Consider the following 112,687-nt stretch of genomic DNA (forward strand, 5'->3'; position numbering starts at 1 on the left):
AGCGTCGTCGTGGCATCAGCTGGAGCGACGGAAAGGTGGCGCCCGCGGCGAGCGTGCGGGCCAGTGTGCCGTTCGGGCTGGACCTGGGCGTGCGGGCCACCGGCACGCGGGGCGACCCACGACATGGCGGCGCTGACGCCGTGTTCGACGTGACGGGCGGCTTCACGCGTGACATTGGCGGCGGGCTGCGGCTGGACGGTTTCGTCGCCGGGCACCTGTTTGCCGGGGCGAGGGGCGGCATGGACTATGTCGAGGGCGGCCTTGGCGCGAGCTATGCGCTGGGCCCGGCAGAGCTTGGCGTGGACGCGCGGTACGCACCCAGCCAGTCCGCGATCGGCGGCGACAATTTGTGGATCGGCGCGCGCGCGCGCGTGGGCGTGCCGGCGACGCCGTTTACCGTGAACGCCTCCGTCGGGCATTCGTCCGGCAGCGTGGATGACTGGCAGCGCGCGGCGCGGCTTCGCCCCGGCGGGAATTACACCGACTGGTCGCTGGGCGTCGACCATATCACCGGGCCATTCAGCATCGGCGTGCTGTACACCGGCACCGACATCGATGATCGCGTGTTCGCCTCCCCCTTCGCCAATCCGCGGCACACCGGCGACAAGGTGTCGGCACGGCTGGCGATCAGCTTCTGACAACAGGCGCCGGGAATTCAGCCCGCTGAAGCGGGGCTGCACCCCGGCGCAAAATTTCATGACGAGGTCTCTTTTCTTCCCCCGCTGAAACGGCAACAAAGCTGCAAAACACCGTGGGAGATGATGTATGAAGTCGCCAATCTGCGCGATGCTGGGAATCGATTTCCCGCTGCTCGCCTTCAGCCACTGCCGCGACGTGGTCGCCGCGGTCAGCCGCGCTGGCGGGTTTGGCGTGCTGGGCGCGACCGGGCACACGCTGGAAAGCCTGGAGACCGAGCTGGCGTGGATCGACGCGCATGTCGACGGCAAGCCTTATGGCCTCGACGTGCTGATCCCCGAAAATCTCGCGACCGGCGGTGCGAAGGGGCTGACCCGCGCGTCGATCATGGACAAGGTGCCGCCGCAGCACCGCGCCTTCGTCGGCGAACTGGCGGAAAAGCATCACTTCTCGTTGCCGCCCGAGCACCCTAACAGCGACGCACCGGCGCCGTTCGATCCCAATCTGGCGCTGGCGATGCTCGACGTGGCGTTCCGCCACCCGATCAAGCTGATCGCCAATGCGCTGGGCGTGCCGCCGCAGGCGATGATTGACATGGGGCGCGAGCGCGGCGTGCCGGTCGCGGCGCTGGTCGGGGCGAAGGAACATGCCCTACGGCAGGTGGACGCAGGCGTCGACATTCTGGTGGTGCAGGGCGGCGAGGCCGGCGGCCATTGCGGCGAGGTTTCTACCATGGTGCTGGTGCCCGAGGTGATCCGCGCGCTGGAGGCGCAAGGCAAGCGCGTACCGATCCTTGCCGCGGGTGGGATCATGACCGGCAGCCAGATGGCGGGGGCAATGGCGATGGGGGCCGACGGCGTGTGGACCGGATCGGTCTGGCTCGCGACGCCGGAGAGCGAATGTTCGGACGTGTTCCGCGAGAAGATGGTCGAGGCGACGTCACGCGACACGGTGCGGTCGAAGAGCCGCACCGGCAAGCCCTCCCGCCAGCTGCGCTCGGCATGGACCGATGCGTGGGAAGGGCCGAACTCGCCCGGACCGCTGCCGATGCCGTACCAGAGCCTGATCAGCGAACCTGCGATCCGCGCGTGCGATATCGCGGCGCAGAAAGGGGACCCGGCCGCGCGCGACATGGTGACGTACTTCGTCGGGCAGGGCGTCGGCCTTGTCGATCAGGTCCGGCCAGCGGGGCAAGTGGTGCAGGATTTCAAGCTGGAGTTCGCCGAGGCGATGGAGCGAATGATGAGACTGGTCGAAAGCTGAAACGATTGGTCGCATTCGGCCGCATCCTCGGCTGACCGTCAATCTTTGAGTAAGGTTCGCGTCGCCATGCCGGCCAGGCAACGCTGAGACTGGCGTGTGCACGGAGGATTTGGTTCGTATGCGCTTGTACCGGGCAAGCTCATTCATTTTCCCGCGAAGCTTGCAGCTGCGGATCTTTGCCGTCTGCTTCGTTGCGACTCATCTTCCGCTGCTCGGCTTCATCATCTGGGCGGCGGCGACGCACCGGCTGGATCTGATGGGGGTGTTGGTGGTCGTCGGCGCGACGGTGCTGGGACTGGTGCTGGCGCTGGCCGGTATCTTCGCGTTGCTCGCACCGATCCATCTTGCTGCCAAGGCGCTGAACGAGGCGGAGGAGGGCCAGGTGCCGAGCGTGCCGTTGGTATCGGGCAATGATCTGGTCGCGCGCCTGCTCGCCGGGATCAACCGCGCGGCGCAATCGACCGCCGAACGGATGCGGTCGCTTCAGCGCGACGCTGTGCAGGATCCGCTGACCAGCGTGCTCAATCGCCGCGGCCTGCTGGCGCAGCTCGACGCCATGCCCGAACATCATACCGCCGGCGCCCTGGCTTTGGTCGACCTCGACCATTTCAAGCTGGTCAACGACCTGCTTGGCCATGAGACGGGCGACCGGGTGCTGCACGATTTCGCGCACAGGCTGGTTGCCGCCGTGCGCCGCACGGACATGGTGGCGCGCTGGGGGGGCGAGGAATTCCTGATCTATTTTCCCGGTGCGACCGAGGCGGTGGCGCAGGCTGTGCTGATGCGGATCGCGGAGCGGCTGCGCGCCGATCCGCTGGCGCATGTCGGGGACCGGCCGCTCAGCTTCTCCGCCGGCACCACCGCTGCATCGCGCGGGACCTTCGACGAGGCGACGCGACGGGCGGACGCAGCGCTGTACGAGGCAAAACATCGCGGGCGCGCCCGCATTCTGAGCAGTGCGGAGCTGCGCATCTGACCAGCGCAGCGGCAGTCAGATGCCGTCGGGAAAGACCGTGTGGCCGGCCGCTTCCAGCGCGGCGGTCAGATCGGTGACACAGGCGTCGACGGCGGCAGGATCCGACGAGCGAACGACGAAGTTCGCGCCGGTGCGCCCCTCGCGAAAGAACGGGTAGCTGCCGATCGCGACGCCGGCATGGGTGCGTTCCGCCTGGCTGAGCACGTCCGCGATCTCGCTTTCCGCCACCCAGCAACCGATCTGCCGGCTGACGACGGGGCGGCCGCCCTCCAGCGTGCCGGTGAGCGAATCGAGCATTCCGGCCGTGATGTTAGGCACGCCCGCCATGATGAAGATGTTGCCGATGTGGATGCCCGGTGCACCCGACATGCGGTTTTCGATCAGGCTCGCACCCTCGGGCACGCGCGCCATGCGAAGCCGCGCATCGGTGATCCCGCCGCGCGATCCATAATAACGTTCCAGCACCGCCACCGCCTTGGGGTGATGAACGACGCCGACGCCAAGCGCCGTGGCGATCGCGTCCACCGTGATGTCGTCATGCGTCGGCCCGATGCCGCCGGTGGTGAACAGGTAATCGTTGCGCGCGCGCAGGATGTTGACCGCCTCGACGATCGCCTCCTGCCGGTCGGGCACCACGCGCACCTCAACCAGGCGGATGCCCTGGACGTTCAGCCATTGCGCGATCTGCGCGACGTTCTTGTCCTGCGTGCGTCCGGAGAGAATCTCGTCCCCGATCACCACGAGAGCGGCGGTCCAGATGCGTTCGCTGTTCATGCGGCACTGGCATAGCCTCGCAAAAGTGCGCCCGTCACGCTATATCCGCGGGCATGACCGAATATGTGACCGTGACCAGCGACGCGCCGCTGGGACGCAATGGAGCGATCAAGCTTCATGGACCAGAGGCCTTCGCCGGAATGCACGCCGCAGGGCGGTTGGCGGCCGAAACGCTCGACATGATCGTGCCGCACATGGTGCCTGGCGTGACCACGGCCGAGATCGATCGGCTGGTGTACGATTTCATCACCAGCCGCGGCGCGGTGCCGGCGACGCTGGGCTATCGCGGATACACGCACAGCTGCTGCATCTCGATCAACCATGTCGTCTGCCACGGCATCCCCAGCGACAAGACGCTGAAGTCGGGTGATATCGTCAATGTCGACGTGACCCCGATCGTCGATGGCTGGCACGGCGATTCGTCGCGGATGTACCTGATCGGTGACGTGCCGCTGAAGGCGCGGCGCCTGGTCGACGTGACCTATGAATGCCTGATGCTCGGCATCGAGCAGGCGAAGCCGGGCAACACGATGGGCGATGTGGCGCATGTCATTCAGCGCCATGCAGAGTCGCACCGCTATGGCGTGGTGCGCGATTTCTGCGGGCATGGCCTGGGTCGCCTGTTCCACGACGCGCCGGAAGTGGTGCATGTCGGGCGGCCGGGAACGGGGCCGGAGTTGAAGCCGGGCATGATCTTCACCATCGAGCCGATGATCAACATCGGGCGGCCCGACGTGAAGCTGCTCGACGACGGCTGGACGGCGGTGACGCGGGACCGGTCGCTGTCGGCACAGTTCGAACATTCGATCGGCATCACCGAGGACGGGTGCGAAATCTTCACGCTCTCGCCCGCCGGTCTGCACAAGCCGCCGTACCTTTGACCGGACGGTTGCGGCGCCATTCAGGCCGGCGCGCTGACTAAGATCACCTGTCCATTGTGACAGGTGATCGCCACTTCCCTTCCGAACCAACCTGCGTCAGTCTCCCGCGCCAAAGCCTCAGCAAGGGGCGGGGGAGAGGAACATGCGGCTTGGATATGCGCTGGTCGCGGCGCTCGCGCTGACGGCGTGCAAGGCGGCGACAACCACCGAAAATGCAGCCGATCGCAGCGCCGCCACCGGCGTTGGCAAGGTCGATGGCGCGCTTCTGACCACCGGCGGCGACGGCCGCGATTGGGCAATGGCCGGCTTCAACTATCAGGAACAGCGTTTCTCCCCGCTGACCCAGATCAACGCCGGCAATGTCGGTCAACTGGGCCTCGCCTGGTATGCGGACATGCCCGACGCGCGCGGTCAGGAGGCGACCCCCGTCGTCATCGACGGCAAGCTCTTCGTCACGGGTCCCTGGTCCAAGGTGTTCGCTTATGATGCGGGAACCGGGCAGAAATTGTGGGAGTTCGATCCCGGCGTCGACAAGGCGAAGGGTGTCGAGGCCTGTTGTGACGTGGTCAACCGCGGCGTCGCGGCATGGAAGGGGCGGCTGTATGTCGGCACGATCGACGGTCGTCTGATCGCGCTCGACGCCGCCACCGGCAAGCAGGACTGGTCGGTTCAGACGACCGACAATTCAAAGCCTTACACCATCACCGGCGCGCCGCGCGTGGTGAAGGGCATGGTCGTCATCGGCAATGGCGGCGCGGAGTTCGGCGTGCGCGGCTATGTCACCGCTTATGATGCCGGCACCGGCGCGAAGAAGTGGCGCTTCTACACCGTCCCCAACCCGACCGGTGCGCCGGACGGCGAGGCAAGCGACGCGGCGATGGCGAAGGTCGCGCCGACCTGGTCGGAGAACGGCCAGTGGAAGCAGTCCGGCGGCGGCGGCACGGTGTGGGATTCGATCGTCTATGACGCGGAGCTAGACCAGCTGTACCTCGGCGTCGGCAACGGTTCGCCCTGGAACCATGGTCTGCGGAGCGAGGGCAAGGGCGACAACCTGTTCCTTTCCTCGATTGTCGCGCTGAAGCCCGATACCGGCGAATATGTCTGGCATTATCAGGAGACGCCGGGCGAGACGTGGGACTTCACCGCCACCCAGCCGATCAACCTCGCCACGCTCAACATTGGCGGCAAGCAGCGCCGCGTGTTGATGCAGGCGCCCAAGAACGGCTTTTTCTACGTGGTCGATCGCACGAACGGGAAGCTGATCAACGCCGGCCAGTTCATCCCCGGCGTCAACTGGGCGAGCGGCTATGACCTGAAGACGGGGCGCCCGATCGAGAACCCGGAAGCGCGCTATTACAAGACGGGCAAGCCGTTCGTTGCGGTGCCGAGCGCCATCGCCGCGCACAATTGGCAGCCGATGAGCTTCAACCCGCAGGCAGGCCTTGCCTATATTCCGGCACAGATCGTCGGCTCGGCCTATCTCAACCCGTCGTCGGATCTGGATCAGGCGAAGCCGCTTGGCTTCAACGTCGGCCAGGATCTCGGCAATGCCATGTATCCGCGCGATCCCGCGGCGGTGAAGCAGGCGATTGCGGGCGCCACCGGGCGGCTCGTCGCCTGGGATCCGGTCGCCAACAAGGCGCGCTGGACGGTGAATTATCCGACGCCGTGGAACGGCGGGACGATGACCACCGCGGGCAATCTCGTCTTCCAGGGGACGGCGCTAGGCGAGTTCCGGGCCTATGCCGCGGATACCGGCAAGCAGCTCTTCACCTATCCGGTCGGCACCGGGATCATGGCCGGCGCCGCGACCTTCATGATCGGCAACGACCAATATGTCGCGGTGCTCGCCGGGCGCGGCGGCGCGTTGCCGCTGTCGATCGGCTATGCCATCGGCAAGGCCCGCGACGTGCCCAACGTGCCGCGCCTCTTGGTGTTCAAGCTCGGCGGCACCGCGAAGCTGCCGGAAACGAGCCCGCAAGATTCGACACCCGTGAACCTGCCCGAGAACAAGGCGACTCCGCAGCAGGTGGCGCAGGGCCAGGCGCTGTTCGGCCGCTATTGCCAGGTCTGCCACGGCGCGAGCGCTGGCGGCGGCGGCGTGCTGCCGAACCTGCAGCGTTCCGCGACGCTCGGCGATCCCGATACGTGGAAGGCGATCCTGATCGACGGGATGCTGAAGGACCGCGGCATGGTCAGCTTCGCCAAGGTGCTGACGCCCGAACAGGCGCAGCTGATCCGCCTCTATGTCATCGATGAGGCGCATTGGGCGCAGAAGAACCTGGCCGGTGCCACCAAGGCGGTGACGCCCCGGCCGGGCGCCGCCGCCTCTCCCGTACCGACGGGGGTTCGGTGACGGCGACCTGGTGATCGGCGCATGCATGGGTGGGCGCTGCCCTAGAAAGTGGCATCGCCCGCCGGCTGCCTGATTTTTGGGCGGCGCTTTCTCAAGGGAAGAAGGCGAGTCGCCACCTTGCCCTTCGCGGCCCCGGCTGGCACGTTCGATGCAAGCACCAGACACCGGGGCGAGGGTTCTAACCAGGGGTGGGCGTTTCCGCGTGAAGAAGATCGAAGCGATCATCAAACCGTTCAAGCTCGATGAGGTGAAGGAGGCGCTCCATGAGGTGGGCGTGTCCGGAATCACGGTGACCGAGGCGAAGGGGTTCGGGCGGCAGAAGGGCCATACCGAATTATATCGCGGTGCCGAATATGTCGTCGACTTCCTGCCCAAGGTGAAGCTCGAGGTGGTCGTCGAGGACGGCCTGGTCGAACGCGTGGTCGAGGCGATTGCCCAGGCCGCGCAGACCGGGCGGATCGGCGACGGCAAGATCTTCGTCATCCCGGTCGAAACGGCAATGCGCATCCGCACGGGTGAGCGAAACGACGACGCGATCTGAACCCTTAACAAACGGCCCGGCATAGAATCGGGCCGCCCCGGCAACGAGAAAGTCCTGGCCGCGCCAGGAACCCGCAGAGGAAGATCAGAGCAATGGCAACGACCGCCGCAGACGTCATCAAGCGTATCAAGGACGAAGAGATCGAGTGGATCGATCTCCGCTTCACCGATCCCAAGGGCAAGTGGCAGCACCTGACCATGGTCGCCAGCGTGATGGGCGAGGATGAGTGGACCGACGGCCTGATGTTCGACGGCTCGTCGATCGAAGGCTGGAAGGCGATCAACGAGAGCGACATGATCCTGAAGCCGGATCTGGACGCGATCTATAACGATCCCTTCTCCGCGACGCCAATGCTGATCGTGTTCTGCGACATCCTCGAGCCGTCGACCGGCGAGGGCTATACCCGTGATCCGCGCACCACGGCGAAGCGCGCCGAGGCTTATGTCGCCTCGACCGGCGTTGGCGACACCGTCTATGTCGGCCCCGAAGCCGAATTCTTCATGTTCGACAACGTGCAGTTCGACACGAATTACGCCGAATCCTACTTCAAGATCGACGATATCGAGCTGCCGACCAACACCGGCCGCGAGTACGAGGGTGGCAACCTTGCGCATCGCCCGCGTGCCAAGGGCGGCTATTTCCCGGTCGCGCCGGTCGACAGCGCCGTCGATATCCGCGGCGAGATGGTGTCGACCATGCTCGAAATGGGCCTGCCGTGCGACAAGCATCACCATGAGGTGGCGGCCGCGCAGCATGAGCTGGGCCTCACCTTTGGCACGCTGACCACGACCGCCGACCGGATGCAGATCTACAAGTACGTCGTGCATCAGGTGGCGCATGCCTATGGCAAGTCGGCCACCTTCATGCCCAAGCCGATCAAGGAAGATAACGGTTCGGGCATGCACACGCACTTCTCGATCTGGGAGAAGGGCAACCCGCTGTTCGCCGGCAACGGCTATGCCGGGCTGAGCGACACCTGCCTGTATTTCATTGGCGGCATCATCAAGCACGCCAAGGCGATCAACGCCTTCACCAACCCGACCACTAACAGCTACAAGCGGCTGGTGCCGGGTTATGAGGCGCCGGTGCTGCTGGCCTATTCGAGCCGCAACCGCTCGGCCTCCTGCCGTATTCCGTACGGCACGGGCGCCAAGTCGAAGCGTGTCGAGGTGCGCTTCCCGGATGCGATGGCGAACCCGTACCTCGCTTATGCCGCGCTGCTGATGGCTGGTCTGGATGGCATCCAGAACAAGATCCATCCGGGCGATGCGATGGACAAGAACCTCTATGACCTGCCGCCGGCAGAGCTGGCCGAGGTTCCGACCGTCGCCGCGTCGCTGCGCGAGGCGCTCGACAGCCTGCTGGCCGATCACGACTTCCTGCTGAAGGGCGACGTGTTCACCAAGGATCAGATCGAGGCTTATGTCGAGCTGAAGTGGAGCGAAGTCGCACGCTGGGAAATGACGCCGAGCCCGGTCGAATACGACATGTATTACAGCGCCTAAGCGCCTAAGATCTGACGAAGAAAGGGGGCGTCCGCCGGTGCGGGCGCCCCTTTTTTTTCATGCGCAGTATCCGGGCATTCAGCCGCGGAACAGGCCGCCGAGGACGCCGCGCAGGATCGAGCCAGCAAGGTTGCCGGAGGATGATTTCCGGCGGCCGCCACCGAAGACCTGGCGGCCGAGTTCGTTAGCCACCTGACGCCCGATCGAGGAGCCGGCGGCGCGGGTGGCGGAGTCCATGGCGCGCCCCCAAGGCGACGAGGCGGCCGCCCGTTCTTCCGCGATACGGGCCCGTTCGACGGCCTTCGCCGCGCGGGCGGCGGCCTGTGCCTGGCTCGCTTCGGCCCGTTTCATGTCATTTTCGGCCTTGGTCTGCGCAGCCGCGGCCAGTGCCTCCGCGCTCTTCGCCGCGAGCAGTTCCTCGGCCGATTCACGGTCGATCGGCGTGTCGTAGCGATTGCCGATCGCATCGGTGGTGATGATCATCCGCCGCTCATCGGCGGTCAACGGCCCGACGCGGCTTTGTGGTGCGCGGATCAGCGTGCGGGTGACCGGTGAGGGGGCGCCATCGGGCTGGAGCAGCGAGACGAGCGCCTCGCCGATCTGCAACTGCGTGATCGCGGCGGCGACGTCGACGCCGGGGTTGGCGCGGAACGTCTCGGCGGCGCTGCGCACCGCCTTCTGATCGCGCGGGGTGAAGGCGTTCAGCTTGTGCTGGATGCGGTTGTTGAGCTGTCCCGCGATGCTGTCGGGAATGTCGATCGGGTTCTGGGTGATGAAATAGACGCCGACGCCCTTGGAGCGGATCAGGCGGACGACCTGCTCGATCTTGTCGACCAGCGAGGCAGGCGCATCATCGAACAGGAGATGCGCCTCGTCGAAGAAGAAGCACAGCGCCGGGCGGTCAGGGTCGCCGATCTCGGGCAGCGTTTCGAACAGCTCCGACAAGAGCCACAGGAGGAAGGTCGCATAGAGCTTCGGCGCGGCCATCAGCCGGTCGGCGGCGAGGATGTTGACCACGCCGCGGCCGCGATCGTCGGCATGCATGAAGTCCGTGAGGTCGAGCGCGGGTTCGCCGAAGAAGCGGTCGCCGCCTTGGCTGCGCAATTGCATCAGCGAGCGCTGGATCGCGCCGATCGACTGCTTGGAGACATTGCCATAGCGGGTGGTGAGTTCCGCCGCACGCTCCGCGCAATGCACCAGCATGGCCTGGAGATCGTCGAGGTCGAGGAGCAGCAGGCCATCCTCGTCGGCGAGGTGGAAGGCGATCGTCATCACGCCTTCCTGAATCTCGTTCAGCCCCAGCAGCCGCGAGAGCATGAGCGGGCCCATTTCGGAGATGGTGGTGCGGACAGGATGGCCCTGTTCCCCGTAGAGATCCCAGAATTGCACCGGGCGATCGGCATAGGCCCAGCCACTGTCGCCGATCGCGGCGGCGCGCGCGGCAAAGGCGGCGTGGGCTTTCGACTGCGGCGCACCGGGCATGGCGAGGCCGGCGAGATCGCCCTTCACGTCGGCGACAAAGCAGGGGACGCCGGCGGCCGAGAAGCCTTCGATGATGCCGTGCACGGTCACCGTCTTGCCGGTGCCAGTGGCGCCGGCGATCAGCCCGTGACGGTTGGCGAGGCGCAGGCTGAGATATTGCGGCGACGTGCCGCCCGAAGCCGCGCCGATGAAGATGCCGTCGCCCATGCTGACCTCCCGTCCGTATCGTTCCCGCCTAGCGCATGTGGCGTGAGCGCGGCGAGCATCGTTCAACCAAAAAAAGGCCCCGCACCATCGGTGCGAGGCCCCTTTTTCAGTTCATCACGCGGTGGTGATTACTTGATCTTCACCGCGATGAACGCCGGGGGGTTGCGCCCGCGCACGACCGACAGCAGCACCTGCGGACGGTTGGCCGACTTGGCCGCCTGAACGCCGCGGGCGATATCGGCCGCGGTGCGCACCGGCGTCGAGTTGATTGAGACGATCACGTCGCCGCGGCGCAGCTTGCGGCCGGCGTCGCTGGAGGGATCGACGGCCGAAATCACTGCGCCCTGCACGGTGGAATCGACACCGACCTGACGGGCGATCGTCGGAGTGAGCGGCTGCACCGTCACGCCGATGCTGTTCGAGGCCGGAACGGCGGGTCCCTCACTATCCTCGCCGAAGCTGTCGTCGCCGCCGCCGAGCTGCTGGGCGAGCTGCTCCTCGGCCGGACGCACCGTGGTGGTCACGGTGACCGTGGTCGGCTTGCCGTCACGGATCACGTCGAGCTTTGCCTGCTGGCCCGGCGCGACATTGGCGACGAGGTAGGACAAGGTCGTTTCCGGCGTGACCTGCTCGCCGTTGACGCGGGTGACGACGTCACCGGCGCGCAGGCCGCCCTTGGCCGCCGGGCCACCCGGCTCGGCGCGGGCGATGATCTCACCCGAATTCTTCGGCAGGCCGAGCGCCGCGGCGATGTCGTCGTTCAGCGGCTGGATCTGCACGCCGATATAGCCGCGCTGAACCGGCTTGCCCTTCATCAGCGTGTCGATGATCGGCTTTGCGTCCTCCGCCGGAATGGCGAAGCCGATGCCGATATTGCCGCCCGACTGCGAGAAGATCTGGCTGTTGATGCCGATCACTTCGCCGTTCAGGTTGAACATCGGGCCGCCCGAATTGCCCTGGTTGATCGAGGCGTCGGTCTGAATGAAGCGATCGTTGGCGCCGCCCTGGCCCGTCACGCGGTGAACCGCCGAGACGATGCCGGCGGTGACGGTGCCGCCAAGGCCGAACGGGTTGCCGATCGCGACCACCCAGTCACCGACACGCGCGCGCGCCGAATCGCCGAAGCGCACATAGGGCAGCGGGCCCGGAGCATCGATCTTCAGCAGTGCGAGGTCGGACGCGGTGTCGCGGCCGACGAGCTTCGCCACATATTCCTTGCGATCGGGCAGCGTGACGCGGATCGCCTCCACCGTCGCCTGGCGGTTGCCCGGCGCGACGACGTGGTTGTTGGTGACGACATAGCCGTCCGGCGAGATGATGAAGCCCGAGCCGAGCGACTGCGCCTCACGCGTGATCGGCGCGCCATTCTGCCCGCCGCGACCGCCGAACTGGCCGAACAATTCGGCGAAGGGCGTGCCGGCGAACGGATTGGCGGGCTGCGCCACCGTCACCTTCTGATCGGTGGAAATGTTGACAACCGCCGGCTGAAGTTTTGCGACCAGGTCGGCAAAGCTCATCGGCGCGCCGGCGCGCGGCGCCGATGCCTGCATCGTCCCCGGCTCGTTCTGCGCGCTCTGCGCAGAGGCAGGGTGCTGCAAGGCAAGCGAAGCGGCAGTGCCGCCGAGGAGAAGAGCGCCAGTAAGCGCATAGGCGTAACGCACGATCGTCATGTTCCTCTCGTTTGTCCGGCAGGACCGGACCAAGTTTCCAATGCCGCCGGGTCGATGAACGGCGTTTGAATGTGAACGAACCGGCCGCTTTCCCGTTGCGCTTGCGCGACATCAGGTCAGCGCCCGTTGAATTCCTTCAGATAGGCATTGTCCCGGCTCATTATAATATTCGTCGATCCTTCCGGCCGCGCATTTCCGTCAGCACCGAAGGTGTGGCGGTAGGACTGCATCGCCCGGTAGAAATCGTAGAACTTGGGATCCTTGCTGAAGGCGTCGGCATAGATGCTCGCGGCGCGGGCATCCGCCTCCGCGCGCACGATCTGCGCCTGCTTCTGACCCTGCGCCCGGATCGTATTCGCCTCCTGCTGGCGCGCGGTGCGCATCCGCTGCAGCGCGCTGTCGAGCGGGCTGCCATCGGGGAGGTCGGCATGCTTGATCCGGACGTCGACGATCGCCGCGCCATATTGGCGCGCGTCGCGTTGCAGCGAGGCCTGGATTGCGTCCATCACCTTGCCCCGCTCGGGGCTGAGCAGGACGGCGAAGGGCACCTTGCCCAGTTCGTTGCGCAGCGCCGTGCCGAGCAGCGGGCGAAGCTGATCCGCCACGCGTTCCTCGGTGTTCGACGTGCTGCCGGTCGAGGTGACCGCGCGCAGCGGATCGACGATGCGGAAGCGCGCGAAGGCGTCCACGTTCAGTCGCAGCTGATCGGTCGACAGCACCAGCGTATTGTCGAGATCGGCGTCGAGCACGCGCTTGTCGATCCACACGATCTTGTCGATGAACGGCACGCGCGCGATCAGGCCGGCGCCGGTGCGCCCGATCACCTGATCGTTCTGCCACTGGTTCACCAAGCGGATCGGATTGTTGAGGCGCAGGATCACCGCCTGCTTCGTCTCCGGCACGATCGCGAAGCTGGCGGCGCCGACGATCACCGCGCCGAGCGCGGCGAAGCCGACCGCGACGGGATTGCGGAACAGCGCGCTCATCGGCCGGCCTCCGCCGCCGGGGCGGGCGTTGCCGCCGCCGCCGCACCGGTCTGCGGCTCGGTCAGCTTGCGTGCACGGTCGAGCGGCAGCAGCGGAGAAACGCCGGGGGTTTCAACAATCGTCTTGTCAGTCTTGGCCAGCACGGCCTCCATGGTTTCATAATACATGCGGCGGCGGGTCACCTCCGGCGCAAGGCGATACTGTTCGTAGACCTTGTCGAACGCCGCGGCCTCACCCTGGGCGCGGGCGATCACCTGCTCCGAATAGCTGCGCGCATTGTTAAGATTGCCGACCGCTTCCTGCTGGGCGGCGGTGACGGCGTTGAAATCGTCGATCAGGCTGGCGGGGGCGGCGGCCTGGCGGATCGAGACGCCCTGGACGCGCACGCCGGCGTGATATTCGTTCAGGATCTGCTGCATCATCTGGGCGACGCGCGCCTCGATGTTGGTACGGCCGGCGCCGATCGCCTCGTTGAGCGTCGTCGTCGCGAGCACCGCGCGCATCGCGCTTTCGGCGGTGGCGCGGACGGTTTCGACCGGGTCCTTGATCTCGAACACGAAGTCGCGCGGGTTATCGACGCGCCAGCGCACGGTGTAGGCGAGGTCGAGGATGTTCTGGTCGCCGGTCAGCACGTTTTCGCTGCCGTCGCGGGGGAATTCGTCGACGCGCACCGCCTCCACGTCGACCTTTTGCACCGACACGAGCGGGGCGGGCAGGGTGAGGCGGATGCCCGGATCGAGCATGCCCGAATAGCGGCCGAGGAACGTCACCACGCCGCGCTGCTGCGGGCCGATCTGATGGACCGAGGTGAACAGGATCCAGGCCGCGACGATCAGCGCGGCGCCGATCAGCCACAGGTTACGCGAATTGGCGCCGAGCGGCATCTGCGGCCCACCGCCGCCGCCGCCACCCGAACCGCCGCCACGAGCGCGTTTCAGGAATTCGTCGAGCGCGGTCGCCTTTGGCGCGCCCTTGCGTCCGCCGGGCGGCACCGCCCAAGGATTGCGCGGGCCGGCGTTGGTATCGTCGCTGCCGCCGTTGCCCCATGGGCCATTGGAGGAATCGTTCATCAGGATAGGCGGTCGGCGCAGCCACTGCGGCATCATGGTCATAGGGTCTTTATAGGTACACGACGCGCGAAAAACAGTGCCCCGCGCGACCGAAGGGCGTATCGGGCCGCGGCATGGACGAGAAAGAGGCAAAACAGGCGGTGGCCGCGGTCGCCGGCGAGCGTGCGAGCGTGCGGGTGGAAGGCGACCGGATCGGCGTGGTGCTGGACGCGACCGGGCTCGACGCCAAGGCGCGTGATGCGATGGAAGCGGCGGTGCGGATGGCGATCGGGCCGAACGGGCGCGTCGTGGTGACGGCGGAGCGCGCGACACGCCGGCTGATCGCGGTAGCGAGCGGCAAGGGCGGGGTGGGCAAGTCGACCGTGTCGGCGAACCTTGCCATCGCGCTTCGTCATGCCGGGCGGCGCGTCGGGCTGGTCGATGCCGATATCTACGGCCCGTCGCAGCCGCGGCTGATGGCGGCGGAGGGCGAGCGGCCGCAGGCGAAGGACAAGGTGCTGCTGCCGGTGCCGACGCCTTATGGCGTGCCGATGCTGTCGATGGGGCAGCTGATCGAGCCGGGCAAGGCGATCGCGTGGCGCGGGCCGATGGCGGCGGGCGCGCTGGGGCAGCTGGTCGAGGCGGACTGGGGCGCGACCGATACGCTGGTGCTCGACCTGCCGCCGGGCACGGGCGACGTGCAGCTGACGATGATCCAGAAATATCGCCCGGCGGGCGCGGTGATCGTGTCGACGCCGCAGGACCTGGCGCTGATCGATGCGCGCCGCGCGATCGACCTGTTCGGCAAAGCGGGGATCCCGATCATCGGCCTCATTGAGAACATGGCCGGCTATGCCTGCCCGCATTGCGGCGAAGTGTCGGACCCGTTCGGCTGTGGCGGCGCTGAGGCGGCGGCGGCGGAGCTGGGCGTGCCGTTCCTGGGCCGGGTGCCGCTGACGATCGATATCCGCACCGCGTCGGACGCCGGCGAGCCGCCGGCGGCGCGGCCCGACGACACCGTGTTCCGCCCGCTGGGCGAAGCGGTGGCGCGGTGGCTGGAAACCAGCGGCGGCGGCGGGCGTTAGGAAAGCACCGGTCGTGCCGCATGCACCAGGCGGCGGCACGGGCGGACCACCCGACGAAAGGCCGTTTCATGCCGCTGACCGCCGATGCTGATATCAAGGCGCTGCTCGAGGAAACCCGCACCATCGCGCTGATCGGCGCCTCCGACCGTCCCGACCGGCCAAGCTATGGCGTGATGAAGAAGCTGCAGGATCATGGCTATCGCGTGATCCCGGTGAACCCGCAGATCACCGGCGAACATGTCCACGGCGAATATGTCTTTCGCGAGCTGTCGCAGATCGGCGAGCCGATCGACATGGTCGACATCTTCCGCCGGCCCGAGGCCGCCGGCGAGGCGGTGGACGAGGCGATTGCGGCGGGCGCCAAGGCGGTGTGGATGCAATTGGGCGTGGTCAACAACGAGGCGGCGGCGCGCGCCGAACAGGCCGGGCTCAAGGTGGTGATGGACCGCTGCCCGGCGATCGACATCCCTCGTCTGGGCGTGGCGCCGGTCAGCGCGGACTGACCCGCCGGCAGCGGGCAACCCCGCCCGCGCATGATTTCACCGTTGGCGCGTCGCCGCTGGCTTGTCGCGGCGCGCGGGATGCCGCAAGAAACAGCATATGACCGGCGACAAGCCGGCGCCAGCGTTGAGGGAGCGGGGCGAGATGGATGAACCGGTCGCCCATGTGCACGGCCGCCCCGGTCAGCGCGATCTGACGACGGGGCCGATCGGATCGGCGCTGCTGATGTTCGCACTGCCAACGCTGGCCTCCAACGTGCTCCAGTCGCTGAACGGATCGATCAACGCGATCTGGGTCGGGCGCTTCCTGGGCGAAGGGGCGCTGGCGGCGACGTCCAACGCCAATATCATCATGTTCCTGATGTTCGGCGCGGTCTTCGGCTTCGGCATGGCGGCGACGATCATCGTCGGGCAAAGCTGGGGCCGGCGCGACGTCGACGCCGCGCGGCGCGCGTTCGGGTCGGCGATCGGCTTGGTGCTGATGGGGTCGATCACCGTCGGCGCGCTCGGCTGGGTCTATGCGCCGCAGATCCTGACCGCGCTTGCCACCCCGCCCGATGCCTTCGAGCCGGCGCTGGATTACTTGCGCGTCATCTTCCTCGCGCTGCCGCCGTCGATGCTGCTGGTGCTGATGTTCATGGGGCTGCGCGGCACCGGGGATTCAGTAACGCCCTTGTGGTTCATGGGGCTGGCGGTGCTGATCGATGCGGTGATGAACCCGCTGCTGATCGCCGGAATCGGGCCGTTTCCGCGCATGGGCATCGCCGGGTCGGCCACCGCGACGCTGATCGCCAATATCGTCGCGCTGGGCGCCCTGGTGGCGTGGATCGCGTGGCGCGACCTGCCGCTGCGGCTGAAGGGCGAGGAGATACGCTACATCCTGCCCGAACCGACACTGGTGCGCACGATCGTTGGCAAGGGCGTTCCGATCGGCGCGCAGATGCTGGTGCTGTCCGTCTCCGCGCTCGCCATGGTCGGGCTGGTCAATCGCAACGGGATCGACACCGTGGCGGCGTACGGCATCGTCCAGCAACTGTGGGGCTATGTGCAGATGCCGGCGATGGCGATCGGCGCGGCGGTATCGGCGATGGCGGCGCAGAATATCGGTGCCGGGCGGTGGGACCGGGTCGCGCAGATCACGCGGGCGGGCATCATCTACAATGTCGCGATCACCGCGGCGACCGTCGTGCTGGTGCTGGTGCTCGACACCGTCATCATCGGCCTGTTCATTCCCGGGGCCAGCCCGGTGCTGCCGATCGCGCAGCATATCAACCTGCTGGCCACCTGGGGCTTCATCATGTTCGGCGGGACGATGGTGCTGTTCGGGGTGATCCGCGCCAATGGCGCCGTCTGGGGCCCGCTGGCGATCATGACGATCGCGATGTTCCCGGTGCGGCTGGGCGTTGCCTTTGCCTTGCTGCCGATCATCGGCCCGGACGCCTTGTGGTGGAGTTTTCCCGTGGGCTCGGGTGCCAACCTGCTGCTGGCGGCGCTCTATTACCGTTATGGCGGGTGGCGCGAGGGCGGGCTGCTGGTGCCGGAAAGCCATTCCGATGAGCGCAGCCATGCCGATATCGAGCCGGCGGGAAGCCTGAAGCCGGTGCCCTGACGGGCCCTACCCGTGCGGTGTATCGGGATCGCGCGGGGCCATGACACGGATCGCCCCGGCGGCGATCCGCGCGCGGACCGGCGTATGCGCCAGCACCTCTCCATCGATCGAGATCGGCAGGCTGGGCCGGGTCGAGATCTTCAGGTCCTTGCCGGTGAAGGTGATCGTGTCCTGATGCCGCGCATCGAGGCCGAAGAAGCTGGCGAACCAGTTCTTCACCAGCGTCCGGCGATAACGGCCAGTGACCGCCTGAACGACGATCTGGCCCGAATCGACATGCGCCTCGTCCACCAGCCAGGTGCCGCCATGATAGGGGCCGTTGGATATGCGCACCTCGACCACGCGCATCCGTTTTTCCTCAACGCCATCGTCGACGGTGAGGATGAAGGGGCGGAATTTCAGATATTGCAGCCCCGCCCAGCCGAGATAGCCGATGCGGCCCATGAACTTCTTCAGATTGTGCGGCACCGTCTCCGCGATTTGCGGCGACAGGCCCATGGCGGCGCAATTGGCGAAATAATCATTGTCGATCATGCCGAGGTCGATGCGCCGCGGCACGCCGTTCGCCAGCACGTCGATTGCCCCGTCGATGTCGAGCGGCAGGCCAAGCGTGCGCGCGAAACTGTTCGCGGTGCCGAGCGGCAGCACACCGAGGATCACGTCCTCCCCCACCAGCCGGTCGACTAGCCCGCTGACGGTGCCGTCGCCGCCGCCCAGGATGACGAGATCGGGCTTCTTGGCGAGCGCGGCATCGATCGTCTGTTCGAGTTTGTCGGGATCCTCCACGGCATGGGCATCGACCGGGAAGGGCAGCACCTCCAGTCGTTTGCAGGCGCGGCGGAACAGCTTCTGCCCCTTGCGCGACTTGGCGTTGACGATCAGGGCCGCGGACCGGATTTCGCTCATGACGCCGCAACGCACGAAGCGCGGTTTCGCCCCCGTAACGCTTGCGCGGTCGCGCGACGCGGCGCACATGCCATCGCCATGAGTGCATCCTTTCCCGCCATTCGTCTTCGCCGTACCCGCGCCGCGGACTGGAGCCGCCGGCTGTATCGCGAGACGATGCTGACCCCGGCCGACCTGATCTGGCCGCTGTTCATCGCTGACGGGGAAGGCGTGGAGGAGCCGATTGCGAGCCTGCCGGGCGTGTCGCGCTGGTCGGTCGACCTGATCGTCGAGCGCGCTCGCGAGGCGCAGGCACTGGGCATTCCCTGCCTTGCCCTGTTCCCCAACACGCCGGGCCATCTGCGCAGCGAGGATGGGCGCGAGGCGCTCAATCCCGACAACCTCATGTGCCGCGCGATCCGTGCGGTGAAGGATGCGGTGCCCGACATCGGAATCCTGACCGACGTCGCGCTCGACCCCTATACCGCGCACGGGCATGACGGGCTGGTCGATGAGGCGGGCTATGTGCTGAACGATGCGACGGTCGAATTGCTGGTGGGCCAGTCGCTGAACCAGGCGGCAGCGGGGGCGGATATCATCGCACCGTCGGACATGATGGACGGCCGCATCGGCACGATCCGCACTGCGCTGGAGGCGACCGGGCATGCCAACGTCCAGATCATGGCCTATGCCGCCAAATATGCCAGCGCCTTCTACGGCCCGTTCCGCGATGCGGTGGGCAGCCGCGGGCTGCTGAAGGGCGACAAGAAGACGTATCAGATGGATTATGGCAACGCCGAGGAGGCGCTGCGCGAGGTGGCGTTGGACCTGGCAGAGGGTGCCGACAGCGTGATGGTGAAGCCGGGGCTGCCGTATCTCGACATTGCGCGCCGCGTGAAGGAGCGGTTCGAGGTGCCGGTGTTCGCGTATCAGGTGTCGGGCGAATATGCGATGATCGAGGCGGCGGTCGCGGCGGGCGCGGCGGATCGCGATGCGATGGTGATCGAAACGCTGACCGCGTTCAAGCGCGCCGGCTGTTCGGGCGTGCTGACCTATCACGCCGTCCATGCCGCGAGGCTGCTGACCGCGTGATCGAGACCGACCGCCTGATCCTGCGCGTGCCGGAAGCGCGCGACCGCGCGCCGCTGCATGCGATGTGGGCGGACCCGGCGGTGATGGCGGATCTCGGCCCGGTGAAGGACACGGCAGCGAGCGACATGGCGCTGCAGCGGCACGCGAGCTACGCGCCGCTCGGCTTTCGCGCGGTTGTGGAGCGCGGGAGTGGTGAGACGATCGGATTTTGCGGGCTGAAGCCCGGCGCGCCCGATACGCCGATCGCGGGGATGCTGGAGATCGGCTGGATGCTGGCGACCCCCTGGTGGGGCGCGGGCTATGCGCGCGAGGCGGCGGGCGCGATCATCGCCTGGGGCTGGCAAGCGCGGCACGAGGATGCGATCGTCGCGATCACCGCGCGGCAGAACGGGCGGAGCCGGGCGCTGATGGAGCGGCTGGGCATGGCGCACGACCCAGCGCTCGATTTCGATCACCCGCTGTTCGACGCTGAAGACCCGCGGCGCGACACGGTGACCTACCAGATCGTGCGCCCGTGATCGCGACCGATCGCCCGGCGCATGGCTGAGCCGCAGCGCGCAGGCCGTGCGCTTTACGTCCTGACGATCCTGGCGGGATCGTTCCTGTTGTTCCTGGTCCAGCCGATGGTGGCGCGGATCGCGCTGCCGCGGCTGGGCGGCGCGCCGGCGGTGTGGAACTCGGCGATGCTGGTGTACCAGGCGCTGCTGCTCGCCGGCTATGGCTATGCCCATGCGCTGGACCGGTTGCCGGTGCGGCGGCAGGCGGCGGTGCACCTGGGGCTGCTGGCGATCGCCAGCCTGTGGCTGCCGATCGGGGTGCTCGGCTGGACGCTGCCGAGCGGGACGGCGCCCGAATTGTGGGTGCCTTGGCTGCTCGCCGCGTCCATCGGGCCATTGTTTGTCGCGGTGTCGGCGCAGGCGCCGCTGATCCAGCGCTGGTTCGCCGCGGCGCGGCCGGGGCAGGACCCCTATCGGCTGTATGCCGCGTCGAACCTTGGCAGCTTTGCCGGGCTGCTTGCCTATCCGTTGCTGGTCGAGCCGCTGGTGTCGGTGGCCGGGCAAAGGTGGCTGTGGACGGGCGGGTATTTGCTGCTGATCGCGCTGGTCGCCGCGATTGCGTGGCGGCTACCCAACGCGGCGGTGCAGCGTGCAGAGCCCGTCGCCGAAGATACGCCGCCGGGCTGGCGGCGGATCGCGATGTGGATCGCACTGGCGCTGGTCCCGTCGGGGCTGATGCTGGCGACGTCGACCTATATCACCACCGACATCGTCGCCATGCCGCTGCTGTGGGTGCTGCCGCTGGGGCTGTACCTCCTCAGCTTCAGCATCGCCTTTGCCGACCGGCGCGCGCCGGCCGATTTCATCACGAGCGTGGCGCCGATCACCATCATCCTGTTCGGCGGGGTGATGATCGGCGGGTTCACGCTGGAGCCCGCGCTGGGGCTGCTGCTGGCGCTGGCGCTGCTGTTCATGGTCGCGGTGGCGCTGCATACCGCGATGTACCGGTTGCGCCCCGCGCCGCAGCGGCTGACGGGTTTCTACCTGGCCATGTCGGTCGGCGGGGCGCTGGGCGGGCTGTTCGCCGGGCTGATCGCGCCGGGACTGTTCGACTGGACATGGGAATATCCGCTGCTGATCCTGGCGGCGGGCGCGCTGGTGCCGCAATCGATCCTGCTGCCGCCGCTGCAGGCGCTGTGGCGGCGCGGCCGGGGCATTCCGGCGCTGGCCGTGGTGGGCGCGATCTGCGCGCTGCTGCTGATGCTGCGCGAATGGGGGCCGCCGGCGTGGTTTGGCGAGGACAGCCCTGGGCTGATCTTTGCGGTGATCGCGGTGGTGGGGCTGGCGTCGATCGGCGTGCGCGCGGCCTATGTCACGGTGCTGGCGGTATCGCTGCTGCTGTTCGGCGGGATCAACGCGCTGCGCATCACGGCGGCGGGCGACATCCGCACGCGCAGCTATTTCGGTGTTTATACTTTGTCCGAGCGGGCCGATGAGCGCACGCTGGCGCATGGCACGACGCTGCACGGCGTCCAGCTGCTGGGATCACCCGAGCGCGAGCAGCAGCCGACGACCTATTATACGCCATCCTCGGGCGTTGGCCGCGCGCTGACCATTGCGCCGGCGCTGTACGGACCGGAGGGGCGGATCGGCGTCGTCGGGCTGGGGACGGGCACGCTCGCCTGCTATGCGCTGCCGACGCAATATTGGACGTTCTTCGAAATCGATCCGGTGGTCGCCGACCTCGCCCGGACGCGGTTCTCGTTCCTGCGCACCTGTACGCCCGACGCGCAGACGGTGATCGGGGATGCGCGCGTGTCGATCGCGGCGGCGCGGCCGCAATCGTTCGACCTCCTCGCGCTTGACGCCTTTTCGTCGGATGCGGTGCCGATCCACCTGCTGACGCGCGAAGCCTTTGCCGATTACGGCCGCGCGCTGCAGCCCAAGGGGTTGCTGCTGGTGCATATCTCCAACCGCTACATGGACCTGACGCCGATCGTCGCGGCGGCGGCGCGGGCGGGCGGATGGCAGGCGATCGAGCTGATGGACCGGCCGCCGCTGAACGAGGATGGCGCATCGCTGTCGCACTGGATCGCGCTGTCGCGTGATCCGGGGGTGATCGACGCACTGAAGGGCTATGGCACTGGGTGGGTGGCGATCGACCAGGCGGGGGCGGGTGCAGGCTGGACCGACGATTATGCGTCGATCCTGCCGCTGCTTCATCCCTGATTACGGCCTCAAAACGGCCTATTCGGCGCTGCGTTCGACAGAATCGAGGATGCGCGCGCCGGCCATGAAGACGGCGATCGGGCAGACCGAGAAGAGCAGCCAGCCGGCGGGACCGGGATAATCCTGAAGATAGTGAACGCCGCGTTCGGTTGCGCCAAGGCCGAGGCCGTAGATGACGACGAACGCCTCGAACTTGGTCTTGATCGTGAAGAGGCGAGCGAGACGAGCGAACATGCTGAAACATCAGCAAGTTTCGGACCAGCGGCGCAAATCCGCCACTTATGGACGTCGGCTAAGAGTTAACTGTCAATTAACCTTACAAGATCGAGTGCCTCGTGCAGCGCGCGGTGGGCCGTTTCCACCTGAGCAAGCAACGCCGGATCGCCGATCCGGTCGAAGGCGATTTCCTCCGGCCAGTGCGCCGCGATCACATCGGCGATGGAATCGAGTTTTGCCGCATCGACCAGGAAGCGCGGATCGACCGTCGCGGGATCGCACACCACGCGCAGCCGCAGACAGGCGGGGCCGCCGCCATTGGCCATGGATTCGCGCACGTCGACGACCTCCACCGCGCGGATCGGGCCGTTGCTGGCGAGATGATCCTGCAGCCACGACCAGACGGGGGCGCTGTCGCGCGCCTCGCCGGGGACGACCAGCGTCTGTCCGCCGCCGGGCACGGTGACGAGCTGGGCGTTGAAGAGGTAGGACTGAATAGCCTCTGCGAGGCTGACCTGTGCCGCGGGCACCTCGACGATCTCTGCCTCGGGCAGGAGGCGGCGAAGGTCCGCGTAGAAGGCCGCGGGGTTAGCGAAGGCGTGTTCGTGGCTGAAGAGCGTGCGTTCGTTGGCGACGGCGACCACGTCATTGTGGAACGCACCGGCAGCGATCGCGGCCTCAGACTGCTGCACGAACAGGGTGCGCGCGGGATCGAGGCGGTGGCCGCGCGCGATCGCCTCGCTCGCCTCACGATTCTGGCGGGCGGGGAAGGGGCCGCTGCTTTCGCCATAGACGAAGACCTCCACGCCCGGCGCGTCATGCGCGGCGCATAGCCGCATGTGATTGGCCGCGCCCTCGTCACCAAATGGGGCGGGGATCGGCGGATGAACGACAAAGGCGCTGTCGGCGAAGGCGAGGCGAAGCTGCGCCAGCGTCACCGGCCATTCGTGGCTGCGATGCGGCATGGTGACGAGGTTGGCGACGGTGAGGTGGCAGCGGCGATCGGCGCAATCGGCGGCGGGGGAGACGGTGGCGGCGTTGGCCGCCCACATCGGCGAGGCGGAAAAGGCCCGCGCCTGAAGATGCGGGCGCGCGGTGGCATAATCGCTGTTCAGCGCGGCGAGCCAGCGGTGGTCGGGGCGGGGATGGGGGAGAAGGACGCCCTGCGTCAGCCCGAGCGCCAGGTTGCGGCGCATCTTCTCGATCCCCTGCAGCGCGGCGGCACGGGGATGCGAGGTCGCGCCGGCATTGCGCGCGGCGGCGAGGTTGCCGGGGCTGAGCCCGGCATAATTGTGGCTGGGACCGACGATGCCGTCGAAGTTGATCTCCTGAATCATGCGCCGCGTTCCTCTCGCCAGATGGGTTCAGATCCGTTCGACGTGCAGGACCTTGTCGCCGTCCTGCGCGTGGATCGCGGCGGCGCAGGCCGGATCGAGGGCAACGCCCGCGTCCTGCGGCGCCACCGTGCCGAAGGCGCAGCGGAAATCGGACAGGTGGCCATGCGCCACCAGCGATTCGATGCCGGCATCGGCGTTGGCGGCAATGACGGCCGCTTCCTTTGCCTCACGGACCGAGCGCACGGCATCGATCCGCGCGGTCATGGTCGGGCCGCCATCAAAGATGTCGATATATTTTTCGAAGGCGAACCCTTCGTTTTCCAGCATCCGCATCGCGGCGCGGCCTGAGGGGTGGGGCATGCCGATCGCGGCGCGCGCGCTTTCGGACAGCATCGCGGTATAGATCGGATGCTTGGGCATCAAATCGGCGATGAACTGGTGGCCGTTGATGGCATTGAAGGCGTCCGCCTCCTGGAAGTTCATGCCGAAGAAGCGCCCGGCGAGGCCGTCCCAGAAGGGCGAGCCGCCCGCTTCGTCGATCACGCCGCGAAGCTCCGCCAGCACGCGATCGCCGAAGCGCGCGCGATGCGCCCGGATAAAGAGGTAGCGGCTGCGCGCGAGCAGCAGGCCGAGCCCGCCGGCGCGCTCCCCCGGGTGGAGGAACAGGCCGCCGACCTCGCTCGACCCCTCCAGATCGGTGGTCAGCGACAGCATCTCCGCGCGGAAGGTGCGGTCGAGTTCGCGGCTGTGCTGGGTCAGCGTGCTGATGCGGTAGCTGTAGAAGGGGTGTTTCTGGCCAACCTGGGTGAAGATCTGGCAGGTACCGCGCACGTCGCCGGTGGCGGTGTTTTCGAGGATGAGGACGAACAGTTCATCCTCCACCGTCGGCTCATCACGGGCAAAGGCGGCGTGGCTGCGATCGAGCTTCGCCTTCAGCGCGCGGCGGTCGGGGGGGAGATTGGTGAATCCGCCGCCGGTCAGCTTTGCCATCTCATAGAGATGCGCAAGATCTTCATCACGTGCCGCCCGGACAACAAATGTCACAAACCCTCCTCAGCCAGTCGCAAGATGGTGACCGCCGACAGCGCGGCGCGTTCGGCCAGGCTATCGACGATCAGGAATTCCTCAGGTGAATGGATCCCGCCGCCGCGCACCCCCATCGTGTCGATGACCGGCGTGCCGACCGCGGCGATATTGTTGCCGTCGCACACCCCGCCGGTGTCGCGCCAGGCAATCGACAGGTCGAGATCGGCGCCGGTGCGGCGCACCAGATCGAACAGGCGCGCCGCCTGCGCGTCGATCGGCTTGGGCGGGCGATTGAAGCTGCCGTGCACCTCTACGGCCACGTCGTGCGCGGTGGTGACGGCAGCGACCGCCTCGTCGATCGCCTGTCGCGCACGGGCGATCTCGTCGGCATCCTTGGGTCGGAAATTGACGCGCAGGACGGCAAGGTCGGGCACGACATTGTTGGGGCCGCCGCCATCGATGCGCGCGGGATTGACCGAGAGGCGCGGGCTTTTTGCCGCGTCGAGGCGAAGCGCGATGGCGGCGGCGGCGACGACCGCGTTGCGGCCCTCCTCCGGATTGCGCCCCGCATGGGCCGCGCGGCCGCGCACGACGATCGAGAAATTGCCCGTGCCGCCGCGCGCGCCGGCAAGTGTGCCGTCGGGGAGGGCGGGTTCATAGGTGAGCGCGGCGAGCTTGCCCCGTGCGGCCGCTTCGATCAGCGCAGCGGAGGAGAAGGAGCCGGTTTCCTCGTCCGAATTGATGACCACGTCATAGCCGATCGGGCAGCCGACCGCCTCGATCCCCTCCAGTGCGGCGATCATCACCGCCAGCCCGCCCTTCATGTCGGCAACGCCGGGGCCGTTGATCGTGCCGTCAGGACGATCGACGAGCGTCTGGAAGGGGTGGTCGGCCGGATAGACGGTGTCCATATGCCCGGTCAGCAGCAGCCGGCGCGGCGCATCGGGACGCACCGCGAGATGAAGGTGCCGGCCATGGTCGATCGCGCGGACGGCGCCGTCGGGGGTCACCCGCTCCGCCGCGGCAGGCGCAACCAACGTCACCTTGCCCGGGAGCGCAGACAGGGCCTCGGCCAGCATGTCCGCGACGGTCGCGAGGCCGGCGAGGTTTGCGGTGCCGCTGTTCACCGCCGACCAGGCGCGGGTGCGGGCGAGCATGGGGGATTGCGCCGCGTGCGCCACCGCTCGTTCCTCGGTCGGGTTCAGCCTTGCCATCAATGGCGGCTGCTAGCCGATGCGGCGAGCATCGACCACCCCGCGGTTCTGCGAGTGATTCTCAAGGGCCCCATGCCTTGCCCCGAGGGGCCGCGAGGCCTAAAGCGACCGCGAATTTTTCAATCGCACATGCGAGAGCAGCCCGAGAAAGCGCCATGGTCGACCTGTCGCAATATCTGCCGATTCTGATGTTCCTCGCGGTTGCGCTGGTGCTGTCGACGGCGTTCGTTTTCCTGCCGATGGCGATTTCGCGAGTCACCGGTTCGTACAAGCCCACGCCCGAGAAGCTGAGCGAATATGAATGCGGTTTCCCCGCGTTCGAGGATAGCCGCGCGCAATTTGACGTGCGTTTCTATCTGGTTGCAATCCTTTTTATCATCTTTGATCTCGAAGCCGCGTTCCTATTTCCCTGGGCGGTAAGCGTGTTCGACCTGGGCTGGACTGCCTGGGTCAGCATGATGATCTTCATCGGCGAGCTCGCGCTCGGGCTCGTCTACGCCTGGAAGACAGGCGCACTGGATTGGGAATGACCATGCACTCCGGCCCCGTTGAATTGCCGCGCGATGCCCGCGCGATCTCCAGTGGAACGGGCCTCGTTCAGCCCGATCCCGGTTTCTTCAACGATCTGAACGGCGAGCTGACCGACAAGGGTTTCCTCGTCACGTCGACCGAGGAATTGTTCCAGTGGGCCCGCACGGGCTCGCTGTGGTGGATGACGTTCGGCCTCGCCTGCTGCGCGGTGGAGATGATCCACGTCAACATGCCGCGCTACGACCTGGAGCGCTTCGGTGCCGCGCCGCGCGCGTCCCCGCGCCAGTCGGACGTGATGATCGTCGCGGGTACGCTCTGCAACAAGATGGCTCCCGCGCTGCGCCGCGTGTACGACCAGATGTCGGAGCCCAAGTACGTGATCTCGATGGGGTCGTGCGCGAACGGCGGCGGCTATTACCATTATAGCTACAGCGTCGTGCGCGGTTGCGACCGTGTGGTGCCGGTCGACATCTATGTCCCGGGCTGCCCGCCGACCGCCGAGGCGCTGCTGTACGGGATCATGCAGCTGCAGCGGAAGATCCGCCGTTCGGGGAGCATCGAACGGTGAGGGCGCCTGCACCCCGCTGGGCCGCTGAGCTCAACGACGCGACGCTGGAGGCGGCGCGCGCCGCCATTCCGAACGGGCTGGTCGATGCGTTCGCGCATGTCGGTGAGATCCAGCTGCACGTCCACCGCGATCACCTGATCGCCGCGCTGACGGCGCTGCGTGATACGCCGGGCCTTGAATACCAGCAGCTGATGGACATTGCCGGGGTCGATTATCCCGACCGCGGCGAGGAGCGGTTCGAGGTGGTCTATTGCCTCCTGTCGCTGACCCGCAATCATCGCCTGCACGTCCATGTCACCGCCAGCGAGGATACGCCGGTGCCGACCGTAACCGAGCTGTGGCCGGTCGCCGGCTGGTATGAGCGCGAAGTGTACGACATGTACGGCGTGCTGTTCGCTGGCAACCGCGACCTGCGCCGCATCCTGACCGACTATGGCTTTCGAGGGCACCCCCAGCGCAAGGACTTCCCGCTGACCGGGTTCGTCGAGATGCGCTATTCGGAAGAGGTGAAGCGCGTCGTCTATGAGCCGGTGAAGCTGGCGCAGGATTTCCGCACGTTTGACTTCACGAGTCCCTGGGAAGGCGCGGAATACGTGCTGCCGGGCGACGAGAAGGGCGCGGCGCTGCCCGAGGCGAAGGGTGCGCCGACGCCGCTCAACGCCGATGTGATCCGCAAGGCGGGCGACAGCCAGAGCGCGACCAAGCCGGCCGATGCGCCGAGCCAGCCCTATGCCAAGGAGCCGGCGACCAGCACCGCCCAGACCGGCGCGGGCAACCCGCATCCGAACGCGACGCCAAAGCCATCCGACCCTGATGTCGTTCCCGGCAAGGGAGGGCAGAACCAATGACCGATACGCTGCGCAACGATTCCATCGACCCCGCGGTTGAGCGGTTGGCCGACGCCTTCCAGGGCGGACATGTCCAGGATGAGGTGGCGATCCAGAATTACACGATCAACTTCGGCCCGCAGCACCCGGCGGCGCACGGCGTGCTCCGGCTCGTCATGGAGCTGGACGGCGAGATCGTCGAGCGGATCGATCCGCACGTCGGCCTGCTTCACCGCGGCACCGAGAAGCTGATCGAATACAAGACCTACGCGCAGGCGATCCCGTATTTCGATCGCCTCGATTATTGCTCGCCGGCGTGCATGGAGCACACGTTCGTGCTGGCGATCGAGAAGCTGCTTGACCTCGAGGTGCCGCTGCGCGCGCAGTACCTGCGCGTGTTCTTCGCCGAGCTGACGCGCATCTCGAACCATATGCTCAACCTCGGCTCGCACGTCATGGACGTCGGCGCGATGACGCCGAACCTGTGGCTGTTCGAGATTCGCGAGGATTGCTACGGCTTCCTCGAGCGCGCGACCGGTGCGCGCATGCACCACAATTACTTCCGGCCCGGCGGCGTCCACCAGGACGTGCCGCTGAAGCTGCTGACCGACATCGCCGAATGGCTCGACACGCGGCTGCCGCGCCTGTTCGAGGATGCGATCAGCCTCGTTGCCGACAACCGCATCTTCAAGCAGCGCAACGTCGACATCGCAGTGGTGAGCCGTGACGATGCGATCCGCTGGGGCTTCTCCGGCCCGATGATCCGCGCCGCGGGTATTCCGTGGGACCTGCGCAAGCAGCAGCCGTATGACGTGTACGACCGGATGGATTTCGAAATCCCCGTCGGCACCAAGGGCGATTGCTACGACCGCTTCATGGTGCGCGTGGAGGAGGTCCGCCAGTCGGCGCGGATCATGAAGCAGTGTCTGGCGGAAATGCCCGAAGGGCCGATCGCCAGCCTCGATCGCAAGGTCGTGCCGCCCAAGCGGGGCGAGATGAAGCAGTCGATGGAAGCGCTGATCCACCACTTCAAGCTGTATTCCGAAGGCTATCACGTGCCCGCGGGCGAAGTGTATGTCGCGACGGAAAGCCCGAAGGGTGAGTTCGGCGTCTATCTGGTGTCCGACGGCACCAACAAGCCGTACCGTTGCAAGATCCGTCCGACCGCCTTCAGCCACCTGCAGGCAATGGATTTCATGAGCCGCGGCCACATGCTCGCGGACACCACCGCCATTCTCGGCGCGATGGATATCGTTTTTGGTGAATGTGACCGCTGATGGCTGACGCACCCCAGATCCCCGACGAGGCAGAGGTCCGCGCCCGCTGGGGCAATTTCCAGTGGACTGACGAAAGCCGTGAGAAGCGCAACGCGATCCTCGCCCGCTATCCGGCGGGTCGTGAGCAATCGGCGTCGATCCCGCTGCTCGACCTGGCACAGCGCCAGGTTGGGGCGGAGACGAACACGCAAGGGTGGCTGCCGATCCCGGTGATCGAGTTCGTCGCGCGCGAGATCGGCGTGCCGTACATCCGCGTGCTGGAGGTCGCGACCTTCTACACCATGTTCAACCTGGCGCCGGTCGGCCGGTTCCACGTGCAGGTCTGCGGGACGACGCCGTGCATGCTGCGCGGATCGGACGACGTGCTGGCGGCGTGCAAGAACAAGGGGCTGATCAAGGGCAAGACGACGCCCGACGGCCTGTTCACGCTGACCGAGGTCGAGTGCATGGGCAATTGCGCGTCCGCACCGATGGTCCAGATCAACGACGACAATTACGAGGACCTGGATTACGACCGTACGGTCGCGATCCTCGACGCGCTGGCGCGGGGCGAGCAGCCCAAGGCGGGCACGCAGGAGCCGGGCCGGCACACGGTGGAGCCGTTGGGCGGGCCGACGACGCTGAAAGCGATGGTCGACGAGAACCACGATTATCGCAACGAATGGAACACCCCTGCCGTGGGAGCGAGCGCATGAGCGTCATCACGTCCCTGACGGACAAGGACCGCATCTTCACCAACCTCTACGGATATCAGCCGTGGACGTTGCAGGCGGCCCGCCAGCGCGGCGACTGGGACAATACCAAGGCGCTGCTGGAGCTTGGCCAGGACAAGATCATCGACGTGATCAAGGCCTCGGGCCTGCGCGGTCGCGGCGGTGCGGGCTTCCCGACCGGCACCAAATGGTCGTTCATGCCCAAGACGCCGAGCCCCGAGCGGCCGAGCTTCCTGGTCATCAACGCCGACGAATCCGAACCGGGTTCGTGCAAGGATCGCGAGATCATCCGCCACGATCCGCACAAGCTGATCGAGGGCGCGCTAGTCGCGGGCTTCGCGATGCGCGCGCGGGCGGCCTACATCTACATCCGCGGCGAATATATCCGCGAGGCCGAGACGCTGTTTGCCGCCGTGCAGGAGGCATATGACGCCGGCCTGGTCGGCAAGAACGCTTGCGGCTCCGGCTATGACTTCGACGTCTTCGTCCACCGTGGCGCCGGCGCGTACATCTGCGGCGAAGAGACCGCGATGATCGAGAGCCTGGAAGGCAAGAAGGGCCAGCCGCGCCTGAAGCCGCCGTTCCCGGCCGGCGCGGGCCTGTATGGCTGCCCGACGACGGTCAACAACGTCGAGAGCATCGCGGTCGCGCCGACGATCCTGCGGCGTGGCGCGGAATGGTTCGCCAGCTTCGGCGCGGAGAACAACCGCGGCACCAAGCTGTTCCAGATCAGCGGCCATGTGGAAAAGCCGTGCGTCGTCGAGGAATCGATGAGCATTCCGTTCCGCGAGCTGATCGAGAAGCATTGCGGCGGCATTCGCGGCGGGTGGGACAATCTGCTCGCGGTTATTCCGGGTGGTTCGTCGGTGCCGTTGGTGCCAGCGAAGGACATCATGGATGCGCCGATGGACTTTGACGGCCTGAAAGCGGTGGGCTCCGGCCTCGGCACCGCCGCGATCATCGTCATGGACAAGTCGACCGACATCGTCCGCGCGATCAGCCGTATCTCCTACTTCTACAAGCATGAGAGCTGCGGCCAGTGCACCCCGTGCCGCGAGGGCACCGGCTGGATGTGGCGCGTGATGGAGCGGCTGCGCACCGGTGACGCCGAGATCGGCGAGATCGACATGCTGCAGCAGGTCACCAAGCAGGTCGAGGGCCACACGATCTGCGCGCTGGGCGACGCGGCTGCCTGGCCGATCCAGGGCCTCATCCGCCACTTCCGCCCCGAGCTGGAGCGCCGCATCACCGAACGTCAGGGCGGCGGGCTCGCCCCCATGCAGGAAGCTGCAGAATAATGCCAAAGCTGAAGGTAGACGGGATCGAGGTCGAAGTGCCGCAGGGAGCCACCGTGCTCCAGGCGTGCGAAGCGGCTGGCAAGGAAATCCCCCGTTTCTGTTATCACGAGCGGCTGAGCATCGCGGGCAATTGCCGCATGTGCCTGGTCGAGGTGAAGCCCGGGCCGCCCAAGCCGCAGGCCTCGTGCGCGCTGCCGGCGGCGGAAAACCAGGAAGTGTTCACCAACACGCCGATGGTGAAGCATGCCCGCGAGGGCGTGATGGAATTCCTGCTGATCAACCACCCGCTGGATTGCCCGATCTGCGATCAGGGCGGCGAGTGCGATCTGCAGGACCAGGCGGTTGCTTATGGTCGTGGCCACAGCCGCTTCCAGGAGAACAAGCGCGCCGTCACCGAGAAGTACATGGGCCCCATCGTGAAGACGGTGATGACCCGGTGCATCCAGTGCACTCGCTGCGTCCGCTTCGCCGAGGAAGTGTCGGGCGTGGAGGAAATCGGCGCGCTGTATCGCGGCGAGAACATGCAGATCACCTCCTACCTCGAGAAGGCGGTGACGAGCGAGCTCAGCGGCAATGTCGTCGACCTGTGCCCGGTCGGTGCGCTGACGTCCAAGCCCTATGCGTTCGAAGCGCGCCCGTGGGAGCTGAAGAAGACGCTGACGATCGACGTCATGGACGCGGTCGGCACCAACATCCGCCTCGACAGCCGTGGCCGTCAGGTGCTGCGCGCGCTGCCGCGGGTGAATGACGACGTCAACGAGGAGTGGGCGACCGACAAGACCCGCCACGCCGTCGACGGCCTGGTGCGTCGCCGGCTCGACCGCCCTTATGTGCGGCGTGACGGCAAGCTGGTTGCGGCCAGCTGGGACGAGGCGTTCGCTGCGATCGCCGATGCGGCCAAGGCTGCGGGCAACAGCGTCGCGGCGGTGGCCGGCGATATCGTCGATTGCGAGACGATGTTCGCGGCCAAGGCGCTGCTGGCGTCGATGGGCTCGTCGCTGCTCGAGGGTCGTCAGACCGGCATGGACTATGACGTGTCGAGCCTGGCGGCGGTGAATTTCAACACCACCATTGCCGGCATGGAGCGCGCCGACGCGATCCTGTTGGTCGGCACCAACCTTCGCTGGGAAGCGAGCCTGGTCAACACGCGCGTGCGCAAGGCGATCAAGCGCGGCGCCAAGGTGTTTGCGATCGGCCCGGAGACGGACCTGTCGTACAAGGTCGAGTGGCTGGGCCAGGATCTCTCGATCCTTTTCAACCTGCCAGAGGCGGTGACCGAGGCGTTCGGCAAGGCCGAGCGGCCGGCAGTGGTTGTCGGTGGCGGCGCGCTGAAGCATGCGCATGGCGCGACGCTGGAGCTCGCCAAGTCGCTGAACCTCGTTCGCGATGGTTGGAACGGCTATAATGTCGTGCATTTCTCGGCCGCACGCATGGGCGGGCTGATGCTCGGCTATGCGCAAAAGGCCGGCATTTCCGCGCTTTACGACGCGAAGCTCACCTTCTTCCTGGGGGCCGACGAGTGCGATTTCACGCGCTTCACCGGCTTCAAGGTCTATGTCGGCCATCATGGCGACAAGGGCGCGGCCGCGGCGGACGTGGTGCTGCCCGGTGCGAGCTATGCCGAGAAGTCGGGTACCTATGTGAACCTCGAAGGGCGTGTTCAGCGCGGCAACCGCGCGGTGTTCGCGCCGGGCGATGCGCGCGAGGACTGGACGATCTTCCGCGCACTGTCGGAAAAGCTGGGCGCGGTCCTGCCGTTCGACACGCTGGACGAGCTGCGCGCCGCGATGGCGCTGGATTGTCCGGAGCTTGCCAACGAGGGGCTGGTGACCTTCCCCTGGGCGCCCCCGTCGCTCGACACCGCGGCGCAGGGCGCGCTGGAGGGATATCCCATCAAGGATTTCTATCTCACCAACGCGATCTGCCGTGCGTCGCCGACGATGCAGCGCTGCTCGGCTGAACTGGTCCATGGCGAAACCTTCGCGGAGGCCGCGGAATGACCGCCTTCTTCAACACGACCCTCGGCCTGCCCTATAACTGGGCCTGGTTCCTGGCGACGCTGGTCGGCATCCTGGTCATCGCGCTGCCGCTGATGCTGGCAGTGGCGATGATCATCTATGCCGATCGCAAGATCTGGGCGGCGATGGCGCTGCGCCGCGGCCCGAACGTGGTCGGCCCGCTCGGCCTGCTGCAGTCCTTCGCCGACGGCCTGAAGGTGTTCCTGCAGGAGACGATCGTCCCCACGGCCGCCAACCGCGGGCTGTTCCTGCTCGCGCCGATCATCACCTTCACGGTGGCGCTGATCGTCTGGGCGGTGGTGCCGTTCGACCTTGGCGTCGTGCTGGCGGACATCAACGTCGGGCTGCTGTACGTTCTCGCGGCATCGTCGCTGGGCGTGTACGGCATCATCCTGGCGGGCTGGTCGTCCAACTCCAAATACCCGTTCTTCTCCGCGATCCGCGCCGCGGCGCAGATGGTGAGCTATGAAGTCGCGATCGGCTTCGTGCTGATCTCGGTCATCCTGTGGGCGGGGACGTTCAACCTGACCGGGATCGTCGAGGCGCAGCGCGGCGTGCTGGGGACGCCGATCAACGGCTTCTTCCTCAACCCGCTGCTGTTCCCGATGGCGATCGTGTTCTTCATCTCGGCCCTGGCCGAAACGGCGCGCGCGCCGTTCGACCTGACCGAGGCGGAGTCGGAGCTCGTCGCGGGCTACCAGACCGAATATTCGTCGATGAGCTTCGCGCTCTACTGGCTCGGCGAATATGCCAATGTGATCCTGATGTGCGTGCTGAACGCGACGCTGTTCTGGGGTGGCTATCTGCCGCCGTTCGACTGGGCGCCGCTTTATTACGTGCCGGGCATCATCTGGCTGTTTGCCAAGACGCTGTTCTTCTTCTTCTGCTTCAGCTGGGTGAAGGCGACGGTGCCGAGGTATCGTTATGACCAGCTGATGCGGCTGGGCTGGAAGGTGTTCCTTCCGCTGTCACTGTTCTGGGTATTTCTCGTGTCGGGCGTGCTGATGCTCTACCGGGTTGGGATCTGACGATGGGTATCGCTTCGACGATCAAGGCCTTCACGCTCTGGGAGTTCGTGAAGGCGCACGCTTTGACCTTGAGGTATTTCTTCAAGCCCAAGGCGACGATCAACTATCCGTTCGAGCGCAACCCGCTCTCGCCGCGGTTCCGCGGGGAGCATGCGCTGCGCCGCTATCCCAACGGCGAGGAACGCTGCATCGCATGCAAGCTGTGCGAGGCGGTGTGCCCGGCGCAGGCGATCACGATCGAGGCCGAGCCGCGCGACGACGGCAGCCGCCGCACGACGCGCTACGACATCGACATGACCAAGTGCATCTATTGCGGGCTGTGCCAGGAGGCCTGCCCGGTGGACGCAATCGTCGAGGGACCGAACTACGAATTCTCGACCGAGACCCGCGAGGAGCTGATCTACGACAAGGCCAAGCTGCTCGATAACGGGGATCGCTGGGAAAGCGCGATTGCGGCAAACATTGCCGCGGACGCGGCATATCGATAGGCGGCGCGCGATGATTCAACGGCTTTTCCAGGTGTCGGCATGATCCAGGCCCTCGCCTTCTACCTTTTCGCGATCGTGGTGCTCGTTTCGGGCGTGATGACGATTGCCTCGCGCAATCCGGTGCACAGCGTGCTGTGGCTGATCCTGGCGTTCTTCAACGCCGCGGGCCTGATGGTGCTGGTCGGCGCCGAGTTCATCGCGATGCTGCTCGTCATCGTGTACGTCGGCGCGGTCGCCGTGCTGTTCCTGTTCGTGGTCATGATGCTCGACATCGACTTCGCCGAGCTGCGCGCTGGTTTCGTGCGCTATTTCGGGATTGGCCTGGTCCTGGCGGTGGCGCTGGTGTGCGAGATCATCATCGGCGTCGGCGCATGGAGCGAGGGCGGGGTTGACCTGGCACGCCGCGGTGCGCCGATCGATCCGACCATCCCGAACGTCCAGGCGATCGGCAACCTGCTGTACACCCGCTACCTCTTCGTGTTCGAAGCGGCGGGCCTGGTGCTGCTGGTCGCGATGATCGGCGCGATCGTGCTGACGCATCGCCAGCGTGGCGGGGTCATCAGGCAGAACATCGCGCAGCAGATCGCGCGGCGCCCGCAGGATGCGACGCGCAACGTGCGGCCGGAAATCGGGCAGGGGGTGAAGCTGTGAGTGGCGGAATCGGTCTGGTCCATTACCTCGTCGTGGCGGCATTGCTGTTCACGACCGGGGTGCTGGGCATCTTCCTCAACCGGAAGAACATCATCGTCATCCTGATGGCGATCGAGCTGATCCTGCTGGCGGTGAACATCAACCTCGTCGCCTTCTCCTCGGCGCTGGGCGATCTGGTGGGGCAGGTCTTTGCGATGTTCGTGCTGACCGTGGCTGCCGGCGAGGCGGCGATTGGTCTGGCGATCCTCGTCATCTTCTTCCGTGGCCGGGGCTCGATCTCGGTTGATGATCCCAGCCGGATGAAGGGCTGAACGACCCGTGACCTCGATCCTCTTCATCGTATTCCTGCCGCTGCTCGCGGCGATCATCGCTGGCTTCGGCAACAAGTCGATCCCCGGCGTTGTTGCCAAGGGCGTGACGACGGGCGCGCTGTTCATCTCCTGCGCGCTGTCGTGGCCGATCTTCCTCGGCTTCATGTCGGGCGGGATGAGCGCCAGCGTGACGCCGGTGCTGCACTTCCTCACCTCCGGCACGTTTGACGCGTCCTGGACGCTGCGGGTCGACGCGCTGACCAGCGTGATGCTGGTGGTGATCACCAGCGTCTCTGCGCTCGTTCACCTCTATAGCTGGGGCTATATGAGCGAGGACCCGGATCAGCCGCGGTTCTTCGCCTATCTGTCGCTGTTCACCTTCGCGATGCTGATGCTGGTGACGGCCGACAACCTGATCCAGATGTTCTTCGGCTGGGAAGGCGTCGGCCTCGCCAGCTATCTGCTGATCGGTTTCTGGTTCAAGAAGCCGAGCGCGCAGGCGGCGGCGATCAAGGCGTTCGTCGTCAACCGTGTCGGCGACCTTGGCTTCATGCTGGGCATCTTCGCCACCTATCTGGTGTTCGACACCGTCTCGATCCCGGCCATCCTCGAGATGGCACCGGGCATGGCCGGCTCGACGATCGGCTTCCTTGGCTATCGCTTCGACACGATGACGGTGATCTGTCTGCTGCTGTTCGTCGGCGCGATGGGCAAGTCGGCGCAGCTGGGCCTCCACACCTGGTTGCCGGACGCGATGGAAGGCCCGACCCCGGTGTCGGCGCTGATCCACGCGGCGACGATGGTCACTGCCGGCGTCTTCATGGTCTGCCGCCTGTCGCCGATGTTCGAAGCGTCGCCGACCGCGCTGATGGTAGTCACCGGCGTTGGCGCCGCGACCTGCCTGTTCGCCGCGACCGTCGGCACGACGCAGACCGACATCAAGCGCGTGATCGCTTATTCGACCTGTTCGCAGCTCGGCTATATGTTCTTCGCCGCGGGCGTTGGTGCGTATGGCGCGGCGATGTTCCACCTGTTCACGCACGCCTTCTTCAAGGCGCTGCTGTTCCTGGGTGCCGGCTCAGTCATCCATGCGATGCACCATGAGCAGGACATGCGCTTCTACGGTGGCCTGCGTAAGCATATCCCGATCACCTTCTGGGCGATGATGCTGGGTACGCTGGCGATCACGGGCGTGGGCATCTACGGCATCGGTGGCTTTGCCGGCTTCCACTCGAAGGACGCGATCCTTGAAGTGGCCTGGGCATCGGGCCGCGGGCAGGGCGCCTTCTGGGTCGGTACCTTCGCTGCGCTGCTGACGAGCTTCTACTCGTGGCGCCTGATGTTCCTGACCTTCTGGGGCAAGCCGCGCTGGGCCGGGTCGGAGCATATCCAGCACGCGGTGCACGACCATCACCATGATCATCCCGTCCATGACGCGGACGATCATGCCGCGGAGGCGCATGGTGGCGGTGTCGCGCATGAGGATGCCGGCCATTCGCCGCACGCGCATGGCGCGGACACCGATGACGTGCCGACCGGCACCGCTGGCTATCATCCGCATGAGAGCCCGCTGGTCATGCTGATCCCGCTGATCGTCCTGTCGATCGGCGCGGTGCTCGCCGGCTATGTGTTCCATTACTGGTTCATCGAGCCGGAGGCGGGCGAGGCGTTCTGGCGCGGGTCGCTCGCGTTCAACGAGCATCTGGCGCACGAGATGCACGAGGTGCCGCTGCTGGTGAAACTGGCCGCGACGATCGTGATGATCATCGGCCTGGCGCTGGCGTGGATCGCCTACATCTGGCGGACCGACGTACCGAAGCGGTTCACCACGACGTTCGACGTCCTGTACAATTTCATCGCCCACAAATGGTATTTCGATGAGCTGTACGACCTGTTGTTCGTGCGCCCGTCCTTCGCCATCGGCCGCTTCCTGTGGCACAAGGGTGATGAAGGTACGATCGACCGCTTCGGGCCGAACGGATCGGCCTGGATCGTGGCTCAGTCGAGCCGCGTCGCCGGGCGGATCCAGACGGGCTACGTCTATACCTATGCGTTCGTGATGCTGATCGGCCTCACCGCCGCGGTAACTTGGGTGATCGCAGGATGACCCACGCCGCTTCTTTCGTTCGCGCCGAGCCTGGCAAGGCGCTGTACTTCTTCACCCCGTTCGAAGGGGCAGGGCTGGGCGTCGTGACGTTCCGCCCGAACGGTCTGTTGGGGGCGAAGTGACCGGTTTCCCGATCCTTTCCGTGATGCTCGCGATCCCGGCCATTGCCGCGATCGCCTGCTTCTTCCTGTCCGCCCAGAGCGCGCGCTGGCTCGCCCTGGCGGCGACGCTGGCCGATCTCGCGCTGGGCGTGATCCTGTGGCTCAGCTTCGACATTGGCGGGGCGCAGTGGCAGTTCGTCGAATATGCGCCGGTGTTCGGGCGGTTCGCCTGGGCGCTGGGCATCGACGGCTACGCCTTGCTGCTGATCATGCTGAGCGTGTTCCTGATGCCGATCTGCATCGGGGCATCGTGGCAGGCGATCGAGAAGCGCGTGCCGGAATATATGGCGATGTTCCTGCTGACCGAGGTGCTGATGATCGGCACCTTCGCGGCGCAGGACATCTTCCTGTTCTACATCTTCTTCGAAGCCGGCCTGATCCCGATGTTCCTGATCATCGGCATCTGGGGCGGGGCGAACCGCATCTACGCGTCGTACAAGTTCTTCCTGTACACGCTGCTCGGCTCGCTGCTGATGTTCATCGCCATGCTTTACATGAGCATCACCGCCGACACGACGTCGATCCCGGTGCTGATGAACTATGACTTCCCGCCGGACGTCCAGACGTGGCTGTGGCTCGCCTTCTTCGCCTCCTTCGCCGTGAAGATGCCGATGTGGCCGGTGCACACCTGGCTGCCCGACGCGCACGTGCAGGCGCCGACCGCGGGGTCGGTGATCCTGGCGGGCGTGCTGCTGAAGCTGGGCGGTTATGGCTTCCTGCGCTTCAGCCTGCCGATGTTCCCGGAGGCGTCCGCATCGCTGGTGTGGCTGGTGTTCGGCCTGAGCGCAGTCGCGGTGATTTACACCAGCCTTGTCGCGCTGGTGCAGTCCGACATGAAGAAGCTCATCGCTTATTCGTCGGTCGCGCACATGGCGATCGTGACGATCGGCCTGTTCGCGTTCAACGCGCAGGGCATCGAGGGTGCGATGCTGGTGATGCTGGGCCACGGCCTGGTGTCGGGCGCGCTGTTCCTGTGCGTCGGCGTCATCTACGACCGGCTGCACACCCGCGAGATTTCGCGTTACGTTGGCCTCGCCAACAACATGCCGCGCTACGCGATCCTGTTCCTGTTGTTCACCATGGCCTCGATCGGCCTGCCGGGCACCAGCAACTTCCCGGGCGAACTGCTGGCACTGATGGGCACTTATCAAGTGTCGACCACGATCGCGCTGCTGTGCACGACCGGCATCATCCTGGGCGCGGCGTATATGCTGTATCTGTACCGTCGCGTCGTGTGGGGTGAGATCAAGTCGGAGGAAGTCCGCGCGATGCCCGACCTGTCGGCGCGCGAGATGTGGCTGCTGGCACCGATCGCCGCGGTCGTCCTGTGGATGGGCGTGTATCCGGAAAGCTTCATTGCCCCGATGCGTGCCGACACCGAGCGCCTGCTTGCCCGGATCGATCGTGATCGTCCGGCGGGCGATTCACTGCCCACGCCGGGTACTGGCGTGGCGCCTGCCGCGCATGGTGCGGGCCATTCGGCCGCCGGTTCTTCTGCTGCTGTATCTGACGCCCATGGGGAGGCGCATTGATGGACTACGCATCGCAGGTCGCGATGACCCTTCCCGAGATCGTGCTGGCGCTGGGTGCGCTGGCACTGATGCTGGTGGCTGCGTGGGGCGGCTCCGCGTCGACGCGCGCCGTGTCCTGGACCGCGGTGGCGATCCTTGGCGGCGCGTGCCTGGCGCTGATCGGCCCGGCAACCAACGGCGGCGCTGCGTTCGACGGCATGTACCGCGCGGATGCCTTTGCCGGTTTCGCCAAGGTGCTGATCTATTTCGCCGCGGCGGTCGCGATCCTGCTCGCGCCGCGCTTCTTCGAGCGGACGGCAGGCGAGAATCTGCGCCCGGAATATCCGGTGCTGATCCTTCTGTCGGCAATCGGCATGGGCGTGATGGTATCGGCGGGCGATCTGCTGACGCTGTACATCGGCCTCGAGCTGCAGAGCCTTGCCGCCTATGTCCTCGCCAGCTTCATGCGGCAGGACCAACGGTCGGCCGAGGCGGGCCTGAAGTATTTCGTGCTCGGCGCGCTGGCGAGCGGCATCCTCCTCTATGGCATCAGCCTGGTGTACGGCTTCACCGGCTCGACCATGTTCGACGAAATCGCCGGGGCCTATGCCGCATCGCCGCTGAGCGGTGACGGGCGGTCGATCGGCCTGATGTTCGGCCTGGTCTTCGTGTTCGCCGGCATCGCGTTCAAGATCAGCGCCGTGCCGTTCCACATGTGGACCCCGGACGTGTACGAAGGCGCACCGACGCCGGTCACTGCCTTCTTCGCCTCTGCGCCGAAGGTTGCCGCCGTCGGCCTCGCCGTTCGTGTCGCGATCGAGGCGATGGGCCCGGCCGAGGACCAGTGGCGCCAGATCGTGATCTTCGCGGCGCTCGCCTCGATCATCTTCGGTGCGGTTGCCGCGATCGGCCAGAGCAACATCAAGCGACTGCTTGCCTATTCGTCGATCAACAACGTTGGCTTCGCGCTGATCGGTCTTGCCGCGGGCACGCCCGAGGGCGTCGCCTCCGTGCTGACCTATATGACGATCTACGTCATCATGACGCTGGGCTCGTTCCTGGTCGTGCTGCAGATGCGCACGCCCGAAGGACAGCCGGTGGAGACGCTGGCGTCGCTGTCGGGCCTGTCGCGCACGCGGCCGTGGCTGGCGGCCGGGCTCGCGATCTTCATGTTCAGCCTGGCTGGCATTCCGCCGCTGTTCGGCTTCTGGGCAAAGTTCGCGGTGTTCGATGCGGCGGTGCGCGCCGGGCTGTTCCCGCTGGCCGTCATCGGCATCGCGGCGAGCACGATCGGTGCCTATTATTACCTGCGCGTCGTCAAGACGATGTACTTCGACGAGCCGACGGTGCCGTTTGGCGAGGGTGACAAGCTGGAGGGCGGGATGATCGCTGTCGCGGCAGTGGCCGTGTCGCCGCTCGGCTATTTGGCCATCCCGCTGCTCAGTGCCTGGTCGATCAACGCTGCGCAGGCGCTGTTCTGACGGTTCAGCGGCGTGACGGTGTCGCGGTGAAGGGCACGGCGGGCGACCGCATCCGCACGGTCGCGGAAACCGGCTCCACCAACGCCGACATGCTGGCCCTCGCCGCGGCCGGCGCCCCGGAAGGGAGCTGGCTGCGTGCCGAGCGGCAGACCGCCGGGCGCGGGCGGCAGGGGAAGGCCTGGAGCTCCCCGATCGGGAATGTCTATGCCAGCACGCTGGTGCGGGTGCGGGCCGATGACCCGCCCGCCGCGTCGCTGGCGCTGGTGTGCGCGGTCGCGCTGGCGGACACGATCGGGACGCTCGGCTGCCCGACCGTCACGATCAAATGGCCCAACGACCTGCTGCTCGATAACGCCAAGCTTGCCGGCATCCTGCTGGAGCGGCACGGCGATGCGATCGTCGCTGGTTTTGGCGTCAATCTGTCGAGCCATCCGTCGATCGAGGGGCGGCAGACCGCCAGCCTTGCCGGCCGGCTGTGGGTCCACTCCGCTGCCGAGCTGTTCGAGCATCTGGTGGCAGATTTCGCGACATGGCTGGAGACGTGGCGCCGTGACGGGCTGCCGCCGGTCATCGCGCGGTGGGAGCGGCAGGCGCATGCGCCGGGTACGCCGCTGATTGCCAACCTGTCCGACGGGACGTCGGTTGCCGGCAAATATGATGGTCTGGCCAGCGACGGCGCGCTACGGCTGCGCTTGGCGGATGGAACCACGCGTGTCATTCACGCGGCCGACGTGTTCCTGGTGTAGGGGAGGGGATGATGCTGCTCGCGGTTGATGCGGGAAATACCAATGTGGTGTTCGCGCTGATCGCCTTGCGGCCAGAGGGCGGCCGTGAGATCCGCGCCCGGTGGCGGATTGCCACCGACCCGCGCCGTACCGCCGACGAATATGCCGTCTGGCTGAGCCAGCTGCTGGCGCTGGAAGGCTATCAGCGCAGCGATGTCGACGGGGTGATCATCTCCACGGTGGTGCCGCGCGCGCTGCACAACCTGGAAGTGCTTTCGAGCAAATATTTCGGCGCCGATGCGCTGATCGCCGGACGGCCGCCGGTGGAATGGGGCGTCGCGCTGGACGTTGACGAGCCGCAAAGCCTGGGTGCGGACCGCGCGGTGAATACGATTGCGGCGCATGCGCTGCACGCGGGTGACCTGATCGTGATCGATTTCGGCACCGCGACGACGCTGGACGTGTCCGACTTCAACGGCGCCTATAAGGGCGGGATCATCGCGCCGGGAATTAACCTGTCGCTCGACGCATTGGTCAATGCCGCGGCGAAGCTGCCGCGGATCGCCATCGAGGCGCCCAAGGGCAATGTCGGCGTGATCGGCCGCAACACGGTAGATCAGATGAACATCGGCATCTACTGGGGCTATATCGCCATGATCGAGGGGCTGGTCAGCCGCATGAAGGCGGAGATCGGCCGGCCCGCCAAGGTGATCGCCACCGGTGGCCTCGCGACATTGTTCGAGCAGCATACCGACGTGTTCGACGCGATCGAGCCCGACCTGACGATCCAGGGGCTGGCGATCATGTGGGAGCGCGCCCATATTGCTGCGTGAGTTTCTCTGCCGCTGAAGGGCAAGGTTGCCCGCCGGCTACGATACCGGCGTCGAGACGACGGCCCTATCGGCAGCAGCATTAGGCGCCCGCTGGACAAAGCGGGCGACGGGATTGGGGAAGGCCTCCCCCATATTGGAGGTCGCGTGAAACGGCGCGCCGGAGCGTGCGCCTACCCGCCGGGCGTTGCTTCGCGGGCAGTGAAGGATTGAGATCATTTCCAAGAAGAAGAACGAACTGCTCTTCTGCGCCCTCGGCGGCTCAGGTGAAATCGGGATGAACGTGAACCTGTACGGCCATGATGGCCGGTGGGTGATGGTGGATTGCGGCGTTACCTTTGCCGACCATCAATATCCGGGGATCGACCTGGTCCTGCCGGACCTGAGCTTCATCGAGGATCAGCTCGACACGCTGGACGGCATCGTCATCACGCACGGCCATGAGGACCATATCGGCGCGCTGCCGTATCTGGCTGATGACCTGGGCGTGCCGATCTATGCGACGCCGTTCACCGCGGGCCTGATCCGGCACAAGCTGGAGGAGGAGCGGATCGCCGACCGGGTGAAGATCCGCGTGATCCAGCCGGGCGAGGCGTTCCGCGTCGGACCGTTCGGGTTCGAGTTCGTGCCGATGTCGCACTCCATCCCAGAGGCCAATGCGCTGGTGATCGAGACGCCCGCGGGCCGGGTGTTCCACACCGGCGACTGGAAGCTGGATGCGGCGCCGGTGATCGGGACGCCCGCCTCGCCCGAGCAGCTGACGGCGATCGGCGACCGCGGCATCGACGTCCTCGTGTGCGATTCGACCAATGTCTTCAATGCCGAGGCGTCGGGATCGGAGGGCACGGTCCAGACCGGCCTGCTGGAGGCGATTTCCGCCGCACGGGGCCGCGTGGTGGTGACGACCTTTGCTTCCAACGCAGCGCGCCTCCACACGCTGGGGCAGGTTGCCGTCGAGACTGGGCGGGCGCTGTGCGTTGCGGGGCGCTCGCTTGACCGGATCATCAAGGTCGCGCGCGCCTGCGGCTATCTGAAGGACTTCCCCGATACCGTGTCGCCCGAGGAGGCGATGCGGATGCCGCGCAACAAGGTGCTGGTGGTGGCGACGGGCGGCCAGGGCGAGGATCGCGCTGCGCTGGCGCGGATTGCGACGGGCAACCACCCGATCAAGCTGGAGTCGGGTGACACGGTCATCTTCTCGTCCAAGCAGATCCCCGGCAATGAGGTCGCGATCGGCCGGATCCAGAACACGCTGGCGGGACGCGGCGTGAAGATGGTGACGGAGAAGCAGGCGCATGTTCACGTGTCCGGCCACCCCGGACAGCCCGAGCTGGAGGCGCTGTACGGCTGGCTGCGGCCGCGCATCCTGGTGCCGGTGCATGGCGAGATGCGCCACCTGATGGAGCATGCGCGGTTCGGCCTGTCGAAGGGGATTCCCGAGACGTTGGTGCAGAACGATGGCGACCTGGTGCGGCTGGCCCCGGGCGCCCCTGCCAAGATCGGCCATGCGCCGGTCGGGCGACTGGTGCTGGACGGTGACGTGATCCTGCCGGCGGATGGCGGCACGATCAACGAACGTCGCCGGATCAGCCTGCATGGCCAGATCTCCGTCGCGGTGGCGGTGGGCAAGAACCGGCGCGTCGCCGGATCGCCGCAGGTCCGCTTGCAGGGCATTCCGGTCGAGGAAGAGCGCGACGCCTTCATCGCCGATGCCGAGGACGCCGCAGCCGAGGCGGTTTCGGGCGGCGCGCGTGACATGGATCGCCTGCGGGAGGACATTCGCCTCGCGGTTCGGCGCTGTGCCACCCGCTGGACGGGCAAGAAGCCCGTGGTCGATGTTCTGCTGCTGGAGGTCTGACGAGCGATGAACTGGACGTCGGCGCTGGCGATCTACATCCTGTTCTGGGCGTTCTCCGTGTTTCTGGTGCTGCCGTTCGGGGTGCGCACCAGCGCGGAAGCGGGCGAGGAACATGTGCCCGGCCAGGCAGACAGCGCGCCGCATCAATTTGCCGCCGGGCGCACTGCCCTGCGCGTCACGATCGTCGCAACGGTGCTGTTCGCGCTGTTCTTCGCCAATTATCTCTACGGCTGGATCACGCCTGACATGGTCGACATGACCAAATACGGGATCGGGACCTCGACCGTCGATTGATACGAAAAAGCGCAGGAGCGGCGACCGCCCCTGCGCTCTTTCTTGTGTGCCGATGCGGCGGGGTGCCGCGGGTCAGCGCAGCCGCTCGATCGCCTGGGCGAGCGCGACGTAGAGCTTGCCCATATCCGACGACAGCAACGTCACGCCAAGCGGCGAGCCGTCGCGCTGCGCCAGGATTGTGCGCAGCATCGCCTCAAAATCATGAATGTAGCGGTTCACCTGATCGCGGAACGCCTCATCCTCGTCATACAGCGCCGCGATCTCGCGATGCTCGACATCGCCCAGCAGGCGGACGGCACGACGGGTGAAGACACCGCGATCGCCCTTCAGATAGGCCGCCCAGGCACTGTCGGCGACATCGGTGGCGAAGTTGCGCGTGATGTCGATCGCGGACGAGTTTAGCGAGTCGATCAGCAGCGCGGCGCGTCGGGCGAAGCTTTCCTGCTCGTGCTGCTCACGCTCGGTGCGCGCGGTGTCGATGCGCTCGTCAACCGCCACGGTCAGCGCGTGGATCGCCTGTAGCTGCTGATCGAGACGCGCCGCGGCCTGGGTGGCGGCACCCACCGCCGCATCGGCGGTGCTGGCGATCTGCGCAATCTGCTGGTCGAGGCCGGCATCGACGGCGCGGCGGAGCGCGGCAGCACCGGACTTTTCGAGCGCGTCGGCGGCCTCCGGCACGACGCGCGCCAGCACCTCGCGGGCGTGCTCCGCCGCCTGGGTGGCGGTGTCCCGCACCCGAAGCAGCATTTCGATGAGGCGGGGGGCGGCCTCTTCGGCGAAGCGGTTGGCGCGGTCCGCGGCCTCGTCGACCATCTGGCCCATGGCGTCCGCCTTCGCGCGGCCGGTCGCCAGCGTTTCAAGCAATGTGCCGGTCAGCGAGTCGACGTTGCCGCGCTGTTCGGCGATGACCTGGGCAATCGCCTCGATCGCTTCATGGGTGCTTTCCGCAGCGGTGACGAGCGCGAGGAGTTCCGGCTTGGCGGCGACCACGACCGCCTTGGCGGCGACAACGCGGTCGTCGAGCCGATCGACCGCGGCCGGCAGCGTCTCGTCGATCTCGCGCGTGGCAGAATCGAGCGCGAGCAGCAGCGCTTCGGTGGTTTCAATCGCGCGACCCGCCATGGCGTCGCCAGCGGCCAGCGCCTGGGTCATCGCGTCGGCCGAGCCACCGAGCGCCGAAATCGACGCGGCGAGCATCTGCGAGCGTTCGACACCCTGCTGGTGCAGGCGGCCGAGGCGATCCTCGATCCCGCCGAGCGCGCCCTGGAGATCGCCGATCAGCCCGTCGCTGGCATGGCGCTGCTGATCCAGCCGTTCGGTGATGCGATCGATCACTACCTCGATCACTGCGATCCGCTCAGCGAGCGACTCCGCGCTTTCGCGCGCCGCGGTGTCAAGCGCGGCCTGGTTGGTGCCGACCATCGCCAGCATCGCGTCGGCCTGCGCCGCGATCCCCTTGCGCGATTCATCGATCGCCTGTGCGGTGCGATCAAGCAGTGCGTCGACCGCGGCGGACATTTCGCCGGTGACCGCCTCGAGCCTCGCCCCGGCAGTCTCGCTGGTCGCTTCCATCCGGCCGATGTGCGCGGCGAGCTTCTGCGCCGCGCCGCCAGCGACCGCTTCCGCCTCGCGGCCACGCTCCGCCAGCGCGACGATCTGCGCGTCGAGCGCCGCCGCCTGCTGCCCGGCGGCCAGCCCGGCATTCTCGATGCGGGTGGTCAGCCCCTCAGCCTCGCTCTGCGCCTTGGGCATGGTGGCGAGCAGCACCGACAGGCTGTTCTGCGCCGTGGTCGCGGCCTCCGCCAGCGAACGGGCGTGGACATCGGCCTGGTCGATCTCCTCCGACAGGCCGCGGCCGATCGAGGACAGCCGCGCCGTCGCGCTGTCGCCCAGCGCGCTCAGCTGCCTGGCCTGCTCGGCCAGCTTGTCCCGGTTCGCATCGAGCGCGGCGGCGAGCGAGGCGACGGTGCGTTCGAGCGCGGCGGCCTCCTCACGCATGGCGGCGGCCGTGGCGCCGAACCGCTCGGCCTCCGCACGGCTGGTGCGCAGCGCGACCAGCCAGATGATCCCTGCCAGCGCGGGAACGGCCACCAGCGCGGCGCCGAACTGCGCCAGATCCAGTGCGGACATGGCGGCCAGGTCACCGCGCGCCAGCCAGACGAGCGCCGCGACCCAGATAAGCGATACCCCGACCAGCGCGACCGGTCCGATGGTCCGCCACGGCGATACCGGCTCCACGCCCTCAGGCAGGTATATAGCTTCCTGGTTTTCCACGGTTACCTGCTCGGCGATCACGGCTGGAGATTCCTCCATGTTGTGCATTGCTGCGTCGCTGGGTTTGCGCGTGCGCATGTCGATGATCGTCGGGCCCCCGGTCATGTCGCAGGTGTAACACGAAATCATGTCGCTCAAAGCAAATAGCGGCAACCTGCGATTAAGCGTTGCATGCTAGCGGCATGTGCATGGCGGTTGATCCCGGTGCGATTGATGCGGCGCTGAGCGCGGCGGTGGGCGACGACCCGGCGTTGATCGCGGAGCTGCGCGCTGCCTTTCGCGACAGTGCCCGACGCGGGCTGGCGGCGATCGAAAGCGCGCAGGATGACGCGGCGTGGCAGGCGGCGGCGTGGCGGCTGAAGGGGCTGGCGGCGAGCTTCGGTGCCGTCCGCCTCGCGGCGCTCGCGACGGAAGCGGCGCGCAAGCCTGCGGGCGATGCGTTGATGGTGAAGCAGTTGCGGCAGATGATCGCACGATTGTAAGCTAGCAAGCCCGTCCGGCCGCGGTTCGCGATTGCTCCGGTCCGGGACTGACCGTAACAGCGCCCGATGCTCGCAGGGCTGATCTTTGCCGTACAGGAAGCCGACGACCGGCCCGGGACGCTGGCCGCCACCTTGCCCTTCGCGGGGATGACGGTGGTGGAATATCAGGCGCGCCTGCTGATCGCCGGGGGCGCGGCGCAGATCGTCGTCGTCGTCGCGCGCGTCACCCCCGAATTGCTGGGCGCCGTAGCCCGCATCGGCCGGCGCGGCGTGACCGTCGATACCGTGCGCAGCGCCGCGGAGGCCGCCGCGCGGCTGCACCCTCTGTCGCACCTGCTGGTGCTGGCTGACGGGCTGGTGACGACCGACGCGATCCTGCATCCGATTGCGCGGGAAGGGGGCGATGTCCTGCTGGTCGCCGCGGAGGATGAAGCGGACGCCGCCTATGAGCTGATCGGTGGGGGCGATGCGTGGGCCGGGATCGCGCGCCTCGATGGCCGCCATCTGGGCGATGTCGCCGCCATGCCGCGCGACTATGACGTGCAATCGGCGCTGCTCCATGTGGCGGCGCAATCGGGCGCGCTGCGATTGCAGATGCCCGACGACGAACGCGGCGCGGGGCACGGGATCGAACGGCGGCGCGACACGCTGGAAACACGCAGCCGCGCGGTGGTGAGCGCAGCGGTGGCGAGCCGGTCGGGCTGGTTCCAGCGGTGGATCGTGCGGCCGGTTGCCAAGCTGTGCCTACCCGCGCTGATGCGGCGCCACGTGCCGACCGCCGCTATGGCCGCCGGTGCGGCGATCGTATCGCTGGGCGGGCTCGCCACGTTATGGGCCGGACAGGCGGCCGTAGGGCTTCTTCTTGCGCTGCTGGGCGTGATCGCAGCGACCATCGCCTCCAGCTTTGCTTGGCTGCGCGACGAGGAGCTGCTGGGGCGGATGACCGATGCGCTGACATATGGCGTACCGGCGATCGCAGCGATGGTGCTGGGCCGGGCGATCGACGCCGAAACGGGCGAGCTCACTGCGCTGATCGTGGCGCTGGCGCTGGTCGTGGCCGGGGCGCTGGGGCTCCGCGCTGCGGCGGCGGATCGCCCGATGTTCTGGGGTGATCCCTCGGCCTATCTGCTGGTGCTGGCGCTCGGCGCGCTGATCGGCTGGTCCATGGTGGGGCTGACCGGAGCGGCGATCTACGCCACGGTGACGCTTGCGCTCGCCATCGAAACTTTACGCGCGCGCTTAGCAGCGCCTTAACGTCGACCGCGCTAGGGCAGGCGCATGTCGGTCGATTCTCCCCCAGGCCTGCCGTCGGACGTTGCCGCGCTGCTGGCGCGTGCGGACGCGGCTGGGCGGGGTGCGCGGCGGTATCTCGCGGCGACGATAGACGACCTGTTCCTGCCGGATGAGTATCGGCTTGATGATCGCACCCGCGCGCGGCTGGGGCTGCTGCTGCGGTCGACGATCGTCGCGATTGGCGCGGATCTTCATGCGCGTTGCTGGGCGCAGCGCGGGGCAGCGCCCGACAAATCCTTCGATGCCGCGCCGCTTATCGCTCGGCTGGCGGCGAGTGACGCGCTGCGCGATCCCGAGCTGATCGGGGAGTTGCTGGACCGTACACGGCAGGACTTGCTGGGCGAGGCGCTGCGCGCCAATCGGCCGCCCGGGGCGCAGATGCCGCTGCTGTCGCGGTTGGTGGAGGGCCGGGACCAGGCGGTCGCTGCGGCGGCGCGCAACTATCGCCTGGCGGAAAGTCGATCGGCCGCGGGCGACGCCGGACCGGGAGAGTTGCTGACCCCCGCAATGGGCCTGCGCGCGGCGTGGCTGGTCGCCGCGGCGCTGCGGCCGACGTTTCAGGGGGAGGGCAGAGACGCCGACCGGCTGATCGTCGCGGCGGTCGAGCAGCATCTGATTGCCCGCGACGAGGCCGCCAGCCTGGAGCGATGCGCGGCAGAACTGGCGCGGCTGATCGACCGCGAGCCGTCAGACCCAGCGATCATGCTGGTGGATGCGCTGGACGATGGGTCGGTCGCGTTGTTCGTTGCCATGCTGGCGCGGCGGATGGCGGTGGCACCGCGCATCGTGCGGGCGCTGACGCTGGAGCCCGGGGGGCACCGCTTGTGGCTGGCACTGCGATCGCTCGACATCGGACGGGCCGCGATCGCGCGCATTGGCTATCTGCTTGCCGAGGTTGATCCGCGGCGCGACCTGGAAGCGTTCGGCGCGCTGCTCGATACGATTGCTGCGGTTCCCGCCGCGGCCGCGCGTGACGCGCTGGCCGATCTGGCGCTGCCGCCGGCGTACCGCGCCGCGATTGCCGCCGTCGAGGGTAGCCCACGGCCGTGATCGAAGGCATGACCCTTCACGCTGAGGTCGACCCGGCGGACCGGCTGGTCGCGGCCAGCCCCGAGTTCCTGACGCTGAACGAGCGGGCCGGCGGTGCGATGGGGCAGCCGCTCGCCAATCCGCAGATCGCCGCGATGGTGCGGTTGTCGCGACGCTTGCAGATCCCGCTTTCACGCGCGGTCACCATCGCCGACATGGATGTGGATATCGATTGCTGGGTACGGGTCGAGCCCGGCCCGCGCGCAACGACGCTGACGATTTCCCCATTGCGCGAGCGTGCTGCGTGGCGGCCGGTGCAGCCCGCACTGGCGGTGCCGTATCCGGCCGGCGCGGACTGGACCTGGGACGTGGACGCGGCATTGCGGCTGCAGCGCCTGTCGATCGAGGCGGCAGAGCGGCACGGGATTGATGCGGCGAGCGTGCTGGGCCAGCCGCTGACGCGGCTGTTCACGCTGCAAAGCGACCCGCATGGCGCCTTGCCGCTGCTGGAGGCGGTCGCGTCAGTCGACGATTTTGCGGAGCAGCCGGCTGTGCTCGCGGGTAGCGTCGACCGCTTCATGCTGGCGGGGCATGTGCGGCGCGACCGGGGCGGGGCCTTCGCCGGGTTTGCCGGTGCCGCGTTCGTGCATCCGGTGGAGAGCCGGCCCGATCACCGGCCGCGCACCGGGCTGGACGGCGCGTTCAATCACCGGCTGGATCGTATCCTGCGCGCGCCGCTGGGCCGCATCGTCGCCAATGCCGACAGCATCAATGCCGGCGCCGACGGGCCGATCGATCCGCAATATGCCGATTACGCCGCCGATATCGCCAGCGCCGGACGGCATTTGATGGGGTTGATCGACGACCTTGCCGATATCGAGGCGATCGAGCGCGAGGATTTCGCCGCGGAGGCGGGGATCGTCGACATGGCCGATGTTGTCCGCCGGGGCGCGGGGCTGCTTGCCGTGCGCGCCGCCGATGCGGGCGTGACGATCGATCGCGGCGGCACGGACGAGCCGCAGCCGGTGCGCGGGGAGTTCCGCCGCATCCTGCAGATCATGGTCAATCTGATCGGCAATGCGGTTCGCTATTCACCGCGCGGTTCGACCGTGTGGCTCCGGCTGCAGCGCGATGGCGACCGCGTGTTCGCGATCGTTGCCGACCAGGGCAAGGGCATTGCGCCCGAGGATCACGAGCGGGTCTTCGCGAAGTTCGAGCGCGTCGACACCAGCGAGCCGGGCGGCAGCGGCCTTGGCCTCTACATCGCCCGCAGATTGGCGCGGGTGATGGGCGGCGACCTGACGGTCGACAGCGCGCCGGGCGAGGGCGCGCGGTTCGTGCTGAGCCTGCCCGCCGCCTGAAGGCGCGGGGCGACGGCTCAGTCGATGCGGAACAGCCGCAGCGGCGACCCCTTGGGCAGCGGCACAGGGGTCAGCCAGTCGAAGGTCTCGCCATGCGCCAGCCGGTCGTAGAAGCCGCCGGGCGCGCGATCGCGATACACCGTCGATTCCGCCATGTTCGGGCAGACCAGCATCATCGTCGCGCCGTGCCGCTTCATGATCGCGCGCGCCTCTTCCGGCGTGCCCTTGAAGGCGTGCTGGACGTCGAGGATCGCGTCGCCATTGCGGTGATAGGGACCGGCGATTGCATTGTGATGCGTCAGCGCGATCAGCCGCGGGCCGAGATCGGTGAAGGTGAAGATCGTCGTCGCGGGGATCCGGTTCAACGGAGTCATCGCGGGCATGGTCAGGCACAGGCCCGTCGCACGATTGACGCGCTTCACATAGGGCTTGGGCACGTCGATCGGCAACGCGCGCAGCAGCATGCCGGCGAACATGCCCGAGATGAGGACGAAGACGGCGCCGGTCGCCAGTACCTTCACGAAGATCGATCGCTGACCGAGGAGCCAGGGCAGCACCATCCAGGCCAGCGCGGTGACGCCGGGGATCGCCATCACCTGAGCCGCGGGACCGCTGCGCACCTGCCACAGCAGCATCAGGGCGGAGAACAGAGCGAACAGGCCAACGCAGGCCCATCCGATCAGGGTCGGGCTGCGCCGCGCGCGCCAGATCGCGATCCCGGCGCCGATCAGACCCATCACCGGCAAGGCGGCGAGCGGGAAGCCGGTGCGGAAGGCGTGGCGATAGATCGGCTTTGCCTCGCGCACGTTGCTGAGCCAATTGGCGTAGAGCTCGTCCGATACCTGCTCCGGGCGCTGCAGGCATTGCGGGAAGAGGGTGGCAAAGCCGCCCGCGATCACTGCGCCGGCGACCGCGGCGAGCGCAAAGCGCAACGCGCGCTTTTCGGGCGACAGGAGTGCGAGCAGCGTCAGCAATGCGCCGGCGGCGACAAAGACGCTGAGCCAGATCGGGGTGAGGGCATCGCAGCGCATCACGCGGTTGGCTTCAGACGCAAAGATCACATAGCCCGCGGCGCATCCGCCGCCCAGCGAGATGGCATAGCCCAGCAGGCGGCGGCGCTCGCCCGCGTCCCACACCCAGCGCAGCGTGATGATCGCGCCCGCCATCGCGCAATAGGGCAGCATCTCCAGCCCGATGGTAAGCGACAGCGCGCTGGCCAGCCCGACGGTGATGCCGCCGCGCGCGCCATCGGGATCGCACAGCCCGGCGACGGTCAGGCTGAGCATCGCCAGCTGCCAGCCATGATGGTCGATGCGGTCGGGCATGAACATCATCAGCGCGACGGTCGAGCCCATCAGGAACACGATCGCGAGCGGCCAGGCGACCGGGGAGACCAGGCGACGGACCGTTGCGCCCAGGCCGATCAGCGTGACGCCGAGCGGCAGCAAGGGGGCGATGCCACAGGCCAGCTTTTCCGCCTCCACCACGCCGACGAACGGGCGGAGCAGCAGGATCAGCCCGGCGATGGGGAGGTCGACGATGCGCGACCAGTGAATGTCGAAGCCGACCGGCGGGTTGAGCCGATAGTTGCGCAGGTCGTACCAGCCCTGCCCGTCAAGCAGCGCCCGCACCTGCATCAGCCGCATGTTGTCGTCGGTGTCCGCCAGCGACAGCCAGTGGATCGCCGCCCACCGTTTCCACACGTAGAAGATCACGATCACCACCCAGGCGATCGTGGTCAGCTTGATCCAGTGCCGGTCCAGTTCGGCGGACAAGGATGAGGGCAACTTGTTCACGGGGCTTTCCTCGCCGACCGCAGGCCATTAGACGCCCACGACATTCTTCCGGTTCGGCCCGGGCGGGCTATCGGTGGCGCCCGCCTCTACCCGAGGCGGCACAAAGGGCAAGGCGTGGACGCTGTTCGCAACAAGTTCGGCTCGGCAGAAATGCGCGAAACATTCTGGCAGTTGGTCCGGTTTGGCGTGGCCGGGGGGCTGGCGACCGGGCTGTATGCGCTGGTCTATTCGCCGCTCGCCGCGTTCAAGATCACGTCTGAGCAGGTCGCCAATATCGCCGGCTATCTGGTGGCGATGCTGTCCGGCTATGTGCTGCACAGCAAGTGGAGCTTTCGCGGGCATGGTGTCTCGGCGAAGACGTCGGCATCCAAGTTTTTCGCGGTGTCGCTGGTCAGCTATGCGGTCAACACTTTCTGGGTGTGGCTGCTGACCGATGATGCGATGCTGGCGGGACCCTGGTGGTGGCCGCTGATCCCGATCGTGGTGGTGACGCCGCTGGTCACCTTCTCGCTCAACCGTCTGTGGGTATTTTCCTGATATGGATCGCCGCGTTTACGACCGTATGGCCGAACATGATTCCACCCATTGGTGGTATCGCGCGCGCCGCGACATCCTGGCCGATTATCTGACGCGCGAGGGGCGGCTGCCGAAAGAGGCGCGTATCCTGGAGATCGGGTGCGGGACGGGGCATAACCTGCCGATGCTGGCGCAATTCGGCCGCGTCGATGCGATCGAGATTGATCCGGCGGCGCGTGACGTGGCGAGCCAGCGGCTGGGCAAGGCGGTGGGCGATGCGCCGCTGCCGGCGCTACCCGGCGTGCCGGACGCGCATTACGACCTGATCGCGGTGCTGGATGTGGTCGAGCATATCGAGGACGATGTCGCCGCGCTGCAGGCGATGCGTGCGCGGCTGGCACCCGGTGGCAAGATCCTGATCACCGTGCCGGCGCATCAATGGATGTGGAGCGCGCATGACGTGGTGAACCACCACCACCGGCGCTATTCCAAGACGACGCTGGTTAAGGCGATCGATGCCGCGGGCCTGCGCCCGCGCAAGCTGGGCTATTTCAACTCGCTGCTGTTCCCGCTCGCCGCGGGGGCGCGGATCATGGGCCGGATCACCGGTCGCGAGGACAGCGACGATACGCCACCCGCCGCGCCGCTGAACACGCTGTTCGAGAAGATCTTCCGCCTGGAACGGCACATGGTCGGCCGGCTGCCGATGCCACCGGGCGTGTCGATCATCACGCTGGCCGAACCGGCCTGAGCCACAACGCACCCCGGCGCGAGCGCCGGGGTGAGCGTGTTGGTCGGTCGTCAACGCGGCGGCGTTGCATCCTGCGGATCGGACGTCGGCGTGGTGCCGCGCGGATCAGTGGTCGACGTGCTGGTGCCGGTGCGCACCGGCGGCGTGCCGGTCACCCTATCGGGAGTGTTCGCCGTAGGGCTGTTGGGTACGCGGCCCGGTGCGCTGCCTTGCGGTCCCATCACACCGCCATGCTGGCCGTGCTGATCCATTTGGCCGCCCGTGGTGCCGCCGGTGCTGCTGTCGGACTGTCCCGGCTGGCTGGTCATCGTACCTCCGGGTGCGCCGGTCTGGCCGGCGGTGCCGCCCGCCGATCCGCCCTGCGGGCTGGCGGTCTGTGCGGTCGCCACGGCGGGCAGCAACAGTGCGGCTGCGCCGAATAGTGCGAAGTAACGCATCTTGCCTCTCCTTGTAGATCGCCCTTCAACGGCAGCGTGGCGGGCGTCGTTCCCGCCCGGCCAAGGTAAATGGTCTTGATCCATATGTGTTTATGACGTTGGATCATGGCACCAAGGCCGCGAACGACGGTTACCAGGGCGGCGAGATGATGTGATCCCTTGTGCGATCACCGGGGCGGGACAGGAGAGACATAGCGTGACAATCCCGGCCATTGCTTTGCCCCGCCTGCTGCACATCGGCGGCGGCGCGTCGCGCCGACTGGCGGAGGTGCTGGCGACGCTGGGCCTTGCCCGGCCATTGATCGTCACTGACCCATGGCTGCTGGAAGCGGGCCAAGTCGCGGGCCTGTGTGCGGGGCTGGACGCGGCCGGGATCAATTATCGCCTGTTTGCCGACACTGTGCCCGATCCCACGGTCGCATCAGTCAAGGCGGGGCTCGCCTGCCTCAGTGCGGGCGATCATGATTGCGTCGTCGGGTTTGGCGGTGGCAGTCCGATCGACACGGCAAAGGCGATCGCGCTGCTCGCCGCACATGGCGGCACGATGGCCGACTATAAGGCGCCGCACGTGCAGGATGCGGCGGGGCTGCCGATCATTGCCATTCCGACGACGGCGGGGACGGGGTCGGAAGCGACCCGCTTCACCATCATCACCGACGAGACCACCGACGAGAAGATGCTGTGCGCCGGCCTCGCCTATCTGCCGGTCGCGGCGCTGGTCAATTACGAACTGACGTTCAGCATGCCGGCGCGGCTGACTGCCGACACGGGAATCGATTCGCTGACCCATGCGATCGAGGCCTATGTCTCGCGCCGCGCCAATCCGTTCAGCGACGGCATGGCGTTGCTGGCAATGCGCGCGATCGCGCCCAACCTGCGGCGGGTTTATGCCGATCCCGACGATGCCGCCGCGCGCGAGGCGATGATGCTGGGCGCGACGCAGGCGGGCATCGCCTTTTCCAACAGCTCGGTCGCGCTGGTGCATGGCATGAGCCGGCCGATCGGCGCGCATTTCCACGTGCCGCATGGCCTGTCTAACGCGATGCTGCTGCCGGCCGTAACCCGCTGGTCAGCGCCCGCCGCGCTTGCCCGCTATGCGACCTGCGCACGCACGATGGGGGTCGCGGACGATGCTGATGGCGACCAGCTGGCCGTCGCTCGGCTGCTGGAGGAGCTTGCCACGCTGAACCGCGATCTCGCGGTTCCCGGGCCGGCGGCATGGGGGATCGACGGCGCGCGCTGGCATGCGCTGGTGCCGGTGATGTGCGCGCAGGCGGCGGCGTCGGGATCGCCGGCCAACAACCCGCGCGTGCCCGATGCGGAGGAGATGGCGCAGCTTTATGCCGAGGTGTGGGCCGGCTGATCGGGCGGATCGGCCGGCCGTTTCCGCCTTAGTGCGCGATGACCGGTGCCGCCGTGCCGTCGTCCGCGTCCTCGTCGATCGCCACCACGCGCGGCAGGATCAGCTGGATCGCGGCGAGCGCCGCGAGATAGGTCAGCGAGCAGATCAGGAACATCGGCAGATAGCCGTGACCATTGTCGAGCGACCAGCCGGCGAACTCGATCATCGCCATGCCCGAGAGGTTCCCGGCAAAGGCGCCAATGCCGATCGCCGAGCCGACGATGCGCGCGGGGAAGATATCCGTCGTCAGGCCGAACAGGTTGGTCGAGAAGCCCTGGTGGGCGAACAGGCCGAGGCCGAGGATCGCGGCCGCCACCCAGGCGCTGTCGACACCGACCAGCACGGGGATGGGGACGATCAGCAGTGCATAGATCAGCATCGACGTCTTGCGCGCGGCGTTGACGCTCCAGCCGCGGCGCAGCAGCCGCGCCGGCAGGAAGCCGCCGCTGAGCCCGCCCAGCGCCGCCATGAAATAGACGAAGGCGACCGGCAGCCCCAGCGTGCCCTGCGACAGGCCGAAGGTGCGGTGGAACATGTCGGGCATGAAGAACAACAGGAACCACCAGACCTGATCGGTCAGCGCCTTGCCCAGGATCACCGCCCATTGCCGGCGATCCTTCAGCAGGCTGCTCCAGGCGATCTTTGGCGCGGCGGCATCGCGCGCGGCATTGGGCTGCGGCGGGATGCGCATCATCAGCCAGGCGACAACCCACACCAGCCCGAGCCCGCCGGCGATGAGGAAGGTCGCCTTCCAGCCGAACATGAGCGCCATCACCGGGATCAGCAGCGGCGTCAGGATCGCGCCGATGTTGGGCGCAATGCCGACCAGCCCGAGGGCGACCGAGCGATCCTTGCCGCCGAAATAGGTCGCAGCGGTCTTCACCGCGGCCGGCGTGCCGATCGATTCGGCGGCGCCGAGTACCGCGCGCGAGGCAACGAAGCCCGAGACGGTGGTGGCGAAGGCGTGCGCCATGCCGGCGAGGCTCCACACGCCGACACCGATGGCGAAGCCCCAGCGCAGGCCGATCTTGTCGATGAACCAGCCCGTGCCGAGGAAAGCGACCGCCGCCGCGAACTGGAAGGCGGAGGCCATGTGGCTGTAGTCGCGGTCAGACCAGTCGAATTCTGCCTGCAGCGTCGGCTTCAGCAGCGCCAGTATCTGGCGATCGACATAGTTGAGCACGATGGCGACGAACACCAGCCCGAGCACGATCCAGCGGCGCCGATCGGCGATTGTCGTCGTCGTCACAGGCCTGTTCCCCTCTTACCAGCCTGACCGATAGGATACCGTTGTCATATCTTCAATCGCGGAAGCGCCGATCGCGCGGGTTCGGCCGCGACGGGGCGCGTCAGGCGTTCTCCTCGCGGGCGATCTCATGCGCGGGGATGCGGGTGCCTTCGGCCTGGAAGCCGAGCGTGGCGCGGCGATGCACGGTGCCGGCGATATCGGCGACTAGGTACAGCGGGCGGCGCTTCGATTCGATGTACAGCCGGCCGAGATATTCGCCGATCATGCCGAGCACGAACATCTGCACCGCGCTGAGCACCGTCACCACCAGCATCGTCGAGGTCCAGCCCTGGACCGGATTGCCCTCGAAATAGCCCCAGGCGATGTAGAACAGCAGCAACAGCGCAAGGCCCGCGAGCGCGACCGACGCATGGCTGGCGAAGCGCAGCGGCGCAGTGGAGAATCCGGTGACCGCGTCAAAGGCGAGCCGAAGCATCTTCGGCAGCGGATAATTGGTTTCGCCCGCGTGCCGCTCCGCACGATCATAGGGGAAGGGCACCTGGCGGAAGCCGATCCACGCCACCATGCCGCGGATGAAGCGCGCCTGTTCGGGGAGCGACAAAAGCGCATCGAGCGCGCGGCGGCTCATGAGCCGGAAGTCGCCGGTGTCGAGCGGGATCGGCGTGTCGGTCAGCCGGTCGAGCAGGCGGTAAAAAGCGGCGGCGGTCGCCTTCTTGAACAAGGTTTCGCCGGCGCGCTTGCGACGGACGGCGTAGACGACATCGGCATTCTCGCGCGCCATCGTCGCGCGCAATTCGCCGAGCAATTCGGGCGGATCCTGAAGATCGGCGTCGATGATCAGGATCTGTTCGCCCGAGCACAGGTCGAGGCCGGCGGTCAGCGCCAGTTGGTGGCCGTGATTGCGCGACAGGTTGATCGCCACCAGCCGGGGATCGGTGGTGGCGAGATATTGCATGATCGCCCAGCTGTCGTCGCGCGAGCCATCGTTGATCAGCACGATCTCGTGATCGTCGCCCACGGCGGCGCGCGCCGCCGCCGACACGCGTTGGTGCAACAGCGGCAGCGTGTCGGCTTCGTTATAGCAAGGAATGACGATCGAAAGGGCAGGGCGGTGCATCCGCGCGGCGTTACAGGATGCTCAGGCCTCCGTCACGACCTTGACGAGCATACCGGGACGAAGCGTGTCGCGATCAGACAGGCCGTTCAGCGTCATGAACCGGTCGCGCTGCGCATCGGTATAGGCCATCTGGCGCGACAGGCTATCGATCGTGTCTCCCGCCTTGACCGTGACGATGCGCAGCTTCTTTCCGCGCACCTTGGCGGCATCCTGCGCGGTGATTGGCGCGACGCTTTCGATCAACGGAGCGAACGGTCCGATCCCGCGGCCCGCCGGGGTGACGATGGTCCAGTAATAGGTCGCCGAGGGAAAGCGGTAGGCAAGGACCGTGGCGTCGACCGACTGGCCGTTCGCGTTCGCGCGCACGGTGGAATAGGCGTAGTCCAGGCCGTTGGCGCGGCCGGCCTGCGCCGCCGGCGCGGCACTGGCACCCAGCGCGCGGAACTGCTGTGCGACGAAGGTGGGAAGGTCGCTGGTCGCCGCCGCGGCCTTGAACTGGGCCTGGCCGCCGCTGCCGGCGACCGTCACCGCATCGCTGCCATTGGCGATGCGATAGCCGGTCGGCGCGGTAAAGCGCAGGCGCATCACGGGATGGACGAAGGTTTGGCCGTTGACCACGCCCTGCCGGGGATCATCGTCATAGACCATGCCGTCGAGCCGGCGGAGGAACGCGACGTCCTGCTGCCCAACCGGTGCCGCGGCGCGACCGGTCTGCTGCGCCAATTGCCGTGCGCGCTGCACACGCTCGCGGCTGTTGGGGTGTGTCGATGCCCAGCTGGGCACCCCGCTCTGCTGCCCGGCGAGCTGCGCGTTGAGGCTGGTGGACGCGCCGAGCTGTTCGAGCATGTCGGCGGCGGCGAAGGGATTGTAGCCGGCGCCGGCGATGTACCGCACTCCTAGCGCGTCGGCGGCATATTCCTGATCGCGGCCATATTTCAGCGTGTAGAGTTGCGCCGCGCTGCGCGCGCCGGCACCCGCCAGCTGACCGATCGCGCTGTTGCCGGCGACCGCACCGACCACCCCGGCGAGGAGCGATCCGATGCCGGCGGTACGTTGACGCCCGGCGGAGTGACGCGCGGCGACGTGACCCACCTCATGCCCCATCACGCTGGCGAGCTCAGCCTCGCTGTTCATCAGCGCGAGCAGCTGGCGCGTGACGTACACATAGCCGCCGGGGATGGCGAAGGCGTTCTCGACCGGCGAATTGAGCAGGGCGACGGTGAAATCGCCCTGCGCGTTGGACAGGCCCGATTGCACTGCCACCCTTTTGCCGACCTGCTCGACATAGGCCGCCTGCGGCCCGTCATATTTGCCGCCGAACTCGGCCAGCAATTGCGGGTTGGCTTCCGCGCCCTGCGCCTTCTCACTGGCGGAGATCGACCGCGCCTGTGCGCTGACGGTGGCGGGGATGGTGACCGCCATGGTGGCGGCGGGGAGGGCGAGGGCGACGGAAAGCAGGCGAGTCATGCGGGGCAGGATCCTTTCGGTCCTGTCCTACGCGATGATCCCTGAACAGTTCCGTCGCCCTCGCGCAACAAGCGCCGCGTGGACGCCGCAGCGAAGGCGTCAGGCGGTGCGGGCCTGCTCCTCGACGAGCCGCTGCAGGATGGTCAGCGGCACCGCGCCATATTGCAGCACCTCGTGGAACTGGCGCAGGTCGAACTTGTCACCGCGCAGCTTCTGCGCCGTCTCTCGCGCGCGCACCCAGGCGGCGTGACCCACCTTGTAGCTGCACGCCTGACCGGGCTGGGTGCAGTAACGCTCGATCTCGCGCTGCGAGCGCGGGCGGGCGAAGCCGACCGTTTCGACCATGTAATCGGTCGCCTGATCGCGCGTCCAACGCTTGGTATGGATGCCGGTATCGATGACGAGGCGCGCGGCGCGGAAGAGATAGCTCTGCAGGAAGCCCGCCCGCTCCAGATCGTCGGCATAGCCGCCCAGTTCGTCGGCCAGGCTTTCGGCGTAGAGCGCCCAGCCTTCGCTGTAGCCGCTGAAGAAGCTGAGGTTGCGCAACAGCGGCTGCGGCGCCTTTTGCGCGATCGAGATCTGCAGGTGGTGGCCCGGCACGCCTTCGTGATAGGTGAGGCTGGGCAGCGAATATTTCGGCCAGTCGCCGACGTTCTTCAGGTTGATCCAGTAGATCGCCGGGCGCGAGCCGTCGAGCGCGGCGCGGCTGTAATAGCCGTTGGAGGCGCCGTCCTGAATGTCCACCGGCACCGCGCGAATGTCGAGCGGTTCGCTGGGCGGGTTGAGGATCGCCTGACCCAGCTTCGCGGTCATGGCCGCATTGCCCTCGTTCAGGCCCTTGATCAGCGCCGCGCGGCCTTCTGCGGTGTCGGGATAGACCTGTTCCGGCCGCACATTGAGCTCGTTCAGCCGCGCGCCGACATTGCCGCGCGTCAGGCCCTGCTTGCGCAGGATGGTGTCGAGCTGCGCGGTGATTTCCGCCACCTGGTCAAGGCCCATCTGGTGGACCTCTGCGGGCGAGTATTTGGTAGTGGTCGCCTGCTCCAGCGCGGCGGCATAGATGGCGTCGCCCTGCGGCACGTCCCAGATGCCGGCGGAGCTACGCGCCTTGGGACGGAGCGCCTTGATCAGCGCGATCTGACGGTCGAGCGCAGGGTAGATCTCACCCTCCACGATCTTTGCCGCGCGAGCCTGCCAGTCGCCGCCGATGTTCTTCGCCGCGGCGCGCTTTGCCACCGATTGCGCAAGGCCGCTGTCGGCCGCGGGCTGACCGCGAAGCTTCGCCATCTGGCCAAGCGTCAGGTCGAGCGAGAAGTCGGGCGCGAGATAGCCGCGCGAGGCCTCTTCCTTCTGGTTTGCCGTGTCCTGATCGAGCCGCTTGGCAAAGGCGCCGAGGCGATCGAGGTAGGCTTCGCAATCGGCCGCATTGTTGATCGTGTGCGAGGAATTCAGAAAGTCGGGCGTCGAGAAATAGCTGCCGCCCTGCTGGAAGATGGTGAAGGGGCGCTGCACGCCGTCCAGCTTGAAGCGATCATAGGGGATCGCGCGGCTTTCCAGCGAATAGAGGATGACTTCGCGATCGAGCTTCGAACGGGTCGAAAGCGGCGCGGGATCGACGGCGCGGATCGCGGCGATTGCCTGCTTCAGCTCGGCGCGGGCGCTGGCCTTTCCGGCGGCCGACTGGTCGGTCAGGCGATGCTTGAGCACGGCGTTGGCGCCCTTGTCCATGCCGAGCGAGGTGGCAAGTTCGGGCGACCGCTGCAGCGTCTGCGCGAAAACCTTGTCGAACAGGCTGTTGAGCTGGGCGTCAGCCGGGTTGGTGGCGGTGTTCGCGCCAGCGCCGGCCACGCCGGTCTGCGCGCGAAGCGCGTCAGGGATCAGGGCAAAGACGGAGGCAGCGCTTGCCGAGGCAAGGAAGGAACGACGATCCAAGTGCTTAGGCCTTTCGGTAGGAGAGCTGGCCGATCCTAGGCAAGGCAGTGATGTTGCCGCAAGTGGCCACGCGCACCATCAGGCGCCGGGCCACCGGGGACAGGATCAGACGCGCTCGGCCGCGTTCACCGCGTCCGCCGCGCGCAGCGCCGCGATCAGCCGCATCAATTGGTGCGCATCATGCACTTCCACGTCGATGACATTGGTGTGGAATTGCGTGTCGCGGGTGTCGAGGCGCAGGTTGATGATGTTCGCCTTGTGCTGACCGATGATCGTGGCGAGCACGCCCAGGGCGCCGGGCTCGTTCTTCACCTCGACCGACACGCGCGCCGTGGCGCCCTCGGTCTTGTTGCCCCATTTGACGTCGATCCAGTCGGTTTCCTCGTCCGATCGTTCGGCGAGTTCGGCCAGCGTCGGGCAGTCTATCCGATGTACCTCGATCGAGGCGTCGGGGCGGCGCAGGCCGACGATCCGGTCGCCGGGGACGGGGTGGCAGCATTCGCCCAGCTCATAGGCGACGCCGGGCGCGAGCCCCTCGATCGAGATCGCGGAGGATTGCGGCGGCGAATGCGCGACATCGGCCCCGGCCGAGCCGGGCATCAGTGCTTCCATCACCTGCGCATCGGTCAGCGTGCGGCGGGCGATCGCCTGCATCAGCGCTGCCTCGTCGGGCAGCTTCAGCCGGGTCAGCGCATGGGCCATGGCGTCGGCGCCGAGCGGGGCGGGCAGGCGAGTGACGATATCCTCGTAGAGCTTGCGGCCGAGCGCGATCGTCTGTTCGCGCTCCACCTGTCGCAGATGCCGGCGGATCGCGGCCAGCGCCTTGCCGGTGATCGCGAAGTTCAGCCAGTTGGGCTGCGGCGTCTGTGCCTTAGACCGCAATACCTGGACCTGGTCGCCATTTTCGATCGCGGTGCGCAGCGGCACCACGCGACCATTGATCTTCGCGCCGACCGCCTGATCGCCGAGGTCGGTATGGACCGCGTACGCGAAGTCGATCGGTGTCGCGCCCTTGGGCAGCTGGATCAGCTCGCCCTTCGGCGTGAAGGCGAAGATGCGATCCTGATACATCGCCATTCGGGTATGTTCGAGCAGCTCCTCGGGGCTGCCCGCGGTATCGAGGATCTCCATCAGGTCGGCGATCCAGCCCTGCTGCGTCTGCGGGCTGATCTTCTCACCCTGCTTGTACGCCCAGTGGGCGGCGAGGCCGAATTCCGCCTCCGCGTGCATTTCCTCGCTGCGGATCTGGATTTCGACGCGCTGATTCTCGTCATGGATGACGGTGGTGTGCAGCGAACGGTAGCCGTTGCGCTTTGGCGTCGAAATATAGTCCTTGAACCGGCCCGGCACCATCGGCCAGCGGCGGTGGATATGCCCGAGCGCGGCGTAACATTGGTCCTCATCCTTCACGATGGCGCGGAAGGCCATGATGTCGGACAATTGCTCGAAGTTGATGTGCCGTTCCTGCATCTTGCGCCAGATGCTGTACGGGTGCTTCTCTCGACCCGAGACTTCCGCCTCGATACCGTGGCGGGCGAGCAGGTCCTTCAGCCCCTGCTTGATCTTCTCGATCCGGTCGCCGCCGCCGGCCTGAAGTTGCTGCAGTCGCCGGGTGATCGACTCATACGCTTCCGGCTCGAGCTGCTGGAAGGCGAGCGTCTGCATCTCCTTCATGAACTCGTACATGCCGATCCGCTCGGCGAGCGGGGCGTAGATATCCATCGTTTCGCGCGCGATGCGCTTGCGCTTGTCCGGATTCTTGATGTGGTGGAGCGTGCGCATGTTGTGCAGCCGGTCGGCCAGCTTCACCAGCAGCACGCGGATGTCGCCCGACATGGCGAGCAGGAACTTGCGCAGGTTTTCCGCCGCGCGCTCGCTTTCGGTCTGCGCCTCGATCTTGGACAGCTTGGTCACGCCGTCGACCAGCCGCGCGACATTGTCGCCGAAGATCTGGCGGATCTGGTCGCTGGTGGCGACCGTGTCCTCGACGGTATCGTGAAGGATCGCGGTGGCGATCGTCTCGTCGTCGAGGTGAAGCTCGGTCAGGATGCCGGCGACTTCGATCGGGTGGCTGAAATAGGGATCGCCGCTGGCCCTTTTCTGCGTGCCATGCGCGTTGACCGAAAACACATAGGCGCGATTGAGCAGCGCCTCGTCCGCCTCCGGGTCATACTCAAGGACCCGATCCACAAGTTCATATTGCCGCAACACGGCATCGACTTGAGCAGCCGCCCCGCGCTTTGCAACAGAAAACACAGGATAAACGAAAAGGGCCCGCCCCGTCGGGGGCAGGCCCTTCTCCGTTTATCGGCGGGAGCGCCGATCAGTTGGCGGGCGCAGCGTTCGCGCTCGCCTTGGCAGCGACGGCCTTGCCGCCCTTCGCCTTGGCATTGCAGGTATCGAGTGCGACGGCGTCGAACGCCTGGCCATTGGCAGTGAAAGCGGTGAGCGCGCCAGTGCTGCGCGCGACCAGCTGGCAGGCGGCCATGTCACGCATCGGCGCATTGGTGGCGACATAGGCACCGTTGCGCAGCATCCACGGCGTGTCACGGGTCATCAGAACGGTCTTGGTGGGCGTTTCGGCCGGCGTGGCGACATAGGCGCCATTGGTCTGCGCATGGGCCCCGAAGGACGCCAGCAGCGCGGCGGAAGCGAGTACCGACTTGGCAAGCATGCGAATCATGTGGGCTCTCCCAAAACCTAATAAGCGCGACGTAAATGTCGCACATGCGAGTTTCAATAGGCAACTCGCATGTGCGAGTTGCAATCGACAACTTTTATTTGGTACTCGGCGCATGGAGCGCGATGCGCTACCTTGTTGCGTGAGAAGGAGTATCGATGGGTGAGTTGCGCGAGCCGCTAGGGGAATGCAGTCTTCCCGCCGCGCTGGAATCGATGGGTGAGCGCTGGGCGTTCCTGATCCTGCGCGCGGCCTTCAACGGGCTGAAGCATTTCGAGGAATTCCAGTCCGAGCTCGGCATCGCGCGCAACATCCTGGCCAACCGCCTGTCGCGCTTCGTCGATCACGGAATCATGGAGCGCCGCTCACTGGTCGAGGACCGGCGCAAGATCGCCTATCACCTCACCGACAAGGGTTATGCGCTGCTGCCCACGATGGTCGCGCTGCGGCAATGGGGGGAGAAGTGGGAGACCGGTTGCCCGGCCTTCCCGATCCTGGTCGATGCGCGCGACAACCGGCCGATCCAGCAGGTGGCGGTGCTGAGCCACGACGGCCGTCCGCTGGGGAAGGGTGACATGCACTGGGCGCTGCCCGGCGACCTCGACGCGCCGGAGCGCAACGACGCTGAGTAAGCGGGCCGGGCGGGGGCGTCGTGCCCGGTGCCCGGTGCCGCGTCCCTAGAGAAACAGTTCGGCCAGAAAGTCGCTCATCGCCTTCCAGCTGCGACGGTCGGCATTCTCGTCATAGCCGAAGCCGGGGGTGCGGCCGGCCGGGACTGAGGTGTCGGTGAAGGCGTGGCCTGCATGGCCATAAGCGTGGATCTGCCAATCGGCCTTGCCCGCGGTTAGCTCCTGACCTAGCGCCACCATCGTGTCCGGCGGGCAGAGCGGATCTTCCCAGCCGTGGCAGATCAGCAGCTTCGCCGTAATCGGATCGACATTGGCGTAATCCGGCCGATCGTAGACGCCATGGAAGCTGACTCCGCCCAGGATCGGCAGCCCGGCGCGCGCCATGTCGAGCACGCATTTGCCACCAAAGCAGAAGCCGATCGCCGCCACGCGGGCGGGATCGACCGAGGCGAAGCCGCGCAACGCTGCGAGCGAGGCAGCAAGCCGATCGCGCAGCAGGCCTCGGTCGGCATCGAGTTCGTCCATATATTCGGACACGTTGCTGCTTTCGCGCGTCTTGCGCCGGCCCTGGCCGAACACGTCGCAGGCCAGCGCGACATAGCCGAGTTTGGCGAGATCCTCCGCCTTCTGGTTGTCAGCTTCCTTTTGCCCCAGGATGTTGGGGCAGACGAGCACGCCCGGGCGCTGCGTCTCGACCTCATCCTCCCAGGTGATCACGCCCTCGAACGGGCCGCCGGGGCCATCATACACCAGGGTCTGCCGCACGATCGCCATCGCAATTCTCCTTTGGCGCGAACTTAAACCTTTCCCTGCGCGCTTGTCGAAGGGCGCCTCCACTCTCTAACAGCGCGGCCATCACAGGCGTCATTGCCAACGGGAGATATCGATGCCCAAGCTCGTCCTGATCCGCCACGGCCAGTCGGCGTGGAACCTCGAGAACCGCTTCACCGGCTGGTGGGACGTCGACGTGACGGAAAAGGGCGCGGCCGAAGCCAAGGCGGCGGGCGAGCTGATGGCGGCGAAGGGCCTCGATTTCGACCTGACCTTCACCTCGCTGCAGACCCGCGCGATCAAAACGCTGAACCTGGCGCTGGAGGCGATGGGTCGGCTGTGGCTGCCGACCGAGAAGCATTGGCGCCTGAACGAGCGCCATTATGGCGGCTTGACCGGCCTCAACAAGGCGGAGACTGCGGCAAAGCATGGCGAGGAGCAGGTGCATATCTGGCGCCGCAGCTTCGACATTCCGCCGCCCGTGGCCGACGCCGGCGGGCGGTACGACCTCAGCAAGGATCGCCGCTATGCCGGGATCGACATTCCCGCGACGGAGAGCCTGAAGGACACGATCGCCCGCGTCCTGCCGTATTGGGAGGAGCGGATCGCGCCGGCGCTGAAGGATGGACAGCGTGTGCTGATCTCCGCGCACGGCAACTCGCTGCGCGCGCTGGTGAAGCATCTGTCGAACATCCCGGACGACGAGATCACCAGCCTGGAGATCCCGACCGGCCAGCCGATCGTCTATGACCTGGACGACGATCTGCGCGCGCTTGACCGCTATTACCTCAGCGAACGCTGAGGCCCGACGCAAAGGCCAATTAGCATGACTGACAATGGTACGCGCGGCGGCCTGCTGCTGGGGCTGGGCGCGTACACGATGTGGGGCGTGCTGCCGCTCTACTTTCGCCTGCTCGCGTCGGTGCCCGCGCTGGAGGTGCTGGCGCATCGGGTGGTCTGGTCGGCGGTCCTGCTGATCCTGGTGGTCAGCGTAATGCGGCGCTGGAGCGCCATCCGGGCGGCGGTGAACGCGCGCACGATCGCGATGCTGGTGGCGAGCGCGGTGCTGATCGCGATCAACTGGTTGATCTACATCTGGGCGGTGAACAACGGCCAGACGCTGGCTGGCAGCCTTGGCTATTTCATCAACCCGCTGGTCAACGTCGCGCTGGGTGTCGCCATCCTCGGGGAGCGGCTGCGCAAGTGGCAGGGTGTCGCGATCGCGATCGCGGCGGTGGGCGTCATCATCATGGCGCTGTTTGCGATTGATACGCTGTGGATCTCGCTGACGCTTGCCGCCTCGTTCGGCATCTATGGCCTGGTGCGCAAGGTGGTGGCGATCGACTCCCTTGGCGGGTTGCTGATCGAGACGCTGCTGCTGGCGCCGCCGTCGCTGATCTTCCTGCTGGTTGCCGCGAGCGATGGAACGGGCGCGATGGGGCGTGACCTGTCGATCGACGTGCTGCTGGTGGTGCTCGGCGTGGTCACGGCGCTGCCGCTTCTGATGTTCGCGGCCGCCGCGCGCCGGTTGCCCTATTCAGTGCTGGCGCTGCTGCAATATGTCGCGCCGACGCTCCAGTTCTTCGTCGCCGTGGCGATTTTCGGCGAGCCGCTGCGGCCGCTGCACCTGGTCGTGTTCGGGCTGATCTGGATCGGCTGCGCGATCTTTGCGTGGGACAGCGTTCGCGCCAGCCGCACGGCGCGGCGGGCGGCGCGTGAGGCATTGGGGGCGACCGCCGCACCCTGATCAATGCGCGCCACGCACAGGTTCGCGCCCGGCGGCACCCGTGCTAACGACAGGCCTCCAGCACGCATAATGGAGGGAAGGACATGAACAGCCCGGATTCGACGGTGATCCGCCACCATCTGGTGCTCGCCAACCCCAGCCGCACCAGCTTCGATGGCCAGATCGTCGACACCTATGTCGAGACGGTAGAGCGGCTGGGGCAGCAGGTCGTGGTGCGCGATCTTTATGCGATGGGCTTTGACCCGGTGCTGCGCAACGAGGAGCGTCCGATCGAAGGCGACGGGCAGCTTTCCGACGATGTCGCGGCCGAGCTGGAGCTGCTCGGCGCGTCCGACATCCTGGTGATGGTCTATCCGATCTGGTTCGCGCTGCCGCCCGCGATCCTGAAGGGTTATGTCGATCGCGTGCTGGGCTCCAACTACAGCTTCCGCGACGTGCAGGCGCAGGCCGGGCATCCGGCGGTGAAGGGCAAGCCGCTGCTGTCGTTCAGCACGTCGGGCACGTCGCTGGCCTGGCTGCACGAAAAGGGGCAGGTCGGGTCGCTGCGCGAGATCTTCGACGCTTATCTGTGGCAGGGGCTGGGGATGACGCGGGCCGAGCATATCCGGATCGATTCGGTCGTGCCGGATATGGATGCCGATTACGCCGCCGAGCAGCTCGAGCGGGTCCGTTCCACTGCCGAGCGCACCTGCGCCATGCTGTTGAGCGATCGCCATTCGGCACGAACCGCGGGGGTGATGTCACGCACGAACGACTGATCCGGCGACTGAACGCCAGCGCGTCAGCCGCGCGCGCCCTCAGGCGGCGAACAGTTCCAGCTGTTGCTTCCTGGGGGCGACGATCGGCTTCAGTTCGGCCTTATCCGTGAGCGCAATGGGCCGCCAATCATCGGCGACGATGAAGGGGCGGATCTTTGCGATCGACACGGTCAGTCGTGCCACGTCGGCGAGCCGAAGGCGGCGCCAGCGGCGGCTGGTTAGGATGTTCGCTACTGCCTTGGTGCCGAGCCCCGGCACGCGCAGCAGCAGTTCGCGCGGCGCGCGGTTCACGTCGACGGGGAAGCTATCGCGGAACTTCAGCGCCCAGGCGAGCTTGGGATCGATATCGAGCGGGAGCATGCCGGTGGCATCATCCGCCGCGGCGACGACTTCCTTCGGTTGAAAGCCATAAAAGCGTATCAGCCAGTCCGACTGGTAGAGGCGATGCTCACGCATGAGCGGCGGGCGCTGCAGTGGGAGGACGGCGGAGGCGTCCGGAATCGGGCTGAACGCGGAATAATAGACGCGGCGCAGATCGTAGCGGTCGTAGAGCGTCGCGGCCTTGGTGACGATGTCCCCGTCGGTCGCCGCATCGGCGCCGACGATCATCTGCGTCGATTGCCCGGCCGGTGCGAAGGTGGGGGCTGACTTGTAGCGCTTCTTCGCGTCGCGCGTGTCGAGGATCGAGGATTTCAGGCCCTTCATCGCGCCCTCGATCCGGCCATTGTCCTTTTCCGGCGCCAGTCGCTTCAAGCCGCTGACGGTGGGAAGTTCGACGTTGATCGACATGCGATCGGCGTAGAGCCCGGCCAGGTGGATCAGTTCCGGATCGGCGTCGGGGATCGTCTTGAGGTGGATATAGCCGCGGAAATGGTGATCCTCGCGCAGCGAGCGGGCGACCTCGACCAGTTGCTCCATCGTGTAGTTGGACGAACCGATGATGCCGGAGGAGAGGAACAGCCCCTCGATATAATTGCGCCGGTAGAAGGAAAGGGTGAGGTTCACGACCTCCTTCGCGGTGAAACGCGCGCGGCGGACATTCGAACTCTTGCGGTTGATGCAATAATGGCAGTCGAAGATGCAGCTGTTGGTGAGCAGGATCTTCAGCAGGCTGATGCAGCGGCCGTCCGGCGCATAAGCGTGGCAAATGCCCATGCCCTCGGTCGAGCCGATGCCCTTGCCGTCGCGCGAGTTGCGTTTGGTCGTTCCCGACGATGCGCAGGAAGCGTCGTATTTCGCTGCATCCGCAAGGATTTCCAGCTTCTGCCTGACATCGAGCTGCGCCATTTGTTCTATATAAGTTCCGCTCGAGCGCTTGTCGACCAACGATCGACCCTGGCGCAATCGCCGGCTACCGCGGGATCATGCATTCGCGTCGCCTGAACAGCTTCGGCCCCTACCTGCTGCTGCTCGCCACCTGCGTCGCGGGCTGGTGGTTCAAGGCGCATTGCGGCGCCTCATGGATCGGCGATGAGCAGTACATCACCGGCTGTTATTCGGATGCGGTGCCCTTCTGGGGGCTGCGCGGCGTTGCGGCGGGGCAGATCCCCTATGTCGAGGCGCGGATGGAGTATCCGGTGCTGACGGGGGCGCTGATCTGGCTGGAAGGCTTGATTGCGCGCGTGATCGGTGGGGCGCGGGCAGATGCGGCCGATTTCCTGCTTGTGGTGGCCTTGGTCAACGCTGTGCTGGCCTTTGCCGTGCTGCGGATGATGGAGCGCGCGGGGGTGCCGGCGGTGCGGCGCTGGTGGTGGGCGGGGGCGCCGCCGCTGGTGCTGTACCTGGGGCATAATTGGGACATGCTGGCCGTTGCGCTGGCGGTGGCGGCGTTCCTGGCTGCGCGGCGGGGGGAGGCGCTGAGCGCGGCGGCGCTGGCGGCGATCGGGACGGCGGCGAAGCTTTTCCCCGTTCTGCTGCTGCCACTGATCGGCCTCCAGGCGCTGTTGCCCGGAGGCAAAGCATGGCGGGAGCGGATCAGATCGGCCGCGATATTGACGGTCGTGGCCATCATGTTCTGGGCGATGTTCAACGCGCCGGTCGCCTGGCGGGCGTTCGACCATTGGAGCGAATTCTACACCTTCAGCCGCGAGCGTGGCGGGACCGCGGCGGCGGTGTGGGAGATCATGGGCGCGCAGGGCTGGTGGGTGAGCGATACCGAGACGCGCAACCTGTGGTCGTTCGTTGCCTTTGCCGGCGGCGCAGCGGCGATCGTGCTGCTCGGATGGCGGCGGCATAGTGACGCGCTCTGGGCGCTGTTCACCTCGGTGCTTGCCTGGTTCCTGCTGACCAACAAGGTCTATTCGCCGCAGTTCGACCTGTGGCTCTATCCCTTCCTGCTTATCACTTCGCGCAAGCTGTGGCCGGTCGCCTGGTTCGTGCTCGGCGATCTGGCGGCGTATTGGGCGGAGTTCTGGTTCTTCGCCTCGCCCGGCGGGGCCGGCATGGGGGTGACGCAGGGGCATATTGCCGTTGCGGCGGCGTTTCGTGCGGCGGCGATGCTGTGGATCATCGTGGATGCGGTGCGCAGCCCGGCGCCGGCGTGGCTGCTTATTCTGCCGCCAGCAACGTCTCCGCAGCCTGAAGGTCGACCGACACCAATCGGCTGACGCCGCGCTCGATCATGGTGACGCCGAACAGGCGGTGCATTCGGCTCATCGTGACGGCATTGTGGGTGACGATGAGGTAGCGCGTCTGCGTCTCGCGGCTCATCCGATCGAGCAGGTCGCAGAAGCGTTCGATATTGGCGTCGTCGAGCGGGGCGTCGACTTCGTCGAGGACGCAGATCGGCGCGGGATTGGTGAGGAACAGGCCGAAGATGAGCGCGACGGCGGTCAGCGCCTGTTCGCCGCCGGACAGCAAGGTGAGCGACTGGAGCCGCTTGCCGGGCGGCTGGGCCATGATCTCCAGCCCGGCCTCGAGCGGATCGTCCGAATCGATCAGTTCGAGATGCGCCTGGCCGCCGTTGAACAGAGTCGTGAACAGGCGGCGGAAATGGCCGTTCACTGCCTCGAACGCCGCGAGCAGGCGCTGGCGCCCTTCGCGATTCAGCGTGCCGATCGAGCCGCGCAGGCGGTTCACGGCCTGGCCAAGCTCCTCGCGCTCGGCGGCATTGCCGCTGGCGCCGGCCTCAAGCTCCGCCAGTTCCTGCTCGGCGACGAGATTGACCGGGCCGACCCGCTCGCGATCACGGACGAGCTTGTCGTGTGCGGCGGCCTCGTCCTGCGGCGAGCGGATCTCGGCACTGTCGAAGCCGATTTTTTCGGGAAGGACGGGGGCGGGACATTCGAAGCGTTCGCCAGCAACGCGGCCGAGCTCGACGCGGCGAAGCTCCTGGCTTTCGGCGCGCGCGGCGGCGCCGGCGCGTGCTTCGCGTGCCTCCGACAGCGTTTCGCCGGCGCGGCGGGCGGCCTCCTCGCTCTGGCGAAGTGCGCTCTCGGCGTTGCGTTCGGCAGCCGCCAGTTCCTCGGCTGTACGACGAGCGGCATCATGCGCGGCGGCGGTGTCGGCGATGGCGGCGGCGAGTTCGTCCGGGCGCGCGGCGATGGCGGCGGTTTCGGCCGCGATTTCCGCCTCGCGCTTGCCCATGTCGGCGATGCGCCGGGCGGCGTCGCCAGCGCGGGCGCGCCAGCTTTTCACATCGGCCTGCGCGGCGGCGAGACGGTTGCGGGCGTCCTCCCCGGCGCGCTCGGCGGCGGCGCGGGCGGCGCGTGCTTCGGCGACGGCGGTGCGGCGGTGCTCGGCCTCGCGCTGAAGCGACGTGACGGTGGCGGCGGTGGCGCTGGTATCGGGCAGCGCCGTGAGCGCCGTGGCGGCGGTCGCGTGGTCGCGCGCGGCGTCGTCGCGCTCGGCGGCGGTTCGCGCCGCGCGGGCGTCGAGATCGGTGCGCAGGCCCGCAAGCCGTTCGAGCTGGGCGGTGGCGCGATCCTGCCGGGTGCGAGCGTCTCGGGCGGTGGCATCGGCGCGGGCGAGCTGCTCGCGCGCGGTGCGCGCCGCGGTGCGGGCGGCGGTGATCGTCGCTTCCTCACGGGCGAGATCGGCCTCGGCGGCCTGCACGCGATCGCGGGCGGCGGGGAGCGCTGCGTCGATCGCGGCAAGGCGGTTCAGGCGTTCGAGCCGCTCGGCCGCGGCGGCGCCGCTTTGCCGGGCGACATAGCCGTCCCAGCGGCGGAGCTGGCCGGTGCGGGTGACGAGGCGTTCGCCGGGGGCGAGCGGGCGCTGATCATCCGTGTCGAGGACGATGATGTGCGCGAGGCGGGGGGTGAGGCGCGCGGGGGCGGTGACGTGGTGGATCAGGCGGTCGGCGGTGGGCGCGGTGGTCGTCGTTGGGTCGGCCGCCGCATCTGACCAATAAGTATCGGATTGCTGGTCGAGGCCGACTTCCAGGTCGTCGCCCAATGCGGCGGCGAGGGCGCGTTCGTAGCCGGGGGCGGCGCGGACGTGATCGAGCAGGCGGTCGCGGCCCTTGCGCTCGGTCGCGCGGCGGAGCGCGGCGGCCTCGCTGTCGAGCGCGGCGAGATCGGCGCGGGCGGCGGCGCGGGTGGCCTGTGCTGCGTCGCGCGCGCTCAGGGCTGCGCGTTCGGCGACCTCGGCGTCGGCCTGCGCGGTGCGGGCTGCTTCGGCTTGGTGAAGGGCGGCTGCGAGCGTCGCGGCGGCGGTATCGCGATCGCGCTCCAGCGGGGCGGCGTCACCGAGCGCGGCGAGCTGCTGCGCGATTTGTGCCACTTCCCGCTCGGCGCGGTCGAGGCGGGTGCGTGCGGCGGCGGCGGCGGCATGGGCGACGCGCGCGTCGGCGGCTTCGGCGGCCTGGCGGGCGAGTGCCTGGGCGAGCGCGACCTCGGCATCGCGGGCGCGGCGTTCGGCGTCCGCCAGTGCGGCCTCGCGGACGGGGAGGTCGGTGGCGGCAGCGGCGATGGCGGTTTCCAGCGCCTTTCGCTCGGTATCGAGCCGGGCGAGCGCCTCGGCGGCGTCATGGGCAAGCGCGCCTTCGCGGCTGCGATCGTCGGCGATGCGCGCGGCGGCTTGTGCAAGGTCAGCGAGGCGGCGGCTTACAGCTTGTTCCTCGGCGCGAAGGGCGGCGAGTTGATGCGCGATTTCTCCGCTGCGGTCGCGGGCGTCGAGCGCGGCGGTGCGGGCGGCAGCCAGCGTTTCGGTGGCCTGCGCCTGCGCGGTGGCGGCCTGCTGCTGGAGAATACTGGCCTGCGCCACGCGCGCCTCAGCAGCGATCGCCTCTGCCCTGGCCAGATCGGCGGCGGTCGCCGCTTCGCGCCAGCGGGCGAAGATCATGCGGGCCTCGGCGACGCGGATCTGGGTGGAGAGGAGGCGGTATTTTTCCGCCTGGCGTGCCTGGCGACGGAGCGCGGCGGCGCGGGCTTCCTGATCGGCGATGACTTCGTCGAGGCGCAACAGGTTGGCCTCGGTCGCGCGCAATTTCTGTTCGGCGTCGCGGCGGCGGACGTGGAGGCCCGCGATGCCGGCGGCTTCCTCCAGCATGGCGCGGCGGTCGGTGGGCTTGGCGGCGATGACCGCGCTGATCCGGCCCTGGCTGACGAGTGCGGGGGAGTGGGCGCCGGTCGCCGCGTCGGCGAACAGCAGCGACACGTCCTTGGCACGTACGTCCTTGCCGTCGATGCGATAGGCGCTGCCCGCGCCACGTTCGATGCGGCGGACGATTTCGGTCTCGTCGCCGTTCACTTCGGCGAGGAGGGAGACTTCGGCGAAGTCGCGCGGGGGGCGGGTGGCGGTGCCGGCGAAGATCACGTCTTCCATGCCGGCGCCGCGCATCGACTTTGCGCTATTCTCGCCCATCGTCCAGCGCAGCGCTTCGAGCAAATTGGACTTGCCGCAGCCGTTGGGGCCGACGACGCCGGTCAGCCCCGGCTCGATCCTGAGATCGGCCGGATCGACGAAGCTTTTGAAGCCGGAAAGGCGCAGCCGCTTGATCTGCACAGTCGCGCAGTCTTGGCGCGATCAGCGGGCGTTGCGCAAGGGGGCGTCAGTTGCGCTGTGCGACCAGCCCGCGCGCGATCACCTGCGCCTGGATTTCCGCCGCGCCCTCGAAGATGTTGAGGATGCGCGCGTCGCACAGGATGCGGCTGATCTCGAATTCCAGCGCATAGCCGTTGCCGCCGTGGATCTGGAGCGCGGCATCGGCATTGCTCCACGCGGCGCGGGCGGCGAGCAGCTTCGCCATGCCGGCCTCGATATCGCAGCGCTTGCCCGAATCCTTCGCGCGGGCGGCGGCATAGGTGAGCTCGCGCGCGGCGATGAGATCGACGAGGCTCATCGCCAGTTTGTCGGCGACGCGCGGGAAGTGGATGATCGCGCGGCCGAACTGCTGGCGATCGACCGCGTAGGACAGGCCGAGTTCGAGCGCGCGGCGGGCGACGCCGACGGCGCGCGCGGCGGTCTGAATCCGGGCGCCCTCGAAGGTGCGCATCAGCTGCTTGAAGCCCTGACCTTCCTCGCCGCCGAGCAGGGCGTCGGCGGGGGCGGACATGCCGTCGAAGGAGAGCGCATATTCGCGCATCCCGCGATAGCCGAGCACCTCGATCTCGCTTCCCGACATGCCCGGCGCAGGGAAGGGATCGCTTTCGGTGCCGCGCGGCTTGGGGACGAGCAGCATTGAGAGGCCGGCATAGCCCTTCGCATCCGGCAGCGTGCGGGCGAGGAGGGTCATGAGGTCGGAGCGGCTGGCGTGGGTGATCCACGTCTTGGCGCCGTCGATCCGCCAGCTATCGCCATCGCGTCGCGCGCGGGTTTGCAGCGAGCCGAGATCGCTGCCGACGTCGGGCTCGGTGAAGACGGCGGTGGGGAGCACCTCGCCGCTGGCGATGCGCGGGAGCCATTCGGCCTTTTGCGCTTCGGTGCCGGAGCCGGCGATGAGTTCGCCGGCGATTTCGGAGCGGGTGCCGAGCGAGCCGGCGCCGATCCAGCCGCGCGACAATTCCTCGGTGACGATGCACATGACGAGCTTCGACAGGCCGAGGCCGCCGTAATTCTCGGGGATGCAGACGCCGAACGTGCCGAGCTGCGCCATCTTAGCGACGGTGGCGTCGGGGATCAGATCGTTGGCGAGATGCCAGCCGTGGGCGTGGGGCAGGATCTCGGCATCGGTGAAGCGGCGGAACTGGTCGCGGATCGCGTCCAGCTCGGCATCGTGGAGCGTCTCGCTGGGCCATTCGCCGGCGGCGAGGCGATCGACCAAGACGCGGCGATCGGCGGCGGCGTCATGATCGAGGAGGTCGGCGCAGGCGGTTGCGAGCGTGCGCGCCGGGGCGGCGAGGCCGAGGTCGGCGGGGCGGAACAGTTCGTTCTGGCCCATCGGCAGGCCACCGACGAGCTGAGCGATGCTCTCCTGAACGGCGAGGCGGGCGACGAGGGCGTTGACGTCCCCTGAGTTGCGGTCCGCCCAGTCGGCCACCGCCTCCAGCGCGGCGACGGTAGTGGCGACCCAGGCGAAGCCGTGCGCCGCGCGCTGCTCGGTGTCGATCGGCGCGGCGTCCAGCCGGGCCGCGAGGGCGGCACGGGCGTCGTCGCGATAGCGTTGCGCCGCCGCCAGTGCCTCCCCCAGCATTATGCGCGCTCGAAGACCGCGGCGATGCCCTGGCCGCCGCCGATGCACATCGTCTCCAGACCATAGCGGCCGTCACGGCGGACGAGTTCGCGGGTCAGATTGGCGAGGATTCGGCCGCCGGTGGCGCCAATCGGGTGGCCGAGCGAAATGCCCGAGCCGTTGACGTTGAGGATTTCGTTGCGGCTGTCGTCCTGGCTCCAACCCCAGCCCTTGAGCACGGCGAGCACCTGCGGCGCGAACGCCTCGTTCAGCTCGACGAGGTCGATGTCGGACCAGGAGAGGCCGTTGCGGGCGAACAGCCGCTCGACCGCCGGGACCGGGCCGATGCCCATGCGCGAGGGGTCGCAGCCGGCCGCGGCCCAGCTGTGGAACCAGGCGATCGGCTCAAGCCCCAGTTCCTCCAACTTGTCCTCCGCCACGACGAGGCAGGCGGCTGCGGCGTCATTCTGCTGGCTGGCGTTGCCGGCGGTGACGACGCCGCCCTCGATCGGGCGCAGACGCCCAAGCGTCTCCAGCGTGGCGTCGGGGCGATAGCCCTCGTCGTGGTCGAACACCACGGGCTCGCCCTTCTTCTGCGGCACCGAGACGGGGACGAGCTCGTCGGCGAACAGGCCCTTTTCCCAGGCGGCGGTGGCGCGCTGGTGCGAGCGGACGGCATAGGCGTCAGCCTCCTCGCGGCTGATGTTGTAATCCTTGGCGAGGTTCTCGGCGGTCTCGATCATGCCGCTGATGACGCCGAACCGCTCGACCGGCTGCGACATGAGGCGGCCGCGCGTCAGGCGATCGTGGATCGTGAGATTGCCCGAGCGCACGCCCTTGCGGATGTCGGTGGTGTAATGTTCGACGTTGGACATGCTCTCGCAGCCGCCGGCGACGACCACATCGCTGACGCCGGTCTGCACCATCATCGCAGCGTCGATCACTGCCTGAAGGCCGGAGCCGCAGCGGCGATCGAGCTGATAGCCCGGCACCTCGATCGGGAGGCCGGCGGCGAGCCATGCCCAGTGGCCGATCGCCGGCGCCTCGCCATTGCCATAGCCTTGCGCGAAGACGACGTCGTCGACGCGGCTCGGATCGATCTTCGTGCGCTCCATCAGCGCCTTCAGGATCGTCGCGCCAAGCTGGCCCGCGGTGAGCGAGGAGAGGCTGCCGCCGAACTTGCCGACGGCGGTGCGGATCGGGGCGACGATGGCGGCGCGGCGCAGGCCGGTGCTGGCGGACATGGGGCAACTCCTGTCAAAAACGGAGATGCGACGGCAGGTGTCCGGGCGCTCTCCTTACTGTGTCTGCGCCTATCGGATGGCCGGTCCGGTTTCAACCACATGGACCGCTTTTCAGCCCGTTGAATGCCGCGGCGGGGAGCGGAAAGGGGCATCTTGCGCCGGGCGCATCGGCAACGCTATGGCCGGCGCATTCGCAAGGACCCGGTGAAAGCCCGGGTGGCTATCCCGGCCGCTGATCCGCCGGGCAACCTGCACAGATGTCATTTTTCCTGCCGCCTGCCTTGTCGTGCGCGCGGCGTTCTGTGTTGCGTTCAACGAACAGGTTTCCCCTTTTCATGCTTTCCCGTTTCCGAACTGAATGGTTCGCTGGTGCCGGCGACGTGCGGCGCGAGGCACTGGCCGGCATCGTCGTGGCGCTGGCGCTGATCCCCGAGGCGATCGGCTTTTCGATCATCGCCGGGGTCGATCCCAGCGTGGGCCTGTATGCCTCCGTCGCGATCGCCATCGTCATCTCGCTGCTGGGCGGGCGTCCCGGCATGATCTCCGCCGCCACCGCCGCGGTCGCCGTGGTGGTGACGCCGCTGGTGCGCGACCATGGCGTGAACTACCTTTTTGCCGCGACCATCCTGATGGGGGTGATCCAGATCGCCGCGGGGCTGCTGCGGCTCGACCTGTTGATGCAGTTCGTCTCGCGATCGGTCATCACCGGGTTCGTCAATGCGCTGGCGATCCTGATCTTCATGGCGCAGGTGCCGCAGCTGATCGGCGTCAGCTGGCACACCTATGCGATGATCGCCGCGGGGCTGGCGATCATCTACCTGCTGCCGCGGGTGACGAAGGCTGTGCCGTCGCCCTTGGTGGCGATCATCATACTGGCGATCGTCAGCATCGCGATGAGCCTGCCGGTGCGTACGGTGGGCGAGATGGGGCGGCTGCCCGAGGGGCTGCCTAGCCTTGCGCTGCCCGACGTGCCGCTGACGCTCGAGACGTTGCGCATCATCCTGCCGTTTTCGCTGACCATGGCGGCGGTGGGGCTGCTGGAATCCTTGCTGACCGCACAGATCGTCGACGACATGACCGATAGCGACAGCGACAAGCGGCGCGAGTGTATGGGGCAGGGCGGCGCCAACATGGTCGCGGCGCTGGTCGGTGGCATGGGTGGCTGCGCGATGATCGGCCAGTCGGTGATCAACGTGACGTCGGGCGGGCGCAAGCGGCTGTCGACCTTTATCGCCGGCGCGTTCCTGCTGTTCCTGCTGACAATGCTCGGCCCGATCGTGGGGCAGATCCCGATGCCGGCGCTGGTCGCGGTGATGATCATGGTGTCGATCGGCACGTTCAGCTGGAATTCGATCCCGAACCTGCGCCGCCATCCGCCTACGTCATCGGCGGTGATGCTGGTGACGGTGGCAGTGGTGGTGGCCACGCATGACTTGGCGCAGGGCGTGCTGGCCGGCGTGCTGCTGTCGGGCATCTTCTTCGCGGGCAAGGTGCGGCGGATGTTCGCCGTTGTGCGCGAGACGGAGGGCGAGCGGGTGCTGTACCGGGTGAGCGGCGAGATATTCTTCGCCTCGGTCGATCGCTTCACCCGCGCCTTTGCGCCCGAGGCGGGACGCGCGGTGACGATCGATGTGTCGGCGGCACATTTCTGGGACATTTCGGGGGTGGGCGCGCTGGACAAGATCGTCGCGCGGCTGCGGCGCGACGGGTCGGTGGTCGAGGTGGTCGGCTATAATCGCGCGAGCGCCGATCTGATCGACCGCTTCGCGTTGCACGACAAGACCGGCGTCGAGCTAGGCGCCGTGCCGCATTGAGGCCTGACACGTCGTGCCGGGACAGGCCCGGCATGACGTGACGGCTGGATTGCGAGAGTTCTACTCTGCCGCCACCTTGGCGGCGTCGCTTGCGGCCTCCAGCTCGGCGGCCTTCGCCTCGACCAGGCGGACGATGTGGTCGATCATGCCCTCGTCCTGGACGACATGGTCGGTGACGCCCGAGAGGTACACCATGTGCTTGCCATTGCCGCCGCCGGTGAGGCCGATGTCAGTTTCGCGCGCCTCGCCCGGGCCGTTGACGACGCAGCCAAGCACGGAGAGCGACATGGGGGTGCGGATGTGCTGGAGGCGTTCCTCCAGCGTCTGCACGGTGCGGATGACGTCAAAGCCCTGACGCGCGCAGCTGGGGCAGCTGACCACGCGGACGCCGCGGTTGCGGATGCCGAGCGATTTCAGGATCTCGAACCCGACGCGCACTTCCTCTTCGGGTTCGGCCGAGAGCGAGACGCGGATCGTGTCGCCGATGCCGTACCAGAGGAGCGAGCCGATGCCGATCGCGCTCTTCACCGTGCCGCCGACGAAGCCGCCCGCCTCGGTGATGCCGAGGTGAAGTGGGCAATCGACCGCCTCGGCGAGCTGCTGATACGCAGCGACGGCGAGGAACACGTCGGACGCCTTCACCGCGACCTTGAAGTCGTGGAAATCGCGGTCCTGCAGCAGCTTGATATGGTCGAGCGCGCTTTCGACCAGCGCCTCGGGGCAGGGCTCACCGTATTTTTCGAGCAGGTCCTTTTCCAGGCTGCCGGCGTTGACGCCGATGCGGATCGCGCAGCCGTTCGCCTTGGCGGCATTGACCACTTCGTTGACGCGATCGGCGGAGCCGATGTTGCCCGGGTTGATGCGCAGGCACGCGGCGCCGGCGTCGGCCGCCTCGAGCGCGCGCTTATAGTGGAAATGGATGTCGGCGACGATCGGCACGCGCGCGGCGCGCACGATCTGCTTCAACGCGGCGGTGGATTCGACGTCCGGGCAGCTGACGCGGATGATGTCGACGCCGGCATCCTCGCAGCGACGGATCTGGTCGATCGTCGCGCGGGCATCGTCAGTCGGCGTGTTGGTCATCGTCTGCACGGTGACGGGCGCGTCGCCGCCGACGGGCACGTTGCCGACCATGATCTGGCGGCTCGCGCGGCGGTGAATATCGCGCCAGGGGCGTAGGGACATCGAAGGGCTTCCTATCGGCTTTGGCATCGATATAGCGCCTCCAACACATAAACGAAACGTGGGGCAGGACGATGACACTTTCGCTGTACGACGCGGTGATCCCGTCGAACATCCAGATCCTGGGCGCGATCGACCGCCTGCTGGACAAGGCGGAAGCGTTCGCGGCCGAGAAGGGGATGACCGCCGCCGAGCTGATCGACGCGCGCCTCGCGCCCGACATGCTGCCGTTCGGCTATCAGGTGAAATCGGTCGCGGAACATTCGATCGGCGGGATCGAGGGCGTGCGCGGGGGCAATTTCTCGCCCAGCATGGCGCCGTGGCCGACCGACTTCGCCGGCCTGCACGAGCGGATCCAGGGCGCGATCGCCGCGCTGGAGGCGGTCAACCGGGCCGAGTTCGACGCGCTGGCGGACCGCGACACGCAGTTTTCGATGGGTGAGCTGCGCATGCCGTTCACCGGCGCGCAGTTCCTGCTGTCCTTCGCGCAGCCCAATTTCTATTTCCACGCGACGACGGCCTACGGGATCCTGCGCGCGCAGGGGATGAAGATCGGCAAGCGCGATTTCCTGGGGGCGCTGCGCATCAAGCGGTGAAGCGTGCGGCCAGCGCGCGGGACTGATCTCCAGCAACGTTTCGAAACAATCCGCGGGCGCTATAGCGCCGCGCCATGGACGACGCTGCGCCGGTTGCGCGCCATTATGGAATCGACTGGTTGCGCATCGGCGCGTTCGGGCTGCTGATCATCTATCATGTGGCGATGGTGTTCGCGCCCTGGCCGTGGGTGGTGAAATGGCCCGAGACGTTCCCTTCGCTGATCGTGCCGATGGCGCTGCTGACGCCGTGGCGGATCCCGTTGCTGTTCGTGGTCGCGGGCTTTGCGACGCGGCGGCTGATCGCGCGCATGCCCAGCATCGGTGCGTTCGCGCATCAGCGCAGCCTTCGCCTGCTGGTGCCGCTGGCCTTCGCGATGCTGGTCTTGTTGCCGCCCGAATTGTGGGTGCGGGCACGGCTGGCGGGGGATGCCGCCAGCCTCGCGACGTTCTGGCTGAACGATTACTGGCGCCCGTGGGCGCAGAACGGCCGCGGCTTCCCGCAGTGGGAGCATATGTGGTTCGTCGTCTATCTGTGGGCCTATACCATGGTCCTCGCGTTGCTGCTGGCGCGGGGCGGCGCGGGGCGGATCCAGGCGTGGTTCGAGTGGCTGGCAGTGGGACGGCGGATCATCTGGGCGCCGATGCTGGCGCTGGCCGGCGCGAAGGTCGCGTTGATGTTCGTCGTGCCGGAAACGCAGGGACTGACCACCGACTGGTCGGGCCATGTGGGCTATCTGCCGCTGTTCCTGTTCGGCTTCGCGCTGGGCGGATCGCTAGCCTTGTGGCGCGCGATCAGGCAGCATTGGGTGGGCGCGCTGGTCATCGCCGGGCTTTGCTCGCTGGTCGTCGTCGGGGTCGAGCTGCATTACCAGGGGTTGGACGTGCCGGGCCACGCGCTGATGGCGGCGAACCGCGCGGCGCGGCGGGCGATGGCGTGGGGCGTGATCATCGCGCTGCTGCGACTGGCGGACGGGATGCTCAACCGCGATCACCCGCTGCGCCGGCCGCTCGCGGAAGCGGTGTTCCCGGCGTATCTGATCCATCATCCGGTGCTGGTCGTCCTGGCGTGGGTGATCCCGTCTTGGGGAATGAGCGCGGGCGACGGCTTTGTCTTCCTGCTGAGCGCGACCGCCGCCGCCTGCGTCGCCTGTTACGTGATCGGCCGCGACATTCCCTGGCTGCGCCCGCTGATCGGCCTGGCGCCAGCGACACCCCGGCCAGCGCGGCGGCTGGCCTAGCGGTATCCGCCCTGCTAGTTCCCCGGCGATGCAGCGGCATTACGGCCTCGACTGGCTTCGGATCGGGGCGTTCGCGATCCTGATCCTGTATCACATCGGCATGGTGTTCGTGCCGTGGGGCTTTCACGCGAAGCTTGGCGCCGAACAATGGGTGACGGTGCCGATGATGCTGTCCAACCCGTGGCGACTGTCGCTGCTGTTCCTGGTGTCGGGCTATGCCAGCCGGGCGCTGTTCGTGCGGCATCCGGGGCCGTGGCCGTTCGTGCGCAACCGCACCGCGCGGCTGCTGATCCCGCTCGCCTTCGGCATGGCGGTGATCGTGCCGCCGCAGCCATGGGTCGAGCTGGTGACGCAGCATGGCTGGACGGGCGGCTTCCTCGCCTTCTGGACCGGCGATTATTTCGCGTTTCGCCGGATCGACGGCATCGCGCTGCCGACGTGGAACCACCTTTGGTTCGTCGCCTATCTGTGGGTCTATACGCTCGCCTTCACTGCCGTGCTGACGATCACGCCGGGCGGTGTTCGGGCGGCGGCGCAGCGGGCGTTCGAGCGACTGTTCGGCGGCGTCGGCGCGCTGATCCTGCCGATGGCCTGGCTGATGCTGGTGAGCGGCGTGCTGTTCCCCGGTGCGCGCGAGACGCATGAGATGGTCGGCGATTGGGTGGCGCATGCGACCTATTTTCCGATGTTCGTACTGGGATACGCCATGGCCGGCAGCGAGCGGATGCTGGCCACTTTCGCGCGGTGGTGGACGGTGACGGCACTGGCGGCGCTGCTGGCGTTCCTGGCCGTGGCGACGATCCAGATCGTCTTTGCCGGCTATCGGGTGACGCCGCGGCCGTTCGGCACGATCTTCAGCCTGGCGCGCGGGGTGCAAGGCTGGATGACGATCGCCGCGCTGATCGGCGTGGCGGAGACCTATTGGAACCGCGACCATCGCTGGCGCCCGATGCTGACCGAGGCGGTGTTTCCCTTCTACATTATCCACCAGACGATCATCGTCGTCGTCGCTTATTGGTTGCTGCTGGCGGGTCTGCCGCTCACGCTCGACTTCGTCATTCTGGTGGCGGCGACGGTGGCGGGATGCTGGGCCTTTTACCTCGGTGGGCGGCGCGTGTCGTGGCTTCGCCCGCTGATCGGCCTTCGCCTGCATCGCCCGCGCGCCGACATTCCCGATCCCCGACCTGCCATTGTCTGAACACGCCAATTGTCTGACGAAAAGGAACATCATGCGCCTGTTGCTGCCCGTTCTTGCCGCTCTGCTCGCCACCCCTGCCATGGCGAAGGAGGCGCCGCGCTGGTCGCTGGCGATCCATGGCGGTGCCGGGGTGATCGAGCGTGACAAGCTGTCACCCGCGCAGGACAAGGCGATCCGTGCCGCGCTGAAGCAGGCGCTGGCCGCCGGATCGGCAGTGCTCGACAAGGGCGGCAGCGCGCTGGACGCGGTCGAGGCGGCGATCCACGTGCTGGAGGATGATCCGCACTTCAACGCCGGGCGCGGCGCGGTCTTCACCTGGGAGGGCCGCAACGAGCTGGACGCCGCGGTGATGGACGGGCGCACCCGTGCCGCCGGCGCGGTGGCCGGGGTCACCGCCACGCGCCATCCGGTGAGCCTGGCGCGCGCGGTGATGGAAAAGAGCGATCATGTGTTCCTGGCCGGCGCGGGGGCGGACGCCTTTTCGCGCGCGCAGAAGCTGGAACAGGCCGATCCCGCGTGGTTCGCGACGCCCGAGCGGCGGCGGCAGCTCGAGACGCTGAAGGCCAAGAAGCTGTCGGCGATCGACGTCGATCGCAAGTATGGCACGGTCGGCGCGGTGGCGCGCGATGCCAACGGCCATGTCGCGGCGGCGACGTCGACCGGGGGCGTGACGGGCAAGCGGTGGGGCCGGATCGGCGACGCGCCGGTGATCGGGGCGGGCACCTATGCCGACGATCGCGCCTGCGCCGTTTCCGCGACGGGTGCCGGCGAATATTTCATCCGTGAGGGCGTGGCGCATGAGATCTGCGCGCGCATCCGCTTCAAGGGCGACAGCCCCAAGGCGGCGGCCGATGCGGTGATGGCCGAGGTGCAGGCGCTGGGCGGCGACGGCGGCGTCATCGTCAACACGCCGTCGGGCGAGATCGCCTGGAGCTACAACACGCCGGGCATGTATCGCGGCCGGGTGAGCGCGGGCAGCGCGCCAGCCGTCGCGATCTACCGCGACGAGCCCTGACGCCGCGATCTACCGCGACGAACCCTGACACGAGGAGGAGCGGCGGCTGCCTGCGGGCGGCCGCCGACCTTATTGGCCGAACGAGCCGGCGCGGTAGAGCAGGGTGATCGCCACCCTGCGATTGCGCGGGTCCATCGGATTGTCGGTGATCATCGGTTCGCGATCGGCCACGCCCTCGATCCGGTGGAAGCGCGATTCGGGAATCCCGCCGCGCGCCAGGCGGCGGCGTGTCGCCTCGGCGCGGCCGGTGCCCAGGATCCAGTTGTTCATCGCGCGCGGATCGCCGAACGGCAGGCTGTCGGTATGGCCGCGGATCATGATCGGGTTCTGTGTTTCGCGGATCCCCTCCGCCACCATGCCGATCAGCGCCGACGCATCGCTTTCCAGCGCGGTCGTGCCGAGCGCGAACATCGAATAATTGGCATCGTCGACCAGATCGATGCGCATGCCGTTGGGCGTCATGGTGAAGCGGATGTGCTTGGCGAGCTTCGCTAGATTCTGCCGCTCGCGCAGCTGCTTCTCCACCTGCTGCTTCAGCTTGGAGAAGTTCCGGCGGTCCTCCTCCGCGATCGCCTGGCGGCTGCGCAGCGAGCCCTTGGCCCCGGTGCCGATCTGCGGCCCGCCAGCGCCGTCAGCGCGCGCAACGATCATCGGCATGCGCGAATTGCCGTCGAGTGGTCCCGTCTTCTCGTCGGTGGTGACCGAGTTGCCGCCCAAGAGGCCACCGCCACCGACGCCAAGCGATTTGGTGTTGAGGATGGTCGGCGCGAAATAGTCGGCGATGCCCTTGCGCTGTTTTTCCGTGGTGGCGCCGAGCAGCCACATCAGGAGGAAGAACGCCATCATCGCGGTCACGAAATCGGCATAGGCGACCTTCCACGCGCCGCCGTGATGGCCGCCGTGACCCTCGATATAGATCTTCTTGACGATGATCTTGGGTGGCTGGTTGCTGCCATGGGGTGCGCGCGCGGCCATGGCTTACTTACCCCTCAGGCCGTCGAACACCTCGGCAAAGCCGGGCTGGTTGCTGTGCGCGATGCCCGAGCGGGCGGCCTCGATCACCAGCGGCTGCGGGTGGCCGTGGAGCGAGGCGATGATGATCTGCTTCACCACGTGATAGATCGCGGCATCGGCATCGATCACCTGCTTCAGCCGCGAGGCGAGCGGGCTGACGATGCCATAGGCGAGCAGCACGCCGAGGAACGTGCCGACCAGTGCGGAGCCGATCATGCCGCCCAGCACGGTCGGCGGCTGATCGATCGAGCCCATCGTCTTCACGACGCCCAGCACGGCGGCGACGATGCCCAGCGCGGGGAGGGCGTCGGCGAGCGAGGTCAGCGTGGTGTGCGGCCCCTCCACCTCGTGATGGTGGGTCTTGATGGCGTTATCCATCACTTCCTCGACGGCATGGACATCGAGCGTGCCGGACGAAACGACTACCAGCCGCAGCGTGTCGGCGACCAGATTGACCAGCGTGTGATCGGCCAGCAGGCGGGGATATTCGGCGAAGATCGCGGAGGACTTCGGATCCTCGACATGCGGCTCCAGCGCGATCGGGCCTTCCATGCGCAGCATCTTCATCAGCTTCGACACGAGGAAGATGACGTCGAGATAATCCTGCTTCTTGTACTTGGGCCCCTTGAACACCTTGGCGAGGCCGCCGCCCATCGCCTTCAGCTCCTTGCCCGAATTGCCGATGATCAGCGCGCCGGCAGCGGCGCCGCCGATGATCAGCATTTCGTGCGGCAGGGCGTGGAGCACCGGGCCCAGCGAACCGCCCGTGAAGGCAAAGCCGCCGAAGACCATGGCGATAAGAACTACAAGGCCGATGGCGGCGAACATCTTTATCCCCGGACGCTACATAAGGTGCTATCTGTCAAACGACCGGCCGGGCGATTTCTTTACCGCAAAAATTGCCCCCGTGAGGAGCGGGCGGGTCAGCGCAGATAGTCGAAGAGCGACAGGCTGGAGAGCTTGGAGAAGCTCGCCTGAGTCGCCTGCAGGATCGTCATCGTCTTTTGCAGCTGGACGATCGTTTCGGTCGGATCGGCATCCTCGATATCGGTGCGCACCAGTTCGCGGTCGTCGGCGCTGGTCTTCAGCTGCGCGAGCTGCAGGTCGACGCGCACCTCGCGCGCGCCGAGCGACGTCTGCATCGCCGTCACCTGATCGCCGATCGTGCCGAGCGTATCGACCGCCTCGTCAGGGATCGGCTGGTCGCCGCGCAGCGCCGCGATGATCGCCGCCATGGCGGTGCCGAGGTCGTCGCCGTCCTTCACGCTAAGGAATTCGCGTGCGTTGACCGTCACCTCGACGCTCTGGCCGTCGCCGATCGGGATCGGTGCAGCCTTGCCGTCGGCAAAGGTCAGGGCGCCGGCGGCACCGGGCGTCACGGCGGCGCCGTCATCCTTGCCACCGAACAGCGGGAGGCCACGTGCATCCTTGCCGTTCGCCAGCGCGACGATCGATTCCATGATGCTGTCGAGCTCGGTCGCGATCACTTGCTTGGCGGCGGGCGAATTGGTGCCGTTGCGACCCTGGATCACCAGTTCGGAGGCGCGTTGCAGCCGCTCGGTCATCGAGGACAGGTTAGTGCCGGCCTGCTGCAGCGTCGCCTGGGCGAGCTTCACATTGGCGGCGTCCTGCGTGCCATCGGCGTTGGCGCGGTTGATCACCTGCAACCGCTGGTAGCCGACGCTGTCGTCCGAGGGCGCGAGCAGTTTCTTGCCGGTCGCCACCTGTTCGTTGAGCCGGTCGAAGTCCGCCTGCAATTTCTGCATCGACGCGGTCGAGCGGTTGTAGAACAGGTTGGTGGAAAGATTGACGCTCATCAGCGGATATCCAGCAAGGTCTGGAACGTGTCGCGGGCGATCGAGATGACTCGGCTGGACGCCTGATACGCTTGTTGGAAGCGGAGGAGGTCGACTGCCTCGCGATCGAGATCGACACCCGAGATCGCGTCGCGCGCGGCGACCGCGCCGTCGTGGATCGCGCCCTGCGCCTCCGCGACGACACCGCGCGCCTGGATCGCCGCGGCATTGGTCGAGACCATGTTGCCGATCGTGCCCTCGAAGCGCGCGCTGGTGCGCAAATTCTCCAGCGCGGCGAGATTGGCGTTGCCGCGCGTCCCCTCATCCGGTGCCGCCGCGGCGATCCCGCGCGGGTCGGTCATCGTCATGGTGATGTCGGTGGGGGAGTCTCCGACGGTGAACAGCGGCGCGCCGGCGGCATTGTCGAGCGTGCGACCGCCCGCCTGCACGGCGTTGACGCCGGCGACGAACTCGGTGACGACCTCGGAAAGCTCGATCCGCGCGCCTGCGATCCGCTGCGCCCCGTCGGTGATCCCGCCGAGCGCGCCGCCTTGCGGGGCCAGCACCGAAACAGTGTCGCCATTGGTGACGGCAAAGGCGACGGTGCCTTGCGCATTGCGCGCGTAGCTGACGGTCGCGACCTGATTGCCGCTCACCAGCGTCGTGCCCGCGCCGCCCCCGGCGCGCACGGTGGCGCGGCCGGCCGCGTCATAGGTGGCGGTGACGTCGACGAGGCCGCTCATCTGTTCGAGGATGGCGTCGCGCTGATCGGCGAGATTGACGGCGGCGTTGGTGTTGGGCGTGACTCGGCTCAGCCCGTCATTCACCTTGGCGAGCGCGGCCGACAGGCTGTTGAGATTGGCGACCGCGCCATCGGCGGTCGCGTCCAGCTCCGCCGTGGCGTTGGCGAGCGCGACGCCAGTGGCCGTGAAGGAGGCGGCGAGGGCGTTGGCCTGTTCCAGCATCACCGCGCGCGGCGCGGTGGCGGTCGGATCGGCGGCGACACCCTTTGCGGCGTTGAAGAAGGCGGTGAGGCGGCCCTCCAGGCCGGCACCGGTCAGCGAGGACTGGATCCGATCCATCCACACGCCGCCAGCCTCGGTCCGGGCAAGATCGGCGCCGGCGGTGCGCACGGCGGCGGCCTTGAACTGGTCAGCGGCGCGGGTGACTCCAGTGACGAAGACGCCGTGGCCGGTCGCGCGGCCCGTCGTTCCCGACGCGCTGCTGATCTCCGTCGTCGTGATCGTCCGGCGCGAATAGCCCGTGACCCCGGCGTTGGCGATGTTCTCCGACACCACGCCAAGGGCGGTCTGATTCGCGCGGACGCCCGATGCGCCGATGGAAAGAAGGTCGCTCACGCGGGCCTTGTGGATCAGTCGTGGTTAAGGGGCGGTTGAGGCGGGGGCGCCGGTTCCGCGTCTTTTTGGCCGACGTTCTGATTTTCGGCGTTTGTTGCCGAAAGGCCACGCGACAGGAATTCGGTCATCGCCTTGCCGATGCCGAGCGGCGTGTGCTGCGCCATCTGCTGCACCATTTTCTGGTCCTGCATGTCGCGGAAGGTGTCGATCGCCTGGCTGTCGAACAATGGCTCGGCAAGCTTCGCCGCGCGCATCGATTTCAGCATCATGCCGGTGAACACCGCCTCGAACTGCTGCCCCGCGGCCTTCAGGTTTTCGCTGGACGCCTCGCGCTTCAGGCCCGAGTCGATGCCCGTGGTGCCGGAGACGCGACCGATCTGAACGGGCCCGGTCACAGGACGATCAACTCGGCCTTGAGCGCGCCGGCTTCCTTCAGCGCCTCGAGAATGGCGACAAGATCGGCCGGCGAGGCGCCGATCGCGTTCACTGCCTTGACGATGTCGGCGAGCTTGGGGCCCGGGGCGAGGAGGAACATCGGGCGATGCTCCTCATCCACCGCGACACCCGATTTCTGTTCGCGCGCGGTCTGGCCCTGGCTGAAGGGCGCGGGCTGGCTGATGCGCTGGTTCTCGTCGATCCGCACGGTGAGCTTGCCGTGGGTGACGGCGGCGGGGCCGACGCGGACCGCGGAGTTGATGACGACGGTGCCCGAGCGGGCGTTGACGATGACCTTGGCCGGCGGCTCTGCCGACACGACGTCGAGATTCTCGATCGTCGACATGAGCGTCGCGCGCACGTCGGCGCCGACCGGCGCGCGCACCGCGACCGACACCGCATCGACCGCCTGCGCCACGCCGAAGCCCAGCCGCTGGTTGATCGCCGCGGCGACATTCTGCGCGGTGGTGAAATCGGCGCGCTGGAGATTGAAGGTGAGACTGGGCGAGTCGGCAAAGCCGGTGGCGACCGCGCGCTCCACGGTGGCGCCCTCCGGGATACGGCCGGTGGAGGGCGTGTTGACGACGATCTGCGAGCCGTCCTTGCCCTCTGCGCCGAGCCCGCCGACCGCGAGATTGCCCTGCGCCATGGCGTAGATCTGTCCATCGGCGCCGAGCAATGGTGCCATGATCAGGCTGCCGCCGCGCAAGCTCTTCGCCTTGCCCATCGAGGAGACGGTGATGTCGATCCGCTGGCCGGGCTTGGCAAAGGCGGGAAGCTCGGCAGTGATCATCACCACCGCGGCATTCTTCAGCCCCTGGTTCGCATTGGGCGGCAGCTGCAGGCCGAAGCGCGAAGCGACCGCCTTCATCGATTGCACGGTATATTCGAGATTGTCGTCGCCCGTGCCGGGCAGGCCGACGACCACGCCATAGCCGGTGAGCTGGTTCGACCGGATGCCCTGGAAGCCGCCGAGATCCTTGATCCGGTCAGCCGTTGCGGGCGCCGCGACGCACAGCGCGGCGATCAGCAGCGCAGGAAGGGCGAGGAGGGTGCGGAACATGATCATCAGAAGGGGCTCACGACCTGGAAGAAGCGGCTGAGCCAGCCCTGCCGCCCGGCGCGCGCGACATCGCCCTTGCCGGTGTAGGCGATCTGGGCGTCGGCGACGCGGGTCGACGCCACGCGATTGTCGCGGTCCACGTCGGCGGTGCGCACCAGCCCCTTGATCTGGATGAATTCGTCGCCGCGGTTGAGCGTCACGCGCTTCTGCCCCTGAACCAGCATCGTGCCGTTGGGATAGACCTGCGCCACGGTGACCGAGATTTCGCCGGAGAGCGAATTAGCCTGACCGGCCGTGCCGGTGCCGGCGAAATTGCGGTTGCCGCTGGCGCTGGCGTCGGTCGTGTTGAACAGGTTCAGCGGGCCAGTGGTCGGCGGGGTGATGCCGAAGCCGCCGCCCGAATCGAGCTTCGAGGTCGAGGACTTGGACGCCGCGGTCCGCTCCACCAGGACGATCGTCAGCGGATCGCCGACCCGGCGTGCGCGCCAGCCCTCATGCAGCGCGGCATAGCCGTCCGCCGCCTGGAAGATCGCGCCGGTCGCCGGCGCTGGCGCCGAAGCGACGGGAACGGGGTGGACGGCGGTGAAATCCTCTGCCGGTGCCTTCTTGCCGAACAGGCCGGCGTGGGCAGGCGCGGCGAGAAGCGCCAGGGTGCCGAATGTGGTGGCGAGCGGGAGCGTGCGCGACGTCATGGCCGGTCAGTCCTCAGATGTTCTGATTGACGTATTTGAGCATTTCGTCGGTGGCCGAGATCATCTTGGAATTGACCTCATAGGCGCGCTGAGTCTCGATCATGTCGACGAGTTCCTCGACGACGTTGACGTTGCTTGCCTCCAGCATGCCCTGGCGGATCTTGCCGCGGCCGTCCTCGCCCGGAACGCCCATGTTGGCGGTGCCCGATGCGGCGGTTTCGACGAGGTAATTGTCGCCGATCGACTGGAGCCCGGCGGTGTTGGGGAAGCTGGCGACCTGGATCTGGCCGAGGTTCGATGCCTCCGCCTGGCCGGGGATCGTCGCCGACACCGTGCCGTCCATGCCGATGGTGATCGCGGTGGCGTTTTCGGGCACGTTGATGCCCGGCATCACCTGATACCCCTCCGACGTGACCAGCAGGCCTTCGGGCGAGCGCGAGAAATTGCCGGCGCGGGTGTAGCCAAGCTGTCCGCCGGGCAGCTGCACCTGGAAATAGCCGTCGCCGTCCAGCGCCATGTCGAGGCTGTTGCCGGTGGTGGCAAGCGAGCCCTGCGTATCGATGCGGGCGGTGCTCTGCACGCGAACGCCGGTGCCGAGGTTGAGGCCGGTGGCGTAGCGCGTTTCCTGCGTCGACTGCGCGCCGGGCGCGGTGATCACCTGATAGCTCAGCGTCTCGAACGCCGCGCGATCACGCTTGTACCCGGTGGTATTCACGTTCGCGAGGTTGTTCGAGATCACCCGCATGCGCGTGTCCTGAGCGTCGAGCCCGGTGCGCGCGATGTGCATGGCGGCGGTGGTCATGGTCTAGTTCCTTCTAATCGCGCGCGGGGCTTAGCCGGGCATCCGCATGACGGAGGCGGCGCCTTCGTCCATGGTCTTGGCTTCCTTCAGCAGGTTCGCCTGGACCTCGTAGCTGCGCTGGTTCTCGATCATGTCGACGAGGACCTGGGTCATGTTGACGTTGCTTTGTTCGAGCGTGCCGGACGCGATCTTGGCGTCCATATTCTCCGGCAGCACGCCCCCCCCGCGCACGTGCATCAGATTGTCGACGCCCTTCACCGTCGACGAGCCGCGGTCCGACACCAGCTTCAGCTTGTCGATGACCGTGACGTCGGTGGCGGCGCCCCCCTGCGGCACGATCGAGATCGAGCCGTCCGAGCCGATCGAGAGCGAATTGTACGGCGGGATGGTGATGGGGCCCCCCGACCCCATCACCAGGTAACCGTCGCCCGTCTGCAACGTGCCCGACGCAGTGACGGTCAAGTCCCCGCGGCGCGTGTAGGCTTCGGTACCGTCGGGCGCCTGTACCGTCAGCCAGGTGTCGGCATCGGTCAGCGCCACGTCGAGATTGCGACCCGTCTGGATCATCGCGCCGACGCTGCGGTCGGCATCGGTGACTTCCTGCGCGGCCGGCGCGCGCGCATCGAAGCGGGCGCCGCCGCCCTTCAGTTCGATCCGGTCGAACACCACGCGATCGGCACGAAAGCCGGTCGTGGAGGCGTTTGCCATGTTGTTGGCGATAGCGGCCTGCGCCGCCATGTGCGCCTTGAGGCCCGTCGCCGCCGTATAGACCAGCTTGTCCATCGTTCGATCGATCCAAAGGTGTTCCGTTCACGCCGAAGCGCAGACGGAACACAGCAAGAGTCAGGCCAGAATTACGCGCGGATGTTGAAGATCGTCTGCGAGATCTGGCTGGAGGTATCGAGCGCCTTGGCGTTCGCCTGGAAGTTGCGCTGAGCCGCGATCAGCTCGACCAGCTCCTCGGTAATGTCGACGTTCGATCCCTCGATCGTGCCCGACATCAGCTTGCCGAAGCCGTTCTCGTTCGCGGCGCCCATCGTCGCCGTGCCGGAAAGGCCGCTCGCGCTCCAATATTGCCCGCCGGTCTGGCGCAGGCCGGTCGGGTTGACGAAGTTCGCCAGCGCGACCTTGCCCAGCTTCACCGCGTCGCCGTTGGAATAGCTGGCGGTGATGATGCCGCTGTTGTCGACGGTGATGCCGGCGAATTCGCCGGGCGCGGCGCCGTTCTGCGCGCGCGAAGCGACGCTGAACGGCTGCTTTCCGGCGGTGGTGCCGGTCAGGTCGAAGCTGATCGGCGCGCGGGTCGCGTCGCCAGCGTCGGGGAAGGCGAGCGAGAAGGTGCCGCTGCCCTGCAAATTGCCGCTCGAATCAAAGGCGATGTCGGTGCCGCCCTCGTTCAGTTCGACGTCGCCGACGAAGCTGTGGACGGTCCATTCGCTCGCGGTGCTGGTCGCATCGGCCGGTGCCTTGCGCACGAAATAGTTGGTCAGCGTCTGCGGATTGCCGGCCGCGTCATAGATGGTGGTGGTGGTCGCGCTGCCGTAGCTGGCCGGATTGGTACGGTTGAACTCGACGTCCGACGCGGCGGCGCCGGCGTTCAGATTGGCCTTCAGCGACAGCTTGCTGGTCGCGATCGCCGGGCCGCTGCTGTCGGGAACGCGCACGTCGATCAGCGTGCCGGCGCCGGGCACGGTGCCGTCCGTCTCGACCGCATAGGCCTGCAGGCGGCTGCCCTGCGCATCGGTGATGAAGCGGTTGGGATCGACGCCGAAGCTGCCGTTGCGGGTGTAGGCGATGGTGGTGCCGCCGGGCGCGGTCGTCTTGACCGGGAAGAAGCCGTCACCGGCGATCGCGAGGTCGAGCGACGAGCCGGTCGTCACCAGGCTGCCCGCGCCGAACATCTGCTTGTTCTGCGCCAGCGCGGCGCCCGAGCCGGTCAGGCGGCGCGGATCGCTGGTGAAGTTCGATGCCATGATGTCGGTGAATTCGCTGCGGCTCTTCTTGAAGCCGTTGGTCGAGACGTTGGCGAGGTTGTGCGAGATGGTCGACATGTCGGTCTGCGCAGCCTGGAGGCCGGAAAGCGAAGTGTAGAAGGACATGAGGGAAGCTCCTGGAACGTGGGATAGGTGAGGGGAGAGGTCAGCCGATCTGGCGAACGGCGGTGGCGGGAACCTCACCGATCCCCGGCAAGGTGAGGACGGCAGCGCCGCTGGTGGTCGAAACGGAGGTGACGGGCGCCCAGACAAGGCTGTTGGCGGCGACCGAGCGGCTGCCGTCATTGGCGCTGATGCTGACCGTGAACGGGCCGGCGCCGGCATCGGCGCCGGCGGCAGTCTTGCCGTCCCAGTCGTAGCTGACGGTGCCTGCCTTTTGCGCGCCGAGATCGGCGCTGTGCAGCAGCTGGCCATTGGCATCCGAGATCGCGACGGTGACGTTGCTGGCATCGGCGCCCAGTTCGATCCCCCCCGCGATGCCGCCCGAGGCGCGGCCGTAGGCGACATTGCCCGGCGTCAGCACGGTGCGGCCGACATAGCTGACCGCATCCTGCATGCTGGTGGCGCCCAGCTTGTCGGCGATCGCCTTCAGCGTGGAGCCCATTTCGGTGATGCCGGCGAGCGAGGAGAATTGCGCCATCTGCGCAACCATCTGCGTATTGTCGACCGGATCGAACGGATCCTGGTTCTTCATCTGCGCGGTCATCAGCTTCAGGAAGTCGGCCTGGCCCATCGTCGGGGACTTGGTCGCCGCGTTCTTTGCCGCCGTGTTCGCGGTGCTGAGGCCGAGGTTGCCGATCGTCGTGTCGAAGGAGGTCGCCATCTATCAGCGCCCCAGCTTCAGCGTGTCGACGATCAACGACTTGGCGGTGTTCATCACCTCGACGTTGTTCTGGTAGCTGCGCGCGGTCTCCATCATGTCGACCAGCTCGCGCGTTTCATCGACCGCCGACTGGTAAACAAAGCCGTCGGCATCAGCCATCGGGTTGTTGGGATCGCGGATCTTGATCGGGTCCTCACCGGCGGTGACGACGCGTTCCACGTTGACGGTAGCCATGCCGCTCGCCTGATCGAACTGTGTCCGGAACACCGGCTTCATGCTGCGATAGGCGGTTTCCGACGAGCCGGTCACCGCGCCGGCATTGGCGAGGTTCGAGGCGGTCGTGTTCATCCGCACGAGCTGCGCGGACATTGCGCGGCCAGCGACCTGGAAGATCGATAGAGGCTGGTTCGCCATGGGTTATTCTCCCTTCAGCGCGCGGGTGAGCTGGTTGATGCGGCCGTTCAGGAACGACAGCGTGGTCTGATACTGGACGGCGTTTTCGGCGAAGGCGGTCTGCTCCTTGCTGAGCTCGACCGTGTTGCCGTCCATCGAGGGCGAGTCGGGCGTGCGGTACAGTGTCGCCTGCTCGACGCCGCCCTGCCGCTCCACCGAGGCGAGCGCCTTGGTGAAATCGATGTCCTTCGCCTTGAAGTTCGGCGTGGAGGCGTTGGCGATGTTGGAGGCGAGCACGTTCATGCGCTGCGCCCGCACCTCGAGCGCCGCACCATGAACCCCGAAAAGACTGCCGTTGGCCATTGGCCTGAAATCTCCTGCACTTGCCTGTGCGCGCAGTGTCCCAGCAAGGTGTGTGCCACTTCGCCTTGCCGGCAGAGCGCCACCGGCCAGCAAGGCGCGGGCGGCAAGATGTTGCCGGGCGGCCGGCAAGGTTGCCGGGTGGCGGCGGTGAGCCGGCGCGATTGCCGCATCAACAAGGACTTGGCCCGTGGGCGACGGAACTGGCCCGGCGCTTGCGTAGGCGCGGGGATGAACTTTGGTGCCTTCCTCGATCCAACAGCGCTTGCCATCGTGGGCGGCGGCACGGTGGCGTCGGCCATCCTGCGCAGCCCGCTGCGCGATGTGGGCCGCGCGATCGTCGCGCTGCGCGCTTTGCCGCGTCGCCCGTTCAGCGCCGATCCGCTGATCGAGCAGATCGGAGCGTTCAGCCGGATCGCGAAGCGGCACGGGGTCCTCGCGCTGGACCGATCGGTCATTGCCGACCCCGATGTTGCGGCGGCGATCGCCGATATCGTTGACGGGCACGGCCCGGCGCAGGTCGCCGCACGGCTGCACTATCTGCGTCGCGCACGGATCGAGCGTCACGTGTCGGTTGCCGACATCTGGGCCGGCATGGCGGAAGCCGCGCCGTCGATGGGGATGGTCGGAACGTTGGTCGGGCTGGTCGCGATGTTCGTGCAAATGACCGATCCGCAAGCGATCGGTGGGGCGATGGCGGTGGCGCTGCTGGCGACGCTCTATGGCGCGTTGCTGGGCAATCTCGTCGCGCTGCCGATTGCCGCGCGGCTGCGGACGGCGGCGCGGATCGAGGCGTTCGAGCGCCAGCGGCTGGAGGCGCCGCTCGTCGCGCTGGCCGCGCGCGAGGAGCCGCAGCCGGTCAGCTTCTCGCCCGCGCGGCGGAGCGAGGCGGCATGACGACAGCCGACGACTTTCCCGTTGCGGCGGCGCATCGGCCATTGTGGCTGATCACGCTGGCAGACCTCGCGCTGCTGCTGGTCGGCTTCTTCGTGCTGCTCCACGCCAATCAGAATCTCGACCGCGCCGCGCTGATGCAGGGGGTGCGGGCCGCCTTTGGCGAGCCGGCCCCGGCACCAAGGCCGGATCCATTGCCGCTGGCTGCCGCCGGCATGTTCAACTTCGCACCCGGCTCTGCGCGCCTGCCGGGCTCGCCGGGCAGCCTTGTCGCCTGGGCTGAAGAAGCGGCGCGCGACCCGCGTGTGACGCTGCGCATCACGGGCGCGGTCGACGGGTCACCCGCCGATGTCGATCGCGCGACCGGCAGTGCTGCGGTGCTTGCCGCCGATCGCGCGCGCGCCGTCGCGGCCGCGCTTGCCCCGGTGGCGAATGGCCGCATCATCATCCTGACCGCCGACCGGCCATCGCGCCGGCAGGTCGTCGTTACCTTGTCCCTTACCGGAGAATCCATGTGATCGCGCTCGTCCTGGCGCTCGCTGCGCCTGCCACCGCCACTGCCCATCAGGATACGACCGCACTCGACAAGGCGGTCGCCGCCTTTGCCGGCAAGTCGATCGGCGAGGATGGCGGCCCGCGTGCCGCGATAGACCCGCGGCTGCGGCTGAAGCAATGTTCCACCGTGGCGCTGTCCTGGCGCACCGATGCGCATGATGCCGTGGTGGTGTCGTGCGCCGCGCCGGAATGGCGGCTGTTCGTGCCGATCCGCATGCCCGCCGGCGCGACGGTAGTGACCCGGCCGGGGGGCGCCGCCGCGGCGCCGGCCGCGATGGCGGAAAAGGTCATCAAGCGCGGCGATCCTTTGGTGATCGAGGCGGGATCCGACGGCTTTTCGATCACGCGCGAGGGCATCGCCATGGCCGACGCGGCAGAGGGCCAGCGCCTGATGGTGCGAATCGATGGCGGCAAGATGCCGGTGCAGGCAGTGGCCGTTGCCGCTGGTCGCGCGACCCTGCCCGGATGGGTGGAGTGAAAAAATTCCTAAAGGTGCCTCGCCGCCGGCCGTTTATGCCGGTGGGATCGAGGTGCAACGGGGATTTTTATGGTCGAACCGATCGGGACAAGACCGCGCGATCGCATCGCCGGGGTGTCGCGCGTAGCGACGCCGGCGGCCACCGCCAGCGTGACGAAACAGCCGCAGACCGCGCCGACGCCGACCGTCGCGGCGCAGCTGTCGGCCAGCGCGCCGGTCGATGTGCAGCGCGTCGCCAAGATCAAGGAAGCGATCGCCAAGGGCACCTTTCCGCTTTCCCCCTCCACCATCGCCGACGCGCTGATCGCCGCCCGCTACGAATGGATGTCGAATGACAAGGCGTGATGCCCTTATCCGCGTGATCGACACGCTGCACGGCGAGATCGCCGCGCTGAAGGCGAACAATGTCGCCGAGCTGGAAAAGGCGACCTCGGCAAAGCTGACCGCGATCGAGACGCTGCGCGGTCTGGGCGAGGGGCCCGCGGGGCCGGAGCTTCGCGACCTGGCCGACGAAGCCAACCGGCTCAACGACACCTGCCGGATTTACGTGAACCTGATGGCGGCCAATGTGCGCCGTCGCCTGCAGCTCCTCACCGGTGAGGACAGCAATTCCTATCGTCGGGCGCCGGCCTACGCCTGACCTGTCATCGTTCTGTTGTGCGGGCGGCGTTCGGGCCGCGCAGCACCTGTTTGCCGTTCGACCTGGCGCGCCCCTGATCCCCCGCTGACGCACGCGCCTTCTGGCACACTCCTTGCTGATCGTTCCTGCGAACAGGGAATGTTTCAGCACCGATGACCGTCAACGCTCTCAATGCCGCCGCTGGGCGGGTGCAGACCGCGATCCAGCGCGCCGCTGCCAAGACCGGGATCGATTTCGATTACCTGCTTGGCCAGGCCAAGGTGGAAAGCGGTTTCAACGCATCGGCGCGTGCCCGCACCTCGTCGGCGAGCGGCCTGTATCAGTTCATCGAGCAGAGCTGGCTGGCGGTGGTGAAGAACCATGGCGCGGAGCACGGCATGGGCTGGGCCGCGGACGGCATCCAGCGCAATGGCGCCGGACGGCTGACGGTGAGCGATCCCGGCCTGCGCCGCGCGATCCTCGACTTGCGCAACAACCCCGAAGCTGCGTCGCTGATGGCGGCCGAACATGCGTCCGACAACAAGGATGCGCTGGAGGCGAGCCTTGGCCGCGAGGCGACCGGCACTGATCTCTACATGGCCCATTTCCTGGGGCTGGGTGGGGCCAAGCAGTTCCTGAAGGCAATGCAGGTATCGCCCGATCGCACCGCGGCGAGCATGTTCCCCGCCGCGGCCGGCGCGAACCGCAACGTATTCTTTAACCGTGACGGCTCCGCCCGTTCGCTGTCCGACGTGTACGAGCGGTTTGGCGCGAAGCTCGGCGATGGGGCGGGGCCTGCCGGCAGCACCGGCAATGCCGGCAATTCGTTGCCGCGTCTGCAATTTGCCGCCCAGATGCTCGACATGGAGGGCGCGACGGTGATCACCGGCGCGAACCAGTCCGCATCCGATGCCATGACCTGGGCCAATGCCGCCATGGGCCGGACCGCCAATCAGGCATCGGCGCAGGCAGCCAACCTGCTGCGCCCGTCGCCGGACAATGCCCGGCTGGCGTACATGATGCTCGCGAGCATGGGGGGCTGACCTAAGTGAAGCTGCTCGCCAATTCACGCCAGGTGGCGCTGCCCGCCGCGATCCTGCTGCTGGTGCTCGTGATGGTCGTGCCGATCCCGGCCTTCCTCCTCGACATCTTCTTCGTCGCCAATATCGCGATCAGCTTGGCCGTGCTGATGGTCGCGCTGAACGCGCAGAAGCCGCTCGACTTCTCGTCCTTTCCGACGGTGCTGCTGTTCGCGACGCTGTTTCGCCTGGGCCTCAACGTCGCGTCGACGCGCGTCGTGCTGGTGCACGGCCATGAGGGCGAGGCGGCGGCGGGCCATGTGATCGAGGCGTTCGGCAGCTTCCTGATCGGCGGCGACTATATCGTCGGCATCTTCGTCTTCGCGATCCTGATGATCATCAATTTGATCGTGGTGACCAAGGGTGCGGGCCGCGTGTCCGAAGTGTCGGCGCGCTTCACGCTCGATGCGTTGCCCGGCAAGCAGATGGCGATCGACGCCGATCTCAACGCCGGCCTGATGACGCCCGACGAGGCCAAGAAGCGCCGCGTCGAAGTGGCGACCGAGGCGGATTTCTACGGCTCGATGGATGGTTCGTCGAAGTTCGTGAAGGGCGACGCGATTGCGGCGATCCTGATCCTTGCGGCGAACATCATCGGCGGGTTGATCCTGGGCCCCGTCAGCCACGGGCTGTCGATCGCCGAAGCGGCCAAGACCTATACGCTGCTCGCGATCGGCGACGCGCTGGTCGCGCAGCTGCCAGCGCTGATGCTGTCCATCGCCGCCGCCGCGATCGTGACCCGCGTGTCGAGCGAGAAGGATCTCGCCGGCCAGATCGGCAGCCAGTTCGGCAGTCCGCGCACCTGGACGCCGGTGGCCGGCATCCTTGGCCTGTTGGGCGTCATGCCGGGCATGCCGCACCTCGTTCTGCTGCCCGCCGCTGCGATTGCCGGCTTCACCGCGTGGAAGCTGCACAAGATCGCGCAGCGCCCCGCGCCCATCGAGGAAGTCGCCGCGCCCGAGCCGGTCGACCAGTCGCGCATCGGCTGGGAGGAAGTGACCGACGGCATGATGGTCAACCTCGACATCGGCTATGGCCTCGTGCCGCTGGTCGATGAGCGCAAGGGTGCGCCGCTGATGGGCCGGATCACCGGGGTTCGCCGGCAGCTGTCGAAGGAACTCGGATTCGTCGTGCCGCAGGTGAAGGTGCGCGACGACATCAACCTCGCTCCCTACACCTATCGCCTCCTCGTGGGCGGCGTGGTCGTCGGCGAGGATCAGGTGTCGCCGGACGAGATGCTGGCGCTCGACACCGGCACCGGCTTCGGCGAGTTGCAGGGCAAGAAGGCGAAGGACCCCACCTTTGGCCTCGACGCGACGTGGATCGCGCCGGGTGATGCCGATGCCGCGACCGGCGCGGGTTACCTGGTGGTCGATAGCGGCACCGTGATCGCCACGCACCTCAACCATGCGCTGGGCGCCAATGCCGCCGATCTGCTGGGCGCGGACGAGGTTCAGGCGCTGCTCGACGGGCTGAAGGAGCGCAACCCGCAGCTCGTCGCCTCGATGGTGCCGCAGCCGCTGTCGCTCACCACGCTGACCAGCGTGCTGAAGGCGCTGCTGAACGAAGGCATCACGCTGAAGGAATTCCGCCGTATCGCGTCGGCCATCGCGGTCGTCGCGCAGCGCACGCAGGATGCCGAGGAGATCGTCGAGCTGATCCGCCCGGAACTGGGCCCGCTGATCATCCAGAAATTGTGCGGCGTGCGCGAGCCGCTGCGCGTGATGACGCTGGAGGGTGGCCTCGAGGGCCTGCTTGGCCAGGCGATGCGGTCAGACCCGTCGCGCCGCCATGTCGTCGAGCCGGAACTCGGCCGCCGCATTGTCGATGCGCTGCAGCGCGCCGCCCAGCCGATGATCGCCGAGGCCAAGCCCTTCGCGCTCGTCGTGCAGCCCGCGATCCGCGTCGCGATCCGCAAGTTGGTCAAAACCTGTCTGCCGGATACCCCCGTCATGAGCTTCTTCGAAGTCCCCGAGGACAAGGCCGTCGAGGTCGTCGCCGTGATTGGCGCGAATGACACGCATCCCGGGATCGGCGCGGGCCAGCCGCAGATGGCGGTGGCGGCGTGAGCGCGATGCCGATGGCCGCCGCCTTTGCCGAGGCGATGCCGCTGACCTACTCGCCGCGGCAGCGCGCGCGTGACGAAGGGGCGTTGGTGCGCGAACACCTCCCGCTCGTCCGCCGGCTGGCGTGGCATGTCCATGGCAGCGTTTCGACCGCGATCGAGGTGGAGGATCTGGTGCAGACCGGGCTGGTCGCGCTGGTCGAGGCGGCGGGATCGTTCGAGGATCGCGGGCAGGTGACGTTCAAGCAATATCTTACCACCCGGCTGCGCGGGGCGATGATCGACGAGCTTCGCCGCCACGCCGCGATGACGCGCGGGGCGATCAAGCGGCGACGCGACTATGCCCGCACGGTGCAGACGCTGACCGGCGAGCTTGGCCGCGCGCCCAAGGATGACGAGACGGCAAAGCGGCTGGGGGTGACGGTGGAAAAGCTGCGGCTGGATTATGCTGCCGCGGAGGCGGTGAAGTTTGAATCGATCGACGACGTTTATGTCGACGACCAGCCCTGGTTTGCCAGCGACGAGCCCAACGCGTTCGACCAGCTCGCCGAGGGGCAGCAGCGTGACCGGCTGATCGCGGCGATCGCGGCGTTGCCGGAACGCGAACAGCTGGTGATCCAGCTTTATCATGTCGAGGAATTGAACCTCGACGAGATCGGCGAAGTGCTGGGCGTCGGTGCGGCGCGCGTGTGCCAGATCAAGAGCGCGGCACACGCGCGGCTGAAGAAGACGCTGCTGCGCGGCTGAGGGAAGGAGCCGCCACGAGGCGGATCTTGATCGATATCAAGCGGTTCGCCGGGAACACTCCCGCCGGGCTGAGCGTATCTCGGGCCCATGCCTCAGCCCGCTACACCGTTGTTTCCCTGGCGCCACGAGGATCAGGATCGATTCGAGCGCCTGCTTCAGCACCATGTTGAGGACCGCTTGTTCCCGTGCGTCGGCGCCAAGGCGGCGCTGGCCAAGGGCACGCTGAACGTCCTTGCCTGCAACCGCATCGACAGTGGGTGGGACGATCTGCGCATCCACGATGGCCTGCTGCGCTTTGCCTCCGCCTATCGCGAGGAGCCGGCACTGTTCCGCAGCTTTGCGGTGGTGTTCAACGGCCCCGAGGATCTCGACGAGCCGGCGTTCGAGCAGGCGCTGTGGGATCGCGTGCAATCCTTGTCTGACAAGGACGTGTGGCGCGGCCAGGAATATGACCATCGCGTCAGCCATGATCCGGAGGACCCGCATTTCTCGCTAAGCTTCGGCGGGGAGGCGTTCTTCGTCGTCGGGCTTCACCCCCATGCCAGCCGCCCGGCGCGCCGCTTTGCCAAGCCGGCGCTGGTGTTCAACCTGCACGACCAGTTCGAGATCCTGCGCGCCGAGGGCCGGTACGAGGGGATGCGCGAGAAGATCCTGGTGCGCGACGAGGCGCTGGCCGGATCGCGCAACCCGATGCTGGCGCGCCACGGCACAGCTAGCGAGGCGCGGCAATATAGCGGGCGGGTGGTCGATGACGCCTGGGCCTGCCCCTTCCATTATCGCGGTGCTGATGACTGAAGCGACACGGATTCCCGAACGAAGCGGCACGGCCTTTCGCCTCGACAAGGGCGCCATTCTCGAAGTGATCGACCCGATGGGGGTGCAGGTGTCCGACCTGCTCGCCTTCAACGCCGATGACGTGGGGGAGGCGATCTCGTCCGGGCGGACGTTCGACTATGCCGAGACGATCTACCTGACGACGGGCCATGTGCTGTATTCTAACCGCTCGCGCCCGATGCTGGAGATCATCGCCGACGATGTCGGGCGGCACGATTTCCTGCTGACGCCGTGCAGCTACGACACGTTCCGGCACTTCTACCCGGACAAGCCGCTGCATCGCGGCTGCTTCGGCAATCTGGCGGAGGCGCTGGCGCCTTATGGCGTCACCGAGGACATGATCCCGTGTGCGTTCAACTGTTTCATGAACGTGCCGGTGAATGGTGAGACGGGAAAGCTGGAGGTGTTGCCGCCGATCAGCAAGGCGGGCGACAGGATCGTGTTCCGCGCGGCGATGGACCTCATCATCGGCCTCACTGCCTGCTCGGCCTATTCGTCCAACGGCGGCAGCTTCAAGCCGATCGATTACCGGATCGTCGGCTAGGGCGAACCGCTTCGCCGCATAAGGAAAAACCCGGCGGCCGCTTGGGCCGCCGGGTTCCTCGTCTTCTCTGCTGCGCCGAGCGGAGCGGCACCCGCACCCATGTGGGGGCGGTGCCGGTGCCGCTCACGGATCAGCCGAGAAGCTTCATGACACCCTGCTGCGACTGATTGGCCTGCGCCAGCATCGCGGTCGACGCCTGGCTCAGGATCTGCGCCTTGGCGAGAGCGGTCGATTCTTCCGAGAAGTCCGCGTCTTCGATCCGGCTCCGAGCGTCGGTCAGGTTGGTGACATTGGTGGTCAGATTAGCAACCACCGACTCCATGCGGTTCTGCGTTGCGCCCAAATTCGCTCGAACCGAATTCACCGTGTCGAGTAGATTGTCGACGTTGGTCAGCGTGGTTTCAGCAGCAGTTGCCGCCGACGTGTCAGCCGAGCGCTGCGCTGCACTGAGCGTCAGGTTGGCAGCGTCAAGGAGCGCCTTAGAGCCGGGATTATCTGCGTCGGTGCCGTCAATCGCCTCATTGGCAGCGTCCACTGCACCCTGCTCTATGGTCGTGTCTGCCTGACCCTTTGCCACCGCGATAGCCAGCGCCGTTTTTGCATCGTTCAGCGTCTGAACGTTAGTGTTGTAAGTGTTCTGAGCAGCGACTTGTGCTTCCTTCGATGTCTTCAGCGCGTTAGCCGCGTCCGGCGTCCCTTCAACGTTCAGGCCGGTGCTGTCGAGCTTGCTGCCGTCGAGCGAGTCGATCGTAACCTGAACGGTATCGCTTGCATTCGCGCCAACCTGGATGGTCAGGTTGCGGCTGTTTGCCGCAACGCCACTCTTGTCGAACAGCTTGACGCCGTTGAACTCGGTCTTGTCGAGAACGTCCTTAATCTGCGAGGTCAGCGCGGTGACTTCGCTTTGGATGTTCTTGCGGTCATCGGCGCCATAGGTGCCGCTCTTTGCCTGGATCGTCAGTTCGCGAACACGCTGCAGCATGTTAGAGACTTCCGACAGTGCGCCATCAGCGGTCTGGACCAGCGCCACGCCGTCGTTGGCGTTGCGGATCGACTGGTTCATTCCGCGGATCTGCGAGGTCATCGACGACGAGATCGCGAGACCTGCTGCGTCGTCCTTAGCCGAATTGATGCGCTTGCCAGTCGACAGACGTTCCATCGCAGTGGACAGCGCCGACTGAGCCTTCGACGAAGCGTTGCTGGCGCGCAGTGAAGACAGATTGCTTCCGATAACGGTCATGGGTTCGTTCCTTTGTGTCTACGACCGCCCCGCCGCCCCCAGAGCGGAGGGCCGAGCCGTCGCCATACGAAACGGCCAAGGCATGGAAGCTTTTAGAACTTTTTTGCAGGCCGTCCGGACTGCCGGAAATGCGGCGCGCGCGCTCTGACGATCGGGGGCGATTGCCGGCAGCCGGCAAGAGTTGGCCGGCATTCCGGCAAGGCGGCAAGCGGCGGCCTGAGCCGGGCTTCCTCGCGCGCGGGTTCGGGCAGGGGTGCGCCCGTTCGCGTGCGCGGGCCCGTTCGAGCGCATTGGCGCGCGCGCGATGCGCACCCGGAAAAATTCTGCCGGCCGGCTGCCGGCTCAAGAGGTCGTTAACCAACTAACGCCTAGAGACAGGATCATTCCGTGGGGGAAAAGTTTTGCGCTCGATCGTTCCGTCCGCTGCTGTTGCCGATACGCATGTCACGCTGGTTTCCTCGCTTCGCGCGCAGGGCTTTGTCGTTGCCGCGCCGTCCGGGCGCCCGCAGCCGGATACTGCGTGGCTGGTGGCCGAGGGCGAGGCCTCTCCCGTGCCGGCGCGCACCGTCATCCTGTCGCGCGGCGCGCCGCAGGTGACGCCGTTTCGCGATGGTGCGCCCGCGCGGCTGCGGTTCGATCATGCCGATTCGGTGGTCGGCAATGCCTTTGCCCGCGCACTGGCGGGCGGCCCCGAGCTTCCCACCGCCGCCGATCCCGAGACGCTGGCGCTGTTCGCGCTGGCCGAGCGCGTTGCCGCTGCCGACATCACCGTCCTGATCAACGGGCCGACCGGCACCGGCAAGGAAGTGCTGGCGCGTGCGATCCATCGCAATTCGGGGCGCGCGGACGGCCCGTTCATTGCGATCAATTGCGCCGCGCTGCCCGAAACCATGCTGGAAGCGATGCTGTTCGGCCATGTGAAGGGCAGCTACACGGGCGCGTCGTCGGGGGGCGAGGGCTTCTTCCGCGCGGCCAATGGCGGCACGATCGTGCTCGACGAAATCGCCGAGATGCCGCTGCCGCTGCAGGCCAAGCTGCTGCGTGTCCTGCAGGAGCGCGAAGTCGTTCCGATCGGCGCGACGCATCCGGTGCCGATCGACGTGCGCGTCGTCGCCTGCGCCAACCGCGACCTTCAGGAAGAGGTGGCCGCCGGCCGCTTCCGCGCCGACCTTTACTACCGCCTGTCGGTGTTTCCGCTCACCACGCGGGCGCTGGCGGATCGTGCGCAGGACGTGCCGGCGCTCGCCGCGACGATGATCCTGCGCCATGCCGGCGTTCGCGCGGTGGTTCCCTGGCCCTCGCACGAGGCGATCGCCAAGCTGGTCGCGCATGATTGGCCCGGCAACGTGCGCGAGCTGGAAAACGTCATCCAGCGTGCGTTGCTGTTCTGCGGTGGCGAGACGATCGAGGCCGATCACATCCTGTTCGATCGCGCCAGCGCGCCGCGCCCGTTCGTCTTTGCCGATGAGCCTGCGGCACCGGGGGCCACGACGCTCGGGTCGGTCGTCCAGCTGTCGGAATTTGCCGCGATCCGCGAGACTTTGAAGGCGTGCGGCGGAAATCGTATCGAAACTGCCCGCCGCCTCGGCATTTCGGAACGAACCTTGCGTTACCGTCTCGCGAAGGCGCGCGAGCAGGGTGAAGAGATCGCCGCGCCGCATGATCGGAGACTGACGGCATGAGCGGTGTTGGTGGTGTAGGCGGGGTCGACCGGGTGATGGCGCTGCGTGCCCAGATCCTGGAGCGCAACGCTGCGCTGAGCCGGGCGAATGCGACCGTCGCGGTGGCGGAGAGTGCGCCCGCCTCCGGCGCGCAGCAGGCGGGAAGTTTTGCCGCGACGATGGAAAGCGCGCTTCAATCGGTGAACGCGCAGTCGCAGAAATCCTCCGCGCTGACCGAAGCCTATGAGCGTGGCGAGACGGTCGACATCGCCAAGGTGATGCTTGCCCGGCAGGAGGCCTCGGTCGGCTTCGAGGCGACGCTGCAAGTCCGCAACAAGATCCTGTCCGCGTACAAGGACATCATGAGCATGCCGGTCTGATATGGCTAACGCACTTGCCCCTACGAACCCCGGCCAGCCGAACTCGGTGATCCCGGAGCGCTTCGCGAACCCGCTGAAGCAGATCCAGGGCGTGTTCGCACAGCCCGCGGTGCGCCGTGCCGGCCCGATGGCGCTGATGGTCAGCCTGATCGGTGCCTCGGCGCTGGCATGGTCGGCGCTGTCCACGCCGCCGCAGAAGATGCTCTATTCGGGGCTGCCGGACGCCGACAAGGCGGCCGTCACCCAGGCGCTGTCCGCGGCGAGCATTACCAGCCACATCGACGAAGCGACCGATGCGGTGACGGTGAACGAGGAGGATTATTCCCGCGCGCGCCTGCTGCTGGCGGGCCAGGGCCTGCCCAAGGCAGCGCCGGGCGGCTACGCGATCCTCGATCAGTTGCCGATGGGCGTGAGCCGCGCCGTCGAGGGCGAGCGGCTGCGCCAGGCGCGCGAAACGGAGCTGGCGCGATCGATCCAGGAGATCGATGTCGTGACCGAGGCGCGCGTTCATCTGGCGATGCCGGAATCCAGCGTGTTCGTGCGCGATAATGCCCAGCCTTCGGCCTCCGTGGTGGTGAAGCTGCAGGGTGGCCGTGCGTTGAGCGAGGCGCAGGTGCAGTCGATCATAAACCTCGTCGCCTCATCGGTGCCGGGCATGAAGCCCGAGGCGGTGACGATCGTCGACCAGATGGGCGGTTTGCTCTCCAAGCCGGGCGGCATGGGGCAGAGCGGCACCGAGCAGCGGATTGCGCTGCAGCGGCAGGTGGAGGAAAAGTACCGCACGCAGTTGATCCAGCTGCTGACGCCGCTGGTAGGCGCGGGCAACTTCACCGCCGAGGTGCAGGCCGACGTCAACATGGACGAGACGTCCGCGACGCGCGAAAGCTACGAGAAGGAAGGCGCGCTGCGCGCCGAAACCGGCAATTGGACCGGCAACCAGGCGCCCGACAGCCAGGCACCCGGCGGCATCCCCGGCGCGCTGAGCAACACGCCGCCGCCCGCCGCAGCATTGCAGCAGCCGCAGGCCGCGACGGGCGCGAACGGTCAGCCCGTCGCTCCGGGCCAGCCGGTCGCTGGCGGCCCGGCGCCCAATCCGAACAAGCAATCCGATCAGTTCGCCCGCTCCTACGATCTGGGCCGCGAGGTGTCGGTGACGCGGGCGGCACCGGGGGGCGTCAAGCGCCTGTCGGTAGCGGTGCTGCTGCGCGAGCCTGAACAGGGCAAGCGCACCGCGATGGAGATCAACCAGATCACCCAGCTGGTCCGCTCCGCGGTTGGCTATGATCAGGGGCGCAATGATCAGGTAACGGTGATCAGCCGCAAGTTCGCCGGTGAAGGCGAGGGCGCGAGCGATGGTCCCGCCTGGTACGACAATAGCTGGATGCCGGTGATTGCGCGCAACGTGACCGCGATCCTGATCGCGCTGCTGGTCCTGCTGCTGGGCGTGCGCCCGCTCGCCAAGGCGCTGATGAAGAAGAAGGAAGAGGCGGAGGCACCGTCGCGCGCGATGCTTGCCGCGGGCGGCGAGGGCAGCGGTGACGGCATGGAGGGCACGATTGGCGCCGCCGAGATCGCCGTGGCACCGCCGGTGACGCTGGACGAAATCGAGGCGAGCCGCAATTACGACGAGCGGATCGGCAAGGTTCGCGGCTTCACCCGCGACAATCCGGCGCGCGCTGCGCTGGCGGTGCGTGACATGATGAAGGCGACCGCGCAGTGAGCGAGATCGCGCTGCGCACTTTTACCGGTACCGAACGTGCCGCGGTGCTGATGATGCTGGTGGGCGAGGAGGAGGCCGCGGCGATCCTCCAGAAGCTCGAGCCCGACGAGGTGCGCGAGCTGGGCCGTGCGATGTACACCGTCGCCGATGTCAGCGAGGCGGACGTCGAGGGCGTGCTGGACGATTTCGTCGGGCGCGCGCGTGAGCGGACCGGCATCACCTTCGACCCCAAGCCCAAGATCGAGGCGGTGATGCACCGCGCGCTGGGTCAGGAGAAGGCGGAAAGCGTGCTCGCGCGCATCACCCCGCCGGAAGCGGCATGCGAGATCGAGCTGCTCGACTGGCTGGATGCGACCGACATCGCGGCGATGATCGAAAAGGAGCATCCGCAGGTCTGCGCCTTGCTGATCGCCAACCTCGACCCGGCGGTCGGGGCGCAGGTGCTGGAATTGCTGCCCGACGCGGCGCAACCCGAGATCCTGCACCGGATCGCGAAGCTTGGCCCGATCACGCCCGAAGCGGTCGAGACGCTGAAGACGATGATCGGCAGCCGTGCGGTGAGCGCTGCGCAGGGCACGCAGGTGAAGCTGGGCGGTACGCGCGAGGCGGCGAAGATCCTGCAGGGCGCACGCAAGGCGACCGAGCAGCGCGTCATGCCCAAGCTGTTCAAGCTGGACAAGGAAACCGCACGGGCGATCGAGGAGGCGATGTTCGTCTTCGACAATCTGCTCGACATGGACGACAAGAATCTGGGCACGCTGATCCGCAACATCGACAGCGACATCCTGACCCGCGCGTTGAAGGGCGTGGACGAGGCGGCGCGCAACCGCTTCCTCGGCTGCATGTCTGCCCGTGCGGCCGACGGCATCCGCGACGAGATGGAAGCGCGTGGTCCGATGCGCCTGTCGGAAGTGCTCGATGCGCAGAAGGCGATCATCGCCATTGCCCGTACGCTCGCCAAGGATGGCACGATCATGATGGGTGGGGGCGAGGACGATTATGTCTGAGGCAGCCAGGTCGGGGACGGCCACGTCGGGGACAGCCACGTCGGGGACAGGGGCCAATGTGTTCGTCGCCGGCTTCGCGCCGCGCCAGGATGATGCCGCGCTTCGCCTGCAGCGGGTGTTTGCCGAACGCGCGCCGGGCTTCTCGCCCGGTGACATGATCGCGCGGATCGAGGAGGCGTTCTGCGCCTCGTCGCAACCGCATGGCATGGCGGATGGGGCAGAGGATCACCCCGAGGCAGCGGCTGCTGAGGCTCTGGACGAAACGGCGCACGTCGATCCGGTCGTCGCCGCGATGGCGAACGTGCCGATGATCGATCGGCTGGCGGAGGCGCATCAGGCCGGTTTTGATGCCGGCTATGCTGCTGCCCGGGCCGAATATGCCGCGTCGGTCGAGCGTGACTTGGCGTTAGTGCAGGGGATCCTTGCGGCGCTTCGCTCTGACCAGCGCGTCGATCGCGAGCGGACCGCCGCGCAGCTGCGCCAGACGGTGTTGCACCTTGTCAGCGGGCTGATCGACCAGGTCGGCATTTCGGGCGATCTGCTCGCCCGGCGGGTGGAAGCGGCGTCGGATCTGCTGGCCGACCAGTCGGAAAGCGCCATCCTGCGCGTGCACCCGGACGATGTCGCGCTGCTGGACGGACGCCTTCCCGACACGATCTTTTCCGTCGGTGACGCGTCGCTTGGGCGCGGGTCTTTCGTGCTCGAGGCGGCTTCCACCATTGTCGAGGATGGCCCTGACCTGTGGCTCGAACAGTTGACCAGCACGCTCGAGAAGGTTGCCGTTCCCGCGCTCTGACCCGTCCGCTCGCTGGCAGCGACCATTTGGACGGGCCGCTTTTTTCCAGGATAGTAGATGCTCCACCGCTTCACTGCCGATTATCTGGAATCGCTGGGCAATGCCGATTTCCGGCCTGCGCCGAAGGTCGCGGGGCGGCTGGCGTCCTATGACGGCCTTTTGATGGAGGCGGTCGGGCTGACGCTGCCGGTCGGCACGGTCTGCCGCATCGGTGATGCGGGTGTCGGTGTGGAGGCGGAGGTAATCGGCTTTCGCAATGGCCGCACCCTTCTGATGAACCTTGGCGGCCCCGCCGCGCTGCTGCCGCAGATGCCGGTGCGCCCGACTGGCGCGCCGGGCGAGGCGGAAGTGGGCGAGGCGCTGCTCGGCCGGGTGGTCGACGGCGCGGGCAATCCGATCGACGGGCTGGGTCCTATCCGCGGCGCCGGCCGCTGGCCGCTGGCCGGCAAGCTCCAGTCGCCGCTCGATCGTGGCCGCGTGCTCGAGCCGCTGGATGTCGGCGTGCGCGCGATCAACGGGCTTCTCACCATCGGCAAGGGCCAGCGCGTCGGCATCATGGCGGGTTCGGGCGTCGGCAAGTCGGTGCTGCTGGGCATGATGGTGCGCGCGGCCAAGGCGGACGTGATCGTCATCGGCCTGATCGGCGAACGCAGCCGCGAAGTTGCCGACTTCCTGGAGACCAAGGTGGCGGGGGAGGCGCGCCAGCGTTCGGTGGTCGTCGCGGTGCCGGCCAATCATTCCCCGGTGCTGCGCATCCGCGGCGCCCTTCGCGCGACTGCGATTGCGGAGGCGTTTCGTGACGAGGGCAAGAACGTGCTCCTCATCATGGATTCGCTGACCCGCGTGGCGCATGCCGGGCGTGAGATCGGGCTCGCGCTGGGCGAGCCGGCGTCGGCGCGCGGCTATCCGCCGTCGGCAATCGCGATGCTGCCGAACCTGATCGAGCGCGCCGGGACGGATGTGAACACCGGCGGCGCGATCACCGCGATCTACACGGTGCTGGCCGATGGCGATGACGGCAATGATCCGGTGGTCGATTCCGCCCGTTCGATCCTCGACGGCCATATCGTGTTGAGCCGCGCGCTGGCCGAACATGCCGTCTATCCCGCGATCGACGTGTCGAAGTCGGTCAGCCGCGTGATGACCGACATTGCGGCAAAGGCGCATGTTCAGGCCGCGCGCGTTCTGCGCCGGCATTTGGCGACCTATGAGGAGAATCGCGATCTGGTGCTGATGGGGGCCTATCGCGCTGGCGCCGATCCCGCGATCGATGCGGCGATCGCCTATCACCCGGCAGTGATGGAGTTCATCCGGCAGGATTCTGACGCCAGCGTCTCGCTGGACGATGCGGTGACCGAGCTGACCGGCGTCTTCGGCGATGGATAACAAGAAGCTCCAGCGCCTCCACCGCGTGCGCACGCTGCAACTGGGCATGGCGCGGGCGGCGGAAAGCCGTGCGCATGAGCAGGTCGCGAGCGAGACCGCGCTGTCGCAGCGGATCGCACAGCTCGCCTCCGCCGTGGCGCCGGGAGAAGGGCCGGGCGCTGCCGTTTCCTTTGCGGCGATGGCGCATTATCGCGAGAAGCTGCACCGCAATGCCGAGGTGATCGAGAACCGCGTGCGGACGGCGGCGGCGGAAGCGGACCGCGCGAGCGAAGCCACGCGATCGGCGAAGCGCGACCAGAGTGCGGTCGAAAAATTGATCGCGCGTGGCGAGGCAGAGGCGGCGCTGCGCGCCATCCGGGCGCTGCAAGATGCGCCTCCGACGCGCAAGGTTCGGCACGATCCTTGCTGATCATTAGGTCGGTTCTTCACGACGAGTGACCGACTGCCGCGATGACGTTGATCTCCTTCCATTCTCAGGCTCCAGTGGCTGGCGCGCTGTCGGTGCCGATAGCGGGACGGGGCGCGGCGATGCCGGCTGAGGCGGCGCTGTTCGCGTCGTTGTTGCAGATGGCGCCGATGATCGAACCGGGTACCGGCGGCACGCGGCAAGCCGAGGCGGCAGGCGGCAAGACCTTGCCGGCAAGCCCCGGCAGCGAGGATCTGTCGCACGGCGAAGCGCTTGCGCCGTGGCTCGCGATGCCAATGTGTGACGTGTTGCCGCCGTCGTTCGATGCGGCAGGGGTTGAGCCGCCGGTGACCCGTGGCGCTGCTGCGACGGCCGCGATTGCAGCGCCGCTGCCGTTCCTGATGTGTGAGCCTGACGAGGTTGATCCGATTGAGCTGCCGGGTGCGATCCCCGGTGCCGGAGATGTTGACACCGCCGCCACCACCGTTGGGGGCGTCGCCGCGTTGCCGCAACGCGCAGCGCCGTTGGCGAGCGAGGCGGCTCCTACGCCCGACTTGCCCGCGATTGCAGGCGACGGCGGTCAGATGGCTGCGCCCACGCTTGCCAGTGGCAGGGCGTCGCTCATGGCGTCGGTCGCTCTTCCCGCCGTGGAGCTGCCGCCGCTGGTTGCGCATGCCACTGCCTCGGTGCTTCAAGATGCGGCGTTGCATGAGGTGGGCCGCGACGATCCCTTGAAATCGACGGACCACATGGTCGCTGCACCTCAGGTCAGCGAGGGGCATGCCGCGTCGGACGCAGATCCGGTGATGGCGCCGTTGCTAGCTGATCGTCCGGTGATTGCCGCGAACGCGACGCCAGCCGTCCGCGGCGCTCTGATGGTCGGGGCAGCAGACACCGAGAACGTCGAACCACTGGTTGGCAGGCCGGCGATTGTTGACGCGGTCGTGACCCCGCGGGCGGCCACGGTCGAGGCAAGTCCGGCTTCGGGCGATGCGTCTGTCACGCGTTCAACGGCGCCAATCGCTGCGGCCGCCGTTCCTCGCGCCAGTTTGGGCGCAGCAGGCGAGCCGCCGGTCACTGTCGGTGTTCAATCTCCGGAGAAGGTGGCCCTCGAGAGCGACGCGCCGTTTCTGTCGCCAGTCACCATCATCTCGGACCGCGCGGGCCAGGCGGGGCGCGGTTCAGCTGTGACCCCGACGGCTCCGGTGGTTCAGGTGCCATCGCTCGCGCCTCAGGCCGTGCCGCAACCTGCAGCCGTGCCGGCGATCGCGCCGGCGGCGCAGGTGTTCGCCGCTGCCATTCACCAGGCAGTGCGCGACGAAC

Annotated in this window: 106 protein-coding genes and 1 other annotated feature (2 of these 107 cut by a window edge); of the genes, 67 read left to right on the forward strand and 39 right to left on the reverse strand. The window is 67.2% G+C overall.

The features are described 5' to 3' along the window. From CA236_RS00300 to CA236_RS00310, 3 genes are all read left to right on the forward strand, one after another. On the forward strand, nucleotides 1-638 hold the 3' portion of the coding sequence (locus CA236_RS00300; protein ID WP_241212440.1) for a TorF family putative porin. The gene continues 103 nt to the left of window position 1, outside the view; 638 of the gene's 741 nt are visible here — the last part of the coding sequence; its start codon lies beyond the left edge, outside the window; it ends in the stop codon at nucleotides 636-638. Between the two features lie 127 nt (nucleotides 639-765). Beyond that, entirely contained in the window at nucleotides 766-1,899 is a 1,134-nt protein-coding gene (locus CA236_RS00305; RefSeq protein WP_125944110.1) for a nitronate monooxygenase, read from the forward strand. Nucleotides 1,900-2,059: 160 nt separating this feature from the next. Next, complete coding sequence (locus CA236_RS00310; RefSeq protein ID WP_346962755.1) at nucleotides 2,060-2,875, forward strand: GGDEF domain-containing protein; 816 nt, start codon at nucleotides 2,060-2,062, stop codon at nucleotides 2,873-2,875. A gap of 15 nt (nucleotides 2,876-2,890) precedes the next feature. Here the strand turns inward: CA236_RS00310 and CA236_RS00315 are convergent, their stop codons facing one another. Beyond that, nucleotides 2,891-3,649 (reverse strand): molybdopterin-binding protein, encoded by a 759-nt coding sequence (locus tag CA236_RS00315; RefSeq protein ID WP_125944112.1) that lies wholly within the window; start codon nucleotides 3,647-3,649, stop codon nucleotides 2,891-2,893. Between the two features lie 53 nt (nucleotides 3,650-3,702). Between CA236_RS00315 and map the strand changes: the two genes are divergently transcribed. From map to glnA, 4 genes are all read left to right on the forward strand, one after another. Then, nucleotides 3,703-4,530, forward strand: coding sequence for a type I methionyl aminopeptidase (map, locus tag CA236_RS00320; protein ID WP_046409907.1), 828 nt, complete (start codon nucleotides 3,703-3,705; stop codon nucleotides 4,528-4,530). A gap of 142 nt (nucleotides 4,531-4,672) precedes the next feature. Continuing rightward, nucleotides 4,673-6,886, forward strand: coding sequence for a PQQ-dependent dehydrogenase, methanol/ethanol family (locus tag CA236_RS00325; protein ID WP_125944113.1), 2,214 nt, complete (start codon nucleotides 4,673-4,675; stop codon nucleotides 6,884-6,886). A 202-nt stretch (nucleotides 6,887-7,088) separates the two neighbouring features. Beyond that, nucleotides 7,089-7,427 (forward strand): P-II family nitrogen regulator, encoded by a 339-nt coding sequence (locus tag CA236_RS00330; RefSeq protein ID WP_046409910.1) that lies wholly within the window; start codon nucleotides 7,089-7,091, stop codon nucleotides 7,425-7,427. 92 nt (nucleotides 7,428-7,519) lie between these two features. After that, nucleotides 7,520-8,932 carry a type I glutamate--ammonia ligase gene (gene glnA, locus CA236_RS00335; RefSeq protein WP_046409911.1) on the forward strand — a complete coding sequence of 471 codons (1,413 nt, stop codon included), beginning with the start codon at nucleotides 7,520-7,522 and terminating at the stop codon, nucleotides 8,930-8,932. Nucleotides 8,933-9,010: 78 nt separating this feature from the next. On the opposite strand, the gene CA236_RS00340 is transcribed toward glnA, so the two are convergent. The 4 genes from CA236_RS00340 to CA236_RS00355 all read right to left on the reverse strand — a co-directional run bounded on the left by CA236_RS00340 (nucleotide 9,011) and on the right by CA236_RS00355 (nucleotide 14,389). After that, nucleotides 9,011-10,621: a helicase HerA-like domain-containing protein gene (locus CA236_RS00340; protein ID WP_125944114.1), complete on the reverse strand. Its 1,611-nt coding sequence runs from the start codon at nucleotides 10,619-10,621 to the stop codon at nucleotides 9,011-9,013. Between the two features lie 128 nt (nucleotides 10,622-10,749). Next, nucleotides 10,750-12,282: a Do family serine endopeptidase gene (locus CA236_RS00345; RefSeq protein ID WP_046410041.1), complete on the reverse strand. Its 1,533-nt coding sequence runs from the start codon at nucleotides 12,280-12,282 to the stop codon at nucleotides 10,750-10,752. Nucleotides 12,283-12,407: 125 nt separating this feature from the next. Continuing rightward, nucleotides 12,408-13,277 carry a protease modulator HflC gene (locus tag CA236_RS00350; protein WP_046409915.1) on the reverse strand — a complete coding sequence of 290 codons (870 nt, stop codon included), beginning with the start codon at nucleotides 13,275-13,277 and terminating at the stop codon, nucleotides 12,408-12,410. Beyond that, nucleotides 13,274-14,389 carry a protease modulator HflK gene (locus tag CA236_RS00355; protein ID WP_046409916.1) on the reverse strand — a complete coding sequence of 372 codons (1,116 nt, stop codon included), beginning with the start codon at nucleotides 14,387-14,389 and terminating at the stop codon, nucleotides 13,274-13,276. The genes CA236_RS00350 and CA236_RS00355 overlap by 4 nt, the downstream gene beginning before the upstream one ends. 71 nt (nucleotides 14,390-14,460) lie before the next feature. On the opposite strand from CA236_RS00355, the gene CA236_RS00360 reads away from it, so the two are divergent. The 3 genes from CA236_RS00360 (at nucleotide 14,461) to CA236_RS00370 (ending at nucleotide 17,520) form a co-directional block, all read left to right on the forward strand. Then, on the forward strand, nucleotides 14,461-15,411 hold the full coding sequence (locus CA236_RS00360; RefSeq protein WP_125944115.1) for an Mrp/NBP35 family ATP-binding protein: 951 nt from the start codon (nucleotides 14,461-14,463) through the stop codon (nucleotides 15,409-15,411). A gap of 68 nt (nucleotides 15,412-15,479) precedes the next feature. Continuing rightward, the gene (locus tag CA236_RS00365) at nucleotides 15,480-15,914 is read left to right on the forward strand and encodes a CoA-binding protein (protein WP_046409919.1); all 435 of its coding nucleotides are present in this window, start codon (nucleotides 15,480-15,482) and stop codon (nucleotides 15,912-15,914) included. Nucleotides 15,915-16,056: 142 nt separating this feature from the next. Beyond that, nucleotides 16,057-17,520 (forward strand): MATE family efflux transporter, encoded by a 1,464-nt coding sequence (locus CA236_RS00370; RefSeq protein ID WP_125944326.1) that lies wholly within the window; start codon nucleotides 16,057-16,059, stop codon nucleotides 17,518-17,520. Between the two features lie 6 nt (nucleotides 17,521-17,526). On the opposite strand, the gene CA236_RS00375 is transcribed toward CA236_RS00370, so the two are convergent. Further along, complete coding sequence (locus CA236_RS00375) at nucleotides 17,527-18,426, reverse strand: YegS/Rv2252/BmrU family lipid kinase (protein ID WP_125944116.1); 900 nt, start codon at nucleotides 18,424-18,426, stop codon at nucleotides 17,527-17,529. A 78-nt stretch (nucleotides 18,427-18,504) separates the two neighbouring features. Here CA236_RS00375 and hemB point away from each other — a divergent pair, with 78 nt between their 5' ends. Genes hemB through CA236_RS00390 form a run of 3 tightly spaced genes read left to right on the forward strand, consistent with a single transcriptional unit; the run spans nucleotide 18,505 to nucleotide 22,223 of the window. Continuing rightward, nucleotides 18,505-19,497, forward strand: a complete 993-nt coding sequence (gene hemB / locus CA236_RS00380) for a porphobilinogen synthase (protein ID WP_125944117.1) — start codon at nucleotides 18,505-18,507, stop codon at nucleotides 19,495-19,497. Beyond that, on the forward strand, nucleotides 19,494-20,015 hold the full coding sequence (locus CA236_RS00385; protein ID WP_125944118.1) for a GNAT family N-acetyltransferase: 522 nt from the start codon (nucleotides 19,494-19,496) through the stop codon (nucleotides 20,013-20,015). Before hemB ends, CA236_RS00385 begins: the two co-directional genes overlap by 4 nt. Before the next feature lie 21 nt (nucleotides 20,016-20,036). Next, complete coding sequence (locus CA236_RS00390; protein WP_125944119.1) at nucleotides 20,037-22,223, forward strand: fused MFS/spermidine synthase; 2,187 nt, start codon at nucleotides 20,037-20,039, stop codon at nucleotides 22,221-22,223. 18 nt (nucleotides 22,224-22,241) lie between these two features. Here CA236_RS00390 and CA236_RS00395 read toward each other — a convergent pair whose 3' ends face one another. The 4 genes from CA236_RS00395 to CA236_RS00410 all read right to left on the reverse strand — a co-directional run bounded on the left by CA236_RS00395 (nucleotide 22,242) and on the right by CA236_RS00410 (nucleotide 26,016). Next, entirely contained in the window at nucleotides 22,242-22,457 is a 216-nt protein-coding gene (locus tag CA236_RS00395; RefSeq protein WP_046409928.1) for a hypothetical protein, read from the reverse strand. Between the two features lie 65 nt (nucleotides 22,458-22,522). Beyond that, nucleotides 22,523-23,776: an N-succinylarginine dihydrolase gene (locus CA236_RS00400; protein WP_125944120.1), complete on the reverse strand. Its 1,254-nt coding sequence runs from the start codon at nucleotides 23,774-23,776 to the stop codon at nucleotides 22,523-22,525. 27 nt (nucleotides 23,777-23,803) lie between these two features. Next, nucleotides 23,804-24,820 (reverse strand): arginine N-succinyltransferase, encoded by a 1,017-nt coding sequence (locus CA236_RS00405; RefSeq protein ID WP_125944121.1) that lies wholly within the window; start codon nucleotides 24,818-24,820, stop codon nucleotides 23,804-23,806. Continuing rightward, a complete protein-coding gene (locus CA236_RS00410) occupies nucleotides 24,817-26,016 on the reverse strand; it encodes a hydrolase (protein WP_125944122.1) in 1,200 nt (399 codons plus the stop codon). The genes CA236_RS00405 and CA236_RS00410 overlap by 4 nt, the downstream gene beginning before the upstream one ends. Nucleotides 26,017-26,171: 155 nt before the next feature. Here CA236_RS00410 and ndhC point away from each other — a divergent pair, with 155 nt between their 5' ends. The 19 genes from ndhC (at nucleotide 26,172) to CA236_RS00500 (ending at nucleotide 44,693) form a co-directional block, all read left to right on the forward strand. After that, nucleotides 26,172-26,546, forward strand: coding sequence for an NADH-quinone oxidoreductase subunit A (ndhC, locus tag CA236_RS00415; protein WP_046409935.1), 375 nt, complete (start codon nucleotides 26,172-26,174; stop codon nucleotides 26,544-26,546). 2 nt (nucleotides 26,547-26,548) lie between these two features. Then, nucleotides 26,549-27,115, forward strand: a complete 567-nt coding sequence (locus CA236_RS00420; RefSeq protein WP_046410043.1) for an NADH-quinone oxidoreductase subunit B — start codon at nucleotides 26,549-26,551, stop codon at nucleotides 27,113-27,115. Beyond that, nucleotides 27,112-27,963: an NADH-quinone oxidoreductase subunit C gene (locus tag CA236_RS00425; RefSeq protein ID WP_125944123.1), complete on the forward strand. Its 852-nt coding sequence runs from the start codon at nucleotides 27,112-27,114 to the stop codon at nucleotides 27,961-27,963. The genes CA236_RS00420 and CA236_RS00425 overlap by 4 nt, the downstream gene beginning before the upstream one ends. Then, nucleotides 27,960-29,219, forward strand: a complete 1,260-nt coding sequence (locus CA236_RS00430) for an NADH-quinone oxidoreductase subunit D (protein ID WP_241212442.1) — start codon at nucleotides 27,960-27,962, stop codon at nucleotides 29,217-29,219. Before CA236_RS00425 ends, CA236_RS00430 begins: the two co-directional genes overlap by 4 nt. Continuing rightward, on the forward strand, nucleotides 29,219-29,914 hold the full coding sequence (locus CA236_RS00435; protein ID WP_125944124.1) for an NAD(P)H-dependent oxidoreductase subunit E: 696 nt from the start codon (nucleotides 29,219-29,221) through the stop codon (nucleotides 29,912-29,914). Before CA236_RS00430 ends, CA236_RS00435 begins: the two co-directional genes overlap by 1 nt. Beyond that, the gene (gene nuoF / locus CA236_RS00440) at nucleotides 29,911-31,230 is read left to right on the forward strand and encodes an NADH-quinone oxidoreductase subunit NuoF (RefSeq protein ID WP_046409940.1); all 1,320 of its coding nucleotides are present in this window, start codon (nucleotides 29,911-29,913) and stop codon (nucleotides 31,228-31,230) included. The genes CA236_RS00435 and nuoF overlap by 4 nt, the downstream gene beginning before the upstream one ends. Beyond that, nucleotides 31,230-33,230, forward strand: a complete 2,001-nt coding sequence (gene nuoG, locus CA236_RS00445) for an NADH-quinone oxidoreductase subunit NuoG (RefSeq protein WP_125944125.1) — start codon at nucleotides 31,230-31,232, stop codon at nucleotides 33,228-33,230. The genes nuoF and nuoG overlap by 1 nt, the downstream gene beginning before the upstream one ends. Further along, nucleotides 33,227-34,276 carry an NADH-quinone oxidoreductase subunit NuoH gene (gene nuoH / locus CA236_RS00450; RefSeq protein ID WP_046409942.1) on the forward strand — a complete coding sequence of 350 codons (1,050 nt, stop codon included), beginning with the start codon at nucleotides 33,227-33,229 and terminating at the stop codon, nucleotides 34,274-34,276. Before nuoG ends, nuoH begins: the two co-directional genes overlap by 4 nt. 2 nt (nucleotides 34,277-34,278) lie before the next feature. Then, on the forward strand, nucleotides 34,279-34,764 hold the full coding sequence (gene nuoI / locus CA236_RS00455; protein ID WP_046409943.1) for an NADH-quinone oxidoreductase subunit NuoI: 486 nt from the start codon (nucleotides 34,279-34,281) through the stop codon (nucleotides 34,762-34,764). A gap of 39 nt (nucleotides 34,765-34,803) precedes the next feature. After that, entirely contained in the window at nucleotides 34,804-35,415 is a 612-nt protein-coding gene (locus tag CA236_RS00460; protein WP_046409944.1) for an NADH-quinone oxidoreductase subunit J, read from the forward strand. 8 nt (nucleotides 35,416-35,423) lie between these two features. Next, entirely contained in the window at nucleotides 35,424-35,726 is a 303-nt protein-coding gene (nuoK, locus tag CA236_RS00465) for an NADH-quinone oxidoreductase subunit NuoK (protein WP_046410045.1), read from the forward strand. Between the two features lie 7 nt (nucleotides 35,727-35,733). Further along, complete coding sequence (gene nuoL / locus CA236_RS00470; RefSeq protein ID WP_125944126.1) at nucleotides 35,734-37,833, forward strand: NADH-quinone oxidoreductase subunit L; 2,100 nt, start codon at nucleotides 35,734-35,736, stop codon at nucleotides 37,831-37,833. Next, the gene (locus CA236_RS19230; protein WP_277600057.1) at nucleotides 37,830-37,955 is read left to right on the forward strand and encodes a hypothetical protein; all 126 of its coding nucleotides are present in this window, start codon (nucleotides 37,830-37,832) and stop codon (nucleotides 37,953-37,955) included. Before nuoL ends, CA236_RS19230 begins: the two co-directional genes overlap by 4 nt. Next, entirely contained in the window at nucleotides 37,952-39,526 is a 1,575-nt protein-coding gene (locus tag CA236_RS00475; protein ID WP_125944127.1) for an NADH-quinone oxidoreductase subunit M, read from the forward strand. Before CA236_RS19230 ends, CA236_RS00475 begins: the two co-directional genes overlap by 4 nt. After that, the gene (gene nuoN / locus CA236_RS00480) at nucleotides 39,526-40,986 is read left to right on the forward strand and encodes an NADH-quinone oxidoreductase subunit NuoN (RefSeq protein WP_046409947.1); all 1,461 of its coding nucleotides are present in this window, start codon (nucleotides 39,526-39,528) and stop codon (nucleotides 40,984-40,986) included. Before CA236_RS00475 ends, nuoN begins: the two co-directional genes overlap by 1 nt. A gap of 26 nt (nucleotides 40,987-41,012) precedes the next feature. After that, the gene (locus CA236_RS00485) at nucleotides 41,013-41,732 is read left to right on the forward strand and encodes a biotin--[acetyl-CoA-carboxylase] ligase (protein ID WP_269430572.1); all 720 of its coding nucleotides are present in this window, start codon (nucleotides 41,013-41,015) and stop codon (nucleotides 41,730-41,732) included. A gap of 11 nt (nucleotides 41,733-41,743) precedes the next feature. Further along, nucleotides 41,744-42,544, forward strand: coding sequence for a type III pantothenate kinase (locus CA236_RS00490; protein ID WP_125944128.1), 801 nt, complete (start codon nucleotides 41,744-41,746; stop codon nucleotides 42,542-42,544). 274 nt (nucleotides 42,545-42,818) lie between these two features. Next, nucleotides 42,819-44,399, forward strand: a complete 1,581-nt coding sequence (locus CA236_RS00495; RefSeq protein WP_046409949.1) for a ribonuclease J — start codon at nucleotides 42,819-42,821, stop codon at nucleotides 44,397-44,399. A gap of 6 nt (nucleotides 44,400-44,405) precedes the next feature. Then, nucleotides 44,406-44,693 (forward strand): DUF1467 family protein, encoded by a 288-nt coding sequence (locus CA236_RS00500; RefSeq protein ID WP_046409950.1) that lies wholly within the window; start codon nucleotides 44,406-44,408, stop codon nucleotides 44,691-44,693. A 72-nt stretch (nucleotides 44,694-44,765) separates the two neighbouring features. On the opposite strand, the gene CA236_RS00510 is transcribed toward CA236_RS00500, so the two are convergent. Beyond that, nucleotides 44,766-47,072: a hypothetical protein gene (locus CA236_RS00510; protein WP_125944130.1), complete on the reverse strand. Its 2,307-nt coding sequence runs from the start codon at nucleotides 47,070-47,072 to the stop codon at nucleotides 44,766-44,768. Nucleotides 47,073-47,155: 83 nt separating this feature from the next. Here CA236_RS00510 and CA236_RS00515 point away from each other — a divergent pair, with 83 nt between their 5' ends. The 4 genes from CA236_RS00515 (at nucleotide 47,156) to CA236_RS00530 (ending at nucleotide 51,132) form a co-directional block, all read left to right on the forward strand. Beyond that, nucleotides 47,156-47,449 carry an Hpt domain-containing protein gene (locus tag CA236_RS00515; RefSeq protein ID WP_046409952.1) on the forward strand — a complete coding sequence of 98 codons (294 nt, stop codon included), beginning with the start codon at nucleotides 47,156-47,158 and terminating at the stop codon, nucleotides 47,447-47,449. Between the two features lie 66 nt (nucleotides 47,450-47,515). Continuing rightward, nucleotides 47,516-48,703: a hypothetical protein gene (locus CA236_RS00520; RefSeq protein WP_125944131.1), complete on the forward strand. Its 1,188-nt coding sequence runs from the start codon at nucleotides 47,516-47,518 to the stop codon at nucleotides 48,701-48,703. A 24-nt stretch (nucleotides 48,704-48,727) separates the two neighbouring features. Further along, nucleotides 48,728-49,792 (forward strand): hypothetical protein, encoded by a 1,065-nt coding sequence (locus CA236_RS00525; protein WP_125944132.1) that lies wholly within the window; start codon nucleotides 48,728-48,730, stop codon nucleotides 49,790-49,792. An 8-nt stretch (nucleotides 49,793-49,800) separates the two neighbouring features. After that, nucleotides 49,801-51,132 (forward strand): HAMP domain-containing sensor histidine kinase, encoded by a 1,332-nt coding sequence (locus CA236_RS00530; RefSeq protein ID WP_125944133.1) that lies wholly within the window; start codon nucleotides 49,801-49,803, stop codon nucleotides 51,130-51,132. 17 nt (nucleotides 51,133-51,149) lie between these two features. Here the strand turns inward: CA236_RS00530 and CA236_RS00535 are convergent, their stop codons facing one another. After that, nucleotides 51,150-52,928, reverse strand: a complete 1,779-nt coding sequence (locus tag CA236_RS00535; RefSeq protein WP_241212443.1) for an AcrB/AcrD/AcrF family protein — start codon at nucleotides 52,926-52,928, stop codon at nucleotides 51,150-51,152. 114 nt (nucleotides 52,929-53,042) lie between these two features. On the opposite strand from CA236_RS00535, the gene CA236_RS00540 reads away from it, so the two are divergent. Further along, nucleotides 53,043-53,465 (forward strand): GtrA family protein, encoded by a 423-nt coding sequence (locus CA236_RS00540; RefSeq protein ID WP_231621968.1) that lies wholly within the window; start codon nucleotides 53,043-53,045, stop codon nucleotides 53,463-53,465. Between the two features lies 1 nt (nucleotide 53,466). Next, nucleotides 53,467-54,195, forward strand: coding sequence for a class I SAM-dependent methyltransferase (locus CA236_RS00545; RefSeq protein WP_046409958.1), 729 nt, complete (start codon nucleotides 53,467-53,469; stop codon nucleotides 54,193-54,195). 50 nt (nucleotides 54,196-54,245) lie between these two features. Here CA236_RS00545 and CA236_RS00550 read toward each other — a convergent pair whose 3' ends face one another. After that, complete coding sequence (locus CA236_RS00550; protein ID WP_125944134.1) at nucleotides 54,246-54,632, reverse strand: hypothetical protein; 387 nt, start codon at nucleotides 54,630-54,632, stop codon at nucleotides 54,246-54,248. Between the two features lie 196 nt (nucleotides 54,633-54,828). On the opposite strand from CA236_RS00550, the gene CA236_RS00555 reads away from it, so the two are divergent. After that, complete coding sequence (locus tag CA236_RS00555; protein ID WP_125944135.1) at nucleotides 54,829-55,995, forward strand: iron-containing alcohol dehydrogenase; 1,167 nt, start codon at nucleotides 54,829-54,831, stop codon at nucleotides 55,993-55,995. Between the two features lie 28 nt (nucleotides 55,996-56,023). Here CA236_RS00555 and CA236_RS00560 read toward each other — a convergent pair whose 3' ends face one another. The 6 genes from CA236_RS00560 to CA236_RS00585 all read right to left on the reverse strand — a co-directional run bounded on the left by CA236_RS00560 (nucleotide 56,024) and on the right by CA236_RS00585 (nucleotide 64,482). Further along, nucleotides 56,024-57,283, reverse strand: a complete 1,260-nt coding sequence (locus tag CA236_RS00560) for an MFS transporter (RefSeq protein WP_231621969.1) — start codon at nucleotides 57,281-57,283, stop codon at nucleotides 56,024-56,026. Between the two features lie 100 nt (nucleotides 57,284-57,383). After that, nucleotides 57,384-58,400, reverse strand: a complete 1,017-nt coding sequence (locus tag CA236_RS00565) for a glycosyltransferase family 2 protein (protein WP_125944136.1) — start codon at nucleotides 58,398-58,400, stop codon at nucleotides 57,384-57,386. A gap of 21 nt (nucleotides 58,401-58,421) precedes the next feature. Then, on the reverse strand, nucleotides 58,422-59,867 hold the full coding sequence (locus tag CA236_RS00570; RefSeq protein WP_206430476.1) for a M48 family metalloprotease: 1,446 nt from the start codon (nucleotides 59,865-59,867) through the stop codon (nucleotides 58,422-58,424). Nucleotides 59,868-59,966: 99 nt separating this feature from the next. Continuing rightward, a complete protein-coding gene (locus CA236_RS00575; RefSeq protein ID WP_125944137.1) occupies nucleotides 59,967-61,799 on the reverse strand; it encodes a DUF885 family protein in 1,833 nt (610 codons plus the stop codon). 105 nt (nucleotides 61,800-61,904) lie between these two features. Then, on the reverse strand, nucleotides 61,905-64,010 hold the full coding sequence (locus CA236_RS00580) for a bifunctional (p)ppGpp synthetase/guanosine-3',5'-bis(diphosphate) 3'-pyrophosphohydrolase (protein ID WP_125944138.1): 2,106 nt from the start codon (nucleotides 64,008-64,010) through the stop codon (nucleotides 61,905-61,907). Between the two features lie 112 nt (nucleotides 64,011-64,122). Beyond that, entirely contained in the window at nucleotides 64,123-64,482 is a 360-nt protein-coding gene (locus tag CA236_RS00585) for a hypothetical protein (RefSeq protein ID WP_046409966.1), read from the reverse strand. 155 nt (nucleotides 64,483-64,637) lie between these two features. Between CA236_RS00585 and CA236_RS00590 the strand changes: the two genes are divergently transcribed. Next, a complete protein-coding gene (locus CA236_RS00590; protein ID WP_125944139.1) occupies nucleotides 64,638-65,111 on the forward strand; it encodes a helix-turn-helix domain-containing protein in 474 nt (157 codons plus the stop codon). A 45-nt stretch (nucleotides 65,112-65,156) separates the two neighbouring features. Here the strand turns inward: CA236_RS00590 and CA236_RS00595 are convergent, their stop codons facing one another. Then, a complete protein-coding gene (locus CA236_RS00595; RefSeq protein ID WP_046409969.1) occupies nucleotides 65,157-65,882 on the reverse strand; it encodes a dienelactone hydrolase family protein in 726 nt (241 codons plus the stop codon). A gap of 112 nt (nucleotides 65,883-65,994) precedes the next feature. Here CA236_RS00595 and gpmA point away from each other — a divergent pair, with 112 nt between their 5' ends. The 3 genes from gpmA to CA236_RS00610 all read left to right on the forward strand — a co-directional run bounded on the left by gpmA (nucleotide 65,995) and on the right by CA236_RS00610 (nucleotide 68,384). After that, entirely contained in the window at nucleotides 65,995-66,681 is a 687-nt protein-coding gene (gene gpmA, locus CA236_RS00600; protein ID WP_125944140.1) for a 2,3-diphosphoglycerate-dependent phosphoglycerate mutase, read from the forward strand. 24 nt (nucleotides 66,682-66,705) lie between these two features. Continuing rightward, nucleotides 66,706-67,626, forward strand: coding sequence for an EamA family transporter RarD (gene rarD / locus CA236_RS00605; RefSeq protein WP_125944141.1), 921 nt, complete (start codon nucleotides 66,706-66,708; stop codon nucleotides 67,624-67,626). A gap of 83 nt (nucleotides 67,627-67,709) precedes the next feature. After that, nucleotides 67,710-68,384 (forward strand): NAD(P)H-dependent oxidoreductase, encoded by a 675-nt coding sequence (locus CA236_RS00610; RefSeq protein WP_125944142.1) that lies wholly within the window; start codon nucleotides 67,710-67,712, stop codon nucleotides 68,382-68,384. A gap of 39 nt (nucleotides 68,385-68,423) precedes the next feature. Here CA236_RS00610 and CA236_RS00615 read toward each other — a convergent pair whose 3' ends face one another. Then, nucleotides 68,424-69,671, reverse strand: coding sequence for a putative DNA modification/repair radical SAM protein (locus CA236_RS00615; protein ID WP_125944143.1), 1,248 nt, complete (start codon nucleotides 69,669-69,671; stop codon nucleotides 68,424-68,426). Between the two features lie 77 nt (nucleotides 69,672-69,748). Between CA236_RS00615 and CA236_RS00620 the strand changes: the two genes are divergently transcribed. Then, entirely contained in the window at nucleotides 69,749-70,990 is a 1,242-nt protein-coding gene (locus CA236_RS00620) for a glycosyltransferase 87 family protein (protein WP_125944144.1), read from the forward strand. On the opposite strand, the gene smc is transcribed toward CA236_RS00620, so the two are convergent. Genes smc through CA236_RS00635 form a run of 3 tightly spaced genes read right to left on the reverse strand, consistent with a single transcriptional unit; the run spans nucleotide 70,932 to nucleotide 77,180 of the window. Beyond that, nucleotides 70,932-74,330 carry a chromosome segregation protein SMC gene (gene smc / locus CA236_RS00625; protein ID WP_125944145.1) on the reverse strand — a complete coding sequence of 1,133 codons (3,399 nt, stop codon included), beginning with the start codon at nucleotides 74,328-74,330 and terminating at the stop codon, nucleotides 70,932-70,934. The genes CA236_RS00620 and smc overlap by 59 nt on opposite strands. Nucleotides 74,331-74,376: 46 nt before the next feature. Next, nucleotides 74,377-75,957, reverse strand: a complete 1,581-nt coding sequence (locus CA236_RS00630; protein ID WP_125944146.1) for an acyl-CoA dehydrogenase family protein — start codon at nucleotides 75,955-75,957, stop codon at nucleotides 74,377-74,379. Beyond that, entirely contained in the window at nucleotides 75,957-77,180 is a 1,224-nt protein-coding gene (locus CA236_RS00635; protein WP_125944147.1) for an acetyl-CoA C-acetyltransferase, read from the reverse strand. The genes CA236_RS00630 and CA236_RS00635 overlap by 1 nt, the downstream gene beginning before the upstream one ends. Before the next feature lie 194 nt (nucleotides 77,181-77,374). Further along, nucleotides 77,375-77,430: a sequence feature (sul1 is cis-regulatory element that is thought to sense ions involved in sulfur or methionine metabolism; They are found in Alphaproteobacteria), on the forward strand. 85 nt (nucleotides 77,431-77,515) lie between these two features. Here CA236_RS00635 and CA236_RS00645 point away from each other — a divergent pair. After that, on the forward strand, nucleotides 77,516-78,994 hold the full coding sequence (locus tag CA236_RS00645; protein ID WP_206430477.1) for a SulP family inorganic anion transporter: 1,479 nt from the start codon (nucleotides 77,516-77,518) through the stop codon (nucleotides 78,992-78,994). Nucleotides 78,995-79,054: 60 nt separating this feature from the next. Here the strand turns inward: CA236_RS00645 and ispG are convergent, their stop codons facing one another. Beyond that, the gene (gene ispG, locus CA236_RS00650; protein ID WP_125944150.1) at nucleotides 79,055-80,179 is read right to left on the reverse strand and encodes a flavodoxin-dependent (E)-4-hydroxy-3-methylbut-2-enyl-diphosphate synthase; all 1,125 of its coding nucleotides are present in this window, start codon (nucleotides 80,177-80,179) and stop codon (nucleotides 79,055-79,057) included. A gap of 71 nt (nucleotides 80,180-80,250) precedes the next feature. On the opposite strand from ispG, the gene CA236_RS00655 reads away from it, so the two are divergent. The 4 genes from CA236_RS00655 (at nucleotide 80,251) to CA236_RS00670 (ending at nucleotide 84,223) form a co-directional block, all read left to right on the forward strand. Then, nucleotides 80,251-80,772 carry a DUF1993 domain-containing protein gene (locus CA236_RS00655; protein WP_046407755.1) on the forward strand — a complete coding sequence of 174 codons (522 nt, stop codon included), beginning with the start codon at nucleotides 80,251-80,253 and terminating at the stop codon, nucleotides 80,770-80,772. Nucleotides 80,773-80,846: 74 nt separating this feature from the next. Next, nucleotides 80,847-82,010, forward strand: coding sequence for an acyltransferase family protein (locus CA236_RS00660; protein ID WP_125944151.1), 1,164 nt, complete (start codon nucleotides 80,847-80,849; stop codon nucleotides 82,008-82,010). 28 nt (nucleotides 82,011-82,038) lie between these two features. Beyond that, nucleotides 82,039-83,208 (forward strand): acyltransferase, encoded by a 1,170-nt coding sequence (locus CA236_RS00665; RefSeq protein ID WP_125944152.1) that lies wholly within the window; start codon nucleotides 82,039-82,041, stop codon nucleotides 83,206-83,208. A gap of 31 nt (nucleotides 83,209-83,239) precedes the next feature. Next, nucleotides 83,240-84,223 carry an isoaspartyl peptidase/L-asparaginase gene (locus CA236_RS00670; protein WP_125944153.1) on the forward strand — a complete coding sequence of 328 codons (984 nt, stop codon included), beginning with the start codon at nucleotides 83,240-83,242 and terminating at the stop codon, nucleotides 84,221-84,223. A gap of 69 nt (nucleotides 84,224-84,292) precedes the next feature. Here CA236_RS00670 and CA236_RS00675 read toward each other — a convergent pair whose 3' ends face one another. The 13 genes from CA236_RS00675 to CA236_RS00735 all read right to left on the reverse strand — a co-directional run bounded on the left by CA236_RS00675 (nucleotide 84,293) and on the right by CA236_RS00735 (nucleotide 94,956). Beyond that, on the reverse strand, nucleotides 84,293-85,198 hold the full coding sequence (locus CA236_RS00675; RefSeq protein WP_125944154.1) for a flagellar motor protein MotB: 906 nt from the start codon (nucleotides 85,196-85,198) through the stop codon (nucleotides 84,293-84,295). 3 nt (nucleotides 85,199-85,201) lie between these two features. Beyond that, nucleotides 85,202-86,065, reverse strand: coding sequence for a flagellar motor stator protein MotA (gene motA, locus CA236_RS00680; protein WP_046407760.1), 864 nt, complete (start codon nucleotides 86,063-86,065; stop codon nucleotides 85,202-85,204). A 95-nt stretch (nucleotides 86,066-86,160) separates the two neighbouring features. Continuing rightward, nucleotides 86,161-87,054, reverse strand: coding sequence for a flagellin (locus tag CA236_RS00685; protein WP_125944155.1), 894 nt, complete (start codon nucleotides 87,052-87,054; stop codon nucleotides 86,161-86,163). After that, nucleotides 87,054-88,391 carry a flagellar hook-associated protein FlgK gene (gene flgK / locus CA236_RS00690; RefSeq protein ID WP_125944156.1) on the reverse strand — a complete coding sequence of 446 codons (1,338 nt, stop codon included), beginning with the start codon at nucleotides 88,389-88,391 and terminating at the stop codon, nucleotides 87,054-87,056. Before flgK ends, CA236_RS00685 begins: the two co-directional genes overlap by 1 nt. A 14-nt stretch (nucleotides 88,392-88,405) precedes the next feature. After that, nucleotides 88,406-88,786, reverse strand: coding sequence for a rod-binding protein (locus CA236_RS00695; protein ID WP_241212444.1), 381 nt, complete (start codon nucleotides 88,784-88,786; stop codon nucleotides 88,406-88,408). Then, entirely contained in the window at nucleotides 88,783-89,889 is a 1,107-nt protein-coding gene (locus CA236_RS00700; RefSeq protein WP_125944333.1) for a flagellar basal body P-ring protein FlgI, read from the reverse strand. Before CA236_RS00700 ends, CA236_RS00695 begins: the two co-directional genes overlap by 4 nt. A 5-nt stretch (nucleotides 89,890-89,894) precedes the next feature. Then, entirely contained in the window at nucleotides 89,895-90,581 is a 687-nt protein-coding gene (locus tag CA236_RS00705; RefSeq protein WP_125944157.1) for a flagellar basal body L-ring protein FlgH, read from the reverse strand. Between the two features lie 13 nt (nucleotides 90,582-90,594). Then, entirely contained in the window at nucleotides 90,595-91,383 is a 789-nt protein-coding gene (flgG, locus tag CA236_RS00710) for a flagellar basal-body rod protein FlgG (protein ID WP_125944158.1), read from the reverse strand. A 30-nt stretch (nucleotides 91,384-91,413) separates the two neighbouring features. After that, a complete protein-coding gene (flgF, locus tag CA236_RS00715) occupies nucleotides 91,414-92,166 on the reverse strand; it encodes a flagellar basal body rod protein FlgF (protein ID WP_125944159.1) in 753 nt (250 codons plus the stop codon). Between the two features lie 71 nt (nucleotides 92,167-92,237). Beyond that, nucleotides 92,238-93,482, reverse strand: coding sequence for a flagellar hook protein FlgE (locus CA236_RS00720; RefSeq protein WP_125944160.1), 1,245 nt, complete (start codon nucleotides 93,480-93,482; stop codon nucleotides 92,238-92,240). A gap of 40 nt (nucleotides 93,483-93,522) precedes the next feature. Beyond that, nucleotides 93,523-94,200, reverse strand: a complete 678-nt coding sequence (locus tag CA236_RS00725) for a flagellar hook capping FlgD N-terminal domain-containing protein (protein ID WP_125944161.1) — start codon at nucleotides 94,198-94,200, stop codon at nucleotides 93,523-93,525. 3 nt (nucleotides 94,201-94,203) lie between these two features. Continuing rightward, nucleotides 94,204-94,614 (reverse strand): flagellar basal body rod protein FlgC, encoded by a 411-nt coding sequence (gene flgC / locus CA236_RS00730; protein ID WP_046407775.1) that lies wholly within the window; start codon nucleotides 94,612-94,614, stop codon nucleotides 94,204-94,206. A 3-nt stretch (nucleotides 94,615-94,617) separates the two neighbouring features. Continuing rightward, on the reverse strand, nucleotides 94,618-94,956 hold the full coding sequence (locus CA236_RS00735) for a flagellar basal body protein (RefSeq protein ID WP_046407777.1): 339 nt from the start codon (nucleotides 94,954-94,956) through the stop codon (nucleotides 94,618-94,620). 228 nt (nucleotides 94,957-95,184) lie between these two features. Between CA236_RS00735 and CA236_RS00740 the strand changes: the two genes are divergently transcribed. The 10 genes from CA236_RS00740 (at nucleotide 95,185) to CA236_RS00785 (ending at nucleotide 102,768) form a co-directional block, all read left to right on the forward strand. Next, complete coding sequence (locus tag CA236_RS00740; protein WP_046407779.1) at nucleotides 95,185-95,850, forward strand: MotA/TolQ/ExbB proton channel family protein; 666 nt, start codon at nucleotides 95,185-95,187, stop codon at nucleotides 95,848-95,850. Further along, the gene (locus tag CA236_RS00745) at nucleotides 95,847-96,365 is read left to right on the forward strand and encodes a flagellar motor protein MotB (protein ID WP_241212445.1); all 519 of its coding nucleotides are present in this window, start codon (nucleotides 95,847-95,849) and stop codon (nucleotides 96,363-96,365) included. Before CA236_RS00740 ends, CA236_RS00745 begins: the two co-directional genes overlap by 4 nt. After that, the gene (locus CA236_RS00750; protein ID WP_231621856.1) at nucleotides 96,362-96,880 is read left to right on the forward strand and encodes a flagella basal body P-ring formation protein FlgA; all 519 of its coding nucleotides are present in this window, start codon (nucleotides 96,362-96,364) and stop codon (nucleotides 96,878-96,880) included. The genes CA236_RS00745 and CA236_RS00750 overlap by 4 nt, the downstream gene beginning before the upstream one ends. A gap of 69 nt (nucleotides 96,881-96,949) precedes the next feature. Next, on the forward strand, nucleotides 96,950-97,225 hold the full coding sequence (gene flgM, locus CA236_RS00755) for a flagellar biosynthesis anti-sigma factor FlgM (RefSeq protein ID WP_125944162.1): 276 nt from the start codon (nucleotides 96,950-96,952) through the stop codon (nucleotides 97,223-97,225). Next, nucleotides 97,212-97,520 carry a hypothetical protein gene (locus tag CA236_RS00760; protein ID WP_046407784.1) on the forward strand — a complete coding sequence of 103 codons (309 nt, stop codon included), beginning with the start codon at nucleotides 97,212-97,214 and terminating at the stop codon, nucleotides 97,518-97,520. The genes flgM and CA236_RS00760 overlap by 14 nt, the downstream gene beginning before the upstream one ends. Before the next feature lie 152 nt (nucleotides 97,521-97,672). Then, nucleotides 97,673-98,542 (forward strand): lytic transglycosylase domain-containing protein, encoded by an 870-nt coding sequence (locus CA236_RS00765; protein ID WP_125944163.1) that lies wholly within the window; start codon nucleotides 97,673-97,675, stop codon nucleotides 98,540-98,542. 5 nt (nucleotides 98,543-98,547) lie between these two features. Beyond that, a complete protein-coding gene (gene flhA, locus CA236_RS00770) occupies nucleotides 98,548-100,647 on the forward strand; it encodes a flagellar biosynthesis protein FlhA (protein WP_125944164.1) in 2,100 nt (699 codons plus the stop codon). A 35-nt stretch (nucleotides 100,648-100,682) separates the two neighbouring features. Further along, nucleotides 100,683-101,390 carry a FliA/WhiG family RNA polymerase sigma factor gene (locus tag CA236_RS00775; protein WP_241212476.1) on the forward strand — a complete coding sequence of 236 codons (708 nt, stop codon included), beginning with the start codon at nucleotides 100,683-100,685 and terminating at the stop codon, nucleotides 101,388-101,390. A gap of 87 nt (nucleotides 101,391-101,477) precedes the next feature. Next, nucleotides 101,478-102,185 (forward strand): guanitoxin biosynthesis heme-dependent pre-guanitoxin N-hydroxylase GntA, encoded by a 708-nt coding sequence (gene gntA, locus CA236_RS00780; RefSeq protein WP_125944165.1) that lies wholly within the window; start codon nucleotides 101,478-101,480, stop codon nucleotides 102,183-102,185. Further along, entirely contained in the window at nucleotides 102,178-102,768 is a 591-nt protein-coding gene (locus tag CA236_RS00785; RefSeq protein ID WP_125944166.1) for an urea carboxylase-associated family protein, read from the forward strand. The genes gntA and CA236_RS00785 overlap by 8 nt, the downstream gene beginning before the upstream one ends. 130 nt (nucleotides 102,769-102,898) lie before the next feature. Here CA236_RS00785 and CA236_RS00790 read toward each other — a convergent pair whose 3' ends face one another. After that, nucleotides 102,899-104,008 carry a flagellin gene (locus CA236_RS00790; RefSeq protein WP_125944167.1) on the reverse strand — a complete coding sequence of 370 codons (1,110 nt, stop codon included), beginning with the start codon at nucleotides 104,006-104,008 and terminating at the stop codon, nucleotides 102,899-102,901. 401 nt (nucleotides 104,009-104,409) lie between these two features. Between CA236_RS00790 and CA236_RS00795 the strand changes: the two genes are divergently transcribed. The 8 genes in view from CA236_RS00795 to CA236_RS00830 are tightly spaced (at most 57 nt apart) and all read left to right on the forward strand, a layout consistent with a single transcriptional unit that may run on beyond the window. Beyond that, the gene (locus CA236_RS00795) at nucleotides 104,410-105,690 is read left to right on the forward strand and encodes a sigma 54-interacting transcriptional regulator (RefSeq protein ID WP_125944168.1); all 1,281 of its coding nucleotides are present in this window, start codon (nucleotides 104,410-104,412) and stop codon (nucleotides 105,688-105,690) included. Further along, nucleotides 105,687-106,049, forward strand: coding sequence for a flagellar hook-basal body complex protein FliE (gene fliE, locus CA236_RS00800; RefSeq protein WP_125944169.1), 363 nt, complete (start codon nucleotides 105,687-105,689; stop codon nucleotides 106,047-106,049). The genes CA236_RS00795 and fliE overlap by 4 nt, the downstream gene beginning before the upstream one ends. A 1-nt stretch (nucleotide 106,050) precedes the next feature. Beyond that, nucleotides 106,051-107,769 carry a flagellar basal-body MS-ring/collar protein FliF gene (fliF, locus tag CA236_RS00805; protein WP_046407797.1) on the forward strand — a complete coding sequence of 573 codons (1,719 nt, stop codon included), beginning with the start codon at nucleotides 106,051-106,053 and terminating at the stop codon, nucleotides 107,767-107,769. Continuing rightward, entirely contained in the window at nucleotides 107,766-108,776 is a 1,011-nt protein-coding gene (fliG, locus tag CA236_RS00810; protein ID WP_125944170.1) for a flagellar motor switch protein FliG, read from the forward strand. Before fliF ends, fliG begins: the two co-directional genes overlap by 4 nt. Then, nucleotides 108,769-109,572, forward strand: a complete 804-nt coding sequence (locus CA236_RS00815) for a FliH/SctL family protein (protein ID WP_125944171.1) — start codon at nucleotides 108,769-108,771, stop codon at nucleotides 109,570-109,572. The genes fliG and CA236_RS00815 overlap by 8 nt, the downstream gene beginning before the upstream one ends. Before the next feature lie 57 nt (nucleotides 109,573-109,629). Continuing rightward, complete coding sequence (locus CA236_RS00820) at nucleotides 109,630-110,958, forward strand: FliI/YscN family ATPase (protein WP_046407801.1); 1,329 nt, start codon at nucleotides 109,630-109,632, stop codon at nucleotides 110,956-110,958. Beyond that, complete coding sequence (locus CA236_RS00825; RefSeq protein ID WP_046407803.1) at nucleotides 110,951-111,367, forward strand: hypothetical protein; 417 nt, start codon at nucleotides 110,951-110,953, stop codon at nucleotides 111,365-111,367. The genes CA236_RS00820 and CA236_RS00825 overlap by 8 nt, the downstream gene beginning before the upstream one ends. 41 nt (nucleotides 111,368-111,408) lie before the next feature. Next, nucleotides 111,409-112,687 carry the 5' portion of a flagellar hook-length control protein FliK gene (locus tag CA236_RS00830; protein ID WP_125944172.1) on the forward strand. Its footprint extends 497 nt past the window's final position, so 1,279 of the gene's 1,776 nt are visible here — the first part of the coding sequence; its start codon is at nucleotides 111,409-111,411; its stop codon lies off the right edge, out of view.

This window comes from Sphingomonas sp. ABOLG, from assembly GCF_003950435.1.
In the GTDB taxonomy this organism is placed as follows: Bacteria; Pseudomonadota; Alphaproteobacteria; order Sphingomonadales; family Sphingomonadaceae; genus Sphingomonas; species Sphingomonas panaciterrae.

Coding starts and splice junctions, on each gene's coding strand:
- nuoH (WP_046409942.1), top strand. CDS start 33,227: ATGACCGCCTTCTTCAACACGACCCTCGGCCTGCCCTATAACTGGGCC.
- CA236_RS00675 (WP_125944154.1), bottom strand. CDS start 85,198: ATGGCCGCGCGCGCACCCCATGGCAGCAACCAGCCACCCAAGATCATC.
- motA (WP_046407760.1), bottom strand. CDS start 86,065: ATGTTCGCCGCCATCGGCCTTGTAGTTCTTATCGCCATGGTCTTCGGC.
- hemB (WP_125944117.1), top strand. CDS start 18,505: ATGAGTGCATCCTTTCCCGCCATTCGTCTTCGCCGTACCCGCGCCGCG.
- CA236_RS00565 (WP_125944136.1), bottom strand. CDS start 58,400: ATGCACCGCCCTGCCCTTTCGATCGTCATTCCTTGCTATAACGAAGCC.
- CA236_RS00660 (WP_125944151.1), top strand. CDS start 80,847: ATGGACGACGCTGCGCCGGTTGCGCGCCATTATGGAATCGACTGGTTG.
- CA236_RS00490 (WP_125944128.1), top strand. CDS start 41,744: ATGCTGCTCGCGGTTGATGCGGGAAATACCAATGTGGTGTTCGCGCTG.
- fliF (WP_046407797.1), top strand. CDS start 106,051: ATGGCTAACGCACTTGCCCCTACGAACCCCGGCCAGCCGAACTCGGTG.
- CA236_RS00610 (WP_125944142.1), top strand. CDS start 67,710: ATGAACAGCCCGGATTCGACGGTGATCCGCCACCATCTGGTGCTCGCC.
- glnA (WP_046409911.1), top strand. CDS start 7,520: ATGGCAACGACCGCCGCAGACGTCATCAAGCGTATCAAGGACGAAGAG.
- CA236_RS00365 (WP_046409919.1), top strand. CDS start 15,480: ATGCCGCTGACCGCCGATGCTGATATCAAGGCGCTGCTCGAGGAAACC.
- flgG (WP_125944158.1), bottom strand. CDS start 91,383: ATGACCACCGCCGCCATGCACATCGCGCGCACCGGGCTCGACGCTCAG.
- ndhC (WP_046409935.1), top strand. CDS start 26,172: ATGGTCGACCTGTCGCAATATCTGCCGATTCTGATGTTCCTCGCGGTT.
- map (WP_046409907.1), top strand. CDS start 3,703: ATGACCGAATATGTGACCGTGACCAGCGACGCGCCGCTGGGACGCAAT.
- CA236_RS00620 (WP_125944144.1), top strand. CDS start 69,749: ATGCATTCGCGTCGCCTGAACAGCTTCGGCCCCTACCTGCTGCTGCTC.
- CA236_RS00790 (WP_125944167.1), bottom strand. CDS start 104,008: ATGACCGTTATCGGAAGCAATCTGTCTTCACTGCGCGCCAGCAACGCT.
- CA236_RS00315 (WP_125944112.1), bottom strand. CDS start 3,649: ATGAACAGCGAACGCATCTGGACCGCCGCTCTCGTGGTGATCGGGGAC.
- flgM (WP_125944162.1), top strand. CDS start 96,950: ATGGTCGAACCGATCGGGACAAGACCGCGCGATCGCATCGCCGGGGTG.
- CA236_RS00745 (WP_241212445.1), top strand. CDS start 95,847: ATGACGACAGCCGACGACTTTCCCGTTGCGGCGGCGCATCGGCCATTG.
- CA236_RS00430 (WP_241212442.1), top strand. CDS start 27,960: ATGACCGATACGCTGCGCAACGATTCCATCGACCCCGCGGTTGAGCGG.
- CA236_RS00360 (WP_125944115.1), top strand. CDS start 14,461: ATGGACGAGAAAGAGGCAAAACAGGCGGTGGCCGCGGTCGCCGGCGAG.
- CA236_RS00760 (WP_046407784.1), top strand. CDS start 97,212: ATGACAAGGCGTGATGCCCTTATCCGCGTGATCGACACGCTGCACGGC.
- CA236_RS00775 (WP_241212476.1), top strand. CDS start 100,683: ATGCCGCTGACCTACTCGCCGCGGCAGCGCGCGCGTGACGAAGGGGCG.
- CA236_RS00585 (WP_046409966.1), bottom strand. CDS start 64,482: ATGATTCGCATGCTTGCCAAGTCGGTACTCGCTTCCGCCGCGCTGCTG.
- CA236_RS00350 (WP_046409915.1), bottom strand. CDS start 13,277: ATGAGCGCGCTGTTCCGCAATCCCGTCGCGGTCGGCTTCGCCGCGCTC.
- CA236_RS00510 (WP_125944130.1), bottom strand. CDS start 47,072: ATGACCGGGGGCCCGACGATCATCGACATGCGCACGCGCAAACCCAGC.
- CA236_RS00630 (WP_125944146.1), bottom strand. CDS start 75,957: ATGCTGGGGGAGGCACTGGCGGCGGCGCAACGCTATCGCGACGACGCC.
- ispG (WP_125944150.1), bottom strand. CDS start 80,179: ATGTCCCTACGCCCCTGGCGCGATATTCACCGCCGCGCGAGCCGCCAG.
- fliE (WP_125944169.1), top strand. CDS start 105,687: ATGAGCGGTGTTGGTGGTGTAGGCGGGGTCGACCGGGTGATGGCGCTG.
- CA236_RS00635 (WP_125944147.1), bottom strand. CDS start 77,180: ATGTCCGCCAGCACCGGCCTGCGCCGCGCCGCCATCGTCGCCCCGATC.
- gntA (WP_125944165.1), top strand. CDS start 101,478: ATGCCTCAGCCCGCTACACCGTTGTTTCCCTGGCGCCACGAGGATCAG.
- CA236_RS00590 (WP_125944139.1), top strand. CDS start 64,638: ATGGGTGAGTTGCGCGAGCCGCTAGGGGAATGCAGTCTTCCCGCCGCG.
- CA236_RS00705 (WP_125944157.1), bottom strand. CDS start 90,581: ATGACGTCGCGCACGCTCCCGCTCGCCACCACATTCGGCACCCTGGCG.
- CA236_RS00655 (WP_046407755.1), top strand. CDS start 80,251: ATGACACTTTCGCTGTACGACGCGGTGATCCCGTCGAACATCCAGATC.
- CA236_RS00570 (WP_206430476.1), bottom strand. CDS start 59,867: ATGACTCGCCTGCTTTCCGTCGCCCTCGCCCTCCCCGCCGCCACCATG.
- CA236_RS00520 (WP_125944131.1), top strand. CDS start 47,516: ATGCTCGCAGGGCTGATCTTTGCCGTACAGGAAGCCGACGACCGGCCC.
- gpmA (WP_125944140.1), top strand. CDS start 65,995: ATGCCCAAGCTCGTCCTGATCCGCCACGGCCAGTCGGCGTGGAACCTC.
- CA236_RS00460 (WP_046409944.1), top strand. CDS start 34,804: ATGATCCAGGCCCTCGCCTTCTACCTTTTCGCGATCGTGGTGCTCGTT.
- CA236_RS00325 (WP_125944113.1), top strand. CDS start 4,673: ATGCGGCTTGGATATGCGCTGGTCGCGGCGCTCGCGCTGACGGCGTGC.
- rarD (WP_125944141.1), top strand. CDS start 66,706: ATGACTGACAATGGTACGCGCGGCGGCCTGCTGCTGGGGCTGGGCGCG.
- CA236_RS00550 (WP_125944134.1), bottom strand. CDS start 54,632: ATGCGTTACTTCGCACTATTCGGCGCAGCCGCACTGTTGCTGCCCGCC.
- CA236_RS00685 (WP_125944155.1), bottom strand. CDS start 87,054: ATGAGCGTCAATCTTTCCACCAACCTGTTCTACAACCGCTCGACCGCG.
- CA236_RS00395 (WP_046409928.1), bottom strand. CDS start 22,457: ATGTTCGCTCGTCTCGCTCGCCTCTTCACGATCAAGACCAAGTTCGAG.
- nuoG (WP_125944125.1), top strand. CDS start 31,230: ATGCCAAAGCTGAAGGTAGACGGGATCGAGGTCGAAGTGCCGCAGGGA.
- CA236_RS00725 (WP_125944161.1), bottom strand. CDS start 94,200: ATGGCGACCTCCTTCGACACGACGATCGGCAACCTCGGCCTCAGCACC.
- CA236_RS19230 (WP_277600057.1), top strand. CDS start 37,830: ATGACCCACGCCGCTTCTTTCGTTCGCGCCGAGCCTGGCAAGGCGCTG.
- CA236_RS00370 (WP_125944326.1), top strand. CDS start 16,057: ATGGATGAACCGGTCGCCCATGTGCACGGCCGCCCCGGTCAGCGCGAT.
- CA236_RS00340 (WP_125944114.1), bottom strand. CDS start 10,621: ATGGGCGACGGCATCTTCATCGGCGCGGCTTCGGGCGGCACGTCGCCG.
- CA236_RS00410 (WP_125944122.1), bottom strand. CDS start 26,016: ATGGCAAGGCTGAACCCGACCGAGGAACGAGCGGTGGCGCACGCGGCG.
- CA236_RS00665 (WP_125944152.1), top strand. CDS start 82,039: ATGCAGCGGCATTACGGCCTCGACTGGCTTCGGATCGGGGCGTTCGCG.
- CA236_RS00785 (WP_125944166.1), top strand. CDS start 102,178: ATGACTGAAGCGACACGGATTCCCGAACGAAGCGGCACGGCCTTTCGC.
- flgC (WP_046407775.1), bottom strand. CDS start 94,614: ATGGCGAACCAGCCTCTATCGATCTTCCAGGTCGCTGGCCGCGCAATG.
- CA236_RS00530 (WP_125944133.1), top strand. CDS start 49,801: ATGACCCTTCACGCTGAGGTCGACCCGGCGGACCGGCTGGTCGCGGCC.
- CA236_RS00815 (WP_125944171.1), top strand. CDS start 108,769: ATGTCTGAGGCAGCCAGGTCGGGGACGGCCACGTCGGGGACAGCCACG.
- CA236_RS00595 (WP_046409969.1), bottom strand. CDS start 65,882: ATGGCGATCGTGCGGCAGACCCTGGTGTATGATGGCCCCGGCGGCCCG.
- flgF (WP_125944159.1), bottom strand. CDS start 92,166: ATGGACAAGCTGGTCTATACGGCGGCGACGGGCCTCAAGGCGCACATG.
- CA236_RS00740 (WP_046407779.1), top strand. CDS start 95,185: ATGAACTTTGGTGCCTTCCTCGATCCAACAGCGCTTGCCATCGTGGGC.
- CA236_RS00435 (WP_125944124.1), top strand. CDS start 29,219: ATGGCTGACGCACCCCAGATCCCCGACGAGGCAGAGGTCCGCGCCCGC.
- CA236_RS00500 (WP_046409950.1), top strand. CDS start 44,406: ATGAACTGGACGTCGGCGCTGGCGATCTACATCCTGTTCTGGGCGTTC.
- nuoF (WP_046409940.1), top strand. CDS start 29,911: ATGAGCGTCATCACGTCCCTGACGGACAAGGACCGCATCTTCACCAAC.
- CA236_RS00765 (WP_125944163.1), top strand. CDS start 97,673: ATGACCGTCAACGCTCTCAATGCCGCCGCTGGGCGGGTGCAGACCGCG.
- CA236_RS00615 (WP_125944143.1), bottom strand. CDS start 69,671: ATGGCGCAGCTCGATGTCAGGCAGAAGCTGGAAATCCTTGCGGATGCA.
- CA236_RS00735 (WP_046407777.1), bottom strand. CDS start 94,956: ATGGCCAACGGCAGTCTTTTCGGGGTTCATGGTGCGGCGCTCGAGGTG.
- CA236_RS00820 (WP_046407801.1), top strand. CDS start 109,630: ATGCTCCACCGCTTCACTGCCGATTATCTGGAATCGCTGGGCAATGCC.
- CA236_RS00700 (WP_125944333.1), bottom strand. CDS start 89,889: ATGTTCCGCACCCTCCTCGCCCTTCCTGCGCTGCTGATCGCCGCGCTG.
- CA236_RS00720 (WP_125944160.1), bottom strand. CDS start 93,482: ATGTCCTTCTACACTTCGCTTTCCGGCCTCCAGGCTGCGCAGACCGAC.
- CA236_RS00495 (WP_046409949.1), top strand. CDS start 42,819: ATGAACGTGAACCTGTACGGCCATGATGGCCGGTGGGTGATGGTGGAT.
- CA236_RS00420 (WP_046410043.1), top strand. CDS start 26,549: ATGCACTCCGGCCCCGTTGAATTGCCGCGCGATGCCCGCGCGATCTCC.
- CA236_RS00400 (WP_125944120.1), bottom strand. CDS start 23,776: ATGATTCAGGAGATCAACTTCGACGGCATCGTCGGTCCCAGCCACAAT.
- CA236_RS00545 (WP_046409958.1), top strand. CDS start 53,467: ATGGATCGCCGCGTTTACGACCGTATGGCCGAACATGATTCCACCCAT.
- CA236_RS00390 (WP_125944119.1), top strand. CDS start 20,037: ATGGCTGAGCCGCAGCGCGCAGGCCGTGCGCTTTACGTCCTGACGATC.
- CA236_RS00375 (WP_125944116.1), bottom strand. CDS start 18,426: ATGAGCGAAATCCGGTCCGCGGCCCTGATCGTCAACGCCAAGTCGCGC.
- nuoI (WP_046409943.1), top strand. CDS start 34,279: ATGGGTATCGCTTCGACGATCAAGGCCTTCACGCTCTGGGAGTTCGTG.
- CA236_RS00515 (WP_046409952.1), top strand. CDS start 47,156: ATGGCGGTTGATCCCGGTGCGATTGATGCGGCGCTGAGCGCGGCGGTG.
- CA236_RS00525 (WP_125944132.1), top strand. CDS start 48,728: ATGTCGGTCGATTCTCCCCCAGGCCTGCCGTCGGACGTTGCCGCGCTG.
- CA236_RS00645 (WP_206430477.1), top strand. CDS start 77,516: ATGCTTTCCCGTTTCCGAACTGAATGGTTCGCTGGTGCCGGCGACGTG.
- CA236_RS00355 (WP_046409916.1), bottom strand. CDS start 14,389: ATGACCATGATGCCGCAGTGGCTGCGCCGACCGCCTATCCTGATGAAC.
- CA236_RS00825 (WP_046407803.1), top strand. CDS start 110,951: ATGGATAACAAGAAGCTCCAGCGCCTCCACCGCGTGCGCACGCTGCAA.
- CA236_RS00305 (WP_125944110.1), top strand. CDS start 766: ATGAAGTCGCCAATCTGCGCGATGCTGGGAATCGATTTCCCGCTGCTC.
- CA236_RS00670 (WP_125944153.1), top strand. CDS start 83,240: ATGCGCCTGTTGCTGCCCGTTCTTGCCGCTCTGCTCGCCACCCCTGCC.
- nuoN (WP_046409947.1), top strand. CDS start 39,526: ATGGACTACGCATCGCAGGTCGCGATGACCCTTCCCGAGATCGTGCTG.